We start from the raw sequence: 115343 nt of genomic DNA, 5'->3' as shown, positions 1-115343 counted from the left end.
CCGGGTACGTGATCAGGATCTCATCGGTCAGTTGTTCGGGCGTCACGTAGTCGACATTCGCGAACCGGTGCGAATCCGCGACCACCAGCACCTGTTCGTAGTCGAACACCGGGTCGAAGCGCAGCCCCGGCTTGTTCAGCGGATCGGGCGTCACGAGCACGTCGATGTCGTAACCGAACAGCGCGCCGATGCCGCCGAACTGGAAGCGCTGCTTCACGTCCACGTCGACGTCGGGCCAGCGCGACAGGTACGGCGACACGACCTTCAGCAGCCACTGATAGCACGGGTGGCACTCCATCCCGATGCGCAGCGTGCCGCGCTCGCCCTTCGCGTACTGCTTCATCCGCTCCTCGGCGAGCTCGAACTGCGGCAGCAGCCGGTTCGCCAGCTTCAGCAGATAGTGCCCGCCCTGCGTGAGCCGCAGGCCGCGGCCTTCGCGGTCCCAGATCGCCGTGCCGAGCTGCTGCTCGACTTTCCTGACGGTGTGGCTGAGCGCCGATTGCGTGAGGTGCAGCGCATTGGCCGCCGCGGTCAGCGAGCCCTGGCGCTCGACTTCACGTATGACGACGAGATGGAATCGTTCCAGCATGGATTGCGTGCATCGGGCAGATGCATGAAAAATGTTAATGGATGAATGAAATAATGCCATTTTATTTCATGGTTTGAAATCCCTATGATGGCTGCCGGATCTACACTTTCTTCTGGACGGCAGCTTCATGGTCACGACACACAACCTCGGTTTTCCGCGCATCGGCGCGAAGCGCGAACTCAAGTTCGGTCTCGAACGCTACTGGAAGGGTGAATCGTCGCGCGACGAACTGAAGGCGCTTGGCGCCGAGTTGCGCCGGCGTCATTGGCACGACCAGCGCGATCTCGATCTCGCGCCGATCGGCGACTTCGCGTTCTACGACCAGGTGCTCGACATGAGCTTCACGCTCGGCAACCTGCCGAAGCGCGTGCAGGATTTCCACGGCGATGCGCTCGACAATTATTTCCGCGTCGCACGCGGCCGTTCGGCGCAGTCGACGGAGGAGCACGCCGCGTGCTGCGGCGGGGTCGCGGCCGGTGAAATGACGAAGTGGTTCGATACGAACTACCACTACATCGTGCCGGAGTTCCATGCGGACACGAATTTCTCGCTCGATCCGTCGCGTCTGCTCCAGCAACTCGCCGAAGCGACCGCGCAGGGCGTGAATGCGAAACCGGTGATTCTCGGCCCCGTCACGTACCTGTGGCTCGGCAAGGCGAAGGACGATTCCGACCGCCTCGCGCTGCTGCCGAAGCTGCTGCCGGTGTACGGCGCGCTGCTCGACACGCTGACCGCGCAGGGTGTCGAATGGGTGCAGATCGACGAACCGATTCTCGTGACCGAGCTCGATGCCGAATGGCGCCAGGCATTCCGCATCGCGTACGAGGCGCTGGAAACGCGCCGCATCAAGCTGCTGCTCGCCACGTACTTCGGCCAGCTTCAGGACAATCTGACGCTCGCGGCGTCGCTGTCGATCGACGGCCTGCATATCGACGCGATCAATGCCCGCGACGAAGTCGACGCGCTGGTGCGCGAACTGCCGCCGGAGCGCGTGCTGTCGGTCGGCGCGATCAACGGCCGCAACATCTGGAAGACCGACCTGAACGCCGCGCTCGACTGGCTCGAGCCGCTCGCGAAGCAACTGGGCGACCGGCTGTGGCTCGCGCCGTCATGCTCGCTGTTGCACGTGCCGGTCGATCTCGCGAGCGAAGAGAAGCTCGACGCGGAAATCCGCTCGTGGCTCGCGTTCGCGCTGCAGAAGCTCGACGAGCTGAAGGTGCTTGCGACCGCACTGAACGAAGGCCGCGACAAGGTGGCCGACGCGCTCGCCGCGAATGCCGCCGCGATCGATTCGCGGCGCCGCTCGCCGCGCGTGAACAACCCGGCGGTGAAGGCCGCGCTCGCGCGCATCGACGCGCCGCTCGGCAACCGCGCGAGCCCGTATACGCAGCGTGCATCGAAGCAGTCGGCGCGCCTGAACCTGCCGGCGTTCCCGACGACGACGATCGGCTCGTTCCCGCAGACCGCCGACATCCGCCAGGCGCGCAGCCGGTTCAAGGCCGGCGCGCTGGACGAAGCCGGCTATCGCGCGGCGATGCAGGCCGAGATCGAACGCAGCGTGCGCGAACAGGAATCGCTCGAACTCGACGTGCTCGTGCATGGCGAAGCCGAGCGCAACGACATGGTCGAATACTTCGGCGAACAGCTCGACGGCTATGCGTTCAGTCAGTTCGGCTGGGTGCAGTCGTACGGTTCGCGCTGCGTGAAGCCGCCGATCCTGTTCGGCGACATCAGCCGCCCGAAGGCGATGACGGTCGAGTGGATCGCCTATGCGCAGTCGCTGACGGACAAGCCGATGAAGGGCATGCTGACCGGCCCCGTGACGATCCTGAACTGGTCGTTCGTGCGCGACGACCAGCCGCGCTCGGTGTCGTGCTACCAGCTTGCGCTGGCGATCCGCGATGAAGTGCTCGATCTCGAGAAGGCCGGCGTGCGCGTGATCCAGATCGACGAAGCCGCGCTGCGCGAAGGGCTGCCGCTGCGCCGCGCGCAATGGAGCGACTACCTGAAGTGGGCGGTCGAGTCGTTCCGCATCACCGCGAACGGCGTGCAGGACGATACGCAGATCCACACGCACATGTGCTATTCGGAGTTCAACGACATCATCGCGTCGATCGCCGACATGGACGCGGACGTGATCACGATCGAGACGTCGCGCTCCGACATGGAGTTGCTCGATGCGTTCGACACCTTCAAGTATCCGAATGAAATCGGGCCGGGCGTGTACGACATTCACTCGCCGAACATCCCGACGCAGGATCATATCGTCGGGCTGATGAGGAAGGCGGCCGAGCGGATTCCGGCGGAACGTCTGTGGGTGAACCCGGACTGCGGGCTGAAGACGCGTCAGTGGGAGGAAGTGATTCCGGCGCTGACGAACATGGTCGCCGCGGCGAAGACGCTGCGTAGCCAGGTGCGGTAACCACGCAGCGAACGCAGGGCGGTAGCGGTCGCCGATCGTCGATCATCGATCATCGATCGGGCGGCAAAGAAAACGACCCGCGAAAGCGGGTCGTTTTACGTCATGCATGCATGTGCGACAGGCGCTACGCGTCGAGCGCTACGCGGCGCGTGCGCCGCGCGGCAGCGCTTCGCGCGTCTTGCCGGGCGCGCCCGCATCGTCGATGCTGACGCGGCGCGAGATCAACCACACGCACAGCGACGACAGCACGGCGGCGCTCGTGTACTGGAGCGCGAGCGGCCACCATTGCGGGGCCGCGTTCTGCGCGATCAGCGTCGCGACGAGCGGCGTGAGGCCGCCGGCGAGCGCGCCGCACACCTGGTACGCGATCGAAATTGCCGTATAGCGGATCCGTGCGATGAAGATGCCGCTGACGAAGCCCGCGACGACCGAGTAGTAGCCCGATTCCGCGAGCGTCGCGAGGCCGACGCCGACCGTGATCGACACCGGCGTGCCCATATGCACGAGCGGCAGCATCACGAACGGGACGATCATTGCCCACGCGCCGGTGATCAGCAGTACGCGCGTGGTGCCGAAGCGCTGCGCGAGGAACGCGGCCGCGAGCTGCACGACGAACTGCAGCACCGCGACGATCGTCATGCAATGCAGCACCATCGACCGGTCGAGCGACAGGAACTGGGTCGCGTAGCTGATCATGAAGATGTTGCTGAAATACACGCCGGCGATCCCGTACACGTTCGCGCCGATCGCGAGCAGCAGCAGCGGCCAGACCTTGAGCGCCTCGCGCAGCGGTTTTTGCGCGATGTTGCCGCTCTTCCTGACTTCCTCGAACTCGGGCGATTCCGACACGCTCGCACGGATCACGAAGCCGACGACCAGCAGCACGGAACTCGCGAGGAACGGCACGCGCCAGCCCCAGCTCATCATGTCGTCCTTCGACAGCGTGCTGATCGCGCCGAACGCGAGCATCGACAGGATCAGGCCGCTCGCGCTGCCCAGCTGCGCGAACGACGCGAAGAACGTGCGCTTGCCTTCGGGCGCATGCTCGCCGGCCAGCAGCACCGCGCCGCCCCATTCGCCGCCCACTGCGATGCCTTGCAGCACGCGCATCAGCACAAGCAGGATCGGTGCGATCACGCCGGCTTGCGCATGCGTGGGAAGCAGGCCGATCGCGACCGTCGACACGGCCATCAGCATCAGCGTCGCGAGCAGCGACCGCTTGCGGCCGAAGCGGTCGCCGAGATAGCCGAACATCACGCCGCCGAGCGGCCGCGCGAAGAAGCCGACCGCGAACGAGCCGAACGATGCAAGCAGGCTGATGAAACGGTTTTCGCCGGGAAAGAACAGCGGCCCGAACACGATGGCGGCGGCGGTCGCATAACTATAGAAGTCGTACCACTCGATCGTGGTGCCGACGAACGACGCGAGCGCCGCCCGCTTCGGTTGCTTGACGGAAGTCCCCATCTTTCTGTGTGCTCCTCTGGAATCCTCTGATTTGGAATAGGTCGTGTAGCGGGATCGGTCGTCAGTCGCGATACGCGACGCCCGGCAGCACGCACAGCAGCTCGTACGCGAGGTTCGCGCCGAGCAGCGCGGTGGTGCCGAACGGGTCGTACGGCGGCGCGACTTCGACGAGATCGCAGCCGACGATGTTCAGCCCCTTCGCGCCGCGGATGATCTCGAGCGCCTGCGGCACCGTGAGGCCCGCGATTTCCGGCGTGCCGGTGCCCGGCGCGTAGGCCGGATCGATGCCGTCGATGTCGAACGTGATGTAGACGGGCGTGTCGCCGATGCGCGCGCGCACTTCTTCCATCAGCGGCGCGAGCGACTTGTTCCAGCATTCCTCGGCCTGGACCACGCGGAAGCCCTGCTCGCGGCACCAGTCGAAATCCTCGGCCGCGTAGCCGGTGCCGCGCAGGCCGATCTGCGTGACCTTGTCGCCGTGCAGCAGTCCTTCCTCGACCGCGCGGCGGAACGGCGTGCCGTGCGCGATCTTTTCGCCCATCATCGTGTCGTTCACGTCGGCATGTGCATCGACGTGGATCAATGCAACCTTGCCGTGCTTGCGGTGGATCGCGCGCAGGATCGGCAGTGCGATCGTATGGTCGCCGCCGAGCGTGATCGGCTTGCAGTCGTGCTCGAGAATCGCGTCGTACGCGGCTTCGATGCGGGCGATCGAATCGTGCAGGTTGTACGGGTTGATCGCGACGTCGCCGATGTCGGCGATCTGCAGCGAATCGAACGGTGCTGCGCGCGTGGCCATGTTGTACGGGCGCAGCAGCACGGATTCGGTGCGGATCTGGCGCGGGCCGAAGCGCGCGCCGGTGCGGTTCGACGTGCCGAGATCGAACGGCACGCCGACGAAACAGGCGTCGAGGCCTTCGGCGCTCGACACGTGCGGCAGGCGCATCATCGTCGCGATGCCGCCGGAGCGCGGCATTTCATTGCCGCCGAGCGGCTGGAAATGGATGGGGTCGTTCATGGGGTCGTCTCTTCCGGTGTGGGGCTGCCGTATCATGCGACGCGGCCTGGCGCACAGTTTTACGCGCTCGGCCGGGAAAGAAGAATGCGAAGATATCGACGTAAACATCGATCTTCATCGATGTATGGAAGGGGATGAACGTGCTGGGGAATCTGTCGACCCTCGATCTGCGGTTGATCCGCGTGTTTCTCGCGGTCACGGACGCGGGCGGCGTGTCGGCCGCGCAGGCGATGCTGAACGTCGGCCAGTCGACGATCAGCGCGCAGCTGTCGTCGCTCGAGACGCGGCTCGGCTACCGGCTCTGCGAGCGCGGCCGCAGCGGCTTCCGGCTCACGCCGAAGGGCGAGCGGTTCCACGCGATGAGCCGCAGGCTGCTCGCGGCGCTCGACGAGTTCGGGATGGCCGCGCGGCACATGGACCGCCAACTGGTCGGCACGCTGAACATCGGCCTGATCGGTCATACGCCGGTCAGCCAGAATGCGCGGATCGCCGAGGCGATCGCCGCGTTCCGCACGCGCGACGAGGCCGTGCGCTTCTCGATTTCGGTGCGCGCGCCGGGCGATCTCGAGGAAAAGCTGCTGAGCAACGAGATCCAGATCGCGGTCGGCTATTTCTGGCATCGCGTGCCGACGCTGCACTACACGCCGCTGTTCATCGAGCGGCAGGTCGCGTACTGCGGCCGCGGCCATCCGCTGTTCGAACGCGCCGGCACGCTGACGCCGGCCGACGTCGCCGGCTTCGAGTGGGCCTGGCGCTCGTATCCGCTGCCGGAGGCGCAGATGTCGACGACGCCCGATCGCGTGACCGCGACCGCCGACAACATGGAGGCCGTCGCGCTGCTGATCCTGTCCGGTCATCACCTCGGCTACCTGCCGCAGCACTTCGCGGCGCCGTATGTCGCGCAGGGGCTGCTCGCGCCGCTCAATCCCGAGCAGCTGCACTATGAAGTCACGTTCCACATGGTCGTGGCGCGCGACGGGCGCGGCGATCCGGTCGTCGAAGCGTTTCTCGAGGATCTCGAACGCGCGCATCAGTCGCTCGACGCGGTGTGACGCCGGCGCGGCCGACAATGTGAACAAGCGTTGCGCGCGCGGCTTGTCGGCCCGGCGTGCGTCACGGCACCGGCAACCCCGCGTCGTGCTTCACCTCGCGCAACGACAGCGCCGATTCGATCGACGTCACGCCCGGCAGCATCCGCAGCGAATCGCGCAGGAACGTGCCGTAGTCGTCGAGGTCGCGCGCGACCACCTGCAGCAGGTAATCGGCCGTGCCTGCTACGTTGTGGCACGCGAGGATCCGCTCGATGCCGAGCACTTCCCGTTCGAACCGGTCGGCGACCTTGCGGTCGTGCGTCGCGAACCGCACGAGCACGAACGCAACCACGCCGAAGCCCAGCGCCTGGCGTGACAGCTGCGCGCGATAGCGCTCGATGTAGCCGTCGTTTTCCAGACGTTTCAGGCGCCGCGCGCACGGCGTCTCGGACAGGCCGACGGATTCGGCGAGCCGCGCGATCGGCAGGCGGCCGTCGCGTTGCACCGCGGCGAGTATCGCGCGGTCGGTTTTGTCGAGCTCGGTCATGTTGGTGGAATCCTTTTTACAGTTTCGTGATTGTGGCGGATTCCCCTATGAATCGCCATTCCTGAGCCAAAGTTGGCCAATAATCCCTCCGCCTTCAGCGGCAACATATCGTCATTGAAGGACGGGGGCAGACCATGATTTCCACGCATTTGCTGTTGATTTATCTCGCCGCGCTGGCGGCCATTTACGCGGTGCCCGGGCCCGACATGGCGCTCGTGCTGCAGACCAGCATCGGCCGCGGCGTGCGGCCGGGGATGGCCGCGGCGGCCGGCCTGTCGCTCGCGCGCACCGCGCACGTGACGCTGTCGGCGTGCGGTGTCGCGGCGCTGATCCGCAGCGCGCCCTGGTTGTACGAGGTGATCCGCTACGGCGGCGCGTTCTATCTCGCGTACGTCGCGATCCAGGTGTTCCGCTCGCCGGTGTTCGCGCTCGGCGACGGCGACGCGGCGGCGGGCGAGTTGCGGCAATCGTTCGTGAAGGGGCTGCTGACCAACCTGCTGAACCCGAAGGCGCTGCTGTTCTGCTCGGTGCTGCTGCCGCAGTTCGTGCGGCCCGAGGCCGGGCCGGTCGTCTGGCAGATGTTCGCGCTCGGCGCGCTGCTGGTGGCGGCCGGCGTGTGCTTCGACCTCGCGTGCGTGTTCGGCGCGTCGCGCATCGCGGCGTGGATGCGCGCGCATCCGCTCGCGCAGACGGTGCAGCGCTGGACCTTTTCCGCTGCGTTGATCGGTTTTGCGCTGCGGTTGTCGATGGACTGAGACCGAGCGCCGCCGCATGGTCGCCGGCGGGTAGGCAGGCCGCGCGGGCGCGCCATGCGCGAATCGACACAGGCCGCGCGCGATGCCGGCCTTCGCGCGCACGCTTGCCGCAGAAGGGCGTGCGCGCAAATCGTCTGACTGTTCTAAACTTCCTCTACCTTCGCGCCGTCGCAAACGCGCCGTCGCAAACGCGCCGTCGCAGACGCGCCGTCGCGAATCGACTGACCGAACGGAACCGTCTTCCGCGGGCTATGTCCGATTTCCTGGCTGTTCCGTGCAACGCGGTACCAAGGAGGGTCTGAACATGGCAAGGCATCTTCAAGCCGACCGTGAACCCCGTATCGTCGCCGAGTCCAAGTGTCTCGGCCAGTGCGATCCGGCAGAACGCATCCACGTCACGATCATGTTGCGGCGGCAGGAAGAAGGGCAACTCGATGCATTGGTCCACCAGCTCGCCAGCGGCGACGCCGGTGCAAAACCGCTGTCGCGCGACGCATTCGCGCAGCGTTTCTCCGCCAATCCCGACGACATCCGCAAGACCGAGGACTTCGCGCACCGTCATCAACTGGCGGTCGATCGTGTCGACCCGGTCGAAAGCGTCGTCGTGGTGTCCGGCACGATCGCGCAGTTCGAAGCCGCGTTCAGCGTGAAGCTCGAGCGTTTCGAGCATCGGTCGATCGGCCAGTATCGCGGCCGTTCGGGCCCGATCACGCTGCCCGACGAGCTCGGCGATGCGGTGACGGCCGTGCTGGGCCTCGACAGCCGGCCGCAGGCGCGGCCGCACTTTCGCTTCCGTCCGCCGTTCAAGCCGGCGCGCGGCGCGGCGGCCGTCACGTTCACGCCGATCCAGCTTGCGTCGCTGTACGACTTTCCGGCCGGCGACGGCGCCGGGCAATGCATCGCGATCGTCGAACTCGGCGGCGGCTATCGCGCGGCCGACATCCAGCAGTATTTCCGCGGGCTCGGGATCACGACGCCGCCGACGCTCGTCGACGTGAACGTCGGCACCGGCCGCAACGCACCGACCGGCGAGCCGAACGGCCCGGACGGCGAAGTCGCGCTCGACATCGAGATCGCCGGCGCGATCGCACCGGCCGCGAAGATCGCCGTCTACTTCGCGCCGAACAGCGACGCGGGCTTCATCCAGGCCGTCAACGCGGCCGTCACCGACAAGACCAACCGGCCTTCCGTGATCTCGATCAGCTGGGGCGGCCCGGAAGCGATCTGGCAGGCGCAGTCCGCCCATGCGTTCAACCGCGTGCTGCAGGCGGCCGCCGCGCAGGGCATCACCGTCTGCGCGGCGTCGGGCGACAGCGGCTCGGGCGACGGGCTGCAGGATGGCGCCGATCACGTCGATTTCCCCGCGTCGAGCCCGTACGTGCTCGGCTGCGGCGGCACGCAGCTCGACGCGCTGCCCGGGCAGGGCATCCGCAGCGAGGTCACGTGGAACGACGAGGCGGCCGGCGGCGGGGCGGGCGGCGGCGGCGTCAGTTCGCTGTTCGACCTGCCGGCATGGCAGCAGGGGCTGAAGGTCGCGCGCGCCGACGGCACCACCTCGCCGCTCGCGAAGCGCGGCGTGCCGGACGTGGCCGGCGACGCGTCGCCGCAGACGGGTTACGAAGTGTCGGTCGCCGGCACGCCTTCGGTGATGGGCGGCACGAGCGCGGTCGCACCGCTGTGGGCCGCGCTGATCGCGCGGATCAATGCGACGGCCGGCGCGCCGGCCGGCTGGATCAATCCGGTGCTGTACAAGCATCCGGGCGCGCTGCGCGACATCACGAAAGGATCGAACGGCACGTATGCGGCCGCGTCCGGCTGGGACGCGTGCACGGGCCTCGGCAGCCCGAACGGTGCGCAACTCGCCACGATCCTCGCGCGCAAGCCGTCGAGCTGACGCGCCGGCGCACGCCTTTCCGTTCGACGCGGGTGGTCTGCCCGCGTCTTTTTTCACCTCCAGGAGCAGCACGATGGGCATCGATTCCGCATCTTCCGGCGGCGTGTATCCGCTGCATCACGGCGACCACAATTCGCATGGCGTGCCGCCGACCATCAACCCGGTCGCGCTGAGCCACGGCCGCGACCAGCCGTTCTTCGATCCGGTCGCGTACGGCAACGGCCCCGACGACTCGGTGACGGACACGACCGAGGCGGCCGCGATCACGCACCACACGATCCTGATCGATGGCAAGCGGATCGCGTACACGGCGACGGTCGGCCACCTGGTGACGGTCGATCCGAGCAGTTCGCAGCCGGCCGCGAAGATTTTCTACGTCGCGTTCACGGCCGACGGCGCGAAAGAGGAAACGCGGCCCGTGACGTTCTTCTATAACGGCGGGCCCGGTTCGTCGTCGGTGTTCGTGCTGCTCGGCTCGTTCGCGCCCAAGCGTATCAAGACGTCGATGCCGGGGTTCACGCCGCCCGCGCCGTACCAGATCGAGGACAACCCGGACAGCATGATCGACCACAGCGACCTGGTGTTCATCAATCCGGTCGGCACCGGCTATTCGGCGGCCGTCGCGCCGAACAAGAACCGCGACTTCTGGGGCGTCGACCAGGATGCGAATTCGCTGAAGCAGTTCATCAAGCGCTACCTGACGAAGAACAACCGCTGGAATTCGCCGAAATACCTGTTCGGCGAATCGTACGGCACCGCGCGCAGCTGCGTGCTCGCGTACAAGCTGCACGAGGACGGCGTCGACCTGAACGGCGTCACGCTGCAGTCGTCGATCCTCGACTACCGGCAGGCCGGCAACCCGGTCGGCGCGCTGCCGACCGCCGCGGCCGATGCGTGGTATCACAAGAAGCTCGGCATCAAGCCGGCGCCGAGCGATCTCGGCGCGTTCGTCGAGGAAGTCGCGCAGTTCGCGCGCACCGACTACCTGAGCGCGCTGCGCGCGATGCCGCATGCGAACCCGGCCACCGTGCAGAAGCTGTCGGCATACACGGGCATCGATACGGCGACGCTGCAATCGTGGGGGCTCGACATCGCCGGTTACGACACGCGCGGCAATTCGCTGTTCCTGACGACGCTGCTGCATGCGCAGGGGCTCGCGCTCGGTTCGTACGACGGCCGCGTGACCGGGATCTCGTCGGGCATCGCCGGCAAGATCGACCCGAATTCGGGCGGCAACGATCCGACGATGACGGCCGTGACGGGCGTCTATACGGCGATGTGGAACAGCTACCTGAACGAGCAGTTGAAGTTCACGTCGAACTCGGCGTTCACGGACCTGAACGACCAGGCCTTCAAGAACTGGGATTTCAGCCACATCGACCCGACCGGCGCGCAGCAGGGCATCGATGCGCAGGGGAACGTGATCCTCTACACGGCCGGCGACCTCGCCGCGGTGATGGCGCTGAACGTCGACCTGAAGGTGCTGTCGGCGAACGGACTCTACGATTTCGTCACGCCGTTCTACCAGACCGTGATCGATCTGCAGCAGATGCCGCTGGAGGACCAGAAGGTGCGGCAGAACCTGTCCGCGCGATTCTATCCGTCGGGGCATATGGTGTATCTCGACGGCGGCTCGCGCACCGCGCTCAAGCGCGACCTCGCGACGATGTACGACGCGACGGTCAGCGATACGGGCGCGCGGCTGCGGATTCGTGCGCTGCAGGCGAAAAAGACGGGCGGGAACGCATAGCGTTGCCCGGCGCCGATGTGCCGCGCGCAGCCGTGACGGTGCGCGCGGCGGTATGTCGGTAGCCGGGCGGCCGGCTTAGGCGGTCGGCCAGTCGAACATCGTGTACGGCAGCGCGCGCTTGTGGCGCGACCCGTCGTAGAAGCGCAGCACCGTTTCGTAGACGCGGTCGGCGACCGGCTTGCCTTCGAGGAAATCGTCGATCTCGTCGTAGGTCACGCCATACGCGTGCTCGTCGGGGCGCAGCGGGCGCAGTTCCTCGAGGTCGGCCGTCGGCACCTTCATCACGATCAGCTCGTCGCCGCCGAGCGCGCGTGCGACCCCGCGCACACGACGCTTGCTCAGGCCCGCGAGCGGCAGGATGTCCGCGCCGCCGTCGCCGAACTTCGTGAAGAAACCCATCAGCGATTCGGCCGCGTGGTCGGTGCCGATCACGATGCCGCGCCGCGCGCCGGCCACCGCGTACTGCGCGATCATGCGCTCGCGCGCCTTGATGTTGCCGTGCACGAAATCCTGTTGCGCGGGGTTTTCGAACGCGTGGCCGGACGCGACCAGCGAACGGAGCATCGCATCGGCGGCCGGCTTCACGTCGACCGTCAATACCTCGTCCGCGCGCACGAACGCGAGCGCGCGCTGCGCATCGCCTTCGTCGTTCTGCACGCCGTTCGGCAAGCGCATCGCGATGAAGCGCGCGTCGTAGCCACCGGCGCGCAGCTTTTCGACCGCGAGCTGCGCCAGCCGGCCGGCCGTCGACGAATCGACGCCGCCGCTGATGCCGAGCACGTAGGTCCGCAGGCCGGTCGAACGAAGGTATTGCGCGAGGAAATCGACGCGGCGGTCGATTTCGGCCTCGGCGTCGAAGTGCGGGGCGACGTTCAGTTCGGCAATGATCGCGCGTTGGCGGCTGGCGTAATCGGCGGATGTCATGAGGAAAGTTCCGGGACGAAATGCAAGGCGCTCATCATAAGCGCAATCGCGGCGCGCCGCCGCGCCGGACAGGCGTTTCCGGCGGTTTCGCGTTGCATCGGCGAGACGCGCCGCATCGCCGTGGTGCGCGGTGCGCCGGGCGGGTGCAGGAGATGCTGCGCGAAGGGCGGCCGTGCGCGCGGCTTCAGCGAGGAGGGATGGAGGCCCGATGATGGCGTGGCCGCTCGATCCCGCGTGCGTCTTCGCCCGTCAGCGCCGCGCGAGCACGACGCCCACCAGCGCGAGCGCGAAGCCGGCGAGCTGGATCGTCGCGAGCGTTTCGCCGAACAGCGCGTAGCCCTGCAGCGCGGCCAGCGGCGGCGCGAGAAACAGCAGCGACGTCGCGCGCGCCGCATTGCCGTGCCGCAGCATCCACATCAGCATCGTGACCGCGCCGCCGGACAGGAACACGACGCCCCACACGAGCGACACCCACAGCGCCGGCGCGTCGATCCAGCGGGTTTCATGGAGCAGCACGACGAAGACGGCCGCGACGAGCGCCGCGCCGAAGTTCTGCACGGCGACCGCCGTGCGCAGGTCGCTCTGCGCGAGCTTGCCTTTCTGGTACAGCGAGCCGGCGGTGATCGACCCGACCGCCAGCACCGACACGGTGACGACGAGCCACGTAGGCGCGGCGCCCGGCGGCGGCGCGACGCCGCCGGTGACTTTCGGCGCGAGCACGAGCGCGACGCCGGCCAGCCCGAGCGCCATCCCGAGCCAGCCGCGCGCGGGCAGACGTTCGTTGAACAGCGGAACCGCGAGCACGGCGGTGGCAAGCGGCTGCAGCGCGCCGAGCAGCGCCATCACGCCCGCATTCAACCCTTGCGCGACGGCCCAGTAGCTCGCGCCGAGATAGACGCCTTGCAACAGCGCGCCGGCGATCAGGTGGCGCGGCCATTCGCGGCGGGCCGGCCACGGCGCGCGCGCGGCGAGCGCGACCACGCCGAACAGCGCGGCCGTGCCCGCGAAGCGCGCGAGCAGGAACAGGTTCGGATCGGCGTAGGGCTTGATTGCCCGTGCAACGATGAAGCCGGTGGACCACAGCGCGACGAAAACGGCGGCGACGATCGAGTTGAGCATGCGTGACGGGCCGCGACGCGGCCGGACAGATCCGGAAAGTCGGCCAGTATCGGGCGAAGCGACGCTGGCGTCTTGTCGAATCCTGCACTCATGCCGCGCGGCGCGTGAGCGGGGCGGCGGTCATCGCGCGCCGGTGCGCGGCGCGGCGGGGATGATCGTCCGCGGCACCGCACGGCACGGCGCTGCGCGGATGGGCGCGCAGCAGCGACGCTCAGTCGATCGAGAACGTATCGAGCGGCTGGTTGGCGCGTGCGTCGGTCGCGAAGCGCGCGGCGAGCTGTTCGTAGAGCCGACGCGCTTCGTCGAGCGTCAGGTCGATCCAGTACGGATCGCCTGCCGCGTCGTTGAGGCGTTCCGGCGGAAACTGGATTTCGATCACACTGCCTTTGCGATACATGGCGCGAGCCCCTTTATTGGTCGGTCTTGGTCGGTCGTTCGGCGAAGCGCAAAGTGTAGCAACCGGCGCCGCGCGGATTCGCGCGCGCCGGGCAATACAGAATTTCGCTTTCGGGCAACGCGCGCGGCCGCCGCCCGGCCGTGTTACCGGGCCGTGTTTCCCGGCCCGGTCAAATGGTCGTCAAACGTCCGTAATACAATGGCCGGCTTACCCATTACCAGTCGCCTCGGGCGCACACGCGATGCTGGCGGAACAACGTCATCAATACATCCTGTCGGCGCTCGGACGCTCGGGCGCGCTGACGGTCGCGGAACTCGTGCGTTCGCTCGACGTGTCGCGCGAAACGGTGCGGCGCGACCTGAACGCGCTGGCCGCGCGCGGCCTGCTCGTGATGACACATGGCGGCGCGCTGGCCGCTGATCGCCGCGAGCCGAGCCTGTCCGAGCGCGAAGCCGCGAACGCCGACGCGAAGCGCACGATCGGGCGGCGCGCGGCCGAATTCGTGCCCGACGATGCATCGGTGCTGATCGATTCGGGCAGCACGCCGCATGCGGTCGCGCTGGCGCTCGCCGACCGGCACCGGCTGTCGATCTACACGAACGACTGGCGTACCGCGTTCGTGCTCGCGCGGCGCAACGGCAACCGCGTGACGTTGCTCGGCGGCGAGCTGTCCGACGACGAGGACGCCACGTTCGGGCTCGACACGATCCACCAGCTCGCGCAATACCACGTCGATTTCGCGTTCGTCGGCGCCGGCGGCATCACGCCCGACGGCGAGTGCACCGACTACTCGCGGCTCGCCGCCGAAGTGCGCAGCCGGATGATCGCGGCGGCGGGCACGGCGATCATCGTCGCCGACCATTCGAAATTCGGCCGCGTGACGCCGGTGCGGATCAACGGCACGTCCGCCGCCCGCTATCTGGTGACCGAACGCGCACCCGACAAGGCCGTGCGCCGCGCGCTGACGGCGCGCGGGATCGAGCTGCTCGTGTGCGACTGACGCGCGTCCGACATACAAGGTTCATCGAACGGTCATCGCGCGGGAAGAACCGCCATCAAGACTGACGCATTCATCTCGACCGGCCGCCGGGCCAGGGAGCAACGAATGACCGTCAGCGTGCGCAGCTATCTTTCCCCCACCCTGGTCCTGCTGGCTTTCGACTGGCCCGATGCGGCGTCGCGGTCCGATTTCCTCGGCTTCGCGATCCGGCGCACGCCGGGTTTCTGGTCGGCCGACGGCAAGACGCGTGCGCCGGACAGCTGGCTGCCCAACCGCCTGACGTTCGACGGCCCGGCCGCCGACACGCAGGGCGATGCGCCGACCGATCAGGCGCCGATCCAGAAATTCATGTGGTGGGACGCGCGCATCGATCCGCAGGACCGCGGTGCGTCGTTCCGCTACGACGTCTATCCGGTCGTCGGCACGCCGGCGAACCTGCAGGTGCTCGACGCGCAAGCCGGCGTGTGCGACGTCGTGCTGCCCGCGCACGTCGAGGACGGCATCGGCACGTGGTTCAACCGTGCGGTGGTCAGCTCGCAGGCGTTCGCGAAGCAGGTCGCGGCGCTCGGCCTCGCGCCGAACGAGGCGCCGAGCGCCGCGCAGGCGCTGAAGTTGCGCACGTGGCTCGCGAACGACATGGAGCAGGTGTTCGCGCAGATGCTCGATCCGGCATCGCGCGCGGTGTCGGCCGTCTATCACCTGACCGACACGCTGTGGGCGCTGCCCGCGTTCGACGCGTTCGGCCGCCAGCACGGCGAAGCGTCGCTCGCGATCGTCTACGACGCGCACACGACGGCGCGCAAGGGCAAGCCGCCGCTGCCGTCGCCGAACCAGCCGGCCGTCGATGCGCTGCAGGGCCTCGCGACGCTCGCGCCGCGCGACAAGACGCACATCATGCACGACAAGTTCATCGTGACCGATGCGCCGTCGAACCCGGCGCCCGCGCGCGTGCTGACCGGCTCCGCGAACTTCACGACCGAGGGGCTGACCGAGCAGGCCAACGTGCTGCATGCGTTCGACTCGCCTGCGCTCGCCGCGCTGTACAACGAGCGCGCGCATGCGCTGGCCGGGAATCCGTCGATTGCGGAGACCGCGCGGCTGTCGCCGGGCTGGTCGGCGCCGATGACGATCGGCAGCGCGCAGGTGCGCGTCGCGTACTCGCCGGAGCCCGCGGGGCAGCGTACCGAGATCGATACGATCGTCGCCGCGATCGCGGCCGCGAAGCATTCGGTGTCGTTCTGCCTGTTCATGCCGACCGACGCGGCGCTGCGCGACGCGTGTTTCGCGGCTGGCGACCGCGGGCTGATGATGTTCGGCCTCGTGAACAAGATCAGCATCGGCAGCGCGACGAAGGCCGATACCGCGCAGCACGACGGCCAGACACTCGATGCGGCGACGCTCGCGAACCTCGAGCTGTACCACCGCAGCCGCGACAACCACGACGTGATCGACGCGTCGTATTTCTCGCCGGCCACGGTGCCGCAGGGTTTCGAGCCGGAGTTGCGGCTTTTCCCGGGCGAACCGGCGCCGGCTTTCCCGCCCGTCGTGATCCATCACAAGTTCATCGTGATCGATGCGGAAGGCGCGAATCCGGTCGTCTATACGGGTTCGGCGAACATGAGCCGCAATTCCGAGCAGTACAACGACGAGAACCTGCTCGAGATCCGCGACAAGCGGATCGCGGCGATCTATCTCGCGGAATTCCTGCGGCTGTACGAGCACTACCGCGCCCGCGCGCTGGCGATCCATGCGAAGCAGCAGCACGGCACGGGTACGCATGCGCGGCTCGCGCTCGCGCCCGATTCGAGCTGGGCGAAGAAGTATTACGTGGCGGGGAGCCCGGAACAGAAGGCGCGGATCGCGCTGGCGTCGACCGCGCCGACGGACTGATGCGCTGAAGTGCTGAATGAAGTTCGCGGGGCGCGGATGTCGCGTGCCCCGGCCGGCGACTACCGCCGCTTACGCGGCGACGTAGCGGAGCACCGCGTCGGCGATCGTGTCGCGGTGTCGCGCGCGCAGGCGCGGTGCCGACGGGTCGCGGCCGAATGCAGCGCCGAACGTGTAGCGGTTCGCCACGCGGTGGAAGCAGAATGAGCTGATCAGCAGGTGCAGATCGAATGCGTCGATGTCCTTGCGGAACACGCCGCTGGCCGCGCCGCGCTCGACCAGTTCCTCGAGCGTCTTGATGATGCTGACGTTGCGGTTCTTGAACGACTTCAGCTGTTCGACATACTTCGCGCCGTGGATGTTCTCGATCGACACGAGGCGGACGAAATCGCGATGCTTGTCGTGATAGTCGAACGTGAATTCGACGAGACGGCGCATGCCTTCGCGCGGCTCCATGTCGCCGACGTGCAGTTCCTGCTCGAGCGCGCGGATGTCGCCGTATACTTTCTCCAGCACGGCCTCGTACAGGCCTTCCTTGCTTTCGAAGTAGTAATAGAGCATCCGCTTCGTCGTGTTCGTGCGCTCGGCGATCGCGTCGACGCGCGCACCGGCGAGGCCCATCGCGGAGAATTCCTGCGTGGCGACGTCGAGGATGTTGCGCTTGGTTTGCTCGGGATCGTATTTGCGCCGCGCGTCGGACGCAAGCGCGCGGGGGTCGGACGTGGCGGCCTTGCTTCCTGCTTTCATGTGACTTTGTTCTGGTTCGCGGCGGCTTGGAAAAGGCATTCTAGCATGTGGGAAATGCCCGCCCGGCCGACCTTCCGCTCTAATCGGCAAGGCTGCGGCGGGCGCTCAGCGGCGGCAGGACGCGAGCGCGTCGCGGGCCTGGTACGCCGTATACGTGAGCTGCGCGGCGGCGAGGCCGGCCAGCCCGAACGTGCGCGTGAGCCCGAACGCGGCGAAGCCGTCCGGCACCGGACGCTCTCCCGCCAGCGCGGCGGCGAGCACCTCGCCGGCGACGGTGGTCGGCGCCATCCCGTGACCGCCGAATGCGATCGCGTGCCACACGCCGTCCGTGTCGCGGCCGATCTGCGGCATCTTGTGCCGCGCATAGCTCATCAGCCCACCCCACGCGTAGTCGACCTTCACGCCGTCCAGTTGCGGATACACGCGCAGCAGGTCGCGCCGCAGCAGGCGCGCGATCGCGTCGGGGCCGCGATCGAGCACGGAGATCCGGCCGCCCCACAGAATCCGCGTGTCCTTCAGCGGACGGTAGTAGTCGAACGCGAAACGCGTGTCGTAGATCGCGTACGGCGCGTCGATCGCGTCGGGCAGGCGCGTGCCGAGCGGTTCGGTCGCGATCACGTAGGTCGCGATCGGCAGCACCGCGCGCTCGATGCGCGGCGACACGCCGCGCGCGTAGCCGCCGCCGGCGAATACGACGTCCTTCGCACGCACCGCGCCCTGCGCCGTGCGCACGACGTAGCCGGCGCCGTCGCGCGCGATGCCGAGCGCGGCCGAGCGTTCGTACACGCGTGCGCCGCCGCGCGACGCGGCCGCCGCGACGCCGAGCACGTACTTCAGCGGATGAAAGTGGAATGCGTTCGGCTCGAACAGGCCGCCGTAATAGCGCTGCGTCTTCAGCCGCGCACGCAGCGCGTCGGTCGCGACCGGTTCCCAGTCGACGTTGAATTCCTGCTTCATCAGCGTGCGCACGCCGTCGAGCCGCGACGGATCGTCGAACCAGTTCGCGAGCATCACGCCTTCGTCGACGATGTCGCAGTCGATCCCGTAGCGGGCGATGCGCGCGCGGATCAGGTCGACCGCGTCGACGGTGAGCCGGTACAGCCGGCGCCCTTCGTCGCGGCCGAGCGTGCGCAGCAGGTCGGCGTTGTCGAGGCTGTAGCCGCCGAACACGAAGCCGCCGTTGCGGCCCGACGCGCCGAAGCCGACCCGTTCGCCGTCGAGCACGACGACGTCGTGCACGCCGCGCTCGACGAGGCCGAGCGCCGTGCACAGCCCGGCGAGGCCGCCGCCGACGATGCAGACCTGCGTATCGATCGTGTCGGTCAGTTGCGGGTAGGGCTGGCGGCTAACGGTGGCTTCGTAGAAGTTCTGCATGCGTGTTCGGTGACTCGTGACGGCGGAAAGGCGGACGGCGCGCGTCGATCTTGCCTGAACGCGCGCGCCGCGTCGAATGGGGATTTCAGCGCAGCGGCCGCCGCGAAGGGGCGGCTGCCGGCGCGTGACCGGGCGTCAGGCGCCCGGCGTCGGGTTGGCCGGACGGGCGACATAGGCCGGATAGCCGGCGTCGGCCTTTTCGGTCGCTTCATGCGTCGCGTTGCGTTCGATCCACGGCGCGATGTCCATGTCCTCGTAGCGCACCAGCCGGCATTTGCGCACGAGCGCGTAGCCGAGCCAGATCGCGAGGAAGAACGGCAGGCCGACGTAGGTCGCGGCGACGCCGGTCCAGTCGATCTTGTCGGCGAGGAACGCCTGATAGTCCTGGCCGAGCGCGACGGCCGCGCACAGCGCGAACGCAAACAGCGGGCCGAATGGGAACCACTTCGACCGGTACGGCAACTGGTCGAGCCGGTAGCCTTGTTTCAGGAAGCCTTTGCGGAACCGGTAGTGGCTGACCGCGATGCCGAGCCACGTGATGAAGCCGGCCATGCCCGACGTGTTCAGCAGCCACAGGTAGACGGTCTTGTCGCCGTACAGCGACGTGAGGAAGCACAGTGCGCCGATCGCGGTGGTCGCATACAGCGCGTTGCGCGGCACGCCGCCCGGCGACAGCTTCGCGAACAGCTTCGGCGCGCGGCCTTCGACCGCGAGGTTGTAGAGCATGCGCGTCGACGCGTACATGCCCGAGTTGCCGGCCGACAGCACGGCCGTCAGGATCACCGCGTTCATCACGCCTGCGGCGAAGGCCAGCCCAGCGTGGCGGAACACGAGCGTGAACGGGCTCACGCCGATATCGGTCACGTCGCTCTTCAGCAGGCTCGGATCGGTGTACGGAACCAGCACGCCGATCACGAAGATCGCGAACACGTAGAACAGCAGGATGCGCCAGAAGATCTGGCTCACCGCGCGCGGAATCGTCGTGCGCGGATTCTCCGATTCGCCGGCCGCGACGCCGATCATCTCGGTGCCCTGGAACGAGAAGCCCGCGATCATCGCGACGCCGAGCATCGTCGCCCAGCCGCCGACGAACGGCGCGTCGCCGATCGTGAGGTTGCCCCAGCCGGCGCTCGGGCCGCCCTGCATGATCCCGAAGATCATCAGCAGGCCGACGCCGACGAATGCGAGCACCGTCAGCACCTTGATCAGCGCGAACCAGTATTCGGCCTCGCCGAAGCCGCGCACCGACAGCGCGTTGAGCGCGAAGATCAGCGTGAGGAACAGCGCGCTCCACCAGACGCCCGGCACGTGCGGGAACCAGTAGTGCATCACGAGCTGCGCGGCGACGAGCTCCACCGCCAGCGTCACGGCCCAGCTGTACCAGTAGTTCCACCCGAGCGCGAAGCCGAAGCCATCGTCGACGAACTTCGCGCCGTAGGTCGCGAACGAGCCCGATACCGGCATGAACGCGGCCATTTCGCCGAGGCTCGTCATCAGGAAATAGACCATCAGGCCGATCATCATGTACGCGAGCATTGCACCGCCGGGCCCGGCCTGCGAGATCGACGCGCCGGACGCGACGAACAGGCCCGTGCCGATCGAGCCGCCGATCGCGATCATTCGCAGATGGCGCGCCTGCAGCGCACGGTGGAGGGACGGCTTCGCGGGCGGCGAGCCGGACGGGCGGGACGAATCGGGGCGGGCGTCTGAATGCATGGCGGGCGCTGGGCGCTGTCTCCGGGATTGTTTTTCGGTGACGAAGCGCGACGCGTTGCCGGCCGTGGGCCGGGCAGCGGTGATGCGGTGCGAAGCGGGCCCGCTGACCCGGGCCGTGGTGCGTGTCGCGTTCGTCGGTCGTCCGGCGGCGGTCGTGGCGGCCGGCGGCGCGCCGGGTGCGTTGCACCTCGACGTCGCACCGATTGTGTGGGGTCCGATGCACGGGCGGCAAACGATATTTCCGCACAGGGTGATGCGGGATCGTCATCAACTTGCGTCGGGCCGGGACGCGTCCGCGTGCCCGTCTGCGGGCTTTGGAACCGTCTGATATCAGCGTAGGCAAAGGCGCGGCTGCGCGGCTGACTTCTTGCGTTTTGGGAATGAAGTCGTGAGTTAATATCAATAGCGGCCCGACTTGTGGCCATCGACAATGTGTTTCATGGATCGTGCCTCGCGAGGCTGGGGCGCGCCGTCCGGCCGGGCTTGCCGGCGGCGGCGCCGCGCGATGCGCCGGATGGCGCACCGGGCCCGCCGCGCGGCGCATCCGCTTGCACGAGGCGCTCGAACGCGCTCCAATCGAATCACGCGGGCGGCGCTGCCGCCGCACCGATCAATCTGTCCCTGAAGAGGAAGTGATGCAATTCAACGACATTCTTGCCGCGCTCGACATCGATCTCGCCCAGTGGAAAGGCAATGCGCTGACCGCGCGCTCGCCGCTCGACGGCGCGACGCTCGCGACGCTGGCCGTCGACACGCCCGCCGACGCCGAGCGCAAGATCGACGCCGCGCACGACGCGTTCCTCAAGTGGCGCACGGTGCCGGCGCCGGTGCGCGGCGAACTCGTGCGCGTGTTCGGCAACGTGCTGCGCGAGCACAAGGCCGAGCTGGGCCGCCTCGTCACGCTCGAAGCAGGCAAGATCACGTCGGAAGGGCTCGGCGAAGTGCAGGAAATGATCGACATCTGCGATTTCGCGGTCGGTCTGTCGCGCCAGCTTTACGGCCTCACGATCGCGTCCGAGCGCCCGGGCCACCGGATGATGGAAACGTGGCACCCGATCGGCGTGTGCGGCGTGATTTCGGCGTTCAATTTCCCGGTCGCGGTGTGGGCCTGGAATGCGGCGCTCGCGTTCGTGTGCGGCGATTCGGTCGTGTGGAAGCCGTCCGAGAAGACGCCGCTTACCGCGATCGCATGTCACGTGCTGCTCCAGAAGGCGCTCCGTGAGTTCGAGAAGACGCATCCGGGCGTCGCGCCGGCGGAGCTGAGCCAGCTGGTGCTCGGCATGCGCGATGTCGGCGAGGTGCTGACGGCGTCGAAGAAGGTGCCGGTCGTCAGCGCGACGGGCAGCGTGCGGATGGGCCAGGAAGTCGCGAAGGTGCTGAGCCAGCGCCTGGCGCGCGGCATCCTCGAACTCGGCGGCAACAACGGGATGATCGTCGCGCCGAGCGCGGATCTCGACCTCGTCGTGCGCGCGGTCACGTTCGCGGCGGTCGGCACGGCCGGCCAGCGCTGCACGACGCTGCGCCGCCTGATCGTGCATCGCAGCCTCGTCGAGCAACTGCTGCCGCGCATCGAGAAGGCCTACGCGTCGGTGAAGGTCGGCAACCCGCTCGAGGAAGGTACGCTGGTCGGCCCGCTCGTCGATCGTGCGTCGTTCGACGCGATGCAGAAAGCGCTGGCCGATGCACGCGAGCAGGGCGGCGAAGTGAAGGGCGGCGAGCGCGTCGACGTCGGTCACGCGGATGCGTACTACGTGCGTCCGGCGATCGTGCGGATGCCGAAGCAATCCGCGGTGGTCGAGCGCGAGACGTTCGCACCGATTCTGTACGTGATGGTCTATGACGACTTCGAAGATGCGATCGACGTGCACAACGCGGTGCCGCAAGGCCTGTCGTCGGCGATCTTCACGAACGACATGCGCGAGGCCGAGCAGTTCATGTCGGCGGCCGGTAGCGATTGCGGGATCGTCAACGTGAACATCGGCACGAGCGGCGCGGAAATCGGCGGCGCGTTCGGCGGCGAGAAGGAAACGGGCGGCGGGCGTGAGTCGGGTTCGGACGCGTGGAAGGCGTATATGCGCCGGGCGACGAATACGATCAATTACAGCCGGCAACTGCCGCTGGCGCAGGGGGTGAAGTTCGACGTGTGAGGGCGGGCGCCCGGCCAGGGCGCATCGACGGTCGAATGAACAGGGCCGGTTGTCGCGAAAGCGGTAACCGGCCCTTGTCGTTTATTGCGAGGCGTGCGGCACGCCGATCGATCGCGAGCGTACCCGCTCGATGGCTTGCTTACGATTCGTGCGGCGTCGGACCATCGTTCGTCGGCATGTTCTGCACGACCAGCATCTGCGGGCTCGACAGCGTGATCGCCGCCGCGCGCAACTGCTTGAGGATCTCGAACAGCAGGTCGCTCTTCGTCGAACTCGCGATCCGCGGGCTCGACACGTAACCCGTCACGCTCAGCGTGATCCCGTCCGGCGCGAGCTGGCTGAACGTCACCGACGGCGCCGGTTTGTCGAGAATCGCCGGATGCTCGCGATACGCATCGAGCAGCAGGTCGCGCACCTGCTCGGGATCGGTGTTCAGCGGGAACGTCAGCACCAGCGTCGCGACGCCCTGCGTGCTGTTGCCCATCGTCACGTTGCGCACGTTCTGCGAGATCAGCTGCGAATTCGGCACGATCACGGTCGAGCGGTCGCTGAGCTGAATCTCGGTCGCGCGCACGTTGATGCGGCGGATGTCGCCTTCGACGCCCGCGATGCTGACCATGTCGCCCACCTTCACCGGGCGCTCGGTCAGCAGGATCAGCCCCGACACGAAGTTCTTCACGATTTCCTGCAGGCCGAAACCGATACCCACCGACAACGCGCTGACGATCCACGCGAGATTGCTCCACCGGACGCCGAGCAGCCCGAGCGTCATCAGCACGAGCAGCACGTAACCGACGTTGGTGAACAGCGTGATCAGCGACACGCGCATGCCCGTATCCATGCCGAGCGCGGGCATGAACTCGCCGTCGAGCCAGCGGCGCAGCGAGCGCAGCAGGTAGAAGCCGATCGCGAAGCCGATCACGGCGTTGAAGATCCGGTCGGGCATGATGTTCAGGCTCTGCAGCCGCTGGCTGCCGATCATCGCGACCGCACTGTCGAGCAGGTCGCCCGGCGTCGTGCCGAAGCCGCCCGTCAGCAGCGCGATCGCCGCGATCAGCATCAGCAGGCTCGTGCCGAAGCCGGACAGGACCGTGCGCGCCTGGTCGAGGTGGCGATCTTCGAGCGCGAACAGATGCTTGATCTGCTGGCCCGTCGACAGGCTCGACGAGAACAGGCTTTCGCTCGCGTCGCGCGTCAGCTGGATCAGGATGTAGGTCGCACACAGCACGATCTCGAACCACACGAGCTCGTACGTGATGAAGCGCGCGACCGTGATGTAACCGATCAGGAGTGCGATCAACGACGCGACGATCGCGAGCGTGACGCCGGCATGGATTAGCCCGGCAAGCGTCGAGCGCTGCTCGGGCGCCTCGCCTGCCGCCGCGAGGGCGCTGCGCGCACGGTTCGCGCGCAACAGCGACGCGCCGACCGTCAGCGCGACGACGAGCGACACGATGCCGCGGCCGAACAGCGTGACCGACAGGCTGGTGTCGACGATCCGGTTGATCGATTCGAGCGTGCCCGACACCAGCAGCAGCCCGGCCAGGACGGCGGGGAACGGCTTCATCGCGAGCGCGACGGGATCGGCGAGCGCGGGCAGGCGCCACGACGGATGCTTCGTGCAGAGCAGTGCGCGGCCGAGCCCGGCGATCAATGCGCAGGTCGCGGCGAGTTTCGCGAACTGGTCCCACAGATCGGTCAGCGACGGCGTGAGTTCGTAGTGGCGCGCGACGGCGAGGTAGAGGATCTGAATCGCGATGGCCGTCGCCAGGAAGGTCGACAGCGCGGTCGACAGCGCCAGCGCACTGCGGCGCAAGCGGGTGGGCGGCAGGCGGTTCAGCGCGATCCACGCGAGCCCGCGCTCGATGAGCCGGCGGCCGCCGAGCCATGCGGCGAACGCGGCGATCAGCAGCAGCGTGGTGATCGCCCGTTGTCCGGGCACCCACGACGAGCGCAGCATGTCGAACAGTTCGCCGTTGAAATCGTCGAGCCGCTGACGGTCGTCCGGCGACAGGTGGAACAGCGGCAGCCAGAACTGCGCGCTGAAGATGCTGCCCGAACGGAACGCGAGCTGGTTCTTCAGCAGGCTGCGGTGCAGTTTCGCGAACTGCTCGGTCAGGTTCGTGAGGCTCGTCTTCTGGTCGGCGGCCTGCTTCAGCGCGGCATCGATCTGCGTCTTGCGTGCGTCCAGCGCGGCCCGCTGCTTCGCGACGGCGGGCGTTTCCGGCGCGGCGCCCTCGGCCGGCGGCGGGCCGAGCACGTCGAGTTGCGCCTGAACCTGCGCGCGTTGCGGTGTGAGATCGCTCTGCAGTTTCGCGACATCGGTGCTCAGCTCCTGCGCCGAGTCGTCGAGCCCGTCCAGCTCCTTGCTGTTGGACGCGGTCGACGTCTGCTGCTTGATGCGGTCCAGCTCGGCCTGCATCTGCTTGAGCTGCGCGACGGCGTCGGGCAGCGAGATGGCCGGCACGGTTGCGCCGACGCCGCTCGCGACGGGAGCGGAAGCGGCGGCCGGAAACGCCGACGCCGTCGCGATCGCCGCGAACTGCAGCAGCGCGATCAGCGCGATCCGGCGGGCGTACGTGGATAGTCGTTGCATGGACATGGAATACTTACGATTTGCCGACAATGCCGGTTGCCGAAAGGCAGCCGGAAGCCGGTAGTTGGCCCGGTAGCATGTTACCGGGGCGCGGAGATGAACGACTTTCGAATCTGCTTCCGCGGTGTCTGCGACGCGGGCATGGGCGACGGACCGGCGGAAGGCCTGTTTATCCCGTCGCATCGGGGCCGTGTCGATCGAGCCACGCCCCGGAAGGGCGCCATTTTCAGCGTCGGGCGGCCGTTGTCACCGCGACAGACGGTTACGAAATTTACATAAAGTCGGTGCGACCGCGAGCCGCGATAAATGGGGCGCGAAGAATTGGGCGGCTACGGGGAAACCGGACCTTTCATTTTCCCGTCGCCCAATCGTCGGTACAATGCCGCGAGCCGTTGGCCGATCATCCGGGACACGAGAAGGCGAGGCCGTCGCCGCACGTCGAAAGCCGAACAACCAGAAGAATCCTGAGAGCATGGCAGATCAAAAACTCCCTCCGGGCGCGGAGTATGAGCAGGCCACCCCGTGGTTGACCGATGTTCATCCGGACGACGTCGTCGCATCTGGCGAAGGCTTCAACGCGTGGCTGATCAGCGTGACGCATGGCTACGTGGACGTCGATCGACTGAAAACGGTCGCGAGCATGATTCCGGTGCTCAACAACCTGATGGCGCTGGCCGATGCGCTCACCGACATCGTCTCGATCATCCGCAAGCGCGGCGGCGAACTGCTCGACTATCTCGGACTCGCGATCAACCTGATCGGCGTGATTCCATTTCCACCGGTACTGGCGCCCATGCGCCTCACGGCGCGGCCGCTTCTGGCGCTGATTCGCAATGAAATCCTGATTCACAAGCGCGACATCGGCGCCGCGCTCATATCGATCGTCGTCACGCATGTCCAGGCGTCATGCGCGACCGAGATCGAGGATTTCCTGACGAAGCTGCAGGCCGTGCTCAACGATGTGATCGATCACTGCGCGGCGAAAGCACGGGAGATCCTGACAAGTCTCGCGGACGGCATCGATGCAGTGTTGGCGGGGCAACTGTTCGATCCTGCGGAGAACGAGCGGCGGGCCGCCGAGTATCGTCAGCAGATGAAGAAGAGCGGATGGTTCAGCAAGGATCTGGTAACGGGGGCGTGGGGGTATCTGGCCGAGTCCAGGACGGCGCTCGTCAAGCGCGGCGCCAACGCCGCGACCAGCACGGCGACCGGGCTTATTTCGGAGGAATACGTCGCACCGATTCGCCAGATTGCCGTGTCCTTGCGCACGCTTGCTCCGGTGGTGGTCGGCAAGATCAACGAGCTGAAGGGCAGCGACGAAGGCAAGCTGATGTGGCTGCTGCTGAAGCTCGTCAACGCGTTGCGGCACAAGCGCGACGCGATGCGGGCCGCATCCATCAAATCGCAGGGCACGACGGAAGCGACGGCCCAGCGGCCGCAGGTGCCCCTTGCCGCGACGAAGAAGGAGACGAGAGCGAAGGGCTCGGGTGTCGACCACTGCGAAGAGTGCGGGGTCGGTGCGTCGGGCGGTTCGATCAGCTACGCGTTCGGCGACGAGACGTTTTCCCATGCCGATTTCGAATTGCCGGGTGCGATGCCCGTCGTCTGGATACGCGTCTATCGGTCCCGGCTGGCCGGATACGATGCCGGCGAACTGGGCGCGCGCTGGCTCTCGCCGTACATGACGCGCATCGATGTTCGGGACGGCAAATGGATCTACAGCGATTCAACCGGCCGCAACATCGAATATCCGGCGCTCGCGGCAGGTGCGGTTCACGACGACCGCGTGGAAGGTGTGACGCTGAGCCGGCTCGACGACACGTGGACGACGGTCGCGTACGGTCACGATCTACTGCACGTATACGAGAAGCGCGGCGATTCGTTCCGCCTCGCGTTGCAGAAGGATCGCGCGGGCAATACGATCGCGCTCGATTACGATGACGCGAATCGTCTGGCGCGGCTCGTCAGTTCGGCCGGCCATACGCTCGCGTTTCGTCACGACAGCCGCGGGCGTGTCACGACGATCGAGCAGATCGTCGACGCGAACACGCGCACCACGCTTGCCCAATACCAGTACGACGAGAACGGCGATCTCGTGCGTGCGGCGGATCGTTACGGCAACGTGCGCCAGTATGCTTACGACCGTCATCTGATCACGCGCTATACCGATCGCACCGGCCGCGGCATGAACCTCGAGTGGGAAGGGGCGGAGCGCGACGACAACACGAATGCTCGGTGCGTGCGCGAATATGCCGACGACGGCAGCCACGACATTCGTCTCATGTGGCACCCGAACATCCGCCTGACCTATGTCACCGATGCACTGGGCAACGTCACGCGGTACTACTACAACATCCGCGGATACATGTACCGGATCGCGTATCCGGATGGCACCGAGGAGTGGATGCGGCGCGACCAGGACAACAACCTGGTCATGCATGTTCATCGCGACGGCGGCATCGAGGAGATGGACTACGACGCACGCGGGAACATGACGAAGCATTACCGCGTCGACGGGGCTGTGGTCGAGATGGGTTACGACGACCGCGATCAACTCGTTCGTCTCAAGGATCCCGAAGGATATGAGTGGGAGCGCTCGTACGATGACGCGGGTAATCTGGTCGCGCAGAAGGACCCGCTCGGGCACGAGACGAAGTATGCGTACAACGCCGCCGGGATGCCGGTCAAGATGGTCGATGCGAAGGGCGGTACGAAGGTACTTGTCTACGATGACGCGGCACAACTGTTTCAGTACACCGACTGCTCGGGCAAGGTGACGAAGTGGCGCTACGATGCCGACGGGCGACTGGCGCAGTCGATCGATGCGGCTGGCAATGCCACGGTTTACCGGTACGGCCCGAATGGGGCGGTCAGCGAGATCTCGTCTCCGGCAGGCACCTATCGATATACGCACGATGCCGAAGGCCGCCTGCTGTCTCATACCGATCCGCTTGAGCGCGTCACGCGTTTTTCATACGACGTCGCGGGGCGTGTGGCCGGCCGCGTCGATGCGCTCGGCTACACGCTCGCCTACCGTTACGATCGCCTCGGTCGCCTGACGGCGTTGACCGATGCGAATCGCGCGACCTATCAATTTCACTATGATCCGGCCGGGCGATTGCTGGAAGAGATCGGGTTCGACGGCAAGCGGACCACATACGGATACAGCGAGGGCACGCTGCAGCCGGTGAAGATCGACGAGGGCGGGCAGGTGACCGAACTCGAATTCGATCAGGCCGGCCGCATCGTATGCTGGACCTCGGGTGCGAGCAAGGAGCGATTCGCGTACGACGCCAGCGGGCGACTCATCGAGGCGCTTAACAGCCACAGCCGGACGCGCATTTGTTCTATTACCACTGCGACCAGATTGGGACGCCGTTGCTGATGACGGACGAGGTGGGGGAGGTGGTGTGGGAGGCGTCGTATCGGGCCTGGGGCGAGGCGCGGGAAGTGATCGCGCGGGTGTCGAAGGCGGCGGGCGTGGAGCCGAGGAACCCGATTCGGTTCCAGGGGCAGCAGGAGGATGCGGAGACGGGGCTGAGGTATAACCGGTATCGGTACTATGATCCTGTTCTTGGGCGCTTTGTCAGCAGGGATCCGATTGGTCTGGTTGGCGGGTTAAATGCCTATCAATATGCACCCAATCCGGGGCAGTGGATTGATCCGCTCGGGCTGGCAAGAAAGTGCCAACTTGGCAGCTATGGAGGCTTGACTGGAAAGGCAAACGCTCGAGACGAGCTGGACGCACACGAGTTTGTTCGGAATGAGGCTTTGGAGCAGATGGGACTTACCCCTGAGGGGGTACGCAATAAAGCGAATCCGTCGATTGCACTTCCGCGTCCGATGCACACGGAAGTTCACAAGAATGAGAACGCGTTAGCGGCCCTCCATCTGGGGGTTGGTCGAGATGAGTTTCAATTCGGCGAGAACGGGCTGCCTACGAAGCGCCAGATGGATGTTTGGCAAGGGGCCTTGCGCCAGGCAGGTGTTCCTGCGGCACGTGCGCGCGAACTTCGAAGGCAAGCGGGACGCTTCCTGTCTCGGTGCCCATGTCCATGTAATTAGGAGGATCGTAGATGTTCAATGAATTGATCTTTGTTGACGGGGAGCCAACCCCATCCGTGGCCTATTTCGGAGGGAGCCCCTTTTTGCCCGGAGCGTTCAATTGGCCGGCTGATTCAAACGGTGCTCCGTTGCTTCATCTGGCTACCTTTCCTGCCGAGTTTCTCTGCAAATATGTGTCTGGGCTCCGTGTGAAGAGCGACTTGGTGGTGTCCATCTTTTCCCCATACTCGCTAACAGACGACGGATACATCGATAGCGCGATGAGCGAAGGTGGGGTCGCATTGGCCTATCGTCCTAGCAATATTTCGGTGGACCGGTACGGAAGCCCTATTCTGCCGCCCAAGCGGATTGACGTCGTGCAGAACCCCGCTGACGACAGCGAAGAAAATGGCATTGCAAAAATCGCAGGTATTCCCGCGTGGGTGCAGGATGAGGAAGAAAGAGACGGGATGATTTATGTCCTACAACTCAACAACTCACGTCTAAACAAAGCCGCGCCCACGCACAAGAGCATTCTGGTGGGTGGGGTCGGCTACTTGCTTCTGAAAAGTGATCTTGATCATGAGGGACCAGACGCGGGAGTGTTCATTATCCAGACGTCGTAGAGCGGGCTCGCATTACAGGGAGGTTTGATATTGTGGTGGTCGATTCGTCTGTAAGGATCTGATCCACATTGTGATCAGTCGGGACGGAAGGGGGGGCTGATGTGTCAGGAATTAGTTCCCCCCAGAGCGGCGGCCAAGACAACGTATATGTCGGTTGGAGAGCTTATCTTCCGACCGATGTCCGCTGGCCGATGTCTATCAGTGGCTAGCCGCTGGTTCAGCTGATGAATCTTCCAGGAATATGGTTTGGCCTAAATATCAAAAATGATGATTTCTGTATTTACCCATTATATAGAAGGTAAAGTTGATTATTATCGATAGCTTCGCGAAAGAGATGGCCGTCGAGGCAGTCGTTGCTGGGCATCTGGCGAGCGAATCTGATGCATTTATTGCCACGTCTTGATTGAATATTTAGAGAGATTTTTAGTGCGAGGCCGAGTAAGCGGCCTTTGTTTTTTAGGCGGCAGATCAACGTGAGTCGACTAGGTTCCTTGGCCTCGGTCGTCGAGGACCCGATCGCCTGGATTGACCCGCTTGGTTTGGCGTGCCGCCGGCCCCGGCGGCTATCGCGTGAATGACGCAGATCAACACGGCAACCTTAGCCGCAAAGCGAATCGCGCGCCAAGTAACACGAATACGGTTGCCGACGGGGGTGGTGCAGTCACATCATCCGATTCAGCAGGAATGGGCGAAGCAACAGATGTTTCCTAACGGGGACTATAGTTCACGAGCTGCGCCGGCGGTTTTGCTGTCGAGCACTTCGGGCTCCATCCATGCCCAAATCTCCGGTATGCAGCGGGCATTCCGAAATCAAAACGGCTTCAATACGGATGTACAGACTGAGTTTAACGAGGCCGCCCGGCAGATGGGGGCGGCCGGTGTTCCAGAAAGTGTCGTGAGACGAGCGATACGGAAAAATTTGACGTATTTAGACTGTTTGGGGGGGGCTTTCAATGCTAAATAAAGCGTATCTTAGTCAACATTTCGAACTGAGAATTCCAGCGACCACTAGTCAGATTCATGTTGCGGAGGCGAAGGTCGGGTTGTCTTTTCCTAAAGAGTGCGTTGACCTTCTCCAAATCACCAACGGGCTAAATTCGATGGGCTGCTTGGCTCTGCATGAGATAGAAATTTTGCCGGAGCGGAATGTCGATTATGAAGTCCAGAAGTGCCTCCCTGGATATTTCATGATCGGGGATGATGGTGGTGGTCAAGCAATTTTGATCAATTCCAGCGGAGAGGTATTTGAAGTAGGAATGGGGGTGATGAACCCGAAATTTCTGGAGAGATCGGCCGACTCACTGACCGATTTGTTGGTGAATCTCAAAGGCTTGACGCTTGGCGAAAGATGAACTCTAGGCCGCCTGCTTGAAGTCGTTGATCAGTCAAGATCCGATAAGGCTACTGAAGGCAGAACCATCGACCATGGGCGTGTCCGACCTGAGCGGGGAAGTATGACGAAAATCTGGACCACGGAGGCGGACTATCCGGAAAGTCGGATGGCACTCTACGACGAGGCAAAAAATGGGGTGGATCGCTTCGAGTTGCAGGAGGCAAAGCGCCTCGCAAGACTCGATCCCTTATTATTCGAGCTTCCCAAGAAAGGGCTGTCAAAGATTCGAGACTACGGCGTCATCTGGTCAGACATCTTGATTCCGCTCGTAAGTGAAGCGGTGCGTGTTGCGATTGAAGAACTGGCGAATGACGATGATGTTCAGTTCATCCCGGCTGTCGTTAGATCGAACGGAGAGGCGATTGATGGCCCGTACTTTCTTCTCAACCCGACTAGGAAAGTTGACGTGGTTGATCACGATGCTTCAGAGCCGATAATGGTGAAAGTCTCGGGATTTCCTGACGCTAAGGTCGGTTTCAAAAAGATGGTCTTGCGCCCCGATTTCCCAGCCAATGGCATTGGCCGGCAATACGACTCCCCGACATACATTGTCGTCGGCGATCAATTGGCCGATGCTGTTTTGCGTGCCACGAAGAAAGGAGTGAGATTCACTACTGGTATCCCACCGGTCAGTTGATGCCGAACTGACCGGCAGTGCCCGGACGGTTCCACCTGAGCCACAACCTGATGCAGCACGGAAAGGCGCCCCTCTCGTTCCAGGGGCAGCAGGAGGATGCGGAGACGGGGCTGAGGTATAACCGGTATCGGTACTATGATCCTGTTCTTGGGCGCTTTGTCAGCAGGGATCCGATTGGTCTGGTTGGCGGGTTAAATGCGTATCAATATGCGCCTAACCCCGTTCAGTGGACCGATCCCACAGGGCTTACACGATGCTGTTGCCCGTCGTTGCTTCCCGGCGAAGGAGACGTCGGAAAGTACAGGGATTTGAAGAGAGCCGGATCAACGGGTGACAATCTCACTCCGCATCACATTCCATCTGATGCGTATATGGAGGGAATTGCTGTGCCAGGTTATACGCGCGGCGACGGTGTGTCTATTAACATGGAAATGCCTCCGATCGGAGGACGTCATCGTCAAACTAGTTCTTATGGGACAACCCCTGATCTAACGATGGCGCCTAGGGATATGTTGGCGCAGGATATTCGAGATGCTAGACGAATTTACCAGCGACAAAATTGTTATACGTCTAAAGTTCGTGCTGGGCTGCAGAAAGTTATTGCTCAAAACAAGGCTCAGTATCCGTCGACATTTGGGAAGGGATTATGAAAAAAGATTGCTTGGAAGATCTGCTGCGTGTTCGTCAACTTGAATCCCCGGATGAAGTTGCCGTATTCGATGGGGTGCTTGAGACTCTTAGTTCTGACGTTTTATCGAAGGGGGACCTTGTGGATCTCCTTTCTGTATTTATTGACCGAACTAGAAATGAAGAAGTCATGTATGGTCTTCTTCATTTAATAGAGGGTGGTGATATAAATTTAGTTGTCGATGCTTTAATGCAGGTAGCCCCGGATATGAGAGCAACTGCGTCTGATTGGCTGGATACGTTCATCTATCGACTACTGAATGGTGATCATTCTCGGGGTGTATTGATTGATCATCTAAAGCAGAGCAAGCATACACCCGGCGGCGCAGAAATTGTTTATCGGCTTGCCGCGATGGAGCAGGATGCCTCCGAGAAAATCAGAGAGAGGGCATCATTCGTTCTGTCTAAATTAAATTAAATATATTGATGGCGTGTTGATTTGCTGGTTGGCGGGCAGTGTGGCAGTTACCTGCTAAAAAAATGCGCAAAATCAATGGATGGTCACTCTGCCTGGAATCGAGGTTGATTATGGGGATTCCCGGCTGCTGCTGAATTATGTGAAAGGCGTGCGGTTATTGCGTTTATCAACTCGGAAGAGTTCTTGTCTGAGTATCGGGGAGTTTCGAAATATTTGGCCCGGATGTAAGTGGTGTAGCCGTGAGGGCAAGGGCGAGATGAACCCGTGCTCGTTCCGACATTCATCGCGAAACCGCCCGTTGAACCGCTCCGAAGACATTCGGCCCACCCCGCCATCACCCGATTGATGTGCTCCCGCACGCGCCTCGCTAAAATGCGCGAAGCCGCTCGCCAGTTTCCTCTGCTGGCGCCAACGACAATCAAGAATCCGGAGACTCGCCACCATGGCATCCACCCAGCCCGACCCGCTCACGGCAGCAGGCGCCGCGCGCCCCGCCGCGATCGACCCCGGCTCCATCTCGGCCCGTCTCGACCGCCTGCCGCCGACGCGTAGCGTCTGGAAGCTCGTCGTGCTGCTGAGCCTCGGCTTCTTCTTCGAGCTCTACGACCTGCTCTACAGCGGCTATGTCGCGCCCGGCCTCGTGAAAAGCGGCATCCTGTCCGCGACGACGCACGGCCTGTTCGGCACCACGGGCGTCGCGAGCTTCATCGCCGCGCTGTTCTCGGGACTCTTCATCGGCACGATCGCGTGCGGCTTCCTCGCCGACCGCTTCGGCCGCCGCGCGATCTTCACGTGGTCGCTGCTGTGGTACACGGCCGCCAACGTCGTGATGGCGTTCCAGGACACGGCCACAGGTCTGAACTTCTGGCGCTTCGTCGTCGGTCTCGGCCTCGGCGTCGAGATGGTCACGATCGGCACGTACATCTCCGAACTCGTGCCGAAGCAGATACGCGGCCGTGCGTTCGCGTGCGAGCAGGCAGTGGGGTTCGTCGCGGTGCCGGTGGTCGCGTTCCTCGCTTATCTGCTCGTGCCGCACGCGCCGTTCGGCCTCGACGGCTGGCGCTGGGTCGTGCTGATCGGCGCGCATGGCGCACTGTTCGTGTGGTGGATTCGCCGCGAATTGCCGGAAAGCCCGCGCTGGCTCGCGCAGCAGGGCCGGGTCGACGAAGCCGACGGCATCATGCGCGCGCTCGAGGCGAAGGTCGAGGCCGAATACGGGCGGCCGCTGCCGCCGCCCGCGCCGGCCGAACCCGTGCCGCCGCGCGGCAGCTTTCGCGACATGTGGGTGCCGCCGTATCGCAGCCGCACGATCATGATGACGATCTTCAACGTGTTCCAGACGGTCGGCTTCTACGGCTTCGCGAACTGGGTGCCGACGCTGCTGATCAAGCAGGGCATCACGATCACGTCGAGCCTGATGTATTCGAGCGTGATCGCGCTCGCGGCGCCGATCGGCCCGCTGATCGGCCTCGTGATCGCCGACCGCTTCGAGCGCAAGTCGGTGATCGTCGCGATGGCGGCGGCGATCGTCGTCTGCGGGCTGCTGTTCAGCCAAACGACGGTGGGCGCGTTCCTGATCGTGCTCGGCATCGGCCTCACGCTCGCGAGCAACATCATGTCGTACAGCTTCCACGCATACCAGGCCGAGTTGTTCCCGACGTCGATTCGCGCGCGGGCCGTCGGCTTCGTCTATTCGTGGAGCCGCTTCTCGGCGATCTTCTCGTCGTTCGTGATCGCCGCCGTACTGCGCGGTTTCGGCACGTTCGGCGTGTTCGCGTTCATCGCGGGCGCGATGGTGATCGTGATGGCCGCGATCGGGGGGATGGGGCCGCGCACGAAGGGCATCGCACTCGAAACCATCTCGAAGTAGTCGGCATCTGCGCATGCGTGTCGCACGGTTGGTGCGGCATGCGTGCGGTGCGGTTGCGTTCCGGTGTTCGCCATCGTCGAAATGATTTGGGGTGCAAATCAACTGCGAGGCGATATCGGAACCGAATGAAACATGCAAGCGCGCCGAAAACATCCAACATGCCAGCCTGCCACGCAACGAAAGCTCAAGCGGCAGCGAGTTGAAACAAAGCGTGACGAAGCGCAATTACACGTAAAAGCGCGCTTCCGGTCGCTGCCGATTCGCGTATCGACGAGTAGAATGAAGGGCCTGACGACTCATTATCCGCCATCGGAGCGCCCGCGTTGCACAGCGACGGCTCCGCCGCGAAGAGGCGTCGGCGCCGGGCGCGCACGATGCGCCGGACGTGTCGATGGCTTGCGCGGAAGATGCGCCGCTCGCACCAGCAGCATGCGGCGGCCGGATCGGCCGATGGCTTCGAACGTATGATTCTTGCCCCTCTGGCGCGGCGCTTTGCGAAGCCGCGTTGCCTCAAACGTGCAGCCGCCGCATACGTGTCGCTCGCTGTCGCGATGTCGATTTCCGTTCTCGCCGAGCAGCCTGCCTTTGCCGCGTCCGACGCTGCGCCGTCTTCGTCCACTGCGTTGCCGGCTTCAGCGGCGTCCCGCACGCCGCCGGCTTCATCTGCGCATGCAGTGTCGGGCGCATCGGCTGCCGCGCCAACATCCGCCGCGTCACACGCGAATCACGCGGAATCCGCGAGCGCAACATCGGGGGCATCCGCGGCTTCCGCCGCGTCGGCCGCCGCGCCCGCATCGGCCGCATCCGGCACGCCCGCCAGCGAGGCCGAGCCGCCTCCACCCACTCCGCCGCGCCGGCATCCGCCGCTGTCGGTCGAGGAGGCGCAAAACGCGACGACCCGTGCGCTCGACATGCGCAAGCGCTTCACGCAGGAAGTCACGCGACGCCTGAACGTGCCCGCGAACGAACAGCGCGCGTACGGGGACCGCCTTCAGAAAGCGCTCGCCGATGCGGATCTCGGCGATCTCGCCGGCGAATACGTCGTAATGGTCGATCGCGCGCCGAACGTGCAGGCGCTGTTCATCTATTTCCGCGCGACGCCGGCCAATGCGTGGTTGATGATTGGCGCATCGCCGGTCGGCACCGGGCTGCCGGGCCAGTACGACCATTTCCTGACACCGCTCGGCGTGTTTCATCACTCGCCCGACACGATGGATTTCCGCGCGGAAGGCACGACGAACGAGAACGGTATTCGCGGCTACGGCCACCGCGACATGCGCATCTACGACTTCGGCTGGGTGGATGGCGAGCGCGGCTGGGGCAAGGGTGGCGTGTCGCCGATGCGCTTCCAGATGCATGCGACCGACCCCGATCGGCTCGAAGCGCTGCTCGGCATCCGGCATTCGAAAGGCTGCGTGCGGATTCCCGCTTCGCTGAACACGTTCCTCGACCAGCACGGCCTGCTCGACGACGACTATCAGGCACGCGTCGAGGCCGGCAAGTCGTTGTGGGTGCTGCGTCGCGATCGCGACGTCACGCCGATCGCGGGCCGCTACCTGGTCGTGATCGATAGCGCCCGCAAGACTCGCCCGGCCTGGTCACCGATGCCGGGGCGCGGCGCGTGGTCGAAGCTGCCGAAGGGCGGCGACACGGCGGACTGAGCGCCGGTTCACCGACAGCGGAATGCGCGAGGATGAGAATAAATCCGTTTTATTGACATATAAGGAAAGCAAACTTTTATTATCCGATCCGGGTTCGTATAGTCGAGTCCAGTTTCGCGGAACCCTGCCGCGCCTGGACCACCACCGACCACACGACCCGCATGAAAACTCTCTACAAGCTCGCTCCGCTCGCGATGCTCGGCGCCTTCGCGACCCATGCCGGTGCGCAAAGCAGCATCACGCTGTACGGTCTCATCTCGGCCGGTGTCGGGTTCGCGACGAACCAGGGCGGCAAGAACGCGTGGCAGGCGTTGTCCGGCACGAACCAGAACCCGCGCTGGGGGCTGAAGGGCAAGGAGGATCTCGGGCAGGGGCTGTCCGCCGTCTTCCAGCTCGAGAACGGCTTCAACGTGATGACGGGCACGGCCGCGCAGAACGGTCGCGAGTTCGGGCGCATGGCGTACGTGGGGCTCGCCGACCGCACCTACGGTTCGCTGACGTTCGGTCGCCAGTACGATGCGATCCACGACTACATCGGGCCCGTGATCATCGCGAGCAACGGCGTGAACATCGGCGACAACGACAACGGCTACAACGACATCCGCGTGCAGAACTCGGTGAAGTACGTGAGCCCCGTCTACTACGGGCTGAAGTTCACCGCGCTGTACGGCTTCAGCAATACGACCGGTTTCGCGAACAATAGCGCGTACAGCTTCGGGCTCGGGTATGAGCGCGGCCCGCTGCGCTGGAGCGTGGTCTATGCGCAGTACAACCATCCGTACAGCGCGACGAACCAGGACGGCGCGATCGCGAACGACTATGCGTCGCCGCTGCTGATCTTCAGCAAGAGCGCGATGTCGCCGGCCGCATACGCAAGCCGGCAGCGGATCGCGGGCACGGGCGGCTTCTACACGATCGGCCGTGCGCAGTTCGCGGCGATGTTCACCGACGTGCGCTACGATTACCTCGACAATTCGCACCTGCACCTGCAGAACCTGGGCGTGAACGTCGTCTACACGATGACACCGCAACTCTTTCTCGGCGCCGCGTATGCGTTCACGAACGGCAAGTACGACGTGATCGACAAGCGTCCGAAATGGCATCAGGTGAACCTGCAGGCCGATTACTTCCTGTCCAAACGCACCGACGTCGCGCTGACGGTGATCGCGCAGCAGGCGGCCGGCGACGCGGACCATGCGCAGATCTTCGCGTATGCGCGTTCGACCGGCACGCGCCAGATGATGGCGACGCTCGGCGTCCGGCACGTGTTCTGAGCGCCCGACCATGACCCATCCGATCGCCTCCCGCCGCACCTTCCTGAAACTGTCCGCCGCGCTGGCCGGCACCGCGTTGCTGCCCGAAACGGGCGCATTCGCGGCCGGCGGCGACGCCGCGCGCCGCACGGTGATCATCGACACCGATCCGGGGCAGGACGACGCCATCGCGATCCTGTTCGCGCTCGGCGCGCAGGACCGGCTCGACGTGCGCGCGCTGACGGCCGTGGCCGGCAACGTGCCGCTCGAGCTGACCGAACGCAATGCGCGGATCATCCGCGACTGGGCCGGCCGCACGAACGCGCTGCCGGTGTATGCGGGCTGCCCGCGGCCACTCGTGCGCGATCTCGTGACGGCCGCGAACGTGCACGGCAAGACCGGGCTCGAAGGCGTCGAACTGCATGCGCCGCGCGCGCCGCTCGCCGCCGGTCACGCGGTGTCGTACCTCGTCGATACGCTGAGCCACGCGGCGCCGAACAGCGTGACGCTGTGTGCGCTCGGCCCGTTGACGAACCTCGCGACCGCGCTGGTCGAAGCACCGCAGATTCGCGCCGCGTTGCGCGACATCGTGCTGATGGGCGGCGCGTTTTTCGAGCGCGGCAACATCACGCCGGCCGCCGAGTTCAACATCTACGTCGATCCGCACGCGGCCGACGTGGTGTTCGGCAGCGGTGTGCCGATCTTCGTGCTGCCGCGCGACGTCGCGGTGAAGGCGTCGATCACGCCGGCGCGCGTCGCGCCGTTCCGTGCGCTCGGCAACCGCTGCGGCGCGATCGTCGCCGACATCATGGAGGCCGAGCTCGCCTACAACAAGAAGCGGCGCGGCGTTGAAGACGCGCCGATGTACGACCCGACGGCCGTCGGCTATCTCGTCGATCCGACGCTGTTCGGCGGCCGCAAGGTGAACGTGGTGGTCGAGACGACCGGGCAGTGGACGCTCGGCGAGACGATCGTCGACTGGAACGGGCGCAGCGGCCGTGCAGCGAATGCGACATGGATCAACGAGGTCGACGCGGACCGCTTCTACGCGACGCTCGTCGAGCGCATCGCGAAATTGCCCTGAGTGCGGGCGGCCGTGCGCGGCGAACGGAATCAGATGCGCTGCTCGATCCACTCGCGGCACGCGCGCACGTGCGGGCCGCGATCGTCGGCGGCGAGCGAGATCAGCGAGATCGCGCGCGTGACGCGCGGCTTGTCGACGCGCAGCGCGACGAGTTCGGGATCGTGCAGATGCATCGTGTAGAGGCTCGGCAGCACGGCGGTCGCGAGGCCGTTGCGCGCGAGCGCGTAGAGCGGCTCCGTGTATTCCATCCGGTACGTGACGTTCAGGCGCAGCTTTCCGGCGCCGCCGGTGCGATGCAGCGATTCGCTGACGCTGCCGCGCACGAACACCGCGAGATCGCGATCGACGAGCTTCGCCCACGTGACGCTCTTCGCGCGGGCGAGCGGATCGTCGTGCCGCACGACGATCACGATCTCGTCCTCGAACAGCTGCCGGTAGCGCAGCGTGCCGTCGTCGCCGTCGGGTTCGCGCACGCCGATGCCGAGATCCGCGACGCCGTCGCGCACCGCTTCGACGAGCGCGCTGTTCGGCAAATCGGTGAGCGTGAAGCGCAACGTCGGGTGCGTGGCGCGCAGCGCGTTGAGCGCGGGCAGCAGGCGGCCCGCGACCGACGGGATGAACGCGATGCGCACGGTCTGGATGCGTTCGCCGATGAGCCGCGTCATGTCGTCGAAGGTGCCGCGCGCCTGATTGAGCAGGCGCTCGGCGAGCGGCAGCACGGCTTCGCCCGCGGCGGTCAGCGTGAGCCGGTGCGCGGTGCGTGCGAACAGGCGCCCGCCGAGCAGGAACTCGATCTGGCGGATCGACGCGGTGAGCGCGGGCTGCGTGAGCGACAGCGCCTGCGCGGCCTGCGTGAAGCTGCGTGCATGGGCAAGGACGACGAAGTGCTGGACCTGCCGCAGCGTGAGCGCGGGAAGCAGCGACGAGCGGTCGGACATCGGGCAATGACGGTCGGGATGCGGTACGCGGCAGTATAAGACCGCGCTGCACGACCAGACACAGGACAATATTCGGAATCACAGGAGAACCACCATGTCAGCGACTGACACGATGCCGGCGCGCGTGCCGGCCAACTGGCTCGAACGCCGCTTCGCGCTCGCCGCGCGCGGCACGAGCGTGCGCACCGAGACGATCGCGGGCGTCACGTCGTTTCTCGCGGCCGCGTACCTGCTCGTCGTGATCCCGTCGCTGCTCGCGACGGGCGGCATGGACCGCGGCGCGGCGACGACCGCGACGATCATCGTGTTCGTGCTGTTCACCACGCTGATGGGGTTCTACGCGAACCTGCCGTTCCTCGTCGGCCCCGGTATCGGCGGCTCGGTGATCATCGGCGTGACGCTCGCGACGACCGAGCACGTCGGCTGGCAGACGGGCCTGGGCATCGCATGCGTGTCGGGCGTGCTGTTCTTCCTGCTGACGATACTCGGCGCGCGCGGCGTCGTGGTGCGGCTGATTCCGGTGCAGATCAAACTCGGGCTCGGTGCGTCGATCGGGCTGTTCGTCACGATGCTCGGGCTGCGCAATGCGGGGATGGTCGTCGCGAACGCGAAGACCAACGCGTTCGCGCTCGGCGACTTCTCGCGGCCGGGCGCGTTGGTTGCGCTGATCGGCCTCGCGGTCGCGATCGTGCTGCAGGCGCGCAAGGTGCCCGGCGCGATCCTGATCGCGATCCTCGTCGCCGCCGCGGCCGGTGTGCCGCTCGGCGTCACGCACCTGCCCGCGTCGTTCATGTCGCTGCCGCACGGCATTGCGCCGATCGCGTTCAAGCTCGATATCGGCAGCGCGTTGAGCCTGGCCGCCGCGCCGTACCTGTTCGCATTCTTCGCGGCGGAATTCTTCTCGACGCTCGGCACCGCGCTTGCGGTCGGCGCGAAGGCGAACCTGCTCGACGAGCACGGCAACCTGCCGAACATCAACCGGCCGTTTCTCGTCGACTCGCTCGCCGCGACGCTCGGGCCGGTGTTCGGCATTCCCGCGCTGACCGCGCTGATCGAATCGGCCGCGGGCGTCGAGTCGGGCGGCCGCAGCGGGCTGTCGTCGGTGGCGGCGGCCGTGCTGTTCGCCGCGATGCTGCTGTTCGTGCCGGTCGCGCTCGCGATTCCGAAGGAGGCGACGGCGCCGGCGCTGATCCTGATCGGGCTGTCGATGTTCGCGACGATCCGCCATACGCATTTCGACGACTTCACCGATGCGCTGCCCGTGATGTCGATGGTGCTGCTCACGCTGATGTCGAACAGCTTCGGCACCGGCATCGCGGGCGGGCTGCTGTGCTACGTGCTCGTCAAGCTGCTGGCTGGGCGCTGGCGCGACGTGTCGTGGGGGCTCGTCGTGCTCGCGCTGCCGCTCGGTTATTACTTCTGGACCGTCGTGAAGCCGCACTGAGAGACGGCTTCGCGACGCAATGGCACTACCGAAAAAAGAGACTGACATGAAGGGAACACCAGGCAACGTCCCGGCCGCGCGCACGGGCATCGAGATCACGCCGGCCCATCGGGCCTTCTTCCGCGCGCTGCCGAAAGTCGAGCTGCATTGCCACCTGCTCGGCGCGGTGCGGCACGACACGTTCGTCGCGCTGGCCGAACGCAGCGGCGCACCGATTGAACGCGCGGAGATCGACGCGTTCTACGCACGCGGCGAGAAACCGGTCGGCGTGCTGCACGTGCTGCGCGCGCTCGATAAATATCTGCTGACGCAACCCGACGACCTGCGGCGTATTACCTATGAGTATCTGGAAGACGCAGCCGCCCACAACGTGCGGCACGCGGAATTCTTCTGGAATCCGACGGGAACGGTGCGCGTGTCGGGCATCGCGTATGCGGATGCGCAGGCCGCGATCGTGACGGGAATTCGCGATGCCGCGCGCGATTTCGGAATCGGCGCGCGCGTGATTCCGAGCATCGACCGCGAGCAGGACCCCGACGAAGCGGTTGCGATCGTCGAGTGGATGAGCGCGCATCGCGCGGACGAAGTCGCGGGACTCGGTATCGATTATCGCGAGAACGACCGGCCGCCCGAGTTGTTCTGGAAGGCGTACCGCAGCGCGCGTGCGGTCGGCTTCCGCACGACTGCGCATGCGGGCGAGTTCGGGATGCCGTGGCGCAACGTCGAGACGGCCGTCGATCTGCTGCAGGTGGACCGCATTGATCACGGCTATACGATCGTCGACAACCCCGAGCTGTGCGCCCGCTATGCGGAGCGCGGCATCGTGTTTACCGTCGTGCCGACGAATTCGTATTACCTGCGCACGCTGCCGCCGGCGCAATGGGCCGAACTGCATCCGATGCGCAAGATGCCGGGGCTCGGGTTGAAGATCCATCCGAACACTGACGATCCGACGTTGCACAAGGTGAACCCTTCGGAAGCGTGGGAGCTGATGTTCAGCCATTTCGGCTTCACCGTGGCCGAGTTGAAGCAGTTCATGCTGAACGGGATCGACGGCGCGTGGGTCGATGACGCGACGAAGGCGGCGTGGCGTGCAGCGTGGGTGCCTGAATACGACGCGCTGGCCGCCACGCTCGCGGCCGGCTGAACGCGGTCGAGTGCCTCGCCGGCCGGTACGTCGCCGGGCCGGCGATTCATTCGAATCGGGAAGATAGTCGCGGTCGAAATCGGATAGCGTATTGCGCGCCGTCATGGTCGAACGATGACGGTGATGGTGCGCGGCGCAGGCGGCCACCGCCGGCGTCATCGCGTGCTTCTATAATGGGCGCCGACACGATCACGGCAACAATAATAACGAGGGCGACCCTTCCGATGGGCAATCGAGCATGGCTTTATCTCCAGCCAGGTAATGGCGACGACGCGCGAACGATCGAGTTCGCGGAATCCAATAATCACTTTCCGCTGCTGTGGCGCGTGCTGTTGGCCGACGGCGGCGCGGGCGACGCGATTACCGATCAACGCGTGTTCGGCGATGCCGGCACGCCGAATCTCATGAGCGATGCACGCGCCGCGCTTGCGCGCCTCAGCCGGCTCGCGGCGTTCGTCACCGCGTATCCACTGCCGGGCGACGATCCGGCGCTCGCGCGCCAGTTCGATGCGGTCGTGCGTCATCTCGGCGAGTCGATCGATGCGCTCGGCGACGCGCACGGCGCGGCCCGGCTATCCGCGAACCTCGACGAACTGTCATGGCTCGACGACGGCGATCCGAACGACTACATCGACGAGGAACGCGATGCGTGCACGCGCCTGTGGTGGCAGGTCGCGAACTGCATGGACTTCCGCGACGTGCGCGGCGTGCGCGATGCACTCGAGATCGATACGCCCGCTGACTGGGGCGACTGGGCGTGGGGCTTCGGATTCGGCGGCGTGTCGCATCATTATTTCCGGCGGCAGAATCCGCCGCGCCGCGTGACGTTCGCCGAGATGTTCGACGCCGGTGAGCTGCACGGCAACTGGCTCGATCACGACACGTTCAGCTTTCGCGGAAGCAACGGCCTGTGGGGCGTGCGGCGTGAAACCGACGACGCGTGGGACGTGATCGTGCCGCCCGAGTGGACGAACCTGTGGGCCAGTGGCGCGCGTGACGACCGGTTGTTGTGGGCCGCGCGCGACGGCAAGGTCGGCCTGCTGCTTGCCGATGGGGACGTCGAGGGCGACGGTGTCAGGATCGTGCGCGAACCGGCGTTCGACGCGGTGTGGGATTTCAGCGGCGACGTCGCCTGCGTGCGCGTGGGCGAGCGGTTCGGGCTCGTGCGCACGGACGGGGCGTGGGTACTCGAACCGACGCTCGACGATTTCGGCGAGTTCACCGGCGGTGTCGCGTCGGCGAGCCTGAATGGCCGCTGGGGCTTCGTCGATACGCATGGCGCGTGGACGATTCCGCCGCGTTTCGACGACGCGCACGAATTCGTGAACGGCGCCGTCGCGGCGGCAGCCGAAGGCGAGCGATGGGGGCTGATCGGGCGCGACGGGCAATGGCGCGCACAGCCCGAGTGGGCGTCGCTCGAATGGTCGTCCGAGTGCGGCGCGTTCGTCGCGCGGCGTAACGGTCACGTCGGTCTCGTCGATGCGAAAGGCCGGGTGATCGTCGAACCGCATTACGCGGAAGTTGCACCGCTGACCGGCGGCGAACACGCGGAAATGTTCGATGAGCTCGGCACGATCCGCCATATCGTGCGGCGCGACGACGGCCGTTGCGCGATCGTCGACGGGCAGGGCCGCGTGCTCACGCCGTTCGACTTCGTCAACATGGGCGCGCTGTCGTGGCTGCCCGACGACGAAGCGGTGCCGGGCGAGCTGTTCACGCGTTACGCGATCGGCGGCCTGCCGGGCGAGCCGGTGCAACTGGCGATCTGCGATCTCGAGACGGGCGCGACGATCGCGCAGGGGCGCTACGACGACGTGGCCGGCCTGTTCTGGGGCGCCGATCATGGCTGGCTCGCCAGCGTGCAGGACGACGACGGCCACGACGTGCGCGCGACGGTATTGCGCGCGGACGGCACCGTGCTGCATCCGGCGCGTTACACGCGAATCGGCGACGATGCGCTGTTCGACGACGATCGTGACGACGATGCACGGCATGCGACGTTGATGCCGTGGTTCGTTCGCCGTGTCGAGATCGCGCAGCGCTGGCGCATGGATGAACCGGTCGCCGCATTGCGCGATGACGGCGTTCCCGTGTGGCTGTACGCGGATGGGCACGCGACGACGACGCTGCGGTAGCCCGGAGCGCCGCCGGCACGTTTAGCGAAAGAACCTCAACCAGTCGAACAGGCCCGAATGCGGCGGTGCGCGTCGCTTCGGCGCCGGCGCGCTGCGCGGCCGGAAGTCGGGCGAGAACTGCACGTGCGGATCGATCGCCCGCGCGCGCAGCGCCGCATCGTAGAACGACCCGACGATCGGCAGCGCGCTGTGCGCGCCCGCGCCCCAGTAGTCGCTGCGCAGCGTCACGCTGCCGTCGTCGAAGCCGACCCATGCGCCGGCCACCAGTTGCGGATGCATCAGGATGAACCAGCCGTCCGTGTTGTCCTGCGTCGTGCCGGTCTTGCCCGCGACGTCGATCCGGATCCCGTAGCGCGAGCGGATGTCCGCGCCGGTCCCGTAATCGACGACGCCGCGCATTGCGTCGACCAGCGTCTGCGCGGCAGGCGCGGGCAACGCGCGTTCCGGCGGCGCGCTGCCGAACGCGGCGAGCACCCGGCCGTTGCGATCCTCGATGCGCGTGATCATCTGCGGCGCGACGTACACGCCGCGGTTCGCGATCGTGCCGTACGCGGACACCATCTCTTTCAGCGTGACGGGGCTCGTGCCGAGCGCGAGCGACGGCACCGCATCGAGCGGGCTGTCGCGTACGCCCATCGCGCGGGCGAGCTGAGCGACCTTCGCGGCGCCTTCGTGCTGCATGACCTGCGCCGTGATGCGGTTGCGCGACAGCGCGAGCGCGTCGCGCAGCGTCATCGGCTCGCCGGTCGGCGGTTCCGCATCGGTCGGATGCCACACGGCGCGGCCGTCGATCGGGATCGCGACGGGGCGGTCGACGAAGGTATCGCCCGGCCGCATCCCGTCCGCGAACGCGGCGCCATAGACGAACGGCTTGAACGTCGAACCCGGCTGGCGCCGCGCCTGTACCACGTGATCGAATGGCTCGCTGCCGAAATCCGGGCTGCCGACCCACGCGCGGATCGCACCGTTGCGCGGATCGATCGCGACGAAGCCGGCCTGCACCTGCGTCTTGCGCTCGCACAGCGTGCGCATGAATTCGCGATTCGCGCCGAGCTGCTTCAGCGCGAGCACATCGGTGAGCCCCGTGTCGCGCGCCTGGCGATACTCGGGCGTCTGCCGCATGAAGCCGACGAACAGGTCGTTGCGCAGCCCGCAACCGGACGGCCCGCGCCATGCGCCGTCGGCGATCGCCTGCAGTCGTTCGGTCTGCCGCGTCAGCGCCTGCGTGGCCATGTCCTGCAGCCGTGCATCGAGCGTCGTGCGCACGACGAGGCCGTCCGCGTACAGATCGTAGTTGTTGCGGTCGGCCCATGCGATCAGCCACTTGCGCAGTTGCACCGCGAAATGCGGCGCGAGGCCCGGCTGCGCGGTCTGCGGTTCGAAGTCGACGTGCAGCGGCCGGCGCTGCAGTTTCGCGAGCTGCTGCGGCGACAGCATGCCCATCTGCGCCATCCGGCCGAGCACGATGTTGCGCCGCTGGACCGCGCGGTCCGGATTCAGCACCGGGTTGTAGTAGCTGTTGCCCTTCAGCATCCCGACGAGCGTCGCGCTTTCCGTAATGTCGAGCTGATCGGCCGATTTGCCGAAGTACGTGCGCGCGGCCATTTCGACGCCGTACGCGTTGTACAGGAACGGCACGGTGTTCAGGTAGGTTTCGAGGATCTCGTCCTTGCTGTACACCGCTTCGATCTTGAACGCGGTGATCAGCTCCTTCAGCTTGCGCGTGAGCGTCGGCGCGCGGCCGACTTCGTCGGGATACAGATTGCGCGCGAGCTGCTGCGTGATCGTCGAGCCGCCCTGGCGGTCGCCCGAGAACGTATGCAGTCCGGCCGCGAGCGTGCGGCGCCAGTCGATGCCGTGATGCGCGTAGAAGCGGTGATCCTCGGTCGCGATCAGCGCATCGACCATATGCGGCGAGATCTGCTTGAGCGGCACCCATTCACGGTTCACGGGCCGGAATTCGGCGATCAGCTGGCCGTCGGCCGACAGCACGCGCGCGGGGCGGTCGATGCGCGCCTTGCGGATGTCGCCGATGCTCGGCGTGAACGGAACGAACGCGAGCAGCACCAGCAGGCCGAGCACCGGGATCGCGGCGAGCGTCAGCGCGACGCCGCGCCGGGTCGGATGGCGCAGGCGATGCAGCGCGCCCGCGCCCAGCGCGCGGACGCGCGTGCGGCACGCGGCGGCGAGCGGCGCGACACGGGCGCGGCAACGAAGCCACGCATCTCGGAGAAACGGCACGAAGCGATTCAAGGCGGCAGGAGCGCGGAGGGAAGACGCGCGATCCTAGCAAACGGAACCCGGGCGCCGGTGCCCGAAACGGCCGTTTGCTTGCAGGATTTACAGACGATTACGTTTGTTGCCCCCCGCGAACCTTTTACCGCGCGCGGGGCCGCTATTCCGCCGACGAAACGACGTCCGCGAGCCGCTGCGCGGCCGCTTCCATCTGCGCACGGTCGAACCCGCCGAAGCCGAGCACGAGCCCGGCGCGCGCCGTGCCGGGCGCGAACATCGGCGACACCGCACGCACCGCGACACCGGCCCGGGCGGCGCGTGCGACCACGTCGAGATCGTCGATCCCTTGCGCGAGCCACAGGACGACGTGCATCCCCTGGTCGCCCGGCTGTACCCACGCGCGTTCGCGCGGCAGGCGCGCGCCGAGCGTGTCGATCAGCAGCGCGCGCTGTTCCGCATAGACGCCGCGCACGCGACGGATGTGGCGATCGAGATGACCTTCGGCGATGAACGCGGCGAGCACGTGCTGGTCGGCGGTGGGCGCATGGCGGTCCATCAGCACGCGCGCGCCGCAGAACGAGGGTACGAGATCGTCGGGGGCGATCACGTAGCCGAGTCGCAGCGACGGAAACAGGATCTTGCTGAAGGTGCCGAGATAGATCACGCGGTCGGGCGCGAGACCTTGCAGCGACGGGAACGGGTAGCCTTCGTAGCGCAATTCGCTATCGTAGTCGTCTTCGACGACCCAGGCGCGATGCGCGCGCGCCCATGCCAGCAGCGCATTGCGCCGCGCCATGCTCAACGGCATGCCGAGCGGGTACTGGTGCGACGGCGTGACGAATGCGGCGCGCGCATCGGGGGCGACGCGGATGCCGGCGTCGACGTCGAGGCCGTCCGCGTCGACCGGCACGCGCACCATCGCATCGCGCCGCCCGGTGCTGTCGAGCAGCGCGGTGATGCCGCGATAGGCCGGATTCTCGACCCACGCGCGGTCGTGTGCGCCGAGCAGCACCTGGCTCGCGAGATGCAGCCCTTGCTGCGTGCCGCTCGTGATCACGACCTGGCTCGCATCGCAGCGCACCGAGCGCGACCGGCGCACGTAATCGGCGATCGCTTCGCGCAGCGGCAGCGCGCCTTGCGGGTCGGCATAGCCGGACGGCGCGCCGGCGCCGCGGGCGCGCAGGCGATTGCCGAGCCGGCGCCAGATGTCGTCGGGCGCGGTGAGGCCGACCGGCACCGAGATCGCGAACGGCATGGCCGGCAGCGGACTGAATTCGCGGGCGATCCGCGCGAAGGTGGCGGCCGGCTCGGGCAGGCCGTTGCGCGCCGGGTGCTGGCGGCTGTCAGCGGGAGCGGGTTCGTCGACGGGCGGCGGTTCCGCGAGTGCGTTCGCGACCCGCGTGCCCGCGCCGCCGCGCGATTCGAGAAAGCCTTCGGCGATGAGTTGCGCATACGCGTCGACGACGGTACCGCGGGCGACCTGCAGCGATGCCGCCAGCAACCGCGTGGACGGCAGCGCGTCGCCGGGCCGGACGTCGCCGCGGCGCACCGCGTCGCGCAGCGCCTGCGCGAGCTGGCGGCTCAGGTCGCCGGCCGCGCGGTCGAGCGCGCCGAGCGACGGGATTTCGACGATCCGGGCCGTTCTTGCCATGATTCTGGTCTGCTAAAATTGTTTCAAACCGGCTCTACAGCATAAACCAGTTTCGGCTCACAATCGGCGCATGACGGGCCTGCGCCCGCGCCATTTCCCACCCCGCACCACCGTGGAGCCGACATGTACGTCCCCGCCGATTTCAACGAACCCAATCCCGACGTGCTGCGCGAACTGATCGTGCAGCACCCGTTCGGCAGCCTGATCACGCACGGCAGGAGCGGGCTCGACGCGAACCACCTTCCGTTCGAGCTGATGCCCGACGACGGCGGGCTCGGCGAACTGCATGCGCACGTCGCGCGCGCGAATCCGGTCTGGCAGGACGTCGCGGACGGCGACGAGGTGCTCGTGATCTTCCGCGCCGGCGACGCGTACATTTCGCCGAACGGGTATCCGAGCAAGCACGTCGCGCACCGGCAGGTGCCGACGTGGAACTACCGCGTCGTGCATGCGTACGGCCGCATCACGGTGCGCGACGACGAGAAGTTCGTGCGCGGCGTGGTCGCACGGCTGACGCGCACGCACGAGGCGTCGCAGCCGGTGCCGTGGAAGATGGGCGACGCGCCGAAGGACTATATCGACACGATGCTGCAATCGATCGTCGGGCTGCAGATCGAGATCACGCGGTTCGTCGGCAAGCGCAAGCTCGGGCAGAACAAGGCCGAGGCCGATATCCGCGGCGCCGGCGAAGCGCTGGTCGCGGACGGGAAGCGCGCGATCGGGGAAGCGATGCTGGCCGAAGCCGACGCGAAGCGCACTTGAGCGTATGAGAGCCACGGCGTGCGGGCGAGCATCGCGCCCGCACGCCGCACCGGTCACTGCGTGCGCGTCGAACCCTTCGCCTCTTCGCCCGCCTGCGCGAGGGCGCTCCGAATCGCCGCCTCCGTCTTGTCGTATCCGCCCTCGCCATACCGCGTATAGACGATCTTGCCGTTCGCATCGATCAGGTACAGCGCGGGCCAGTACTGGTTGCCGTACGCGCGCCACGTGTCGTAGTGGTTGTCCTGCGCGACCGGATAGCGGATGTCGAAGCGCTTGATCGCATCGGCGACGTTCTTCGCGTCGCGTTCGAACGGATATTCCGGCGTATGCACGCCGACCACGACGAGCCCCTGGTCGCGATATTTCCGATACCAGTCGTTCACGTACGGGATCGTATGAATGCAGTTGATGCACGAGTACGTCCAGAAATCGACGAGCACGACCTTGCCGCGCAACTGGTCGAGCGTCAGCGGCGGGCTGTTGTGCCAGCGGTCGATGCCGGTGAAAGCGGGCGCCGCCATGCCGGCCGGCGACGCCTGGATGCCTGCGTCGTCGCGGGTGCCGGCGAACGCGGCGAGCCCGGCCGTGGCGGCGAGGGCGAGGACGAGGGCGGCGGTCTTGAGTCGGGGCAGCATGGCGTTCTCCTGATCTTTGGGGCCGCGGCGCGAGGGCGGCGGCCCGACGTGTTTCGACAGGCCCCATTAGGCGGCGCCGACGTATCTGCGATGTGTCCGGCCCGTCGCGCGTGTGCAATGTTGTGTGTCGTCGCGGTTGCGCGATACATTGGGATACAAACGCGTGCCCGCCGTGCGGTATAAAAGCGGACATCGCCCGCCCGAACCCCGATACCGCCCCCGACTCATGGACAAGATCGACCACGTGCTGATCGTCGACGACGATCGCGCGATCCGCGAACTGATCGCGGACTACCTCGAGAAGAACGGCATGCGCGTGTCGCTCGCCGCGAACGGCCGAGAGATGCGCAACGTGCTGGACGACGGCGCGCCCGACCTGATCGTGCTCGACCTGATGCTGCCCGGCGAGGACGGCCTGACGCTGTGCCGCGACCTGCGCGCCGGCAAGTTCCGCACGGTGCCGGTGCTGATGCTGACCGCACGCGGCGAGGAAACCGACCGCATCATCGGCCTCGAGATGGGCGCCGACGACTACCTGGCCAAGCCGTTCGCGGTGCGCGAGCTGCTCGCGCGGATCCGCTCGGTGCTGCGCCGCGCGCGCATGCTGCCGCCCGGCATGCAGGTGACGGAAACGGCCGCGCTGCTCGCGTTCGGCGAATGGCAACTCGACACGACCGGGCGCCACCTGCTCGACGCCGAAGGGACGCTGGTCGCGCTGAGCGGCGCCGAATACCGGCTGCTGCGCGTGTTTCTCGACAACCCGCAACGCGTGCTGACGCGCGACCAGTTGCTGAATCTCACGCAAGGGCGGCAGTCCGACCCGTTCGACCGCTCGATCGACCTGCTCGTGAGCCGGTTGCGCCAGCGTCTGCGCGACGGCGCGCGCGAACCGCGCTACATCAAGACGCTGCGCAACGAGGGCTACGTGTTCTCGTCGACCGTCACCGCCGTCGACGGTACGCCATGAGCGCGCGCACGCCGTGGCATTGGCCGCGTTCGCTGTTCGCGCGGCTCGCGCTGATCCTGTGCGTGGGCCTCGCGCTCGCGCAGACGCTGTCGTTCTGGCTCACCGTGACCGAGCGCGACCAGGCGACCACGAACCTGATGATGGGCTACATCGAGCGCGAGGTCGCCAGCTCGGTCGCACTGCTCGACCATCTGCCGCCCGCCGAGCGCGCTGCGTGGCTGCCGCGCCTCGCGCGGCGCAGCTATGCGTTCATCCTCGGGCCCGGCCAAACCGGCACGCCGCCGGAAGCGCGGCTGTCGGCGCGCGTCGAGCGCTCGATCTCGGACGGCATCGGCGGCGACTATCCGCTGACCGCGAATTCGATCCCCGGCGACAGCGAACATCTGCAGGTGCATCTGCGGCTGACCGACGGCTCGCCGCTGACGATCGACATCCATCCGATGTCGACGGTGCCGCTGTCGGGCTGGCTGCCGGCCGTGCTCGTGGTGCAGCTCGCGGTGCTGGCCGCGTGCTGCTGGCTCGCGGTGCGGCTCGCGACGCGGCCGCTCAAGCAGCTCGCGCAGGCCGCCGACGCGCTCGGGCCGGACCTGAAGGGCGAGCGGCTGAACGAAGACGGGCCGTCGGAAGTCGCGCGCGCCGCGCGGGCGTTCAACGCGATGCAGGACCGCATCGCGCAGTACATGGCCGAACGCATGCAGATCCTCGCGTCGATCTCGCACGATCTGCAGACGCCGATCACGCGGATGCGGCTGCGCGTCGACGTGATGGACGACGACACGCAGGGCGCGAAGCTGCGCCAGGACCTGCTGGAGATGGAGCATCTGGTGAAGGAGGGCGTCGCGTATGCGCGCACGCTGCACGGCACCGAGGAAGCCGCGCGCCGCATCGATCTCGATGCGCTGCTCGACAGCATCGTGTACGACTACACGGATGCGGGGCAGGACGTCGCGCTGCACAGCCATGCGCCGCTCGCGCTCGTTACGCGGCCGAAGGCGCTGCGCCGCATCGTCGGCAACCTCGTCGACAACGCACTGAAGTTCGCGGGCACGGCCGAGATCGACGTGCGGGCGGCGCCGGACGGCGGCGCGGTGATCGCGGTGCTCGACCGCGGGCCCGGCATTCCGGACGATCAGCTCGACGCGGTGTTCGAGCCGTTCAGGCGCGTGGAGACGTCGCGCAATCGCGATACGGGCGGCACGGGGCTCGGCCTCGCGATCGCGCGGCAACTCGCGCTTGCGATGGGCGGCACGCTCACGCTGAACAACCGGACGGACGGCGGCGGGCTCGAAGCGCGGCTGACGCTGAGGAACGCGGGGTGATGCGCTGGTGTTGCAGGCGTCGAAGCCGCGCGAGGGGCGGATGACGAGCCGGGACGCGCGCGTCAGCAGCGGCCGGTGCGCAGCGCGACCGCCCAGTCGTCGCGTCCGCGCGACGCCGCGATCGCGGCGGCCGTGTGCCAGTCGTATTCGACCGCATGGAATTCGACGTTCCAGCCGGCCGCCGTGCGCGACACCGTCGCGTAGCGCGCATGCGGCGAGCCCGTCTCGATTCGGTGCGGATGCGGCAGGTCGTCCGCGTACGCCTGCAGCCCGACGCTGCCCGGATTGACGATCAGCCGGCCGTCGTCGAGCTTCGCGGTGCGCGGCACGTGCGTGTGGCCGCACAGGATCAGCGAGGCCGCCGTGTCGCCCGCGCGTTGCTCGACTTCGTCGGGCGTGGCCGCGCGGCAGCCGTCGGGCGTGACGGTTTCGAGGAAATAGACGAGATCGCTGGCCGGCGTGCCATGCACCATCAGCACGTCCTCGTCGAGCGTCAGGCGTTCGGGCAGCGCGGCGATCCACGTGCGGTGGTCGGCGCGCAGCGTGTCATGCGCCCAGCGATCCGACAGCCCCATCGCGTCGCGCTCGTGCGTCAGCAGTTGCCGTTCGTGATTGCCCTTGATGGTCGGCAGGTCGAGCGCGATCAGGCGATCGGCCGTCTCGACCGGATGGAGCGCGCCCGACAGGATGTCGCCGAGGTTGACGATCACGTCGGCGCCGCGGCGGCGGACGTCGTCGAGCACCGCGTCGAGCGCGGCGAGGTTGCCGTGGATGTCGGACAGCGCGGCGATTTTCATGGCGGCAAGGCGATGTGGGGAACGGCGATTGTCGCCAATTCGGCGCGGGGCGTCTAATTGCGTCGCGGCATCGGCGCGTGACGCGCGGCGCAGTGGCGCGTCAGTCGGTCGCGAGCCGCGCGTACATCGCGAAATCGCCGGGCGTGCCGCGCACCATCTTGTAGGCGCGCAGCAGCCCTTCGTAGCGGTAGCCGCACTTCTGCAGCACGCGCGCGGAGCCCGCGTTGCGGGTTAGCACGACGGCCTGCATGCGGTTGAAGCCGCCTTCGTCGAATGCCCACGCGGTGACGGCGTCGCACACCGCGCTCGCGATGCCGCGCCCCCAGTGCGACGGCGCGAGGTCGTACGCGATCTCCGCCGAACGGTTCACGGTGGACACCGTATGCAACCCGACCGTCCCGGCAAGTGCGCCCGATGCGGTGTCGACAATCGCGAGGCGCCGGATCGAATCGGGATCGGTCGATTCGATGTTGTCGAACAGCGGCAGCAGACCGTCGGGCGAGCGCAGGTTCCAGCTCGTGTGACGGAAAACGTCGGGGTTCGACAGGTACGCGTACCACGCGTCGAGGTCCGCGCGTTCGAGTTGCCGGAGCGACAGGCCGGGGAATCCGGCGCCCGGCGGCGCGGCGACTCTCATCGAACCGGGCGCCTACGCGGCATGGCGCCGGTACAGCGCGAGCGAACCGGCGAGCGCGAGCAGCATCGCGCCGCACGTGCGTTCGAGCCACAGCGCGCCCGAGCGCTTCAGCAGCCGCACCGCGCGTGCGCCGAGCAGCGCGTAGCCGAACATCACGACGCCGTCGAGCAGCGCGAACGTGAGGGCGAGCGCGACGTACTGCGGCGCGAGCGGCGCCAGCGGATCGAGGAACTGCGGCAGGAACGCGGAGAAGAACAGATAACCCTTCGGGTTCGTCACCGCGGTCAGGAAGCTTTTCGCGAAGATCGACGCGTTGCGTTCGGTTGCCGCACCGGGTTGCGCGGCCCCGACGTCGAGCGCCCCCTTCGACGTGAGCAGCCGGATGCCGACATAGGCGAGGTAGGCGGCGCCAAGCCACTTCACGACCGAGAACCAGAACGCCGACGCCAGCAGCAGCGCGCCGAGGCCGAGCGCGACCGCGACGACCAGCACGAAGTCGGACAGCATCGCGCCCGCGAAACCGTAGGCCGCGCGGCGCACGCCGTAGCGCGAGCCGTTGGTCAGCGCGAGCAGCACGGTCGGGCCGGGCGTCGCGATGCCGACGAACGCGACGGCGGCGAAGATCAGCAGGGTCGTTTCATGCATGAAGGAGCTCCCGATGGAAGGCGCGCAGCCGATTATCGTCTGCGTCGCGACGCGCTGTACAGGCGCGGCGACCGCGCTCCCGGCCGGTCGCCGACTATCTCAATTTTGACAAGAAACTGTTGCCATTATTCCGCTTTGGAAAGGAACCGGTTCCAACTACCATACCGGCCGCAGCGGGCATGCCCGCCCGTCGTCGCGCGCGGACGTCGCCGGTCTCGCACCGCCGGCGGATGTCGGCGCCCGCGCGTGATATTCGCAAACAGCCAGCCAGAACAACGGGTTCACCGCCCGGAGACAACCAACCATGAACAAGCAACTGATCGCAGCCCCGCTGCTGCTCTCGCTCGCCGGTGTCGCCGCCGCGCAAAGCTCCGTCACGCTGTACGGCATCGTCGACGCGGGCGTGACCTATCGCAGCAACGAACGGGTCGGCTCGGCCGGCGCGTACACCGGGCATTCGAGCGTTGGGCTCACGACCGGCAACCTGTCCGGCAGCCGCTGGGGCATCAAGGGTTCCGAGGATCTCGGCGGCGGGATGCGCGCGCTGTTCGTCCTCGAGAACGGCTTCGACATCACCAACGGCACGTCGGGCCAGGGCGGCCGCCAGTTCGGCCGGCAGGCGTTCGTCGGCGTCGGCAGCGACCGCTACGGCACGATCACGCTCGGCCGCCAATACACGTCGCTCGACGACTTCGTGAGCCCGGTCGGCCCGTCGTCGTTCATCGGCGGCTTCGGCGCGCACCCGGGCGACATCGACGATCTCGACCAGACCGCGCGCGTCGACAGTTCGATCAAGTACACGAGCGCGAACTACGCGGGCTTCACGTTCGGCGCACTGTACGGCTTCGGCGGCCAGCCGGGCAGCATGAAGCAGCGCAACACGTGGAGCGTCGGCGCCGCGTACGCGGCCGGGCCGCTGCGCGTGGGCGTTGGCTACGAGCGCTCGGACAACAGCAAGACGGGCGCGACCGATCCGACGGCGGGCAAGTGGCAGAGCACCGACGACGGCCTGTTCAATTCGTCGATCAACGAAGGCTATGCGAGCGCGCAGTCGCAGCAGGTGATCGCGACCGGCGCGACGTACGACTTTGGCCCGGCCGTCGTCGGGGTGAACTACAGCAACGTGCAGTACCGCAGCGGCGCGCAGTCGCTGTTCTCCGGGCATGCGACGTTCAACGTCGCGGGCGTGTTCACGCGCTGGAACGTGCAGCCGCAGACGCAACTGTTCGCCGGCTACAGCTATACGCGCGGCAGCGACGTCGACGGCATCGACAACCGCGCGCAGTATCACAACGTCACGCTCGGCGCCGTCTACGACCTGTCGAAGCGCACCAGCGTGTATCTGCTCGGCGCGTACCAGCATGCGTCCGGCACGACGCTCGACGCGCTCGGCCGACCGGTGGCCGCGACCGCATCGGTGTCCGACAAGGCGAACGGTCACTCGTCCGATTCGCGCTCGCAGGCGATCGTGAGCCTCGGGCTGCGCCAGAAGTTCTGACGCACGGTCGTTGCGCGTGCAACGGAGCCCGCGGCCGAGGCGAGCCCCGTTGCATGCATGCTCCTATACTGTTGCCTCCCTTTTCGAGGAGACGACATGACCCGAACGCTTTCCGCGCACTGCCTGTGCGGTGCCGTGACCGTCACGCTGCGCGGCGAGCCGGCCGCGCGGGCGAACTGTCATTGCGCGACCTGCCGCGATTTCTACGGCACGCCGATGCTGTCCGCGACCGCATGGCCGCCGGAGCAGGTGACGATCGACGGCGGCCACGCGACGTTTCCGCACCCGTCGAAGTCGATGGCGCGCACGTGGTGCGCAGCGTGCGGCGAGATCGTGTTCGGGACGAACCGGCTCGGCATGCGTGTCGTGCCGAACAGCCTGACTGCGCGGGCGTACGGCGGGCCATTGCCGGGCGACCTGCAGCCGACGATGCACCTGTTTTACCGGCAACGCGTGCTCGACGTCGTCGATGCGCTGCCGAAATACGTCGACGGCTGGGACGGCCCGACGCTCGATCCGGCGAACTGAACATCGCCGCCGCGTGCCGGTACGGCCGGCGCGCGGCCTTCCCCTCCGCATTCCTCTTTCCTTCCTGTTTTCCCTCCCGTGCCCGAAATCGCGAAAAGCCGATCGCGCCGCACAATAATTTTTCTCTTTCATTTTAATTTCGATTTGTAATAATCGAAAAGAATTCCGGGATGAAAAGGCAATACGGCATGTCAGAAAAAATGACGGATTTGTATTGGATGACCCGGAAGAAAATGCCGGGGAATGCGCCGGAACCGTGCGGCTGGCAGGCCGTCGCGGCGCGGTTTCGAAGATTTTTCGATCGTTGACGAAAAAGCGCCGGACGCCAAAAGGCGTGGAGTGAATAATTCGGGGGGACGGCGAATGCGCATTTGCCGGAATCACCAATATTTCATGCGCCGCGATTTACAGTGTCGACCATTGTTCGTCTGGGAGCATTATTCATGTCAATGAAACAAATCCGCGCGGCGTTGCTCGGAATGTGCATCGCACTGCTGGCGCCGGCAAGCCACGCGCAGGCGCAGTACTCGACCGACTGGCTCGCGAACACGTACGGCACGCTGGCCTCGCACGTCGGCAACGGCGCGCGCTCGATGTGGGTCGCGCCCGAAGGCGTGATCTACACGGCGTCGCGCTGGGACGAGAACGCGGGCGGCGTCGCGATCTACCAGAACGGCCAGCCGCTCGGCACGATCGGCATCCACGACGAATTCCACGGCGGCGCGATCACCGGCAATTCGACGTCGCTGTTCGTCGCGCTCGGCTACAACCGCACGTTCGGCAGCGGCTCGGTGGGTCGCTACAACCGCAGCACGAACCAGCGCGACCTGCGCATCCCGGTCAGCACGTGGACGGGCATCCAGTATGCGGACGTGATCACGGGCCTCGCGACGGGCGGCAACCTGCTGTACGTGAGCGACTTCTACGGCAACCGCGTGCGCGTCTATACGACCGACGGCGTGTGGCAGCGCGACATCGGCGTCACGGGCCCCGGCGCGCTGGCGCTCGATGCGGCCGGCAACCTGTGGGTCGCGCGCAAGAGCGCGGGCGTCGTCGCGCAGTTCAGCGCGACCGGTGCGGCGATGAACACGCTCCAGATGGCGGCCGGCGCGCGGCCGGCGTCGCTGTACTTCGATGCGCCGATGGGCCGGTTGATGGTGGGCGACGAAGGGCCCGACATGAACATCAAGGTGTACGGCGGGCTGCCCGGGATGCCGGTGCAGGTCGGTACGTTCGGCGTGCAGGGCGGCTATCTCGACACGACGACGGGCATCAAGGGGCAGGTCGGCGACAAGCGCTTCACGCGCGTCGCGGCGCTCGGCAAGGATGCGGCCGGCAACCTGTACGTGCTGAACAACGCGTGGGGCGGCGGCTGGGATCTCGGCCGCAACGGCAGCACCGATCTGCATTCGTACAGCCCGGTCGGCACGCTGCAATGGAAGCTGCAGGCGCTGAACTTCGAGGGCATCGCCGCGCCCGATCCCGCGACCGACGGCGCGTTGTTCTTCAGCGGCAACAATGTGTATACGGGCACCGCGGGCGGCACGTTCGTCGCGAACACGATCGACCCGTTCACCTATCCGAAGGACCCGCGCCTCGACATGAACGACTATCAGCGCGGCCAGCACTTCGGCCAGCTCGTGACGGTCGGTGGCAACCGGATTCTCGTCGCGTCGGGCCAGAACCCGGGCAACTTCAACTTCTATTACTTCAACACCGCGAGCGGCTATATCGCGATTCCGGCCGGCTCGCTGCCCGGCAAGCCGTTCAACACGACGCTTCAGGTGACGGCCGGCTTCGACATCGACGGCAACGGCGACGTGTGGGCCGGACTGAACGGCTCCAACGTGATCACGCGCTACCCGATGACGGGCTTCGACGCGACCGGCAAGCCGTCATGGGGCAAGCCGGTGACGACGGCCGTGCCGAGCAGCGTGGCGCCCGTGACGCGCATCCTCTACCAGGCCGACAGCGACACGATGATCCTCGCGCAGGGCCTCGCGGGCAACTGGGACTGGACCGCGATGAACGGGCACATCGAGGTCTATCGCGGCTGGAAGAACGGCAACACGAGCACCCCGAACCCGGTGATCAACCTGACGAGCGCGAACCCGAAATCGATCGCGGCGGCCGGCCACTACCTGTTCGTCGGCTATGTGCACACGGTGCCGAACATCGACGTATTCGACCTGAACACCGGCGCGCTCGTCACGACGCTGACGAACTCGAACGCGTCGGCGATGGACGTCGGCAACGACGTCGACTCGATGTACGGCGTGCAGGCGTACCTGCGCTCGACCGGCGAATACGTGATCACGAAGGACAACTACAACGGCTCGAGCATCGTCGTGTATCGCTGGCGTCCGTGAGCGCGTCAGGCCGTCAGAACGATACCGTCGTCGTCAGCGTGACGAGCCGCGGCTCGCCGACCGCGACGATCAGGTTGCTGTTGCTCGACGGATAGTAGGTCTTGTCGAGCAGGTTCTTCACGTTGAGCTGGAAGCGGGTCGGGAACTTGCCGATTGTCGTTTCGTACGCCGCGAACGCGTCGACGGTCACGTAGCCGGGCAGCGAGAAGCTGTTCGCGGTGTCGCCGGGCCGCGCGCCGACGAGCCGCGCGCCGCCGCCGAAGCGCCAGCGCCCGGGCAGGTTCGCGATGGCCGTGTCGTACACCGCGAACAAGCTGCCCGTGTGGCGCGCGACGTTGACGAGCGGCGTGTTGCTGTCGCGATCGTTCGCGTTCGTATACGCATAGCTGCCGATCACGCTCAGGTGGCGCGTGATCTGCCCGGCGACGTCCAGCTCGATCCCGCGCGAGCGCGCGGTGCCGATCGTCGACGTGATGTCGCCAACCGTGACCGCGACGTTGCGCTTGTCGATCTGGTAGACGGCGAGCGTGCCCGTGATCGCGGGCTTCAGGCTGAACTTCAGCCCGGCCTCGAGCACGCGGCCGTATTCCGGCGCGAGCGGCGCCGCGACGTTCGACGCGACGTTCGGCTTGAACGAGCGGCTCACGTTCGCGTAGGCGGTCAGCGCCGGCGTCAACGCATACGCGAGCCCGAACTGCGGCAGCCAGACGCTGCCGCGCGAGCGGTCGGCGAACACGAACGGCCGGCCCATCCCCGATTCCTGCTGCCAGTTTTCCCAGCGCAGCCCGCCGACCGCAGTGAGGCGATCGGTGATCTTCACCGAGTCCTGCACGATCGTCGAATACGCATGCACGACCGAGCGCGAATCGCTCTGCTTCGGATTCGGCACGCCGCCCGGCGCGAGCAGGTCGTACGCGGGATCGTAGAGATTGAAGCCCGTCGTCGCCTTGCCGCGGATTGTGTCGCCGCGGAAGCTGCGCTGCCGCTCGTATTCGCCGCCGACGTAGATCGCGTGTTGCATGCCCGCGAGCGTCACGTTGCCGAGCAGGCCGAGCGTCGCGATCTGGTCCGAATCGTTGCGCCCGAGGTTCGCATCGGACGAGCGCGTGAGCGCGCCGGTCCTGCTGTTGAACGCGGTGGCGCGGGTGATGTATTGGTCGTAACGGTCGCGGCCCCAGCCGTAGGTCGCGCGTACGCGCCATGCATCGGAGAAGCGGTGCTCGATGCGCGTACGCAGCGTTTCCTGGATGCCGCTGCTTTGCGACCACGCTTCCTCGTAGCGGCGATAGCGCAGCGCATCGTCGAGCTGGCCGTTGACGAGCACGGTGCCGCGGTCGAACGGCATCGTGTAGTCGACGTACTGGTAGCTGACGTCGATCGACGTGTTCGCGTCGTGCCACGACAGCGCGGGCGCGATCAGCGCATTGCGTTCGCGGCCGAAGCTGCGCCAGTAGCGGCTGGTGTCGTATTCGCCGGTCAGCCGGAATGCGAGCGTGCCGCCCGCGATCTGGCCGGGTTTGCCGAGCGGCCCCGTGAGATCGAACTGGGCGGTGCTGCCGCCGTGGTTCGTGCGCGACGCGGAGATCGAACCGCCGAACGTGTCTTCCGGCTTGCGCGTGACGAGATTGATCACGCCGCCCGGGTCCTGCATCCCGTACAGCAGCGAAGCGGGGCCCTTCAGCACTTCGACGCGATCGATCGTCGCGAGATAGCTGTGCAGCACCGGCGTGCGCACGCCGTCGACCAGCACCGAGCCGTCGTTGTTGGACCCGAAGCCGCGCTTGATGAACGCGTCGCGTGTGCCGCCGAGCGTGTTCGTCTGCGTGACGCCGCTGATGTTGCCGAGCACGTCGTCGAGCGAGCGCGCCTGCTGGTCCTGCATCACGCTGCTGCTGACCACCGCGACCGATTGCGGAATCTCCTTCAGTGGACGGTCGTCGCCGCCCGCGATGCTCGTCGTGCGCGGCTGATAGCCGATCGTCGGATCGACGGTGGCCGATGCATTGACGCTGATCGCCGGGAGTTCGTGTTCGGCGGCGGTCGCCGGAGCCGGTGCGGGGGCAACGGGTTCGGCGCCGGCCGCATGCGCGCCGGTCGCGGCGCACAGGGTGAGCAGGGCAGGCAGGCGCGTGTGCCACGGACGCGGGGTCCGGACACGGCAGGGCGTTCGACGGGATGGCATGAATCGAGGCGGGAAGAGGCGTGCTGAGGATGGTGGCGCGGGCCGCGGCGTTGCGTACAGGACGCGCATGATATATGTAATGAGAACCATTTGCAATTGTAATGGGGCGACCGGGCAACGCTTGGCCCTGGGTTGCCGGCCTGTCGGCCGTCTGCTACCGTAGCGGCCAAAATCAGACGCAGTGAAATTCAACGAGAGAGCCGGGGGCCGCACCATGTCATCTTCCTGTCACGTCGCGCTCGGCGCGACGCCACGCACCGCGCACGACCGCGCGGGCGACGAAGTGATCGCAGCCGTGTACCGCCATTCGAACGATTAAAGCGACGCAAGCGCATTCCGCCGGCGTTGCGCCGGGCTTCGATCATTTCAACCACCACGCTAGACGGGAGACCACCCTTGAAGAAGATTTCCGCGCCGTTCGCGGCGGCTGCCCTTGCGGCCTGCGCGCTGCTGACGGGCGTTCACCAGGCCGCGTGTGCGGCTTCGAACGCCGAACCTGCGATCGACGCGCACTACGGCGCGATGATCGAGGCTTATACGCAGGACATGGCCGCCGCGAAGGCGAAATACGACGGCAAGCGCGTCACGTTCGTCGGCGCCGTGATCCGGATGGGCAGCGACCCGGGCGGCACGTACTTCGGCGCGCTGACGGCCGACGGCGAGCAATTCGACACGCATTTCGACGTGGCCGACCAGGACGCGCTGAAGCCGAAATTCCCCGGCGGCGAGATCAAGCCGTTCGTTACGTCGGCGGCGTTCCGGTTCAGTTGCGTGAACGAAGGCTATGTCGATGCGCCGGTGCTGCCGGGGTTGAAGCTGTCGCATTGCCGGCTCGCCGATTGAGCTGACTGAGCGATGGGCGCGGGGCGGCGTGCGATGGTTGGGCGGGTTCGGATTGCAGCACCATCGATCGTCTTCGTTATCGTGGGGTCGGCCGCCGCGTGTCGGGCGGTCCGACTACCGATCTACAGATCGAGCACCAGCAGGTTGGTGCGCGATCGCGAGCAGCACGGCATGAACTGGTCGCCGGCCGCTTTTTCGTCGTCGGTCAGATACGCATCGCGATGATCGGGCTCGCCTTCGAGCACGCGGGTCAGGCAGGTGCCGCACACGCCTTGCTCGCACGACGTCAGCACGTCGACGCCGTTCGCCGCCAGCGCCGCGATCACCGTGCATTCGGCCGGCACGTCGATCACCTTGCCGCTGCTCGCGATCCTGACCTGGAATGCACGATCCGCGCCGGACGATGCGACCGCGCCGCCGAAGAACTCATAGTGCAGCCGTGCGTCGGGCCAGTCGCGCTCGCGCGCGGCGTTCAGCACCGCATCCATGAAGCCGCGCGGGCCGCATACGTACAGATGCGTGCCGTCGGGCGCGCCGGCCAGCACGGCAGCCAGATCGAAGCGTTGCGCAGGAGCGCCGTCGTCGACGTGGAAGCGGACGTGATCGCGAAACCCGGCCGCATTGATCCGCTCGACGAAGGCCATGCGATCGGCCGAACGCGCGCAGTAATGCATGTCGAACGGGATGCCGGCCGAGCACAGCCGTTCCGCCATGCTCAGGATCGGCGTGACGCCGATCCCGCCGGCGAGCAACAGATGGTGCGGCGCGTCGGGCGCGAGCGGGAATTGATTGCGCGGCAGGCCGATCCGCACGGTATCGCCTTGCCGGACTTCGTCGTGAATCGCGCGCGACCCGCCGCGGCCGTCGGCCTCGCGCAGCACCGCGATCTGATAGCGATCGCGTTGCGCCGGGTGGTTGCACAGCGAGTACTGGCGCACGAGCCCGCCCGGCAGATGCACGTCGATATGCGCGCCAGCGTCGAAGTGCGGCAACGGCGAGCCGTCGTCGCTGACGAATTCGAAGCCGCAGATGTCGCGCGCTTCCTGCCACTTGCGGGCTACGCGGACCGTCAATGTCGCGCCGCTCATGACGCTTCCCTGACCTGCGCGACTGGAATCGCGGGCCGCTGCGGGCTCGCCGCGTTTTCGGCGGCGAGCAGCCGGTCGATCACCTTGCGCGACAGCACGCCGCCGGCGTCGATGTTGAGCTTGAGCAGCGTGCGCTCGGGCCACTGCTCGAGATTGCGCTGCTGTCGCTCGAGCATCTCGAGATCTTCCGAGAAGATCTTGCCCTGGCCTTCGCGGATCTCGGCGGTCAGTGCGCGATCGTCGGGCCGGAAGTTGCGCGCCATCCCCCAGAAGTACCAGATCGACGTGTCGGTCTCCGGTGTGATGAAGTCGACCACGATCGACGACGCCTTCTTGTGCGCCGGCGCGTCGTAGCCGCCGTGGCCCGCATGCGCGACGCCCACTTCGATCATCACGTGGCTCGGCGGCGTGAAGCGGCAGATCTGCCAGCGGTCGACCGGCACGTCGTCGGCGAGCCCGTTGCCGCGCAGCGCCATCCGCCAGAACGGCGGCGGCATCACGTTCTCCATGAAGCGGCTCGTGACGACCTCGTCGCCATGGCTCACCGTCTTCGGCGGCGCTTCGTCGATTTCCTTCTGGCCGATGCTCGACGCATGCACGTAGGTCTCGTGCGTGAGGTCCATCAGGTTGTCGATCATCAGCCGGTAGTCGCAGCGGATGTGATACAGGCCGCCGCCGTGCGCCCAGGCCGGATCCTCGGCCCACGCCAGCGCGGGCAGTTTGGCGGGATCGGCTTCGGACGCGTCGCCCGGCCAGACCCACACGAAGCCGTACCGCTCGACCGCCGGGAAGCTGCGAATCGGCGGGAAACCGCCGACGCGCTGGCCCGGCATGCCGGCCGTCTTGCCGTTGCACCCCATTTCGAGCCCGTGATAGCCGCACACGAGCACGCCGTCGCGCACGAATCCCAGTGACAGCGGCGCGCCGCGATGCGGGCAGAAATCCTCGAGCGCGGCGACCCGGCCGTCCGCCGCGCGGTAGAGCACCATCGACTCGTTGCAGATCTTGCGGCCCAGCGGCTTGCCGTCGATTTCATCGGGCGTGCACGCCACGTACCAAGCGTTCTTGAGAAACATGTTCTTTGTCTCCTTCGGGGACGGTGCCGCCGGGGATGCGGCCCGATCTTCATTCCGTGTACTGAATGAGATTCAGTGTACGCATTGAGATTGGCGGAAACAAGGCGAGCGGTATACTGGTTTTCCCGGGAAATGGCGCGACGCAGCGCCATGCCGACGGCGCGCGCAACCGGCGTGTGCCGCCTATGTCATCGACTCATTCATGGAAAAAACGAATCCCGCCGACCTGCCGGCTTTCCCGATCGACCTGTACGACGAACCGGGGCACCTGATCCGGCGCGCGCACCAGATCGCGGTCGCGATGTTCTACGAGAAGCTGGGCCGGGACGTGACGCCCGTGCAGTACGCGGTGCTGCGGATGCTCTACGAGAATCCGGGGCTCGACCAGGTGACGCTCGCGCAGCGGGTGGCGCTCGACACGTCGACCACCGCGGATCTCGCGGTCCGGCTCGAAGCGAAAGGATTGATCGTCCGCGAAGTGCTGCCGCGGCGTCAGCGGCGTCTGTTGTTGACGCCGGCGGGCGTCGAGTTGCTCACCCACCTGATTCCGTCGGTGCAGGAACTGCGTGCCGGGCTGTTCGACGGGATGGGCGAAGATGATTCGCAGGAATTGATGCGGCTGTTGCGCAAGTTCGTGCATTTGAACAACGAGCAGAGTCGCGCGCCGCTGCGCGTCAGCGAGGATTCGTAGTGGCGCCGAGCCGTGAGCGACGGCGCAGAGGCTGCGGCGAGGCGGTCGCCGCGCTGCTCATCCGCGTCACGCGCGTGACGCTTCCCCTTCCAGCCGCCGCACCGCTTCCGCCACTTCATTCCTGAAGCGCACCAACGCCGCCTGCTCCGGCGCCGGCGGCTGCATCGCGGCCCACAGCATGTCGATCAACTGCGTGGCCGTCGTTTCCGTATCGAGCTTGCGGTGCCCGAGGATCGCATCCCACAGCACATGCTCCATCGGGCCGAACACCATCGAGCGCAGCAGGCTCAGCGGCAGATCGGCGCGAACCTGCCCGGCCGCCTGGCCGCGCGCGAGCACGTCCATCAGCGGCGCCGTGTAGCGGCGCTGCAGCGCGGTGAGTTCGTCGCTCAGCGCATGCTGCTTCGCGCGGCCTTCCGACAGCACCAGCGCGCACAGCCCCGTCCCGTTCACGAGCATCAGCCGCAGGTGCGTGCGCACGATGAACGCGAACTGCTGCTGCACCGATGCGTCCCGCGGCATCCCGTGTTCGAACGCGGCGATGATTTCGTCGTACCAGTCGGCGATCACTCGCGCGCACAGCTCGCGCTTGCCGCGGAAATAGCTGAACACCGTCGCCTCCGATACGCCCACGCGCTGCGCGATCTCGGCGGCCGTCGCATGCTCGTAACCCTTTTCGGCGAACACTTCACGGCCGGCGCGCAGAATGTCCTGCACGCGCTGCTGGGATTTGCGCCCGGCGGGTGCGCGCGGCGTGTCGGCGCGGTCGGCTTTGGCGGTGGCGGTCATGGTGTCGGCGGGAGCGGCTGTCATGCTCGCATCATATCTGAGTATCACTCAGAAAACTATTGACGCCGAACCCGGCGAGGCGCGAAACTGTGCAAAATTTCCGCTGCATTGGTCAATGAATACCCGTATTCATTCGATTTGAGCGAAACTCAGAAATCGGTGAGTGCGACACACTTTCTGGAAGACGGAGGAGACATGATCAACCTGCCCGGCGTGCAATTCATGCTCGGTGAAGACATCGAGATGCTGCGCGATGCCGTCGCGACGTTTGCGGCGAAGGAAATCACGCCGCGCGCGGCGGAGGTCGACCGCACCGACCAGTTCCCGATGGATCTGTGGAAGAAGTTCGGCGATCTCGGCGTGCTCGGCATGACCGTCTCCGAGGAATACGGCGGCGCGAACCTGGGCTACACCGCGCACATGGTCGCGATGGAGGAGATCTCGCGCGCATCGGCGTCGATCGGCCTGTCGTACGGCGCGCACTCGAACCTGTGCGTGAACCAGATCCACCGCAACGGCACCGAAGCGCAAAAGCGGAAATACCTGCCGAAGCTCGTGTCCGGCGAACACATCGGCGCGCTCGCGATGAGCGAGCCGAACGCCGGCTCCGACGTCGTCAGCATGAAGCTGCGCGCGGACAAGCGCGGCGATCGCTACGTGCTCAACGGCACGAAGATGTGGATCACCAACGGCCCCGACTGCGACACGCTCGTCGTCTACGCGAAGACGGACGTCGAAGCGAATTCGCGCGGCATCACCGCATTCATCGTCGAGAAGGGGATGAAGGGCTTCTCGGTCGCGCAGAAGCTCGACAAGCTCGGCATGCGCGGTTCGCACACGGGCGAGCTCGTGTTCCAGGACGTCGAGGTGCCGGAAGAGAACATCCTCGGCCAGTTGAACGGCGGCGTGAAGGTGCTGATGAGCGGCCTCGACTACGAGCGCGCGGTGCTGTCGGGCGGCCCGACGGGCATCATGGCCGCGTGTCTCGACGCGGTGGTGCCGTATATCCACGATCGCAAGCAGTTCGGCCAGTCGATCGGCGAATTCCAGCTGATCCAGGGCAAGGTCGCCGACATGTACACCACGTTCCAGGCGTGCCGCGCGTATCTGTACGCAGTCGGCCGCCATCTCGACTCGGCGGGCAGCGACCACATTCGCCAGGTGCGCAAGGACTGCGCGGGCGTGATCCTCTACACGGCCGAGAAGGCGACGTGGATGGCCGGCGAGGCGATCCAGATCCTCGGCGGCAACGGCTACATCAACGAATACCCGGTCGGCCGCCTGTGGCGCGATGCGAAGCTGTACGAGATCGGCGCCGGCACGAGCGAGATCCGCCGGATGCTGATCGGCCGCGAGCTGTTCGCGGAAACGATGTAACGCCCTACGTCACGCGAACGGAGCCCCGTCGATGCCGATCATCGAATCGAAACTGAACCCGCGTTCGGAAGACTTCCGCGCGAATGCCGCCGCGCTCGAGGCGGTCGTCGCCGACCTGCGCGCGAAGATCGAACAGCTCGCGCAAGGCGGCGGCCAGGCCGCGCGCGACAAGCACCTGTCGCGCGGCAAGCTGCTGCCGCGCGATCGCATCGCGCAACTGCTCGATCCGGGCGCGCCGTTCCTCGAGTTCTCGCAACTCGCCGCGAACGGCATGTACAACGACGACGCGCCGGGCGCGGGCGTCATCACCGGCATCGGCCGCATTGCCGGCCGCGAATGCGTGATCGTGTGCAACGACGCGACGGTCAAGGGCGGCACCTACTACCCGATCACCGTGAAGAAGCACGTGCGCGCGCAGGAAATCGCCGCGGAAAACCGGCTGCCGTGCGTGTACCTCGTCGATTCGGGTGGCGCGAACCTGCCGAACCAGGACGACGTGTTTCCCGATCGCGATCACTTCGGCCGCATCTTCTTCAACCAGGCGACGATGTCGGCGGCGGGGATCGCGCAGATCGCCGTCGTGATGGGTTCGTGCACGGCCGGCGGCGCGTATGTGCCGGCGATGAGCGACGAGTCGATCATCGTGAAGGACCAGGGCACGATTTTCCTCGGCGGGCCGCCGCTCGTGAAGGCCGCGACCGGCGAGGAAGTGAGCGCCGAGGATCTCGGCGGCGGCGACGTGCATACGCGCCTGTCGGGCGTGGCCGACCATCTCGCGCAGAACGACGCGCATGCGCTGTCGATCGCGCGCAACATCGTCGGCCACCTCGCGCCGAAGATCGCGCCGCCGGTCGCGCTGCGCGAGCCGAAGCCGCCGCGCTACGACGCGAAGAGCCTGTACGGCGTGATTCCGGTCGATACGCGCAAGCCGTTCGACGTGCGCGAGGTGATCGCGCGCATCGTCGACGATTCCGAATTCGACGAATTCAAGGCGCGCTTCGGCACGACGCTCGTCACCGGCTTCGCGCACATCTGGGGCCATCCGGTGGGGATCGTCGCGAACAACGGCATCCTGTTTTCCGAATCGGCCGTGAAGGGCGCGCATTTCATCGAGCTGTGCTGCCAGCGCAAGATCCCGCTCGTGTTCCTGCAGAACATCACGGGCTTCATGGTCGGCCGCAAGTACGAGAACGAAGGCATCGCACGGCATGGCGCGAAGATGGTGACGGCCGTGTCGAACGCGAAGGTGCCGAAGTTCACGGTGATCATCGGCGGCTCGTTCGGCGCCGGCAACTACGGAATGTGCGGCCGCGCGTTCGGCCCGCGTTTCCTGTGGATGTGGCCGAATGCCCGGATCTCGGTGATGGGCGGCGAACAGGCCGCGTCGGTGCTCGCGACCGTGCGCCGCGACGGCATCGAAGCGAAGGGCGGTTCGTGGTCGCCCGAGGAAGAAGATGCGTTCAAGCAGCCGATTCGCGACCAGTACGAGCGCCAGGGCCATCCGTATTACGCGAGCGCCCGGCTGTGGGACGACGGCGTGATCGACCCCGCGCAGACGCGCGACGTGCTCGGGCTCGGCCTCGCCGCGTCGATGAACGCGCCGATCGACGACACGCGCTTCGGCGTGTTCCGCATGTAACGCCCGGGAGGACCGACCGATGCGATACGAAACGATCAAGGTTAGCGAAGCCGGCCGCGTGGCGACCGTCACGCTCGCGCGTCCCGACGTGCGCAATGCGTTCAACGAGACGACGATCGCCGAGCTGACCACCGCGTTCGAATGGCTCGATGCGCACGAAGGCGTGCGCGCGATCGTGCTCGCCGCGGAAGGCGCCGCGTTCTGCGCGGGCGCGGACCTGAACTGGATGAAGAAGATGGCCGGTTACTCGGACGACGAGAACCGCGCCGATGCGCGCAAGCTCGCGCGGATGCTCGAAGCGATTCATCGCTGCGGCAAGCCGGTGATCGCGCGCGTGCATGGCGACGCGTATGCGGGCGGCGTGGGCCTCGTCGCGGCGGCCGACATCGCGATCGCCGCGGACGGCGCGAAGTTCTGCCTGTCGGAAGCGCGGCTCGGGCTGATTCCCGCGACGATCGCGCCGTACGTCATCCGTGCGATGGGCGAGCGCGCGGCGCGCCGCTACTTCACGACGGCCGAAGTGTTCGACAGCGCGCGCGCCGCATCGCTCGGCTTCATTCACGACGCGGTGCCGGCCGACGCGCTCGACGAAACGGTCGCGAAGCTGGCTGCGACGCTCGTCGCGAACGGCCCCGACGCCGTGAAGGCGTGCAAGCGGCTCGTCGCCGACGTGGCCGGGCGCGCGCTCGACGCGACGCTGATCGAGCAGACCGCCGACTGGATCGCGAAGACCCGCGCCGGTGCGGAAGCGCGCGAAGGGATCGCGTCCTTCCTCGAAAAGCGCACGCCGTCGTGGCGTGAATGATTGCGTGACCTCAACCTTCCGGACGACATCGAAGCCATGTTCGACAAGATTCTGATCGCCAACCGCGGCGAAATCGCGTGCCGCGTCGCTGCGACGTGCAAACGTCTCGGGATCGCGAGCGTCGCCGTCTATTCCGACGCGGATGCGAACGCGAAACACGTGGCCGCGTGCGACGAGGCCGTGCATATCGGCGGCTCGGCCGCGGCAGACAGCTACCTGCGCATCGAGCGCATCATCGACGCCGCGCGCGCGACCGGTGCGCAGGCGATTCACCCCGGCTACGGCTTTCTGTCGGAGAACGAAGATTTCGCGCACGCGTGCGAAGAGGCCGGCATCGTGTTCATCGGGCCGCCGGTCGACGCGATCGCGGCGATGGGCTCGAAGGCTGCCGCGAAGGCGCTGATGCACGCGGCCGCCGTGCCGCTCGTGCCCGGCTATCACGGCGACGACCAGGACGCGGCCAACCTGCATGGCGAAGCCGATCGGATCGGCTACCCGGTGCTGCTGAAGGCGAGCGCAGGCGGTGGCGGCAAGGGGATGCGCGTGGTCGAACGCTCCGACGATTTCCCGGCGGCGCTCGCGTCGTGCCAGCGCGAAGCCGCGAGCAGCTTCGGCAACGACCGCGTGCTGATCGAGAAATACCTGATGCGCCCGCGCCACGTCGAAGTGCAGGTGTTCGGCGACACGCACGGCAATACCGTCTACCTGTTCGATCGCGACTGCTCGGTGCAGCGTCGTCACCAGAAGGTGCTCGAGGAAGCGCCGGCACCGGGTTTGCATGCGGACGTGCGCCAGGCGATGGGCGAGGCGGCCGTCGCGGCCGCGCGCGCGGTGGGCTACGTCGGTGCGGGCACCGTCGAGTTCATCATGACGGGCGAAGCGTTCTACTTCATGGAGATGAACACGCGCCTGCAGGTCGAGCATCCGGTGACCGAGATGGTCACGGGGTTCGATCTCGTCGAATGGCAATTGCGCGTCGCGTCGGGCGAACCGCTACCGCTGAAGCAGGAGGAACTGCGCGTGCACGGTCATGCGCTCGAGGCGCGCCTGTACGCGGAGAACCCCGCGCGCGGCTTCCTGCCGTCGACGGGTACGCTGAAGCATCTGCGGCTGCCGGCAGGCGTCGAATTCGACATCGGGGCAGCGGTGCGCGTCGACAGCGGCGTGCGCGAAGGCGATGCGATCACACCGTTCTACGATCCGATGATCGCGAAGCTGATCGTGCACGGCGCGGATCGCGCGGAAGCGCTGGGCCTGATGCAGCGTGCGCTGCGCGCGTGCGAAGTGGTCGGCCTGCACACCAACGCCGCGTTCCTGCAGCGGATCGTTGCGTGCGAGCCGTTCGCGATCCCCGATCTCGACACGGGTCTGATCGAGCGCAACCACGAGGCGCTGTTCGCGCCGCAACAGCCGCCGCGTGCGACGCTCGCACTCGCATGTGCCGCGCTGCTCGCACGCGAGCGTGGCGCCGCCGCGCAGGAAGGTGCGTGGCCGTGGTGTTCGCTGCCGGACTGGCGGCTGAACGGCGGCTATCGCCGCACGCTCGAATGGCACGCGACCGAGCGCGAAGCGGACGTGACGGTCACGTACGAGCACGACGGCGCCGGCACGCGCATCGCGATCGGCGACGCGGCGGCGCAACCGTTCGCATGGACGCGCGGCGCCACGCCGCTCGATTTCGACGTGACGCTGGGCGGCGTGCGCAGCAGCGGCCGCGTGTATGCGGACGGCGACACGTTCCACGTGTTCACGCAGGGCGCGGCCGAGACGTTCGAATGGCGCAACCTGCTTGCGCATGCGGGCGACGCGGAGCAGGGCGGCGGCCGCCTGACCGCGCCGATGCCCGGCAAGGTGATCGCGGTGCTGGTCGAGCCGGGCCAGAAGGTCGAAGCCGGTACGCCGCTGATCGTGATGGAAGCGATGAAGATGGAGCATACGATCGGCGCGCCGAGCGCGGGTGTCGTCGCGGAAGTGCTGTACGGCGTCGGCGATCAGGTCGCGGACGGTGCGCAGTTGCTGATGATGGCGGAAGGCTGAGCGTTGCATACACGTGAGGGCCGTTGCCGGCTCTCACGCACGGGCCGTCGTGCCCCGCATTATCCGGGCGTCCCCGACGCGATCCGGCTGCGAATACCTGATGTGCCTTTCATCAGGACGACATCGCATTCTTGTGCAGTGATCGTCGCTCTCGTCGCGCATAGAAAAAAACAAATAATTTGCGTGTCGCATCTTCAAGATTTTTGAATAATCCCGGATTCTCGCCGGTGACCGGCGCGCTCGACCCGCGCTACTTTGCCCCGGCCGGTTTGCTTGCCCATTGCAACAGTTGTTCAAAGATCGAAACCGGGCTGTCCAACTTCTTCGCCAAAACGCGCTGCCTGCTTCCTCTTGTGAAGAAAGGCCGCACGCGATCGCGACTGCTTTCCGGAGTGCCCGGAAAGTCCGGCTCGATTGGAGAAACGGCTGCGCGTTTCCGCCCGTGCGCGACATGGTTGCGTTAGCGTAATCGCCGGGATGTGCGGGCCAGTGTCCTGCGCAATGTAGCCGAGAGAAAGACTGAGATGGCGAACAAATATAAATACGGAATTCATATCGACCTTACCCGCCAGAACTTTTCTGCCTGATTGTCATCGACGTGGCCTGTGATGAATTGGGTATCGATGATGCTGTCGGGATCGCAATGATTTTGTTAGGTCAGAGGTTCGTGCCGACCCGAGGGAAATTCGGCGGAGCGGTTAAGGGGACTTCGATCGCATCCAGGGTATCGAGAAAAGTGTTGCCCTATGAAATCAAGTACAAAATTCTGCCGACGGTAACGTCATTCAGGAGCCTCCTGCTGCTCAAGATCAAATTTACCCGGGAGCTCGGCGCCTTTGTCGGTCGGGCCGTGCCGGTGGTCGGCTGGATCATTACCGCTATCGATATATCAGTCATCATGTATCGCTCGACAGTCACGTACAATGGCTTGGTCAAGCAGGAGGATCGCTTTTAATGGACGGTCGTCTGATGGAGATGGTGCGGGATGAGGCCGATTCGCCACTATGGGGCGAACTCGAGATTACCGAGGACACGGATCTCTGCATCGATCTTGAAATTTCCGACAGGGCCATGTTGAGATTGATGCGGAGATTTTCGGAAACGTTTGGTGTCGATATTTCCGGTTTCGACATTGATTATTATTATCCTGCGCGGAAACTGGGAATGAGTCGATTCTTGATGGCGGTATTCAGGTCGCCATTTAGCGCCGACGCCAGGGACAAAATACTGGAGCGTCCGCTCACCATCAAAATGATGGAGGCGGCGATTGAAACCGGACGGTGGACGATGTAACGGTTCGAAAAAGGGCCAGCCGATGGCGCACCTGTCATTTCCGCATCAACGCGGTGATTTGCATGCGCGTCGGCCCCTGTCGCGCGACACCGTCGTGTCACAAGTCGAACATAGCATCTCGGCGTCGATATGACCGGCGCGGCTTCGCGTCCGCGTCACGTCATCATCCTCACGGAGAACCGTTATGCGAACGTCGGCCCTACGGCCTTTCGCGGTCGTCGGCCTGGTCATGCTGACCGCCGTCCTCGGCGCCTGCAACGACGACCTGACCGCACCCGCCGCGCCCGTCGCGCAGCAGAAGGCCGCGTGTGGCGGCGCCGTGGTCGCCACCGCGCAGATGCGCTGCCCGCCGGGTTTCACCGCGCCTGCTTCGTCGCCCGCTTCCTGATACCGGCCGTTTCCACCAGAAATCCCATCAAGAGCAACCAGCATGGCCATCCATTCGCGACGCGATTTTCTGAAGTTCTCGGCCGGCCTCGCCGGCGCGACCGCCGCCACCGCACTGCTGCCGGAATCGATCCGCAAGGCGCTGGCGATCGAGCCGAACACCGTGACAGGCACGATCCAGGATGTGCAGCACATCGTCGTGTTCATGCAGGAGAACCGCTCGTTCGACCACTACCTCGGACATCTAAGCGGCGTGCGCGGCTACAACGACCGCTTCCCGGTCACGCTGCCGAACGGCAAGCCGGTGTGGTTCCAGCCGCGCCAGGAAGACAAGTCGAGCGTGATCGCACCGTTTCGCTACGATACGACCAATCCGGGCGTCAACGCGCAATGTATCGGCGGCCTGCCGCATACGTGGGCGACGACGCACGGCGCGATCGACAACGGTCGCGCGGACCAGTGGGCCGTGCAGAAGTCGAACATGACGATGGGCTATCACGTTCGCGACGACATCCCGTTCCACTACGCGCTCGCGGATGCGTTCACGGTGTGCGACAACTACTTCTGCTCGATCCCGGGCAACACGCACCCGAACCGCATGTACCTGATGACGGGCATGGTCGATCCGCTCGGCACGGGCGGCGGCCCGCTGCTCGACAACACCGACTACATCGACAACCCGTTCGACAAGGTCCAGCTACCGCCCTTCAACTGGACGACCTACCCGGAGCGGCTCGAAAAAGCCGGTATCTCGTGGCAGATCTATCAGCAGGGCACCGGGTTCGACAATTTCACCGGCAACTACGGCACGAACATGCTGGCGTGCTTCGACAACTTCGTGAACGCGCCGGCCGGGTCGTCGTTGCAGACGCGCGGGATGAGCACGCGTCCGATCACGCAGCTGAAGGCCGACGTGCAGGCGAATGCGCTGCCGCAGGTGTCGTGGCTGCTGCCGCCGGCCGCGTATTCCGAGCATCCGAAGTTCACGCCGCTGTACGGCGCGTACTACCTGTCGACGATCCTCGATGCGCTGACGTCCAATCCGGACGTGTGGAGCAAGACCGTCCTGCTGATCATGTACGACGAGAACGACGGCTTCTTCGACCATGTCGTGCCGCCGTCGGCGCCGACGCTGCCGGGCTCGGGCATGAGCACCGTGGACGTATCGCTCGAGCGGCACAACGTCGTGACTGCGACGCAAGCCGGCACCTATACGGCCGACAACCTGCCGTACGGCCTCGGCCCGCGCGTGCCGATGTTCGTCGTGTCGCCGTGGTCGAAGGGCGGCTTCGTGTGCTCGCAGGTGTTCGATCACACGTCGGTGCTGCAATTCATCGAGAAGCGCTTCGGCGTGATGGAGACCAACATCTCGCCGTGGCGTCGCGCGATCTGCGGCGACCTGACGTCGGCGCTCGACTTCTCGAAGTCGGATGCGACGCTGCCGACCCTGCCGAGCACGCAGGCATATGTCGCGCAGGCAGACCTGCAATGCTCGCGCGCGTCGTCGCAGACCGCGCCGGCCAGCACCGCGCAGCAGGTCGTGACCGCGCAGGAACCCGGCACGCGGCCGGCGCGCGCGCTGCCGTACGAATTGCACGTGACCGGCCAGCTGCAGGCGCAAGGCTATGCGCTGACGTTCGCGAATACCGGCACGCAAGGCGCGCACTTCTGGGTCTATACGGGCGATCCCACCGCGATGCCGCGCCGCTATACGGTTGAAGCGGGCAAGCAGTTGACCGATACGTGGGCGCTCGATGCGAACGGCAACTACCTGGCGAGCGTGTGGGGGCCGAACGGCTATTTCCGGCGCTTCGCGGGTTCGGCCGCCGCGGATGGCGCTGCCAAGCCTGAAATCACGCCGTGCTACGACACCGCGAACGGCGATGTCTACGTGACGATCGCCAATGCCGGCACAGGCCCGCTCACGGTCACGGCAACCGATGTCGCATACGGCGGCGCGGCGCGCACGCTGACGGTCCCGGCCGGGCAGCGCGTCGAAGCGCACTGGGACCTGTCGTGCAGCAGCCACTGGTACGACCTGCAGTTCACCGTGGCGGGCAATGCCGGCTGGACGCGCCGCATCGCGGGTCACGTCGAAACCGGCAAGCCGAGCATCACCGATCCGGCGGCCGTGGCGCCGACGATCGCGGCGATCTGACGACGGCAACCTAAGCGACGACGGGCCGGCCGGTGGCATCCGCCCGGCGCGTCGCGTTGACCGATCGATGGCGGTGCGACGAAGTCGCACGCTGCCCGCTCGAATGCCGCGAGAAAACCGGCCGCCGGGCGGCACGAGTGTCGCATGACGGTCGGACGGATTGGCGCTGCCGGTGGCGGCGCTGACCATCCCTGACAGTGTGCGGCCGGCGCTCCGCTAGAATGCCGGATTGCCGCCGCTTGACGCGGGCGGCGCGTCGCGCGCTACACTGCGCCTAGCCATCCCCGTTCAATCTTCCATCCCGCCGACGATGACGTCTCCTGTCCTGACCGGCCTGCGCATCGGTATCACGATCGGATTGCGTGCCCCCGACGAAAGCCTGTGGATCAACGGCATCAAGCAGAACGCGCTGTTCCTCGCGAAACTGCTGATGGCGTCGCCGCACAGCTACCACGTGACGCTGGTCAACACGACCGACGTGCCGCTGACCGACGCGCTGCCGTGGGATCGCAGCGTGTACGACACGCGCGCGTTCGCCGACATGAAGGACGCGCTCGACGTGGTGATCGAGCTTGGCGGGCAGATCGACGGCGAGCAGACGGCCTACCTGAAAGCGCGCGGCGCGAAGCTCGTCAGCTATTGCTGCGGCGTCGAGTACATCAACGCGATGGAGTCGATGCTGTTCGGCCGCCGGCTGTGGGATTCGCTGTTCATCAACCGCGGCTACGACGAGGTGTGGGCGATTCCGCAGATCGCGCCGTCGTCGCTGCCGTTCCTGCAGTCGCTGCGCCGCTGTCCGGGACGCGTGGTGCCGTTCGTGTGGGATCCGATGTTCCTGACCGAACGCGCACAGTCGCTGCCCGAGCACGGCGAATACCGGCCGCGCAGCGAGCCCGGCAAGCGGCTCACGGTGATGGAGCCGAACCACAACGTCGTGAAGTTCTGCGTGTATCCGATGCTGATCATCGACGAGGCGTATCGCCGCGACCCCGACGCGATCTGCTTCACGCACGTGACGAACGCAGATCGCCTCGCGCACGACAGCCCCGAGTTCGTGATGCTGATGAACTACCTGGATATCGTGCGCGCGGGCAAGGCGAGCTTCGTCGGGCGTTTCGATACGCCGCTGTTCCTGGCCGACCTGACCGATATCGTCGTGTCGCATCAATGGTCGAACCCGCTGAACTATTTCTATTTCGACGTGTGCTGGCAGGGTTATCCGCTCGTGCACAACGCGAGTCTCGCGCCCGATCTCGGCTACTACTATCCGGACAACGACGTGCAGCAGGGCGCCGATGCGCTGCTGCGCGCGCTGCATACGCACGACGACGACTGGCAAGCGTATGCGCGACGCCAGCGCGAGATCCTTCGCCGTTACACGTCGGCGAATCCGGCGCTCGTCGCCGAGTACGACGCGCTGCTCGCGAACCTGATCGGCGCGCCGGCCGCCTGAGGCCGGTGTTCCGCGGCGCACGGTCGTTGCGCTCCGCTCGCCTCCCGCCGTCGGGTTTGTCCCGCCCTCATGTCTGACGAAATGATGCCGTTAAAAAAAGAAACCGACGAACCGGATGGGTTCGACGGTTTTCGAAGGCACGAAATTGACGGCTCCGAGGGAAGTCCGTCAAAAACAAGTTTATAGGTTAACAAGTTGGAAAGATTGTTAAATATGTTTCAATCTATAATCTTCATATAATTGAAATTGGTATTATGGATTAAGCGAGACTGATTCCTGTTGGAAATTTAACAATATCGTTGGGAACGCGGAAATTGCATGCCGCAGTGATCGAATGGCGCGCGGCGGCAGGTATCAAGAGTGAGGCGGCACGTGCGGAGAGCGGCATTTCTCCCCGACATATCGAGCGCGGGCGGTACTTCGTCGCATAGTATTTATCTGATCAATTGACGGTGCCCCGATTCGAGCGACGAGCGAATCCGGGAAAAGAAGATTCGGATAAAACGGTCTGGATGAAAAATATAAGCGATTCGGATTTGAGGTTCTTGTAATTCGCGTTGTGTAACCTGTCGCACTGTTGGTATCGCGCGCGCGTGGTGTATTTCAGGTAATCGAATATCGTAAAAATATCGAATTTGACGGTGCCGAAGCGACCAGTACGCTCCCCGGAAAAAATCGACATACAGGATGGGCCGGGTAGGCGGCGGAGCGCGTCGAGGTGGGCGCGTTCCGTCTGGGTGTTGAGGTCGAGCCGCGATCGGCGGCTCGCCATTTGCCGGAGCGCCGGATGAATGCGGTCGAAGCTCGCCAGGAGGCGAATCGGAAAGCGAATCGCGATGAAATCGATCTCGTGTTCGGCGCGCGCGACGATCATCCCGACCTTGCGTCGGTACGCAGTTTCGTCGAAAGCCGGCTCGGATTCGCGCACGAACCCGTCTGCCGCGCCGACCTGTCGGGCGGCGTGCTGTACGAGGAACGCCTGGCGCGGTTGCGGTGGGGCGAGCGCGATGCGCTGCCGCCGCTCGTCTTCTTGCCGCGCCTCGAAGCGCTCGGCCTGATGCGCTGGTTCGACCGGCTGGTGGTCGGCCGTACGATCGATGCGCTGCGCGCCGATCCGGGCGCCGTGTACGGTTGCAACGTCGCGGCGGCGAGTGCGGTGGTGGACGACGCGTGGCTGGCGATTTTCAGGCGGCTCGAGCGCGAGCCGTCGGTGGCGGCGCGGCTGGTCGTCGAGATCACGGAGACGGGGCCGCTGAACCCCGTCGCGGGCCGGTCGTTCGTGTACCGCTTCCGGCGGGCCGGGTGCCGGATCGCGATCGACGATTTCGGTGTCGGCTTCAGTGCATTGAACAATCTGGTGGTCGGCAATCCCGACATCGTGAAGCTCGACCGCTCGATCCTGTCGATGATCAAGCGCAACGCGATCGGGCGCTACCAGTTCCGGCGGCTGATCGCGTTTGCGCATGAAGGGGCGCGGCACGTCGTCGTCGAAGGCGTGGAAAGCGAGACCGACCGGCAGATCATCGTGGATGCCGGCGTCACGTGGGCGCAGGGCATTCGCTTTTCATGGCGATCGCCGGCCGCCGCGTGATAGCGGAAACGGGCAGGGCGGCGCGCGCGGTGCGCGTCGGGGGCGGGACGAATCGCAAAGGGGCGTGGGCATGACGGAGACGAAAGCCGGAGGCGGAACGGGCACGCAGGCGATCGATGCGCGCGAGCTGGTCGCGATCGCCGAGCTGGCCGACATGCTGCGGCAACTGGGCGCCGAATCGGCCGATGCGCCGATCGACGTCGCGCCGTATCTGGACGGTCTGACACGCGTCGCACGCCGTATTCGGCGAATGATGCCGCTCGACGCGGGCGGCCGCGAACTGGCGGCCCGGCACTACTACGCGGGCGTCATCGCCGGCGCGTGCGGCGACGAGTCGGCGATCGCGCGCGGCGTATCCGACAGCCTCGTCCGGCAATCGGCCGACGCAGGCCGGTCGGCCGCCCGTTGTTTCGCGGTGCTCGCGCGCATCGGGCGGCGGCATGGCCGCGCGTTCGCCGCGCAAAGCGGCGATCGGGTACTGGCGTAACGCAACCGGCGCGTGCGCAGGCAATCAGCCGAGCGGGCGGCCGGCGAACAGGTGCTGGATCTGCGTGGAATAGGCGCGAACGTTGTGCTCGGCGAGCGTGTCGACCCGGTGCAGGCAGCGGCGGGCGGCCGCCGCGTAGTCGTCGAGCCGTGCGTCGTGCGTTTGCGCGGCGGTCGCGATCGCGCGCGCCGCATCGAAGATCTCGAAGTCCGGATAGTAGTAGCCGACGTCGCGCAGGAACGGCGAGTTGTGCACGAGCGGGTAGTTGCCGTACAGCGCGTCGTACAGCAGGTAGTTCAGGCCGTTTTCCCAGTGGTGCGACACGACGATGTCGGTGTGATGCGCGGCCCACGCGACGAACGGCGCACGCACGTCGGCGGTGGCCTTGCCGTCGCGCACCATCTCGAGCCCGAGCGCGAGATGCTTGAAGGCGACGTTTTCCTTCTTGTCGAACGTGTTGGTCATGTACACGTGCTCGACGAGTTCCGGATGCTCGACGTAGCACGCGTTCGCGGCGAGCATCGGCACGATCGCGCTCTTCACGACGTTCAGGTTCGGCTCGAAGAATGCGATGCGCTTGGCCGGGCCGCGGTTGCGATAGCCGAAGCGCGCCTTCAGTTCAGGGTCCGCGTCGAGGCTGCGTTCGATGAAATACGGCGACCAGATATGCGGCAGCTCGATCACCGGCGCGCGGTACACGGCCTGGAAATACGCGGCGCACGTATGCATGTGCTGCGGATTGGTCCAGATCTCGTCGAACTGCACGCGGTGCGGGTTTGGCCGCCAGTCGTTCTTCTCGAAGTTGATCGTCTCGACCGCGATCACGTAGTCGTTGCCGAACCGATACGACACGCACTTGCCGCCGCGCTGGCGCACGACGTCCGTGTGAGACGGATCGACGAACGCGTTCATTTCGATCAGCAGGTCGGTCTGGTGAACGACGGCCGACAGCGGCCGCAGCGCGTCGCCGAATGCGTCCATCATCAGCGCCTGCGGATACGCGGCGATGCCGTCGTCGTGCGCGAGCCAGACCTCGCCGATCAACGGCGACTGCTTCAGCAGCATGTACAGGTACACGCAGTGCTGGTTCGCGCCGTTGTACCAGATCGACTGCGTCGCGTCGCGCTGCACGTTGATCGTTATCGCGACATTGAGTTTCATCGGCTCGGCTCCGTGGGACGAGGATCGGTCATGCGTCGCGATAGAGCGTGGCGATCGCGTCCGTATAGGCCGCGACGTTCTCGGGGTTGTAGATGCTGACCGAGTCGAGCACGTGCTTCGACTGCTCGCGGTATGCGTCGAGATTCGCGTCGTGCTCGGCGAACGCCTGCAATAGCGCGCGGCCGCCCGCCTGGCAGTCGAAGTCCGGATAGAAATACCCGGCCTTGCCGAGGAACGGCGAGTTGTGGATCAGCGGATAGTCGCCGTACAGCAGCTCGTAATACAGGTAATTCTGTGCGTTCTCCCACGTGTGCGACACCACCGCATCGCCGTATGCAGCCATGAACTCGTACACCGCATAGCGGCTTTCGAACGTCGTGATGCCGTGGTTCACGATGTCGAGGCTCTTCGCGAAGTGGATGAACGTCGCGTGATCCTTCAGGTGGATCGTGTTGCACACGCGCACGAATTCGAGGAATGCCGGATTCGCGCGATACGCTTCCTCGGTCACGAGCATCGGAATGATGCTCGTCTTCACCATGCAGATGTTCGGCTCGAACATCGTCACGCGCCAGCGCGGCTTGCCGGGCCGATAGCCGAACGACAAACCGGCGCCGAGCGTCGCGCGCGCCTTGTCGAACAACATCGGATGCCAGATGTGCGGGACGATCGTGACCGGCGCGCGCAAGCCCGTCTGGTAGTAGTGCAGGCACGAGCGCTCGAATTCGGGAATCGTCCACACCGCGTCGTACGGCGCGCCCGAGAACAGGAAGCCTGACGGCTTGTCGAACATCGCGCGCTCGATGTCGATCACGTAGTCGTTGCCGACCCGCATCGTGACGACCTTGCCGCCGCGCTCGCGGAACGCGCGCAGGTAATCCGCGCCGAATTGCGCGCTCATTTCGATCAGCACGTCGCAGCGCTCGAGCGCTTCGTCCATCGACAGCAGCGGCACGTTCCACTCGCCGAGCATCATCTGCGGATCGGCGACCTGTTCGCCGCCGTTGACCATCACGGCATCCGCGACGAGCGGCGACTGGCGCAGCAGCAGGATCAGCAGCAGGCAGTTCTGGAAAATGCCGTTTTCCCACAGCGACTGGCCGGCGCCGCGCACGAACAGCGACACGCCGACGACGAGACGCTTGCCCTCGCCGGGCGCTTGACGGGCATTGGAGTCCGACATGCGTATGCTCCGGTTCAGGCGACCAGACGCGAGACGAACGCGTCGAGGTTCGCGGGGTTGTCGATCGAGACCGAGTGCAGCAGCCGGTCGGCTTTCGCACGGTAGTCGTCGAGACGTTCGTCGTGATGCAGCCACGCTTCGAGCAGCGCGCGACCGCCGGCGGCCGAGTCGAAGTCCGGGTAGTAATAGCCGGCGTCGCCGATCAGCGTCGAGTTGTGGATCAGCGGATAGCCGCCGTACAGCACGTCGTAATACAGATAGTTCTGCCCGTTTTCCCAGTGGTGCGACACGACCGCATCCGCGTGGCGCGCCATGAAGCCCGGCAGGTCGATGCGCGGCTCGAACGTCGCCTTGTGCTGGCGCACGAGATCGAGGCTGTTCGCGAAGTGCACGAAGGTCGGATGTTCTTTCATGTGCATCGAGTTGACCACGAACATGTGTTGCACCGCATCAGGCCGCGCGCGGTAGAGCTCGTCGCAAGCGAGCATCGGGTAGTGGCAGGACTTCGCGACCGAGATGTTCGGCTCGAGCATCGCGAGCTTCCATGGCCGCTGGCCGGGCCGATAGCCGAACGTCGCGCCTTCGTCGGCGAGCGCGGCCACGCGGCGCTCGAGGAAGTACGGCGACCAGATGTGCGGCATCAGGTGGACGGGCGCGCGCAGGATCGTCCGCAGCATCGGCGCGGCGGTCTTGTCGTATTGCGGCAGCAGCCACACTTCGTCGAACGGCGCGCCGTTGAACACGTGCCCCGACGGTTTCCCGAAGATCGGCGTTTCGCCCAGCCCCGCATACACGTGCCCGCAGAAGAACGCAGCGGTCTTCTTGCCGAGCGCCTTCATGTGCCGGAGCCATTCGACGGGCAACTGCGCGCCCATTTCGATCGCGACGTCGAGTTCGTGCGTGACGTCGGCGGGTTTCACGAGCGGGATGTCGAGGCCGTCGAGTTCGAGGCCGGCCGGCAGCGCATTGGCGTCGCCGCCGTTCAGGAAATAGACGGGGCCGACGCGATCCGAGCGCTTGAGCATCATCGCGAGGAACGCGATGTTCTGGTGAATGCCGTTTTCCCAGATCGCCTGGCCATCGCGCGCGAACAGCGAGATGCCGACCGCCGGCCGGTGCTTGCGGGTGCCGCCCGCGGCGGCTTCATTGATGTCCGTCACCGGTTGTTTCCTCTGCGGCGTCGTGCGTCCGGCATCGCGTCGAGCGTCTGGCCGGCAGCGGCGCGCCGTGGATTGTCATGGTTGGATTCGCGCCGGTGCGCCGCGGTGCGCGAATCGGTCGACGAGATTCGCGAAGGCGGCGGCCGGATTCCGGCGTGTCGTCGGGCACGCCTGGCACGGCGCGCGTCGGGCGGGCTGCCCCGGCGACTGTTTGCGGCGATTGTGGCATGGAAACCGCCGGTTTTGGCAGCGCGTGACGAACTTTGACATAGCCGACGGCCAACGGGAGCGGGCGCAGGCGTTGCGGCGCCCGGTGGTCCGGCGGAATTCCGGCGCGGCGCGTGCGGCCTGCCGGATCGCGCGGCCGCATGCGCGGCCGCGGGCGGCTCAGTGCTGCAGCCGGATTTCGACGCGACGGTTGCTGGCGCGGCCTTCCGGCGTCGCGTTCGAGGCGACCGGATCGGCCTTGCCGCGGCCCGAGACCGTCATCGAATCGGTCTTCAGTCCATGCGCCTTCAGATAGGCAGCGACCGATTCGGCGCGGTGCTTCGACAGCGCGAGGTTGTAGTCGTCGCTGCCCACCGAGTCGGTGAAGCCAGTGACCGTCACCAGCGAGTACGTGCGGTCGGCGCGCTCGCTCAGCAGCCGGTCCAGCGATTCGCGCGCGGTCGGCGCGAGCGTCGCGCGATCGGTCGCGAACAGCGCGTCGCCCGACAGGTTCACGCGTTCGATGACGGCGGCGGCGGCTGGTGCGGGTGTGGCGGCCGAGGCCGCCTCGACCGGCGCGGCGCCGCACTGGAACACCAGCGTGGCCGGATCGGCGTTGTCGCGCAGCGCGCGGGCCGAGTCGACGGCGCGCACGGGCTCGTCGCCGCAGATCTTGCGAGCAGCCTTCATGCAGGTCTGCGGGCCCGACAGCAGGCCGTGGCAGTCCACCTGGAAGGTGCGCACGCCGTCGCGCGGCTGCAGTTCGGAGGCGCTGAAGGTCGGGCCGGATGCGGTCGAGCACGCGGCGAGGACCGTTGCGGAAAGCGCGAGCGCAAAAGCGAGTTTGTTCACGGTGACGTCCTTAAAGCTTGGGTTGACCGAGGCCCGCCGCGCGGCGCGCAGCGGGGCTCGTCCTGCCGTCGGCGCCGCGGGCGTCCGGCTGGCGAGCCGGACGCCCGGGCGGCGCGACGCGTTACTTCCACTGATACAGCATGCCGGCGCCGATCACCTTCTGACCGCCGCTGAAACCGCCGTTGACCGACGCCTTCAGGTTCTCCGTGATACGCGCCTGCATGCTGACCGCCATCGCCTTCTGGCCGAGGAAGGTCGACGTGCCCACGCCCATCCCGAAGTTGGCGTCGCGATCGAGCTGCGGGATCGACGCCATCGCGCCGACGGCCGCGATACCCTGCTTCGCCATCTGGTCGGTCTGCTGCAGTTGCGAACCCAGCGAGTTGATCTGCGCCTGCTGGCCCGACAGTGCCGTCGACAGCGTCGTCTGCACTTGCGTCAACTGGTTCACGTTCACCGCGTCGGTGCCCTGCGTACCGGGCGCGACGTTCGTGATCTGGCGCTGCTGCTGGTCGTTGCCGACCGACACCACGTTCGAGCGACCGCCGTCGTTCGACGCCGCGCCGATCGCCACGGAGTTCGAACCGGCCGTGACGACCGGAAGGTCGTTGCCCTTGCCGTTCAGGTCGGCGGCGACGCCGTTGTTGTTCGCCGTACGCGCCGTGTTGTTGTTGATCGTCGTCGACAGCTGGCTCACTTGATCGCCGAGGTTCGTCACGCCGGTCGACAGCGAGGCCACCGTGCTGTTGGTCGAACTCAGGCCGGTGGACAGCGAACCGATGCCGGTCGACGTGGACGTGGACAGCGACGTCAGGTTGCTGTTCGTGGAACTGAGCCCCGTCGACAGCGAGTTGATCGCGGTCGACGTGGACGTGGACAGCGACGCTACGTTGCTGTTCGTCGTGCTCAGGCCGGTCGACAGCGAATTGATGCCGGTGGACAGCGACGCGACGTTCGACGCGGTGGACGTCGACAGCGTGTTGAGCGCGTTGTTCGTCGCGTTCAGCTGGCTGCCGTTGATCGCGTCCGTGCTCGTGGCCGAGATCCGGCCCGCGGCGACGTTCGTGATCTGGCGTTCCTGACCCGGTGCGCCGACGCTCACCACGCCGACCGGCGAGCCGCCCGCGAACGGGTAGGTGACGCCGCCGATCGTGGCGCTCGAGGTGCCGACCGCCGCGGCCGTGACCGAGTTCGCGCCGAGTGCGATCGAGTTCGCGACGTTCGCTTGCGCGTTCGTGCCGAAGGCGAGGGCGTCGGCGGCCGTGGCCTTGGCGGCCGAGCCGTAGGCCTGGGCGCCGGTGGCGCTGGCCGTGGCCTGGCTGCCCAGCGCGATCGTGTTGTCCGCGGTGGCCTGGTTCGCGCTGCCGAGGGCGAGCGCGCTGGCGCCGGTTGCCGTGTTCTGGTTGCCGAGGGACACCGCGCCGTCGCCGGTTGCCGTGTTGTTGGCGCCCATCGCCACCGCGCCGGTGCCCGTCGCCACGTTCGGATCGCCGATCGCGACCGCGCCGTCGCCGGACGCCGTGTTGCCGGAGCCGATCGATACCGCCTTGCCGCCCGTTGCCGATGCGCTCTGGCCGATCGCGACCGCACCCGCCGTCTGCGCGTTCGAACCGTCGCCGACCGCGACGCTGCTGGCGCCCGCCGCGCTGGCGTTCACGCCGGCGGCGAGGGCGTTGGTGCCGGTGGCGCCCGTGTTGTCGTAGTTGGCTTGCTGCACGCCGTTGTCGTTGACGCTGTAGTAGTGCGTCTTCGCGGCGTTGATCGCGGTCGAGGTGGACGTGGACAGCGACGCCACCGAGCTGTTCGTGCTGCTCAAGCCGGTGGACAGCGAGCCGATGCCGGTCGAGGTCGACGTGGACAGCGACAGGATCGTGCTGTCCGTGCTGCTCAGGCCGGTGGACAGCGAGCTGATGCCGGTCGAAGTCGAGGTCGACAGGGACGTGATCGAGCTGGTCGCCGAGGAGAGGCCGGTCGAGGTCGAAGTCGACAGGGAGCTGATCGAGCTATTCGCCGACGACAGGCCGGTCGACGTGGAGGTCGACAGCGACGTCACCGAGCTGTTGGTCGAGCTCAGGCCGGTGGACAGCGAGTTGATGCCGGTCGAGGTCGAGGTCGACAGCGAGGTGATCGAGCTGTTGGCCGACGACAGGCCGGTCGAAGTCGACGTCGACAGCGACGTGATCGAGCTGTTGGCCGACGACAGGCCAGTCGAGGTCGAAGTCGAGAGCGACGTGATAGAGCTGTTAGCTGACGAGAGGCCGGTCGAAGTCGAAGTGGAGAGCGACGTGATCGAGCTATTCGCCGACGAGAGACCTGTCGAGGTCGAGGTCGAGAGCGACGTGATGGAGCTGTTCGCGGACGACAGACCTGTCGAAGTCGAAGTGGACAGCGACGTGATCGAGCTATTCGCCGACGACAAGCCGGTGGACGTGGAAGTCGACAGCGACGTCACCGAGCTATCGGTCGAGCTGAGGCCCGTCGACAGCGAATTGATGCCGGTCGAGGTCGATGTGGACAGCGACGTGATGGAGCTGTTGGCCGACGACAGGCCGGTCGAGGTCGAAGTCGACAGCGACGTGATGGAGCTATTCGCCGACGACAGGCCGGTCGACGTGGAGGTCGACAACGACGTCACCGAGCTATCGGTCGAGCTGAGGCCCGTCGACAGCGAATTGATACCCGTCGAGGTCGAGGTCGAGAGCGACGTGATGGAGCTATTCGCCGACGACAAGCCGGTGGACGTGGAAGTCGACAGCGACGTCACCGAGCTATCGGTCGAGCTAAGGCCCGTCGAAAGCGAGTTGATGCCGGTCGAGGTCGACGTGGACAGAGAGGTGATCGAGCTGTTAGCCGACGACAGGCCGGTCGACGTGGAGGTCGACAGCGACGTCACCGAGCTATTGGTCGAGCTGAGGCCGGTCGACAACGAGTTGATGCCGGTCGAAGTCGAAGTGGACAGCGACGTGATCGAGCTATTCGCCGACGACAAGCCGGTGGACGTGGAAGTCGACAGCGACGTTACCGAGCTGTTGGTCGAGCTGAGGCCGGTCGACAACGAGTTGATGCCGGTCGAGGTCGACGTGGACAAAGAGGTGATCGAGCTGTTAGCCGACGACAAGCCGGTGGACGTGGAAGTCGACAGCGACGTCACCGAGCTGTTGGTCGAGCTGAGGCCGGTCGACAGCGAATTGATACCCGTCGAGGTCGAAGTCGACAGTGAGGTGATCGAGCTGTTGGCGGACGACAGACCCGTCGAAGTCGAAGTCGAGAGCGATGTGATGGAGCTGTTAGCCGACGAGAGGCCGGTCGAAGTCGAAGTCGAGAGCGACGTAATCGAGCTATTCGCCGACGAGAGGCCCGTCGAGGTCGAAGTCGAGAGCGACGTGATCGAGCTATTGGCCGACGACAGGCCGGTCGAGGTCGAAGTCGAGAGCGACGTGATCGAGCTATTGGCCGACGACAGGCCGGTCGAGGTCGACGTGGACAGCGAGGTGATCGAGCTATTAGCCGACGACAGGCCGGTCGAAGTCGAAGTGGACAGCGAGGTGATCGAGCTATTGGCCGACGACAGACCCGTCGAAGTCGACGTCGACAGCGACGAAATGGCGCTGGTCGCGGTACCGACTTGTTGGGCGACGGAATAAAGCTGGCTGCCGTTGATCGCGTCCGTACTGGTCTCGGTTACTTGGCCGGCGGCGACGTTGGTGATCTGCCGTTCTTTGTTGAAGTCGCCGACGCTGACGGTGCCGACCGGCGTGGCGCCAGCGAATCCGCCGAACGTTACGCCGTTGACGGTCGCGCTGCTCGTCGGGCTGGCCGGGGCAGTCACCGAGTTCGCGCCGAGCGCGACGGAGTTGTTCGTGCCCGCGACAGCACCGGTGCCGATGGCGACGGCGTCGGTGCCCGTCGCGGTGCTGTCGGCGCCGGTCGAGTTCGCGTGGAAGTACTTGATGCCCTGGCTGTTGATGTTGTTGATCGCCGAGCCCACGCTGTTGGCCGTCGACGTCGTGCCGTTCGCGTTGTACGTGGTGTACGCCGGAGCCGAGACCGTGCCCGTCGTCGGGTCGTACGTCGAACCACCGCCAAGTGCGGACGCGGTGCTGTTACCCAGGTTGTCTGTCTTCGTCGAGACCGAGCTGAGGCCAGTGGAGAGCGAGTTGATGCCGGTCGAGGTTGAGGTCGACAGCGAAGTGATCGAGCTGTTAGCCGACGAGAGCCCCGTCGACGTGGACGACGAAAGCGACGCGACCGAGCTGTTAGCCGAGCTGAGGCCCGTGGACAGCGAGTTGATACCAGTCGAAGTCGACGTCGACAGCGAAGTGATCGAGCTATTCGCCGACGAGAGCCCCGTCGACGTGGAGGACGACAGCGACGTGACCGAACTGTTTGCCGAGCTGAGGCCGGTGGAGAGCGAGTTGATGCCAGTCGAGGTCGACGTCGACAGCGAAGTGATAGAGCTATTCGCCGACGAGAGCCCCGTCGACGTGGACGACGAAAGCGACGTGACTGAACTGTTTGCCGAGCTGAGGCCGGTGGACAGCGAGTTGATGCCAGTCGAGGTCGACGTCGACAGCGAAGCGATCGAACTATTCGCCGACGAGAGCCCCGTCGACGTGGACGACGAAAGCGACGTGACTGAACTGTTTGCCGAGCTGAGGCCGGTGGACAGCGAGTTGATACCAGTCGAAGTCGACGTCGACAGCGAAGCGATGGAGCTATTTGCCGACGAGAGCCCCGTCGACGTGGAGGACGACAGCGACGTGACCGAGCTGTTAGCCGAGCTGAGGCCAGTGGACAGCGAGTTGATGCCAGTCGAGGTCGACGTCGACAGCGAAGTGATAGAGCTATTCGCCGACGAGAGCCCCGTCGACGTGGACGACGAAAGCGACGTGACTGAACTGTTTGCCGAGCTGAGGCCGGTGGACAGCGAGTTGATACCAGTCGAAGTCGACGTCGACAGCGAAGCGATGGAGCTATTTGCCGACGACAGACCCGTCGACGTGGACGACGAAAGCGACGTAACCGAACTGTTTGCCGAGCTGAGGCCGGTGGAGAGCGAGTTGATGCCAGTCGAAGTCGACGTCGACAGCGAAGTGATCGAGCTGTTAGCCGACGAGAGCCCTGTCGACGTGGAAGACGACAGCGACGTGACCGAACTGTTTGCCGAGCTGAGGCCGGTGGACAGCGAGTTGATGCCGGTCGAGGTCGACGTCGACAGCGAAGTGATCGAGCTGTTAGCCGACGACAGGCCCGTCGACGTGGAAGTCGACAAGCTGACGATGCTCGACGTCGTGGTGCTGGCCACCGCGTAAAGCTGGCTGCCGTTGATTGCGTCCGTGCTGCTTGCACTGATCAAGCCGGCCGCCACATTTTGGATGCGGCGCTCGGAACCGGCGGCGCCCACACTCACAACACCAGCGGCCGAATTCGCGCCGGCATAGGTCCCGAATGTCTGACTTCCGATCGTCGTGCTGCTGACGGCACCGGTGCCGCCCGTCGCTGTACCGGCGGCGGCGGTCGTGGTCGCACCTGAGCCGAGCGCAACCGAGCCCGTCACGTTCGCATTGGCGCCAGCCCCGAATGCCAGTGCATTCGTCGCGCCGGATACTGCGGTATCGCCGATCGCGATGCCGCCGGCCGCCGTGGTCGTACTGCTATTGCCCAGTGCAACCGAGCCCTGGCCGATCGCACTGTTGCTGTTGCCGATTGCCACGGCACCGTTCGCGGCTGTCGTTCCCGCCGCATTGCCTGCGGCGATGTTGTTTGCACCCAGCGTCACGGCGCCCGTGCCGTTCGCAATGTTCGGATCGCCGATCGCCACCGCGCCGTTACCGCTCGCGGTCTGTTGACTGCCGATCGCAACGGCGCCGACCCCGGACTTGACAGTCGAACGGTAACCAATCGCCGTTGAACCCAAACCGGCCGTCGACGAAACGCTCGAGGTGTCGCCGATTGCAACCGACGAATTCGCCCCCGCTGTTGAAGTACTTCCCAGTGCCACAGCGGCGGAACCCGCGGCGGTCGACTGATTGCCGGCAGCCAGCGTAGCGAAATTCGACGCGACAGTTCCGATACCCAGCGCCGTTGCGTTCGTGCCGCTTGCATTGGCGCCGAGGCCAAATGCCGATGCTTGTCCGGCCGACGCGCTGGCTGACGCGCCAACGGCGGTTGCATTACCGGCCGTTGCGGCCGCCTTGTTGCCGAGCGCGACCCCGTTCCCCCCCGTCGCAATGGCCGTCACACCGATGGCGGTGTCTTGCGCACCACTGGCAGTGGCTTGATTGCCGATAGCCGTTGCATCCGTGTTCGACGCAACCGCACCGAAGCCGCCCGCGTAACTTGTGGCTCCGGTGGCGCTTGCGTTGAAGCCGGTTGCCATGCTGTTGGCCCCGGATGCCTTGGCGCTGCCACCCAGTGCAATTGCATTGGCGCCTGTCGAAGATGCTGCAGCCCCGACTGCGACGTTATTCGTTATCGAGGTGTTCCCCGCGACACCCGCAACCGCGCCGTCGCCTTGGGCGATGCCGTACGCACCGTTGACGGTTGCGCCGCGGCCGACTGCAATGCCCGACGTGGCGGCCGATGCGACGGACGACTGCCCGCCGATCGCGATGCCGTCCGACGCGGCGGACTGCGAGCCCTTCGTTGCGTTGCTGCCGATGGCGACTGCGCCCGCGCCCGATGCGATGGTCGAGTTTGCCTGCGACAGCGGCGTCGTTCCGTTGCCGCCCGCGCCGCCGATCGCGACGGAGTTCAGTGCGTTCGCCGTCGAGCCGAAGCCGAGTGCGGTCGCGCCAGCGCCGCTGGCGGTGGTTTCGAGGCCGGCCGCGACGCCCCAGAGGCCGGCCGACGATTGCATGCCGGTGGCGACGGCGCCGTTGCCGGTCGCCTGCGCGAACGAGCCGTACACCGTGACACCGGTCCAACCGTTGCCGTTGGCGTTACACCCGGCGACGACCGAATACGTTCCGGAGCCGTCGCCGGCCTGGTTTTGCGTACCGCCCGGGTTGACGCGGCCGACCGCACTGTTGCTTCCGGTGAAGCAGGTTTGCTGGGTGCTGAGCGTATTGGCTTCGGCCAATCCGGGCAGGCTGATCGCCAGAGCCGCGACTGCTGCCACCACGACGGCCGACTTGTTCGGCTTGCCCCGTGCCGAATCGATTTCCGATGCTGCAACCCAGGCGCCGAGCGCTTCGTTCCAGATCGAGCGGTATGTGCGGTTCATGTCCTGCTACCTCCAAATGTGCACGCCACACACCGGTCTCTTTTGTTAGAGGATTGCTCCGTGCGCTCGCGCGAATCTCAAAATTGATGGGCGGATTTTATTGGAGGTGGATTTTGTAGATTGACAAAAAGTGATAAATGAAGTGTTTTTAAAGTTAAAGAATGGTTAATGCATCACGTTTTGACGTGCTGCGGAGAAACGAATGTCAAAGATATGAGGATGGGTCGGGCAGGGTTCGTTTTACTGTTGGCTTGGCGAAAATTATCCATATAAATCAATGGCTTATGATGGTTGTGTGCGATAGGAAACACGATCGATCCACCTAAAAGTAAGACGAAACGGAGCGCAAACGTTTGCGCGCCATCGAATACTTTCATGTTTGTAATGTTTGAGGGTGGGGTCGTGGATAATGTTATTGATATTTTATTAACTTATTAATATTTTGGTTTGTGTTGAATTTGTGTTTGTATTTACTGGTTATCTGGTAATTGAATTTGTCTGATGTCGGGTGCATTGGTTTGTGCTGATCTGCGCATTTCGCGCGGCGCCGGAGCCCGAGGGACGGGCGTTGCGGGCTGCCCGGGCCGTGGAAGTTGTAAAAAAGTGCTACAGACACGCAGACGAAACAATTCGCGTCAATTTATCGGTTTTGTCCTATTGACGATCGCGTTGGCGTCGGTGTTAAGGCGGAATCGGCGCGCGTGCCGGAAGTCGAGCGGGCGTGCACGCGGCGGGTGTTCCGCGCGGCGTCGACAGGCCGTCGAAGATCGAGCGTTGGCGGGAGCGGCGGTGTCTGAAATGTCAGATCCGGCGTGCGGCAATGTGTCTGCCGTGCCGCTGGCGCTCGATGTGTCGAGGAAAAAGAGGGGAGGAAGCGAATGTATCGGGCGCGCCACACTCGAACCACGGGCGGGGGCCGATCCGGGCGCTTGCCGCATGATCCGCGGCAAGCGCCCGACTTCACTTCTTCAGAAACCGCAGCGCGAGCCGCGCCATCCGCGGCACGAACATCGGACGCAGCAGACGCTTGTCGTAACCGGCCATCCGCCGGTCGTTCTCCACGAGACACAGCTCGATCAGTTCGCGCGGGTTCAGCGCATCGCCGATATCGGCGGTGCCGGTCGCCGGAAAATTCGCGTCACGCGCGGCGCCGTCGGCATCGATGCCGCGCGCGATATTCATGCGGTCACGAATCAGTTGCACCCACACGGCCGCGACGCGTGCGAAGAACCACGGCCGGCGCCACCACGGCATCGTGCGCCAGTACCATGCGTACCAGTTCACGAAGAACAGGATATGGCGGCCTTCTTCCTGGATCACGGGCTCGAAGGTCTCGACGAGCTCGGGCGGGAAATAGCCGGAGCGCTGCGCGGAGCGGAACAGGCCGAATGCGAAAAAGCTGTCGATGCATTCGCTGAAGCCCGTCATCATCCACGACCATTCGGGATCGGCGGGCGCCGGATAGGCCGGCTCGGGCGCGAGCCGGATACCGTACGCCTCGACGAGCTTCGACAGTACGACCTTGTGGCGGGCTTCCTCGCCGCCGTCCATCTCGAGCGCGCGGCGCAACAGCGGATCGTCGACCGTCGCGGCGTAGGTCGCGACGCGAATCGACGCGCGGCCTTCCGTTTGCACCGCGATGTCCCAGATCGGCAGCGACGTGAGCCGCCTGAGTTCGGCCGGCTGGAGCGCCGGCCAGTCGATTACCGCCGGCTTGTACGGATTGTGTGTGTCGAGCAGCATCCGACAGAACATCTGCTTGTGCGCATCGGAACCGATCCGGACCGGACCCTGCCTCTCGAAGGTCCAGTTGCGCATCGCGTGATCTGCGGCTGCATGCTCTTCCTGCAGCGTGTCGGTCATGGCTATTGTTATGCGATTACGGATCGAAAGATTCTGGCACAGCTTCCGTCATCGCGTATTTTCGGGCGGCCATGTGCACGCGGCCCGCGCGGGTCACGCGTTCGTGTCGACCCAGAGGCGGCCCCAGCGCGATGCGTACGCGAGGGCGTGCTCTTCCTCGAAGAAGAAATCGATGGCGTCGAACGACACGGAGCGCGGCGACGGCCCGCCGCTCGCGCGTTCGATCGTCAGGTTGGCGGCGAACAGCCCGTTCGGCAACCGGGCGGCAGCGGGAGCGACTTCATAGCCCTTGTAGCGGATCGTACGGTTCATGGCGTGCGCATAAAAAGTTCGGACTTTCAGCGTACGAAAACCTGCCGGCCGCGTGAACCAATCTTTCGGCCAATGCAAATCATGCGGTGGGCTGAATCGTTATCGGGGCGGTGCGCGGGAACGATGTGTTCGAGCGGCGAGACGGACGCGCCCGGCACATCGCCGTGCGTCGGAAGACGCGCCGCGCACCTGCGTCGAACCGTGTCGACCGAAGGGGCGCGGCGGAATGCGGAGCTTACTGGTTGGCGACCTTCAGCACGGGCGCGAGCGCATCGACCGAGGCCGCATGCGAGGCCGCACGATGCGACGCGAACGCGAGCGCGAATTCGGCGGCTTGCGCGCCGACCGTCTCGAGTTGCGCGACGACCTTCGGATCCGAGCAGCTATCGGCGCTTTCGAAGCGCGTTTCCAGCGTGTTGACGGTTGCGCCGAACGGTGTCGGCCAGCCGCGCAGTGCGTGGACGATCGAGCGCAGCGACGTCAGCACGGTGCCGGCCGCCTGCCAGCCGTACGCGGTGACGATCAGGCCGACCGCGCGGCCGTCGAGATACGGGCGGCTGTCCGCGCGCAGTTCCTCGAGCGTGTCGAGCGCGTTCTTCACGAGGCCGGACACGCCGCCGTGATAGCCGGGCGTCGCGATGATGATCGCGTCGGCCTCGCGCACGGCGTCGATCAGCTCGCGTTGCGCGTCGGTCAGCGTTTTGTGTTCGGGTGCGTAGTGCGGCAGCGTATGCAGGAACGGGCCGTCGAACAGGCGCGTGCGCGCGCCGGCGGCTTGCGCGCCGCGCAGCGCGAACGACAGTGCGCGTTCGGTGGACGATGCGGCCCGGGTGGTCCCGCCGATGCCGACGACGAACGGGCGGCGGTGTTGATCGAATGCAGTCAAGGGGCGCTCCTGGGAGTGGCTTGCCCGGCTAAGCACAGGCTTAAAACCAGATGGTAACGACCCCGCCGCCACTCTGAAAACGACTTTTCGTTCTATCGATATGCCGCGCGGCGGGGCAATCGTGTGCGCGGCCGCGCAGATCGATAGCAGAAATGCTTGGTTGGGACGGTGCGCCGCGGTCGATAAGATGGGCTCGTCTCCTCCATGATGTCTCTACTGACATGGGTTGGCCCCGCCGCGCGGATGCTGGCGGGGCTTTTTTTCGTCCTCGGCCGGAAAACGGGGCGCGATGTGCGGCGATGGGCCTGTTTCGTCCGTTACTCGAACACCGGCCGGAAGAAGCTGCGCTCGTAGCTGACGATGCACCGTGTTTCCTCCGCGTAGCGGAATGCGGCCTGGCAGGCCGGATCGTCCTTCGAGCGTTCGCGGTAGCGCGCGTAGTCGGCGAGGCTCGGGAACGAGAACATCGCGAGCGCGATGTTGTTCGCGCCTTCGGACGGCAGGAAGTAGCCATGATGCGTGCCGCCGAACTGCTCGACGAGCGGAATCCACATCTTCCCGTAGGTTTCGAATTCGACGAGTTTGTACGGATCGACGACGTAGCGAAGGAAGCAGGTGATCATGGGCGCTCGCGATGCGGTGACGGAGCAGCGAGTCTGGAGCGTGGGGCGGTACGTGTCAACGCGCGTGCGCGCCGGGCGTCGATTTCAACGCTTGGTGCGTTGCTTGCGCGAGCAACGATCGGCGCTTCGATGCGTTCGCGCATGACGTCCGCACAGCTTCGAAACGCACCGTACTCGCCGTGTCCACCAGCCGCGTTACCCCGGATTTTTACGACATTTTTTCTTGCGACGGCGACCGGCGCGCTCCTAGACTTCGGGCATCTTCACCACGGAGCATGGCCATGTCGATACCCTGGAACGCGATCGCCGAACGCACCCCTGCCGCGCCGCCTTCCGCGTGCGCCGATCGGGTGATCGTCCGGCGTTTCGATCCGGCAATCGACAGCTATGCGCAACTCACGCCGATGCTGCATCGTGCGTTCGCGCGGCTCGGTGCGATGGGGCTCAACTGCACGTGCGTCGATCAGGACGAAGACGTCACGCGCCGTCGCGCGGAAGCGGGCGAGTGTTATGTCGCCGTATGCGGCGGGCGTGTCGTCGGCACGGCCACGCTGTATGCGACCGATCCGTCGTCGGCCTGCTCGCTGTATCGGCGCGAAGGCGTCGCGAGCGTGCGCCAGGTGGCGGTGGACCCGACTTGCCAGAGTCGCGGGATCGGCGCGTTGCTGCTGTCGTTCGCCGAGCAGTGGGCCGCGTTGCGCGGCTATGCGTTGCTCGCGCTGGATACGCCGCATCCGGCTTCGCACCTGCTGGCGTTCTACGGCGCGCAGGGCTTCGAGGTGGTCGACGTGATGCGCTTTGCCGGCAAGCGCTACGACAGCGCGATCCTGTGCAAGCGGCCCGTTGCACGTGCCGCGCGGCGCGTGTCGCCGGCGTCGCGGCTGGCGGCGCGTGTGGCGGCCGTGCGGTGGATCATGCATGCGTGGGCGCCGCGCGTCGTCGCGACGGGCCGGCGCGAGTCGGGCCTGCGTCGCGGCGGAGGTTTCGCGGCGCGCCGCGCGGCCGGGGCGGCCAGTTGCCGGTCGTCGCCGTGGCGACCGCGTCAGCACGGCCGCTTCGTGGCCAGAGAGCGGCGGGCGGGTTCCGATTCGCGCCGCTGACGCGTCGCATCGCCTTCACGTAAAGACGGGCGCGGGCACTCGATGAATCGGTGCGACCGCGCATGGCGATGGCCCAAGGAACCGGCCGGCGCGTCAAGCGGCTCGCAAATGCGTGTGGACGTCACTCGTCGCGGCTGCGCGTGTCGCCGCCGCCTTTCGCGACGCGCCACGCGATCGCGCCGAGCACGCCGACCGCAACGATCAGCGCGCCCCACAGCACGTAGCGACGCCCGGCGTCCGCATCGGCGGCTGCCGCCGGCGCGACCGCCGACACGGGTAGCGCCGCGCCGACGCGGGCCGGCCGTATTTCGGGCGCCATACCGACCAGCAGCGCGTCGCGGCTCACGGCCGACGACATGAGCGATGCATCGCCCACGCCGAGCGTAAATGGCGGCGTGCCGCGTGCGACGAAGATCAGCGCGGCCGGATGCCAGCCGATCGCGACCGCTGGCCGGCCGCCGCCGAGCCCGCCGTTGCGCATGTCGACGACGATCCGCCACGCGCGATCCGTATTCGCCGCGAACTCGAACGGTGGATTGCGCTGCTCGCCGCCCTTGCCCTGCAGCCGGAACAGCACCGCGGCCGCGACGTCGCGCCACGGCGCCTGCGCATCGGCGCGGCTTTGCAGCGTCGCGCGCGCGACGGTGTTCGGCTGCGGCAGGTCGATGCGCACGCGGTCGACCGGATACGCGCCGTCGGTGTCGAACAGATACTCGCCCGGCGCAGCGCCGGCGCGTATCCGCACGGCGTCGCGCCACTGGCGCGGCACGGACGCCGTGTCGGCGCCGCGTGCGTCGCGCGGATGCGTGTCGGCGTCGATCGAAGCGATCGCCGGCGCGCCGTCGAGCCAGTCCAGCCGCAGGTAGCGCGGCGTCGCACCGTCGAGTGCGATGCGCTCCTGCACCAGCAGGTCGTTGCCGCGGCCGACTTTCAGCAACTGCGTGCTGCCGAGCGGCCGCCAGTTGCGCAGGTCGTCGCTGGCTTCGACGGACACGCGCCCCTGGTAGCTGTCGTCGTTCACGTGCACGAGCAGCGCATCGATGCTGCCGTCGGTATGCGACAGGTCGACGAGGTCTGCGCCGTGCCGAGTGCGCGAAGGGGTGGCGACGGCCGCGCGCAGCGCGCCGTCCGGGCCGACCGTCACGCCGAGCGGCGCGTTGCCGTTCTCGGCGCGCGCGGGCGGCAGCGGGAACCAGTGCACCGGCGTGCGCGACGGCGGCACGGCGGGCGCGGCCGGCGCGTCGAGCGAATACGGCACCGGCTCGCCCGCGCCGTTGAAGATCCGCACGTCGCCGAGATCGTCGCGCCGGCTCGCCGCATACACAGGCTGCGGCACGGTGAGCTGGTAATACGCGGCGCTGCCGTCGAGGTCGAGCGCGAAGCGCTGCGTGACGCGCCCGGCGTTCGATGCGCCGTCGGCCGCCGCGAACGACGCGAGCAGGCTCAGCCCGAGCAGGGCGGCGAGTCGTTTCATGGCTGGCCGTCCTGTTGCGCGGCGGCCTTCGGCGGCAGCGGCGAGAAATAGCCGATCAACAGCAGCAGCACGCCGATGCCGATGAACGACACGATGCGCTCGATGCCGGTGACGTGCGACAGGTCGAACAGGAACAGCTTGACGACCGTCAGCGCGAGCAGCGCGGCGCCGACGAACCACAGCGGGCGCAGCCCGCGGCGCGTGGCCCAGATCGTGATCGCGAGCGCGCAGACCGTCCAGTACACGGACACCGATGCCTGCACGAGCGTCGATTCGGCCATCGCGCCGAATGCGTACGGCACGCCGGCCCAGTGATGCAGCGTGCGCAGCAGGATCGCGTTCAGCCACAGGAAGCCGGTCGCGCCGGCCGCACTGAGCAGCTCGACGCGATACGCGCCGAACGACCAGCCGAGCTTGCGCGCGCGCACGAACCACGACGCGGCGAGCGCATAGACGACCGCGAGCACGAGATCGAGCGGGTTGAACAGCGGCACGCGCGCCCAGCTTCCGCCGTCCTGCGTGAAGTTCGCGTAGAAGGTCCACGCCCACATCACGACGATCAGCGGCAGCGACGCGAGCGCGCAGAGGCGGGCGATGCCGTCGCGGCGCGTGAGCCACATCCCGGCGAATGCGAACAGGCTCCAGCCGACCATGAACACCTGCTGGATGCCGAACGACGACAGCACGGTGTCGACGTCGTAGCCGAAGTGGAAGCGGTGATGCAGCGTGCGCAGCATCAGCGCGTTGAACCACAGGAACACGGTCGCGATCGCGAGATAGTCGACGACGCGCGGATGCCACGCGATGCCGAGCGTCTTGAGGCGACGTAGCCACGCGGCGAAGGCGACGAACACGAGACCTTGCGCGATGTCGAGCGGATTGAGCAGCGGCAGCCAGAAGAGCGGCGCTGCGTCGCCGTCGCTGACCGTGCTGGCGAGGCTCCACAGCCACAGCAGCGCGGCGAGCGGCGCCGCACCCCACACCTGGTATGCGCGCGGGAACGCCGCGACCGGCCAGCGCAGCCGGGAGCCGGGGCCCGACACGAGCAGGAGCAGTGTGCCGAAGCCATACGCCCATGCGCTCCAGCTCCATGCGCCTTCCGGGACGAACGCGCGCAGGCGCCAGAAACCTTCGAGCGACAGCAGCCCGCACACGGTCCAGAACGTCAGCGTATGCAGCGGCGCGAGGATGCGCGTTGCAACGGACGGCGTCGCGCCGTTCGCGGCAGCGGCGCCGGTCGTGCCGCGCGACTGGCGCCACAGCAGCCCAAGCCCCGCGCCGACGGCCACCGGCCACGCGAACGCGCCCATGCCCGACAGTGGCGCTTCGTGCGCATCGAACGCGCGCAGCGCGAGCAGCGCCAGCACCGGCGTGAGCGCGAGTGCGGGCCATTCGGCGAGCGGCCACGCGAGCCGGCGGCGTGCGACGTGCGCGAGCCACGCGGTACCGGCCGCGAACAGCGCGGTCGTATCGACGACGAAGCGATCGGCATGCAGATCGACGTGACGGCTCGCATGGACGAGGATCTCGTGCAGCCCGCCGCTGACCCACCACAGCAGCCCCCACGCGGCAGCCGCGACGCCGATCTCGGGCATCCACGCGTGCCATGCGCGCGCTTCGCCGCGCCCGTGCAGCCACCAGCCGGTGAACAGGCCGGCGAGCGCGATCAGCAGCATCGCGATGGTCGGGCCGTTGAGCACGGGCAGCGCGGTCGCGTCGGCCGGACTCAGCAGGCTCGTGAAGAACGCGCCGGCCGCGGCGACCTGCATCAGCAGCCCGAAGCCGAACGCGAGCAGGCGTTTCTGGCGCACGCCGAGCCATACGACGGCCGCGCCTTCGATGGCCCACGCGGCGCTGGTCGTCGGCCCCGAGAACGCGAGCGGCACCGCGAGCGTCGCGAAGATGACCGCGAGCGCGAGCATCGATTCGAACAGCAGTCCCAGGCGGTCGCGGCGCCGCGCGAGCCATGCGGCGATCGCGACGTAGAACGCCGACAGCGCGACCGCACTCCACGCGAGCGCGAACGGCATGCCTTTCACGAGCGCCGCCTGCAGCGCGGTCGCGACGATCGGCGTGCCGAACACGAGCGTGCCGTCCACGTAGTGTCGCAGCGCGAGTTCGCGTTTCACCGCATACAGCAGCGCGATGCCGACGTACATCAGGAAGAACAGGATCAGGAACGGCTCGGTGCTCGCGAACAGCGCGGGGCGATAGGCGGTCACGCCCCACGCGGAGCCGATCGTGAACGTGAACACGAAGCCGAGCAGGTTCAGCGGGCGCCAGGCCTTGAACCACGCGATCGCGAAGATGCCCGCGTTCAGCAGTGCGTAATAGCTGAACAGCGCGACGTGGTTGCCCTGGCCGGTCGACAGCAGGATCGGCGCGAGAAAGCCGCCCGCACTGCCCATGAACGCGAGCGGCAGCGCGTTCTGCCGCACCGCGAGGAACGCGCTCAGCGCGCAGACCGCGACCATCAGCGGGAACGCGGCGCCGATGGGCAGTAGTGCGTAAAGCTTGGTCGCGGCGAAGATGGTCAGGTACAGGATGCCGACGCCGCCGCCTTGCAGCACGAGGCCGTATGCGGCGCGGCGCGGCCGCACGCGCCAGCCGATCGCGAGCAGCGCGGCCGCGGCGAGCGCCGTGCCCGCGAGGCGGAATTCGATCGGCAGCATCGCGTTGTCGGCCGCGTACTTGAGCAGGAACGCGACGCCGAAGAACAGCACGATGATCCCGACACGCACGACCGTGTTGCCGCCGAGCAGCCAGTCGCGCGCGGCGCCGAACGCGCGTTCGGCGAGGCCGGGTTCGCGCGGCGCGGGCGGTTGCGGTGGGGCAGGGCGGATCGGGGTGGCTTGTGCGGTGGCTGCGGCGTGAGCGTTAGCGTGAGCGGACGCAGCCGAGGTGCGTGCTGCGGTGGCCGGTGCGGGCGGTGTCGCGGGCGTCGTCGTCGAAATGGATGCCGGTGTGTCGGCGCGCACGGCGACAGGTTGTTGCGCGGGCGGTGTCGGGAAGTGTCCCGGCAGCGGCGCGGACGCAGCGTCGGCCGAAGCCGTTTGCGCGATGCCGCCGGAGGTCGCCCCACCGGCCTTCGCGCCCGCCAGTTGAGCGCGCAGCGCGTCGAGTTCGCGTGTGAGTGTGTCGACGGTTGCTTCGAGGCGCGCGACACGCTCGGCGAGCGGTAACGGAGTAGGCGACGTCGTCGCGGCGATCGCGAATGCGTCGGGTGCGGCGCGCGGCTTCTGCAGCTTGCGTTGCCGCAGCGCGTGTCCAAGCCAGAACCCGCCGGCGGCCCCCAGCAGCGAGCCGCTCGCGGCAGAGAAATCCCCGATCAACGCGGCGATGCCGCCCACGATGAAGCCGATTACGGCGAATGCCCAGTTCAACGCCTTGCTCCCTCTCACTATCGTTATCGTCCTTCGATCGCGGATCACACCGGATCGAGGCAGTTTCAGCACGGCCGGCAGGCGAACCGGCATGCGCGCGCCGTGCGGCCGGGCCCTCGTGCGCAAGGCCCGCGGCAACGTCGCGATCGGCGTGTTTGCGGGAATGTATCACAGCGCGCATGCTCCTATTTCCGGGGTTGGCGCGGTATCGCGGCGTGCGCCGTCCGGTGTCGCCATCCGGCTTTTTGCACGGTCATGCTTTTTACTGACGCATGCGGTGGTCGCTTTCGTCTGAATAGATCGACGCCGGAACGGACGTCAACTTGTCGCAAAGCGACGCGTGCCCGATACGGTCTGGCGCAAAACCTCATGCGCCATTCGCCGCGCTGCTGCGCACAAGTCCGGCGGGGGATGCCCGTCATTGCTGGCCGTGCGCGTATTGCGCCGCCGCAATCGGCGGCGCGGCCCGCCGGGCGGGGCTGGCGGGTGTGTCGTATTTGCGCAAGCGTTTGTCGTAATTCGTCGGCAGGCCGGGGTTTTTTCTGGCAACTATGTAGGCACGCTATGACAAGCGCGAGTCCCCGCTACACGAGGAGAAGGTTTCGATGGATGCCCCCAAGGTTGTGGTCGAAGGTCTGTGCAAGGTATTTGGAAGTAACCCGCAGCAGGCGCTCGACATGCTCGCCGCCGGCGCGACGAAGGACGATGTGCTCAAGCGCACCGGCCAGGTCGTCGGCGTGCACAACGTCTCCTTCGATGTGCAGGAAGGCGAAATTTTCGTGCTGATGGGCCTGTCCGGCTCCGGCAAGTCCACGCTGATCCGCCTCGTGAACCGGCTGGTCGATCCGAGCGCCGGCAAGGTGCTGATCGACGGGCTCGACGTCGCGTCGGCGCGCCGCTCGGCGCTGACCGCGCTGCGCCGCAAGGACATGAGCATGGTGTTCCAGTCGTTCGCGCTGATGCCGCATCGCACCGTCGTGTCGAATGCCGCGTTCGGGCTCGAAGTGGGCGGCATGGGCAAGAAGGAGCGCGAGCGCCGGGCGATGGAAGTGCTCGAGCAAGTGGGTCTCGCGCCGTTCTCGCACAAGCTGCCGTCCGAGCTGTCGGGCGGCATGCAGCAGCGCGTCGGCCTCGCCCGCGCGCTGGCCGTGAACCCGTCGCTGATGATCATGGACGAGGCGTTCTCCGCGCTCGATCCGCTCAAGCGCCGCGAAATGCAGGACGTGCTGCTGCAACTGCAGAAGGAGCAGCGCCGCACGATCATGTTCGTGTCGCACGATCTCGAGGAAGCGCTGCGCATCGGCAACCGCATCGCGATCATGGAAGGCGGCCGCCTCGTGCAGGTCGGCACGCCGCAGGACATCATCGCGAACCCGGCCGACGATTACGTGCGCGCGTTCTTCGACGGCATCGACACGAGCCGCTATCTGACGGCGGGCGACCTGATGCAGACGGGCGCCGTGCCGACCATGTCGAAGTGCGATGCCGCGAACGTCGCCGCTTCGCTGAACGGCAGCGCCGACTACGCGTTCGTACTCGATGCCGCACGCAAGATTCGCGGCTTCGTCACGCGCGAGGCGCTCGGTCAGGACACGCCGTCCGTGCGGCCGATCGAAAGCATCCGGCGCGATGCGTCGCTCGAACATGTCGTCGCGCGCGTGGTCGCGAGCCCGAATGCACTGCCTGTCGTCGACGACGACGGCTGCTACTGCGGCTCGGTCGATCGTGCGCTCATCCTGAAGGCCATCACGCGTTCGCGAGGTTCCCATGTCTGAAATGATTCCGCTCGGTACCTGGGTCGACCAGTCCGTTCACTACCTGCTCGACCACGACGCGAAGACGTTCGACGCGATCGGTCAAGCGATCGAGGGGCTCGCGGCATTCGTCGAGCATGGCCTGCAGGCGATCCCGATGTGGCTGATGATGGCGATCTTCATCGGCGTCGGGCTGTGGCGGGTGGGCTGGCGCTTCGCGCTGTTCACCACCGCATCGCTGCTGCTGATCTTCGCGACCGGCTTCTGGGACCAGACGGTCATCACGCTCGGCCTCACGCTGTCGTCGACGATCATCAGCCTCGTGCTCGGCATCCCGCTCGGCATCTGGGCCGCGAAGAGCAAGTGGGTCGCCGCGATCGTTCGCCCGATCCTCGACCTGATGCAGACGATGCCGGCCTTCGTCTACCTGATTCCGGCCGCGATGCTGTTCGGTCTCGGCCGCGTGCCGGGGATCCTGTCGACGGTGATCTTTGCGATGCCGCCCGCGGTGCGTCTCACGAGCCTCGGCATCCGCCACGTGAACCGCGAGATCGTCGAAGCCGGCCAGGCGTTCGGCTGCACGCCGTGGCAACTGCTGTACAAGGTGCAGTTCCCGAACGCGCTGCCGTCGATCATGCAGGGCGTGAACCAGACGATCATGATGGCGCTGTCGATGGTGATCATCGCGTCGATGGTCGGCGCCGGCGGCCTCGGCAACGACGTGCTCGCGAGTATCCAGCGTCTCGACATCGGCCTCGGCTTCGAAAGCGGCCTGTCGGTCGTGCTGCTCGCGATCATTCTCGACCGCATCACCGAGAGCTTCGGCCGCGCGCCGGGCACCGTGAAGGCGCCGCTGTTCTCGGGCCTCAAGCAGCTCTTTCGCGTGAAGGCTTCGCCCGCGCAGGCCTGATCTCCGGCGGCCGGACCACGCTCCTGCCGCTCACCCTGAATGGATAACGGCTCCCGCGGCTTCGGCCGCGGGGCTGGCCCTCTACAACCTCCTCGCCAGGAGACCGATGTGACGTCCGCCGTCGCCGTCGCGCCCGCCGCCTGCGTTTCACCGGTTTCGTCCCTCGCCCATTTCGGCTTCCTCACGCTGCCGAATTTCTCGATGATCGCGTTCTCGAGCGCGGTCGAAGTGCTTCGGATGGCGAACTACGTCGGGCGGGCGGATCACTACAAGTGGTCGATCTACTCGCTCGACGGCGCGCCCGCGCATGCCAGCAACGGCATCGCGGTGCGGCCCACGCAGGCGCTCGACTACGACAACCTGCCCGACGTGATGATCGTGTGCGGCGGCATCCGCATCCGCGACGTGGTCGACGCGGGCGCGCGCGATACGCTCGCGGCGCTCGCCGAACGCGGGCTGCCGCTCGGCGGCATCTGCACGGGCGCGTACGCGCTGATGTCGAGCGGCCTGCTCGACGGCTATCGCTGCACCGTGCACTGGGAGAACCTGTCCGCGCTGCATTCCGAATTTCCGCAGGTGGGCTTCGCCGACGAGCTGTTCGTCGTCGATCGCGACCGGCTGACCTGCACGGGCGGCACCGCGCCGCTCGACCTGATGCTGAACCTCGTCGGCATGCGGTTCGGCCAGCAGCTCGCCGCGCAGGTCTCCGAGCAGTTCATCCTGGAGCGCATCCGCAGTTCGACCGATACGCAGCCGATTCCGGTCGACGCGCGCGTCGGCTTCTCGCGCGCGGAGCTGATCGAGGTCGTGCGGCTGATGGAGGCGAACATCGAGGAGCCGCTGTCGCTCGAGGAACTCGCGCGGCTCGTGCGGCTGTCGCAGCGGCATCTGCAGCGCATGTTCAAGGTGTACCTGAACGTATCGCCGACCCACTATTACCTGACGCTGCGCCTGAAACGCGCACGCGACCTGCTGCGCACGACCGACGCATCGATCGCGCGCGTGACGACGGTCTGCGGCTTTCATTCGCCGTGTCATTTCAGCAAGGCATACCGCGCGCAGTTCGGCCATGCGCCGAGCTACGAGCGCCGGCTGCCGGGGCGCTGAACGGGGCAATCATTCGGTCCGCGACGTCGCCGGGATCGCGGCGCGCGGCTTCAATAAACGATCCCGGATTCAAGCAAACGACATCACTTTGAGGAGAAGCAAGATGAAGCGCCTATTGATCGCAGCGGTGTGCGGGATCGGGATGACCGCACCGATGTCGGCCGTCTATGCGGCCGATCCGCCCGTGTGCAAGAACGTGCGCTTCGCCGATGTCGGCTGGTCCGACATCGCGGCGACCACGGGCCTCGCATCGACGATGCTGCAGGGGCTCGGCTACAACCCGACGAAGACGATCGCGTCGGTGCCGATCACGTTCGCGGGGATCAAGAGCAAGCAGATCGACGTGTTCCTCGGCTACTGGTCGCCGACGATGGACCCGATCATCCAGCCGTTCACGAAGGCCGGCACGATCAAGGTGCTCGCGACGCCGAACCTGACCGGCGCGAAATACACGCTCGCGGTGCCCGACTACGTGTACCAGGGCGGCCTGAAGTCGTTCGCGGACATCCAGAAATACGCGGACAAGCTCAACGGCAAGATCTACGGGATCGAGCCCGGCAACGATGGCAACGCGCTGATCAAGAAGATGATCGACGGCAACCAGTTCGGCCTCGGCAAGTTCAAGCTGGTCGAGTCGAGCGAGGCCGGGATGCTGGTCGAGGTGAATCGCGCGATCCGCGACAAGCAGTGGATTGTGTTCCTCGGCTGGGAGCCGCATCCGATGAACGTGCAGATGAAGATCGACTACCTGACCGGCGGCGACGACGTGTTCGGCCCGAACTACGGCGAAGCGAAGGTGCTGACGGCGACGCCGCCCGACTACGCGCAGCGCTGCCCGAACGTCGCGAAGTTCGTGTCGAACCTGCAGTTCACGACGGCGATCGAGAACCACGTGATGGTGCCGATCATGAACAAGCAGGACCCGAACAAGGCTGCCGCCGCGTGGCTGAAGGCGAACCCGGACGCACTCGACAAGTGGCTGGCCGGCGTGACGACGATCGACGGCAAGCCGGGCCTGCCGGCGGTGAAGGCGTATCTCGGCGCGCATTGAGCATGACGCGTCGGGCTTTGCGGCTGCGGCCCGAAGCCTGACGTGAATGTTGAGCCGGCGTAAGCGGGGTGACCTGCTTGCGCCGGTTTTTTGCTACGTGCTTCGTGCTCGCGCCGACGGCGGGCGATGCGCTAGACTGCTCGATCCCCGATCGAGGAGACGGCCATGGCCCGCAACCCGCTGGATGCATCCGGACGGCAACACGCAGCCGGCACGTGGCCGAATCACGCGACCGCTTCGGTCGACGCAGGCTGCAACCGGACCGTCCGGTGCTTCGACCATTCATTCGCATGAAGCGCATCGAGCAAGTCGTGCTCGCCGCCGATCTCGCGGGCACGGGGGTGTTCGCGATCGAGGGCGCCAATGCGGCGATCGGCGCCGGCCTCGACCTGTTCGGGGTGATGGTGCTGTCGCTCGTCGTCGCGCTCGGTGGCGGCGTGATTCGCGACCTGCTGATCGGCGCGCGGCCGCCGAGCGCCGTGAGCGACTGGCGTTATCCGGCGCTCGCGTTCGCCGCCGGGCTGTTCGCCTTCGTGTTTCATGCGCGGGTCGCGTCGTTTTCGCCGTCGCTGCTCACGACGCTCGATGCGGCCGGCCTCGCGCTGTTCGCGGTCGCGGGCGCGGTGAAGGCGCTCGAATTCCGCGTCCACCCGTTCATTGCAACGCTGATGGGCGCCGTGACCGGCTGCGGCGGCGGCGTCGTGCGCGATCTGCTGCTCGCGCGGATACCGGTCGTACTGGTCACCGACATCTATGCGAGCGCGGCGCTGCTCGGCGCGGTCGTCGTCGTGCTGTGCCGGCGACTCGGTTGCCCGTCGGTCGTCGCGGCCGTGCTCGGCGGCATCGCCTGTTTTGCGCTGCGGATGGCGGCGGTGCGGTTCGGCTGGCAGTTGCCGAAAATTGCCGGCGGGGCGTAGGCCTCCGGCTCACGACCCCTTCGTCGCCGCCGGCACGTCGAACACGCCTTTTTCTCGTGTTCAGGGCTATTCGTGTGCTGGATCGTGCTCTGTTCGAACGATCCAGAATTTGAGTAATAGAAGTACATAAAAGTTAGTTATACGAATTTCGAACTCGTATGATTGAAAGCTGCTTCCGGATCGTGCATTTTGGTGGGAGTCAATTGCATCAATTTCACGAAGGAGAATTCGGATGCAGCACAAGCAGAGAATACTTGCGTATTCATCGACTGTCGTCGGCTCATCTGCCCAGCGCGGCGGGCGGGGCAACGAGACCGTCAACTGCCAGACGGTCGTAGTGCCTGCAATCGCATGCGTTGAACGGGAGGATGGCGCATGATCCGCTACTTCCTCGCCGAAGGTGACCGAGGCGGCAGTGCGACGATCACGGAAGGCCTGCCGACCGTCACTTGTTCCAACCCGCCGCCGCGCGTGCATATCGCTACGCTCGGCATGAAAACCTACTGTACTGCTTGCGGGAAGAACGGATTTATCGCGCCGAAAGGGCCGCGATGGCCCGGAACCGGGCCGAACGGCAAACCCTGGGCGTTGAGCGGTGACGTCAACGTTTGTGGATGCAATCCGCCGCCCGTCTTTTATGCCGAGCGTGGCATGAAGATGATATTCACGACCGAGCAAGCAGCTGCATTGACTGAACCGATCCGAAATCACCCTGAATCAGCGTTCGCGGCCAACGACGAGCAATATGTCTTGTGTGATGAGCGAAGCGGTAGGCCGCTTGTACATGTTCAGTACCGCATATACACAACTTCGGGGCGGGTCTTCAGCGGTGTCACGGATTTCGAAGGAAACACCCAGCGTGTAGCCACACGTGGCGCCGAAAAACTGAGGCTCGAGATCATGGAGAATGATGACAATGCCCTGTAACGAATACGTTTGCGTTCACGATTCTGCCGTGACGAACACCGTGCAGGGTTCGAAGCTTAAGGTATTCCTGACACTCAACGGTCCGCCAATCTGCCCGGCCATGACCGACGCGGAATTCAGAAAGCTGATGATGCAACTACGCGATGAGGGCGCCGACCTGGTGAAGGAGCGGCTTGAGAGATTGGCCGAGTGGTCGCCAGAAGAGCGTAGGCGTGTCTGGACGTGGTTCGGCGCGAGCGACCACGAGATTCGCCACCGTCTTGTCACGGGGTTGACGGCCACCCTTGCAGTTATGCGGTCGCTAGGTCCGGCGAACTTTCTGAGAGCTCACCCCGATCTGGATCGATCGCTTGGATGCTTGCCGACCAACAAAAATGTTGGCACTGTTGCGCACGTATGTGGTCCAGACACTGCAACGCGCACAATCAGCATCCACGAAGAATTTTGCACGATTCGTGACAGAAGCCGGGCAGCGACTTCCAAGTTGTCGACAATCATCCACGAGTGTACTCACTTCACAGATACGTTCGGAGCCGGCGATCCAAAGTATGGAATCACACGCTTTCTGCCCGAGTGGGGTCAAAATAACCCAGATATGGCTATTAAAAATGCAGACAGCATTTCGGCATATGTTATCTGGCTTGATTAGCGGTGCAGTCTTATTGTTTGTGACTGGACCTTCGTATGCTTGCGACAGTGTCGAGAGCTTGCCAGGACAAAATTTCGATCTTATGTTCGCGCAGAATTCTGCAGCGGTGAGTGTGGAGCAAGCGAAGAGACTGGAAGCCTGGGTATCGAAAATGCTGTCGCAGTTTCCTGTTCGAGAAGGTGTAGCCGTGAGTGGTGTAGCCGAGTCCGCAGAAATCGAACCCGATGAACTGTCTGTCAGAAGAGCCGAGTCCGCTCAACGGTTGTTGATGCATTTCGGGCTGAAACAGGAGCGCTACGCTGTTCACAGTTATGTCTATCAACGCATGAGTATTCAGGACAATGAGAACGCAAAACGTGCGGAGATAACATTGCTCCCCGGCTGTTCCGACCACTGTTGTATCAATAGGTAATGCATTTCGTGGCGCGACGGCGCATATCCAGGTCTTTTCCTTGCAATATGAGCCGCGTCGCTCATTTCCCCTTCGTCGCCACCGGCACGTCGAACACGCGATCGAACGCCCACTGGAACACGAACGCGTAGCAGAAGAAGAACGCGAACAGCGCGATATCGACGAAGAACGCATCGAACCACGAGATGTCGAGCCACCACGACACGACCGGCACGAGGATGAAGATCAGCCCGCCCTCGAATCCGGTCGCATGCAGGATCCGCCGCCCGAGCGTACGCGCCGGCTGCCGGCGCGATGCTTCCCAGCGCTCGAACAGCGCATTGAAGAGCATGTTCCACAGCATCGCGATCGCCGACATCGTCGCCGACAGCGCGCCCGAGTAGACGAGGTCCTGCTTGAAGATCGCCGCGATCGCGGGCGAGATGCAGGAAATGGCGATCGCTTCGTAGAGCACCGCCTGCGTGATCCTGCGCGATAGGCCTTGCACGGGGTTCCTCCGGTTCGACGGCAACCGCCGCGGCGACGTGCCGCGACGTTCCGGAAGGCTAGCCGCGTTGCGCAGCCGCTTCAATTCACCTAATCTCACCCGGATTGAATCGAATTCAACCCGGCCGCATCCGGCCCGCGAGGCCCCGTGTTCTCGAAAATTCCCCTGACCGCATTGCGTGTGTTCGAATCGTCGGCGCGGCTCGGCACGTTCAAGGCCGCCGCGGAAGAACTGTCCGTGACGCCGGCCGCCGTGTCGCACCAGATCAAGTCGCTCGAAAGCCGCGTCGGCGTGCTGCTGTTCGAGCGCGGCGCGGGCGGCGTGCGGCTGACGGAGGAAGGCGAGCAACTGTTTCGTGCGAGTCACGATGCGTTGCTGGCACTGAGCCGCGGGCTCGACGCGCTGCGTCCGGACGCGGCCGATGCGCGCCCGCTCGTGCTGACCACCACGCCCGCGTTTGCGGCGATGTGGCTGATTCCGCGGCTCGGTGCGTTTCGCCGCGTCGATCCGCACCTGCACATCAAGGTCGAAACGGGGAACACGCTCGTCGATCTCGAACGCGATGCACGCGTCGATCTCGCGATTCGCGCGACGTCGCGCAGGTTTCCCGCACTGCACGAGATTGCGTTGATCGACGAGTATTTCGGCGCGTATGCGGCCGCCGGGTTCGACGCGCATCGCGCCGACGCGCCGCTCGACCTGATCGAAACCGTGTGGGATACGCCGCTACCGGTGTCGGTCGACTGGGCGTCGTGGTGTCGTGCGGCGGGCCGCGAAGCATGGCTCGAACGCGCGGTGTTTCGCCATTACGACGACGAGCATTACGCGTTGCAGGCCGTGCTGCACGGGCAGGGTATCGCGCTGCTCAGCTCGGTGCTGGCCGCCGAGCATGTCGAGCGCGGCGCGTTGATGCCGATCGAGCCCACGGTGCGGCTCGACGGTGCGCGCTTCGTCGCACTGTGCCGGCCGGGGCGCGAGCGCGAGCCGCAGGTCAGGCGGTTTCTCGACTGGCTCGAAACGGAAATCGCAACGACGCGCGAGGCGGTGGCTCGGATGGCGCCGGATGATGCTCGCGCCGCTACCCGAACCTGACGCAATACACCGGCGGCAAATGCGCCGATACCTGTTGCCAGTGCTCGCCGCCATCATCGGACGTCCATAGCCCGCCGGTCGTCGACGCCATCGCGAGGCGCGTGCCGGAATCGTCCACCGCGAGCCCGTGCCGGTACACGAGGTTGTACGCGGGCGCGGCCGGCAACCCGTTAGACAGGCTCTCGAAACTGCGCCCGCCGTCGCGCGTGCGCGTGACGACAAGACGGCCGATCACCGGAATCCGGCATGCGTGCCGGCACGGGCCACGCGGTATCCGACTCGTGCGGGTGTACGGCCACCGCGAAGCCGAAGCTCGAAGGCTGCGCCTCGATCCGCCGCCAGCGTTCGCCGCCGTCGGTCGAGCGGAAGATCGCGCAGTGATGCTGCGTCCACAGCACGTCCGGATTGGCCGCGCACTGCACGACGCGGTGCGGATCCTGCATGTTCGGTTCGCCGCGTCGCTCCGGCGGCATGTAGTCGGGTTCCATGCCTTCCGCGGTCACGCGCCATGCTGCGACGATCGGGCCGGATGCTTTTGAGAAATTGTTGAGAATGATTCGGGGCAACGCGTGCCGTTTCTACAATGCGTGTCACTGGATCGATGCACGAGGTTCCGGGACCAAGCAACTGATTGCGAATACTCGCGCGGACTCCGGTGAGTCTTTATCTATAACCCATACAAGGAATTGGAAATATGAAAAAGGGCGTGTTTTCTGCGCTGATCGCCGCGCTGTCGCTGCTCGCGCTGGCACCCATCGCGCAAGCTGAAACGATCTGTTTCCCGAATGGTGAATGCATCGAAGGCGAATGGGGGCCGCCTGTTGGCGATATCGGCTTGCATCCCTAAGGAAGCTTGATTAGCGATGCCATGCATCGCAGGCATTTTGACGGCGGCGATGTTCGCATTGCATCGATCAGGATGGCCCTGCCGCGGCATCGACGTGCCCGCCCCGCTGAAGTGCTTCGGCAGGGCGGGCGCGCTGCTGTGCATGAAGCCCATGCGCATCGTCCCGCTCCACGACCACATGGTGATCAGCACGGGTTGGTTCCTGCGACGGTTGCCTGCCGCACGGCTCGTTATCCGAACCGGACGCAGTAAATAGGCGGCAGATGGGCGGAAACCAGATTCCAGTTTTCTCCTCCGTCGTCGGATGTCCATAACCCGCCGGTCGTCGATCCTATCGCGAGGCGCGTGCCCGACTCATCGATCGCGAGCCCGTGCCGATACACGAGGTCATACGCCGGTGCGGTCGGTAACCCGTTCGTCAACTGCTCGAAACTGCGGCCGCCGTCGCGCGTGCGCGTGACGACGAGCCGGCCATTCACCGGAATCCGGCACGCGTCCTTCACGGCCGGCACGAACCACGCGGTATCCGGTTCGTGCGGATGCACGGCCACCGCGAAACCGAAGCTCGACGGCTGCGCTTCGATCCGCCGCCAGTGTTCGCCGCCGTCGGTCGAGCGGAAGATCGCGCAGTGATGCTGCGTCCACAGCACATCCGGATTGGCCGCGCACTGCACGACGCGGTGCGGGTCCTGCATGTTCGGCTCGCCGCGCCGCTCGGGCGGCATGTAGTCGGCTTCCATGCCTTCGGCGGTCACGCGCCACGTCGCGCCGCCGTCCGCGGTTTGCCAGACGCCGCCGCACGAGATGCCGACGATGACGTGCCGGCTGTCGCGCGGATCGACCATCACCGAATGGATGCCCGGCGCGTCGTACCCGCCGCCGCCCCATTCGGCGCGTTCGGGGCGATCCCACAGCGGGCGGTTGAGTGCCCACGAATCGCAATGGTCGTCGGAGCGGAACAGGCCGCCGGGAATCGTGCCGGCCCACAGCACGCCGGGTTCGTCCGTGCCACCGGTTTCGAGCGACCAGATTTGCTGAAGCGTCCACGTTGGCTGCGGCGACCCGGCAGCGGCGGCTTCATCGTCGGAATCGCCGCTGCCTGCGTGCGGATCGGCACGGGTAGGCGACGCGTCGGCGGGCTGCGGCGGATAAACCGGGGCTGCACATTCCTCCCAATCGCGGGCGCCTGCGCGCAGCCGATGCACCTTCACGCCGAAATGGCCGAGATTGAGCGCCGCATACAGCGTGCCGTCGCGCGGGTCGGCAAGCGCCATGCTGACGGGCTCGCCGATGAAATGCGGTTCGCCGGGCGTCCAGCCGTCATGACCGTCCGGTTGCAAGACGAACAGGCCCTTGCGGGTGGCGACGAGCAGTCGATCGTTCATGTCGGATGTCTCCGGATGGTCAGCCTTGGTGCGACGGCGCTTGGTATCGGGGAATGCGCCCGTGCATCCGTCCCTTTATCCGCCGGTCAGCGCCTGCACGACATACACGCGGCTGGCGGCACCGAGCGCATCGGACAGGTATTGCCGGTCGCGGATCGGCTGGCCGTCGATGAATACCGACAGGTGCTTTCGCAGCGCGCCCTGGTCGTCGACGATGTAGCCGCGCAGCCGCGGCTGCTCGCTGAAAATGGTGTCGAATGCTTCGCCGACCGTATGCGCGTCGATGTCGCGCTCGGGCGTGTCGACGTGCCGCTGGATCGACGCGGCGAAGAAGAGGTGCGCCATGGCGGTAGCTGGCAGGAGCCGCACGAAGGGACGGCTTGTAGTTTAGGCGATCCGGCGGACGCCGAAAGGCGGAATGGCGCTGCCATGCGTGGCGGCTAAACCGGAATCGACCGCCCCCTGATCCGGATCCCGAGCCGCACGACGCCGATCACCGCATTCGACAGCCACATGAGCCAGCGCGGCATCCCGCGCCGGCGGATATCGAGCAGCAGCACGATCCGCACCGCGTCGCTGTCGTTCCACACCTCATGCGTGAACGTGTCGTCCCACAGCAGGAAGCGGCCTTCGTCGAGCCGGTATTCGCGCCCGTCGACCTTCAGCACGGCGGCCGGCGTGCCGTCCGCGCGGGTCGGCATCGACAGCACGAGATACCCGCGCAGGATGCCGCGAAACGGCCCGCGATGCGGCGGGATGTGCTTGCCGGGCGCGAGGAACGACAGCGACGCGGACAGCACGTCCGGCGACGCCGCGACGAGCGACGCGACGGTCGGGCAGCGCGACAGGTTGCGTGCAAACGGTTGGCCGTACGCCTGCATGATGAACATGCGCCAGTCGCGCGCGTCGTTGGCCGAGATGTCGTACTGCTCGCGCATGATTTCGTGAAAGCGCGGGATGCGCGGCATGTCGCGTGCGACGTCGAGCGCCTCCGCACGGATCGAGGGCCACGCGCGCACGAAGCGCTCGGCATCCGGAAACGCGGCCGCGTCGAGCACCGCGCCGCTGTCGATATGGCGGTCGTACAGCCTGCGCAGCAGGGCGGCTGCATGGTCGTAAGCGGCGGACATGGTCGATCGAGGGGCGGTCCGGATGAAGTGGTGGTCAGTCTGCCCGAAGCACGACGGGCACTGCGTTACGTCAGGTTACGCCGGCTGACGAATGAATGACAGTTTCATGAATGTTGGGTCGGCGCGAATGGAAAGCCGGGAATAAACCGCGCCTCTCCGTCGTCATACGGGTGTAGCACATCGTTTCGTTGACTGATGAAGGAGTGAACATGAACACGCACTGGCTGGTGGCCGCCACGGTAGCGGCGATTTCTCTCGCAGGTGTCGCGACGCAAGCGTCGGCACAGGCGCTCACGCGCGAACAGGTCCGGCAGGAACTCGTCGACGCGGAAAACAACGGGCTGCGCTTCGTGACCGATACGTCGTATCCGGACGTGAGCCCGCTGTTCCGGCACCAGGCCGATCGGATGCCGCAGCGGCAGGCGAGCACGGCGGTCGGCGGCGATCCGGCCATGTCGTCCGAAGCGGGCAAGCCGGCGACGATGTCGCCGCGTCGAAGCGCCGCCGCATGCGTCGGCCCCGCGAGTTTCTGCACGATCTATTTCGGAAGCTGATCCACCCGCCTGCATCCGCAGGTCACGCCTGTCCCGTGGTTGATCGATACGTCACATTGAAGGAGTCCATGATGAAAACATATATCGCACTACTGATGATGATCGGAGCGATCGTCGGTCAGTCGGCATTCGCGCAATCGGCCGCGCCGCTGACGCGTGCGCAGGTTCGCGACGAACTGATCCGCGTCGAAGCGGCCGGGTACGACCCGGCGAAGGGCGAGGACGGCGCGTATCCGGCCGATATCCAGGCCGCGGAAGCGAAGCTCGCGGAACAGGACCGCGCGCGGCTGGCGGTGTCGGCCACGCGGGAGGCCGGACCCGGCATGCCGGCGCAGGTCGCCAACTAGGTGCCGGCATGTACCCGTGTTGCGCGAGACCGTCGGCGTCGCGGCGGAACGCGGCACGTGCGCAGCGTGTCGTGCGGAGACGAATCGTGGAGAGGGGTGTGCGGTGTCGACGCGGCGCCGATGCGCCTTTCATGCAGGCGGGCGGGGATGCAACGCGCGTCGTTGCGCGTCGGGGAATCGGTCAGGCCGCGTCGATGCGGCCCGACCCGGCGTCAATCAGCGCCGTTCGTCCGCGATATGACTGCGGATCACGTCCGCGAACGACGTGTCGCCCTTCAGCCCGAGCGCTTCCGCGCGCGACGTATCCCAACGGCCCGGCCAGCTCCCGACGATCTTCTCGACGCGTTCGTCGGGCACATGGCGGATCAGCTTCACGACCTCGTCGCCCGCGACGTCGCGCAGCGCCGCGATCATCTCGTCGACCGACACCGACAGCCCCGGCAGGTTGATCACGCGCTTGGTGCCGAGCGTCGCGCCGTCGATCTCGCACCCGGCGACCAGCGCTTCGATCGCGCCGCGCGGCGACAGCAGCCACAGCCGCGTCGAGCCGGGCACCGGGCACACGCTTTCCTCGCCATTCAGCGGCTCGCGGATGATGCCGCTCGCGAACGACGACGCGGCCGCGTTCGGGCGGCCGGGCCGCACGCTGATGGTCGGCAGCCGCAGCACGCGGCCGTCGACGAAGCCGCGTCGTGCGTAGTCGCACAGCAGCAGTTCTGCGATCGCCTTCTCGGCGCCGTACGACGATTGCGGATTCAGCGCGGTGTCGTCCTGCACGACGTCGGGCAGCGCGCCGCCGTACACCGCGACGGAGCTCGTGAACACGACGCGCGGCTGGTGGCCGCGCGCGCGGCACACTTCGAGCAACGTGCGTGATGCATCGAGATTGATCCGCATGCCGAGATCGAAATCGGCTTCGGCCTGCCCGCTGACGATCGCCGCGAGGTGGAAGATTGCGCCCGTCCGCGTGTCGATCGCGCTTTCGAGCACCGCGCGATCGGCGATGTTGCCGACGATCGACGTCACGCGCGCATCGCCGAAATCGCTGCCCTGGACGACGTCGAGCAGCACCAGTTCGTCGATCTTCTCGATGCGACCGTCGGGGCCGGTGAGGTCGCCGCGCTCGAGCAGCTTGCGTGCGAGACGCTGGCCGAGAAAGCCGGCGCCGCCGGTGATCAGTACTTTCATGTTCTTGACCCTCTGGGAAATACGGGAATTACAGGTATGTCTCGAGCCAACCGAGACCTTCCGACGTGCCGGCCTTCGGCCGATACTCGCAACCGATCCAGCCGTCGTAGCCGAGCGCGTCGATCAGCGCGAACAGATACGGGTAGTTGAGTTCGCCGACGTCCGGCTCGTGGCGTTCGGGCACGCCCGCGATCTGGATATGGCCGATGCCCGCGAAATCGCGCTTGAGCTTCATCGCGAGATCGCCTTCGACGATCTGGCAGTGGTAGCAGTCGAACTGCACCTTCAGGTTCGGCGCGCCGACTTCCGCGCGGATCGCCTGCGCGTCGTCCTGGCGGCTCAGGAAATAGCCGGGCATGTCGCGCGGGTTGATCGGCTCGATCAGGATCGTGACGCCGTGCGCGGCGGCGGCCTGCGCCGCATGACGCAGGTTCGTCAGATACGTATCGCGATGGCGTGCGCGGTCGGCGCCCGGCGGCACCATGCCGGCCATCACGTGCAGCT

General features: G+C 66.1%; 94 protein-coding genes and 2 pseudogenes (2 of these 96 only partly in view). 54 read left to right on the top strand and 42 right to left on the bottom strand.

From position 1 onward, the window contains the following. Nucleotides 1-589 carry the 5' portion of a LysR family transcriptional regulator gene (locus tag GJG85_RS23510; protein WP_050016323.1) on the bottom strand. 320 nt of this gene lie to the left of the window's left edge, so 589 of the gene's 909 nt are visible here — the first part of the coding sequence; it begins with the start codon at nucleotides 587-589; the stop codon falls past the left edge of the window. A gap of 127 nt (nucleotides 590-716) precedes the next feature. Here GJG85_RS23510 and metE point away from each other — a divergent pair, with 127 nt between their 5' ends. Next, a complete protein-coding gene (gene metE / locus GJG85_RS23505) occupies nucleotides 717-3011 on the top strand; it encodes a 5-methyltetrahydropteroyltriglutamate--homocysteine S-methyltransferase (RefSeq protein ID WP_050016321.1) in 2295 nt (764 codons plus the stop codon). Between the two features lie 138 nt (nucleotides 3012-3149). Here the strand turns inward: metE and GJG85_RS23500 are convergent, their stop codons facing one another. Then, nucleotides 3150-4475 carry an MFS transporter gene (locus GJG85_RS23500; RefSeq protein WP_050016318.1) on the bottom strand — a complete coding sequence of 442 codons (1326 nt, stop codon included), beginning with the start codon at nucleotides 4473-4475 and terminating at the stop codon, nucleotides 3150-3152. 61 nt (nucleotides 4476-4536) lie between these two features. Continuing rightward, nucleotides 4537-5493, bottom strand: a complete 957-nt coding sequence (gene speB, locus GJG85_RS23495; RefSeq protein WP_050016317.1) for an agmatinase — start codon at nucleotides 5491-5493, stop codon at nucleotides 4537-4539. Nucleotides 5494-5627: 134 nt separating this feature from the next. Between speB and GJG85_RS23490 the strand changes: the two genes are divergently transcribed. Continuing rightward, nucleotides 5628-6545, top strand: a complete 918-nt coding sequence (locus GJG85_RS23490; RefSeq protein WP_179233179.1) for a LysR family transcriptional regulator — start codon at nucleotides 5628-5630, stop codon at nucleotides 6543-6545. 61 nt (nucleotides 6546-6606) lie between these two features. Here the strand turns inward: GJG85_RS23490 and GJG85_RS23485 are convergent, their stop codons facing one another. Further along, nucleotides 6607-7071, bottom strand: a complete 465-nt coding sequence (locus tag GJG85_RS23485) for an Lrp/AsnC family transcriptional regulator (protein WP_050016315.1) — start codon at nucleotides 7069-7071, stop codon at nucleotides 6607-6609. A 134-nt stretch (nucleotides 7072-7205) separates the two neighbouring features. On the opposite strand from GJG85_RS23485, the gene GJG85_RS23480 reads away from it, so the two are divergent. The 3 genes from GJG85_RS23480 to GJG85_RS23470 all read left to right on the top strand — a co-directional run bounded on the left by GJG85_RS23480 (nucleotide 7206) and on the right by GJG85_RS23470 (nucleotide 11470). Beyond that, a complete protein-coding gene (locus GJG85_RS23480; protein WP_050016313.1) occupies nucleotides 7206-7826 on the top strand; it encodes a LysE family translocator in 621 nt (206 codons plus the stop codon). 304 nt (nucleotides 7827-8130) lie between these two features. Continuing rightward, on the top strand, nucleotides 8131-9720 hold the full coding sequence (locus GJG85_RS23475) for a S53 family peptidase (protein WP_204383897.1): 1590 nt from the start codon (nucleotides 8131-8133) through the stop codon (nucleotides 9718-9720). Nucleotides 9721-9793: 73 nt separating this feature from the next. Next, nucleotides 9794-11470 (top strand): peptidase S1, encoded by a 1677-nt coding sequence (locus GJG85_RS23470; protein WP_089489687.1) that lies wholly within the window; start codon nucleotides 9794-9796, stop codon nucleotides 11468-11470. 75 nt (nucleotides 11471-11545) lie between these two features. Here GJG85_RS23470 and nadE read toward each other — a convergent pair whose 3' ends face one another. From nadE to GJG85_RS23455, 3 genes are all read right to left on the bottom strand, one after another. Then, entirely contained in the window at nucleotides 11546-12394 is an 849-nt protein-coding gene (gene nadE / locus GJG85_RS23465; protein WP_204383895.1) for an ammonia-dependent NAD(+) synthetase, read from the bottom strand. Between the two features lie 249 nt (nucleotides 12395-12643). Continuing rightward, a complete protein-coding gene (locus GJG85_RS23460; protein WP_204383885.1) occupies nucleotides 12644-13513 on the bottom strand; it encodes a DMT family transporter in 870 nt (289 codons plus the stop codon). 211 nt (nucleotides 13514-13724) lie between these two features. After that, the gene (locus tag GJG85_RS23455; protein WP_006480515.1) at nucleotides 13725-13910 is read right to left on the bottom strand and encodes a hypothetical protein; all 186 of its coding nucleotides are present in this window, start codon (nucleotides 13908-13910) and stop codon (nucleotides 13725-13727) included. Nucleotides 13911-14151: 241 nt separating this feature from the next. On the opposite strand from GJG85_RS23455, the gene GJG85_RS23450 reads away from it, so the two are divergent. Continuing rightward, nucleotides 14152-14910 carry a DeoR/GlpR family DNA-binding transcription regulator gene (locus tag GJG85_RS23450; RefSeq protein ID WP_050016302.1) on the top strand — a complete coding sequence of 253 codons (759 nt, stop codon included), beginning with the start codon at nucleotides 14152-14154 and terminating at the stop codon, nucleotides 14908-14910. 105 nt (nucleotides 14911-15015) lie between these two features. Next, nucleotides 15016-16800 (top strand): phospholipase D-like domain-containing protein, encoded by a 1785-nt coding sequence (locus tag GJG85_RS23445; RefSeq protein ID WP_089489685.1) that lies wholly within the window; start codon nucleotides 15016-15018, stop codon nucleotides 16798-16800. 69 nt (nucleotides 16801-16869) lie between these two features. Here the strand turns inward: GJG85_RS23445 and GJG85_RS23440 are convergent, their stop codons facing one another. From GJG85_RS23440 to GJG85_RS23430, 3 genes are all read right to left on the bottom strand, one after another. Further along, a complete protein-coding gene (locus GJG85_RS23440; protein ID WP_012339399.1) occupies nucleotides 16870-17544 on the bottom strand; it encodes a TetR family transcriptional regulator in 675 nt (224 codons plus the stop codon). 105 nt (nucleotides 17545-17649) lie between these two features. Further along, entirely contained in the window at nucleotides 17650-18918 is a 1269-nt protein-coding gene (locus GJG85_RS23435; protein WP_050016295.1) for an FAD-binding oxidoreductase, read from the bottom strand. 135 nt (nucleotides 18919-19053) lie between these two features. Continuing rightward, nucleotides 19054-20538 (bottom strand): amino acid permease, encoded by a 1485-nt coding sequence (locus tag GJG85_RS23430; protein WP_343300065.1) that lies wholly within the window; start codon nucleotides 20536-20538, stop codon nucleotides 19054-19056. A 731-nt stretch (nucleotides 20539-21269) separates the two neighbouring features. Here GJG85_RS23430 and GJG85_RS23425 point away from each other — a divergent pair. Further along, nucleotides 21270-22781 carry an aldehyde dehydrogenase family protein gene (locus tag GJG85_RS23425; RefSeq protein WP_050016288.1) on the top strand — a complete coding sequence of 504 codons (1512 nt, stop codon included), beginning with the start codon at nucleotides 21270-21272 and terminating at the stop codon, nucleotides 22779-22781. Between the two features lie 139 nt (nucleotides 22782-22920). Here GJG85_RS23425 and GJG85_RS23420 read toward each other — a convergent pair whose 3' ends face one another. Then, nucleotides 22921-25383, bottom strand: coding sequence for a DUF3772 domain-containing protein (locus tag GJG85_RS23420; RefSeq protein ID WP_050016282.1), 2463 nt, complete (start codon nucleotides 25381-25383; stop codon nucleotides 22921-22923). 184 nt (nucleotides 25384-25567) lie between these two features. Between GJG85_RS23420 and GJG85_RS23415 the strand changes: the two genes are divergently transcribed. The 12 genes from GJG85_RS23415 (at nucleotide 25568) to GJG85_RS23365 (ending at nucleotide 39050) form a co-directional block, all read left to right on the top strand. Beyond that, nucleotides 25568-28762 (top strand): DUF6531 domain-containing protein, encoded by a 3195-nt coding sequence (locus tag GJG85_RS23415; RefSeq protein ID WP_239468942.1) that lies wholly within the window; start codon nucleotides 25568-25570, stop codon nucleotides 28760-28762. After that, nucleotides 28720-29442: an RHS repeat-associated core domain-containing protein gene (locus tag GJG85_RS35060; RefSeq protein WP_239468941.1), complete on the top strand. Its 723-nt coding sequence runs from the start codon at nucleotides 28720-28722 to the stop codon at nucleotides 29440-29442. Before GJG85_RS23415 ends, GJG85_RS35060 begins: the two co-directional genes overlap by 43 nt. Before the next feature lie 11 nt (nucleotides 29443-29453). Beyond that, a complete protein-coding gene (locus tag GJG85_RS23410) occupies nucleotides 29454-30047 on the top strand; it encodes a DUF1963 domain-containing protein (protein WP_176016380.1) in 594 nt (197 codons plus the stop codon). A gap of 574 nt (nucleotides 30048-30621) precedes the next feature. After that, nucleotides 30622-31011, top strand: a complete 390-nt coding sequence (locus tag GJG85_RS23405) for a hypothetical protein (protein WP_204383881.1) — start codon at nucleotides 30622-30624, stop codon at nucleotides 31009-31011. Further along, nucleotides 31001-31399: an SMI1/KNR4 family protein gene (locus tag GJG85_RS23400; protein ID WP_204383879.1), complete on the top strand. Its 399-nt coding sequence runs from the start codon at nucleotides 31001-31003 to the stop codon at nucleotides 31397-31399. Before GJG85_RS23405 ends, GJG85_RS23400 begins: the two co-directional genes overlap by 11 nt. A gap of 147 nt (nucleotides 31400-31546) precedes the next feature. Beyond that, nucleotides 31547-32077 carry a DUF1629 domain-containing protein gene (locus tag GJG85_RS23395; protein WP_235356268.1) on the top strand — a complete coding sequence of 177 codons (531 nt, stop codon included), beginning with the start codon at nucleotides 31547-31549 and terminating at the stop codon, nucleotides 32075-32077. A 50-nt stretch (nucleotides 32078-32127) separates the two neighbouring features. Then, nucleotides 32128-32727, top strand: coding sequence for an RHS repeat-associated core domain-containing protein (locus GJG85_RS23390; RefSeq protein WP_204383877.1), 600 nt, complete (start codon nucleotides 32128-32130; stop codon nucleotides 32725-32727). Nucleotides 32728-32738: 11 nt separating this feature from the next. Beyond that, nucleotides 32739-33182, top strand: a complete 444-nt coding sequence (locus GJG85_RS23385; protein ID WP_160300525.1) for an Imm30 family immunity protein — start codon at nucleotides 32739-32741, stop codon at nucleotides 33180-33182. A gap of 442 nt (nucleotides 33183-33624) precedes the next feature. Further along, complete coding sequence (locus GJG85_RS23380; protein ID WP_050016278.1) at nucleotides 33625-35052, top strand: MFS transporter; 1428 nt, start codon at nucleotides 33625-33627, stop codon at nucleotides 35050-35052. Nucleotides 35053-35426: 374 nt separating this feature from the next. After that, nucleotides 35427-36713 (top strand): L,D-transpeptidase, encoded by a 1287-nt coding sequence (locus tag GJG85_RS23375; protein WP_089489794.1) that lies wholly within the window; start codon nucleotides 35427-35429, stop codon nucleotides 36711-36713. Between the two features lie 161 nt (nucleotides 36714-36874). Beyond that, on the top strand, nucleotides 36875-37987 hold the full coding sequence (locus GJG85_RS23370; protein ID WP_050016275.1) for a porin: 1113 nt from the start codon (nucleotides 36875-36877) through the stop codon (nucleotides 37985-37987). Nucleotides 37988-37997: 10 nt separating this feature from the next. Then, nucleotides 37998-39050 carry a nucleoside hydrolase gene (locus GJG85_RS23365; RefSeq protein WP_204383875.1) on the top strand — a complete coding sequence of 351 codons (1053 nt, stop codon included), beginning with the start codon at nucleotides 37998-38000 and terminating at the stop codon, nucleotides 39048-39050. Between the two features lie 29 nt (nucleotides 39051-39079). Here the strand turns inward: GJG85_RS23365 and GJG85_RS23360 are convergent, their stop codons facing one another. Then, entirely contained in the window at nucleotides 39080-39988 is a 909-nt protein-coding gene (locus tag GJG85_RS23360) for a LysR family transcriptional regulator (protein ID WP_124556293.1), read from the bottom strand. A gap of 94 nt (nucleotides 39989-40082) precedes the next feature. Here GJG85_RS23360 and GJG85_RS23355 point away from each other — a divergent pair, with 94 nt between their 5' ends. From GJG85_RS23355 to GJG85_RS23345, 3 genes are all read left to right on the top strand, one after another. Continuing rightward, on the top strand, nucleotides 40083-41432 hold the full coding sequence (locus GJG85_RS23355; protein WP_089489677.1) for an NCS2 family permease: 1350 nt from the start codon (nucleotides 40083-40085) through the stop codon (nucleotides 41430-41432). Between the two features lie 46 nt (nucleotides 41433-41478). Then, nucleotides 41479-42579: an adenosine deaminase gene (add, locus tag GJG85_RS23350; protein WP_050016262.1), complete on the top strand. Its 1101-nt coding sequence runs from the start codon at nucleotides 41479-41481 to the stop codon at nucleotides 42577-42579. A gap of 173 nt (nucleotides 42580-42752) precedes the next feature. Then, on the top strand, nucleotides 42753-44714 hold the full coding sequence (locus GJG85_RS23345) for a WG repeat-containing protein (RefSeq protein WP_239468940.1): 1962 nt from the start codon (nucleotides 42753-42755) through the stop codon (nucleotides 44712-44714). Between the two features lie 21 nt (nucleotides 44715-44735). Here the strand turns inward: GJG85_RS23345 and GJG85_RS23340 are convergent, their stop codons facing one another. Both GJG85_RS23340 and GJG85_RS23335 read right to left on the bottom strand, forming a co-directional pair. Continuing rightward, complete coding sequence (locus tag GJG85_RS23340; RefSeq protein ID WP_050016254.1) at nucleotides 44736-46967, bottom strand: transglycosylase domain-containing protein; 2232 nt, start codon at nucleotides 46965-46967, stop codon at nucleotides 44736-44738. 142 nt (nucleotides 46968-47109) lie between these two features. After that, nucleotides 47110-48600, bottom strand: coding sequence for a PLP-dependent aminotransferase family protein (locus GJG85_RS23335; protein WP_050016252.1), 1491 nt, complete (start codon nucleotides 48598-48600; stop codon nucleotides 47110-47112). Nucleotides 48601-48723: 123 nt separating this feature from the next. Between GJG85_RS23335 and GJG85_RS23330 the strand changes: the two genes are divergently transcribed. Then, the gene (locus tag GJG85_RS23330) at nucleotides 48724-49362 is read left to right on the top strand and encodes an FMN-binding negative transcriptional regulator (protein WP_050016249.1); all 639 of its coding nucleotides are present in this window, start codon (nucleotides 48724-48726) and stop codon (nucleotides 49360-49362) included. Nucleotides 49363-49415: 53 nt separating this feature from the next. On the opposite strand, the gene GJG85_RS23325 is transcribed toward GJG85_RS23330, so the two are convergent. Beyond that, nucleotides 49416-49997: a thioredoxin family protein gene (locus tag GJG85_RS23325; RefSeq protein WP_050016247.1), complete on the bottom strand. Its 582-nt coding sequence runs from the start codon at nucleotides 49995-49997 to the stop codon at nucleotides 49416-49418. Nucleotides 49998-50223: 226 nt separating this feature from the next. Between GJG85_RS23325 and GJG85_RS23320 the strand changes: the two genes are divergently transcribed. Both GJG85_RS23320 and GJG85_RS23315 read left to right on the top strand, forming a co-directional pair. Next, nucleotides 50224-50964 carry a response regulator gene (locus GJG85_RS23320; protein WP_050016245.1) on the top strand — a complete coding sequence of 247 codons (741 nt, stop codon included), beginning with the start codon at nucleotides 50224-50226 and terminating at the stop codon, nucleotides 50962-50964. Next, entirely contained in the window at nucleotides 50961-52283 is a 1323-nt protein-coding gene (locus GJG85_RS23315) for an ATP-binding protein (protein ID WP_050016244.1), read from the top strand. Before GJG85_RS23320 ends, GJG85_RS23315 begins: the two co-directional genes overlap by 4 nt. 62 nt (nucleotides 52284-52345) lie before the next feature. Here the strand turns inward: GJG85_RS23315 and GJG85_RS23310 are convergent, their stop codons facing one another. From GJG85_RS23310 to GJG85_RS23300, 3 genes are all read right to left on the bottom strand, one after another. After that, nucleotides 52346-53080, bottom strand: a complete 735-nt coding sequence (locus GJG85_RS23310; RefSeq protein WP_050016242.1) for a metallophosphoesterase family protein — start codon at nucleotides 53078-53080, stop codon at nucleotides 52346-52348. 100 nt (nucleotides 53081-53180) lie between these two features. Continuing rightward, nucleotides 53181-53717 (bottom strand): GNAT family protein, encoded by a 537-nt coding sequence (locus tag GJG85_RS23305; RefSeq protein ID WP_050016240.1) that lies wholly within the window; start codon nucleotides 53715-53717, stop codon nucleotides 53181-53183. Nucleotides 53718-53729: 12 nt separating this feature from the next. Further along, the gene (locus GJG85_RS23300) at nucleotides 53730-54362 is read right to left on the bottom strand and encodes a LysE family translocator (protein WP_050016238.1); all 633 of its coding nucleotides are present in this window, start codon (nucleotides 54360-54362) and stop codon (nucleotides 53730-53732) included. 304 nt (nucleotides 54363-54666) lie between these two features. On the opposite strand from GJG85_RS23300, the gene GJG85_RS23295 reads away from it, so the two are divergent. From GJG85_RS23295 to GJG85_RS23285, 3 genes are all read left to right on the top strand, one after another. After that, on the top strand, nucleotides 54667-55860 hold the full coding sequence (locus tag GJG85_RS23295; protein ID WP_050016236.1) for a porin: 1194 nt from the start codon (nucleotides 54667-54669) through the stop codon (nucleotides 55858-55860). A 96-nt stretch (nucleotides 55861-55956) separates the two neighbouring features. Continuing rightward, nucleotides 55957-56388: a GFA family protein gene (locus GJG85_RS23290; RefSeq protein WP_176016376.1), complete on the top strand. Its 432-nt coding sequence runs from the start codon at nucleotides 55957-55959 to the stop codon at nucleotides 56386-56388. A gap of 443 nt (nucleotides 56389-56831) precedes the next feature. Beyond that, nucleotides 56832-58757 carry an SMP-30/gluconolaconase/LRE-like region family protein gene (locus GJG85_RS23285; RefSeq protein ID WP_050016234.1) on the top strand — a complete coding sequence of 642 codons (1926 nt, stop codon included), beginning with the start codon at nucleotides 56832-56834 and terminating at the stop codon, nucleotides 58755-58757. Between the two features lie 13 nt (nucleotides 58758-58770). On the opposite strand, the gene GJG85_RS23280 is transcribed toward GJG85_RS23285, so the two are convergent. Next, the gene (locus GJG85_RS23280; protein ID WP_050016233.1) at nucleotides 58771-60939 is read right to left on the bottom strand and encodes a TonB-dependent siderophore receptor; all 2169 of its coding nucleotides are present in this window, start codon (nucleotides 60937-60939) and stop codon (nucleotides 58771-58773) included. A gap of 396 nt (nucleotides 60940-61335) precedes the next feature. Here GJG85_RS23280 and GJG85_RS23275 point away from each other — a divergent pair, with 396 nt between their 5' ends. Further along, entirely contained in the window at nucleotides 61336-61782 is a 447-nt protein-coding gene (locus tag GJG85_RS23275; RefSeq protein WP_050016231.1) for a hypothetical protein, read from the top strand. A gap of 122 nt (nucleotides 61783-61904) precedes the next feature. Here GJG85_RS23275 and GJG85_RS23270 read toward each other — a convergent pair whose 3' ends face one another. Continuing rightward, nucleotides 61905-62870, bottom strand: a complete 966-nt coding sequence (locus GJG85_RS23270; RefSeq protein WP_050016229.1) for a PDR/VanB family oxidoreductase — start codon at nucleotides 62868-62870, stop codon at nucleotides 61905-61907. Beyond that, the gene (locus tag GJG85_RS23265; protein ID WP_050016227.1) at nucleotides 62867-63946 is read right to left on the bottom strand and encodes an aromatic ring-hydroxylating dioxygenase subunit alpha; all 1080 of its coding nucleotides are present in this window, start codon (nucleotides 63944-63946) and stop codon (nucleotides 62867-62869) included. Before GJG85_RS23265 ends, GJG85_RS23270 begins: the two co-directional genes overlap by 4 nt. 202 nt (nucleotides 63947-64148) lie before the next feature. Between GJG85_RS23265 and GJG85_RS23260 the strand changes: the two genes are divergently transcribed. After that, the gene (locus GJG85_RS23260) at nucleotides 64149-64637 is read left to right on the top strand and encodes a MarR family winged helix-turn-helix transcriptional regulator (protein WP_050016226.1); all 489 of its coding nucleotides are present in this window, start codon (nucleotides 64149-64151) and stop codon (nucleotides 64635-64637) included. Between the two features lie 66 nt (nucleotides 64638-64703). On the opposite strand, the gene GJG85_RS23255 is transcribed toward GJG85_RS23260, so the two are convergent. Further along, nucleotides 64704-65450, bottom strand: a complete 747-nt coding sequence (locus GJG85_RS23255) for a TetR/AcrR family transcriptional regulator (RefSeq protein WP_050016225.1) — start codon at nucleotides 65448-65450, stop codon at nucleotides 64704-64706. Nucleotides 65451-65621: 171 nt separating this feature from the next. On the opposite strand from GJG85_RS23255, the gene GJG85_RS23250 reads away from it, so the two are divergent. From GJG85_RS23250 to GJG85_RS23210, 9 genes are all read left to right on the top strand, one after another. Then, nucleotides 65622-66803: an isovaleryl-CoA dehydrogenase gene (locus GJG85_RS23250; RefSeq protein WP_050016222.1), complete on the top strand. Its 1182-nt coding sequence runs from the start codon at nucleotides 65622-65624 to the stop codon at nucleotides 66801-66803. A 31-nt stretch (nucleotides 66804-66834) separates the two neighbouring features. Further along, nucleotides 66835-68442 (top strand): carboxyl transferase domain-containing protein, encoded by a 1608-nt coding sequence (locus GJG85_RS23245; RefSeq protein WP_050016221.1) that lies wholly within the window; start codon nucleotides 66835-66837, stop codon nucleotides 68440-68442. Between the two features lie 19 nt (nucleotides 68443-68461). Further along, entirely contained in the window at nucleotides 68462-69247 is a 786-nt protein-coding gene (locus tag GJG85_RS23240) for an enoyl-CoA hydratase/isomerase family protein (protein WP_124595029.1), read from the top strand. A gap of 36 nt (nucleotides 69248-69283) precedes the next feature. Further along, a complete protein-coding gene (locus GJG85_RS23235) occupies nucleotides 69284-71284 on the top strand; it encodes an acetyl/propionyl/methylcrotonyl-CoA carboxylase subunit alpha (protein WP_204383873.1) in 2001 nt (666 codons plus the stop codon). A gap of 598 nt (nucleotides 71285-71882) precedes the next feature. After that, nucleotides 71883-72239, top strand: a complete 357-nt coding sequence (locus GJG85_RS23230; protein WP_235356266.1) for an STM2901 family protein — start codon at nucleotides 71883-71885, stop codon at nucleotides 72237-72239. After that, complete coding sequence (locus GJG85_RS23225) at nucleotides 72239-72577, top strand: DUF1493 family protein (RefSeq protein WP_050016211.1); 339 nt, start codon at nucleotides 72239-72241, stop codon at nucleotides 72575-72577. Before GJG85_RS23230 ends, GJG85_RS23225 begins: the two co-directional genes overlap by 1 nt. A 229-nt stretch (nucleotides 72578-72806) precedes the next feature. Continuing rightward, nucleotides 72807-72965 carry a hypothetical protein gene (locus tag GJG85_RS23220; RefSeq protein ID WP_235356265.1) on the top strand — a complete coding sequence of 53 codons (159 nt, stop codon included), beginning with the start codon at nucleotides 72807-72809 and terminating at the stop codon, nucleotides 72963-72965. 42 nt (nucleotides 72966-73007) lie between these two features. Next, on the top strand, nucleotides 73008-75122 hold the full coding sequence (locus GJG85_RS23215) for a phospholipase C, phosphocholine-specific (RefSeq protein WP_050016208.1): 2115 nt from the start codon (nucleotides 73008-73010) through the stop codon (nucleotides 75120-75122). A 310-nt stretch (nucleotides 75123-75432) separates the two neighbouring features. Further along, nucleotides 75433-76575: a DUF2827 domain-containing protein gene (locus tag GJG85_RS23210; protein ID WP_050016206.1), complete on the top strand. Its 1143-nt coding sequence runs from the start codon at nucleotides 75433-75435 to the stop codon at nucleotides 76573-76575. Nucleotides 76576-77017: 442 nt separating this feature from the next. On the opposite strand, the gene GJG85_RS23205 is transcribed toward GJG85_RS23210, so the two are convergent. Continuing rightward, on the bottom strand, nucleotides 77018-77449 hold the full coding sequence (locus GJG85_RS23205) for a hypothetical protein (protein WP_162484456.1): 432 nt from the start codon (nucleotides 77447-77449) through the stop codon (nucleotides 77018-77020). Here GJG85_RS23205 and GJG85_RS23200 point away from each other — a divergent pair. Beyond that, on the top strand, nucleotides 77363-78166 hold the full coding sequence (locus GJG85_RS23200) for an EAL domain-containing protein (protein WP_050016204.1): 804 nt from the start codon (nucleotides 77363-77365) through the stop codon (nucleotides 78164-78166). The two genes, GJG85_RS23205 and GJG85_RS23200, sit on opposite strands and share 87 nt — an antisense overlap. Before the next feature lie 70 nt (nucleotides 78167-78236). Then, nucleotides 78237-78653 (top strand): hypothetical protein, encoded by a 417-nt coding sequence (locus GJG85_RS23195; RefSeq protein WP_050016199.1) that lies wholly within the window; start codon nucleotides 78237-78239, stop codon nucleotides 78651-78653. Between the two features lie 24 nt (nucleotides 78654-78677). On the opposite strand, the gene GJG85_RS23190 is transcribed toward GJG85_RS23195, so the two are convergent. The 9 genes from GJG85_RS23190 to GJG85_RS23150 all read right to left on the bottom strand — a co-directional run bounded on the left by GJG85_RS23190 (nucleotide 78678) and on the right by GJG85_RS23150 (nucleotide 94125). Next, the gene (locus GJG85_RS23190) at nucleotides 78678-79814 is read right to left on the bottom strand and encodes a DUF2827 family protein (protein WP_050016197.1); all 1137 of its coding nucleotides are present in this window, start codon (nucleotides 79812-79814) and stop codon (nucleotides 78678-78680) included. 28 nt (nucleotides 79815-79842) lie between these two features. Continuing rightward, the gene (locus tag GJG85_RS23185; RefSeq protein WP_124556315.1) at nucleotides 79843-80997 is read right to left on the bottom strand and encodes a DUF2827 domain-containing protein; all 1155 of its coding nucleotides are present in this window, start codon (nucleotides 80995-80997) and stop codon (nucleotides 79843-79845) included. A gap of 14 nt (nucleotides 80998-81011) precedes the next feature. After that, entirely contained in the window at nucleotides 81012-82157 is a 1146-nt protein-coding gene (locus tag GJG85_RS23180) for a DUF2827 domain-containing protein (RefSeq protein ID WP_089489672.1), read from the bottom strand. Nucleotides 82158-82544: 387 nt separating this feature from the next. Further along, nucleotides 82545-83216: an OmpA family protein gene (locus GJG85_RS23175; protein WP_050012208.1), complete on the bottom strand. Its 672-nt coding sequence runs from the start codon at nucleotides 83214-83216 to the stop codon at nucleotides 82545-82547. Nucleotides 83217-83337: 121 nt separating this feature from the next. Further along, the gene (locus tag GJG85_RS23170; protein WP_204383871.1) at nucleotides 83338-90441 is read right to left on the bottom strand and encodes an ESPR-type extended signal peptide-containing protein; all 7104 of its coding nucleotides are present in this window, start codon (nucleotides 90439-90441) and stop codon (nucleotides 83338-83340) included. A 960-nt stretch (nucleotides 90442-91401) separates the two neighbouring features. Beyond that, nucleotides 91402-92304 (bottom strand): hypothetical protein, encoded by a 903-nt coding sequence (locus GJG85_RS23165; RefSeq protein WP_050012211.1) that lies wholly within the window; start codon nucleotides 92302-92304, stop codon nucleotides 91402-91404. A gap of 93 nt (nucleotides 92305-92397) precedes the next feature. Further along, nucleotides 92398-92616, bottom strand: coding sequence for a hypothetical protein (locus tag GJG85_RS23160; RefSeq protein WP_006480563.1), 219 nt, complete (start codon nucleotides 92614-92616; stop codon nucleotides 92398-92400). A 235-nt stretch (nucleotides 92617-92851) separates the two neighbouring features. Beyond that, nucleotides 92852-93502: an NAD(P)H-dependent oxidoreductase gene (locus GJG85_RS23155; protein WP_050012212.1), complete on the bottom strand. Its 651-nt coding sequence runs from the start codon at nucleotides 93500-93502 to the stop codon at nucleotides 92852-92854. A 317-nt stretch (nucleotides 93503-93819) separates the two neighbouring features. Further along, a complete protein-coding gene (locus tag GJG85_RS23150; protein ID WP_050012213.1) occupies nucleotides 93820-94125 on the bottom strand; it encodes an NIPSNAP family protein in 306 nt (101 codons plus the stop codon). Between the two features lie 281 nt (nucleotides 94126-94406). Between GJG85_RS23150 and GJG85_RS23145 the strand changes: the two genes are divergently transcribed. Further along, complete coding sequence (locus GJG85_RS23145) at nucleotides 94407-95225, top strand: GNAT family N-acetyltransferase (protein ID WP_050012214.1); 819 nt, start codon at nucleotides 94407-94409, stop codon at nucleotides 95223-95225. 121 nt (nucleotides 95226-95346) lie between these two features. Here GJG85_RS23145 and GJG85_RS23140 read toward each other — a convergent pair whose 3' ends face one another. Then, the gene (locus GJG85_RS23140) at nucleotides 95347-96699 is read right to left on the bottom strand and encodes a DUF3999 domain-containing protein (protein ID WP_089489670.1); all 1353 of its coding nucleotides are present in this window, start codon (nucleotides 96697-96699) and stop codon (nucleotides 95347-95349) included. Continuing rightward, a complete protein-coding gene (locus tag GJG85_RS23135; protein ID WP_050012216.1) occupies nucleotides 96696-100082 on the bottom strand; it encodes a DUF2339 domain-containing protein in 3387 nt (1128 codons plus the stop codon). Before GJG85_RS23135 ends, GJG85_RS23140 begins: the two co-directional genes overlap by 4 nt. Here GJG85_RS23135 and GJG85_RS35055 point away from each other — a divergent pair. The 8 genes and pseudogenes from GJG85_RS35055 (at nucleotide 100051) to GJG85_RS23095 (ending at nucleotide 107397) form a co-directional block, all read left to right on the top strand. After that, nucleotides 100051-100377: a hypothetical protein gene (locus tag GJG85_RS35055; RefSeq protein WP_124654743.1), complete on the top strand. Its 327-nt coding sequence runs from the start codon at nucleotides 100051-100053 to the stop codon at nucleotides 100375-100377. The genes GJG85_RS23135 and GJG85_RS35055 overlap by 32 nt on opposite strands. A 188-nt stretch (nucleotides 100378-100565) precedes the next feature. Beyond that, a pseudogene (locus GJG85_RS23125) lies at nucleotides 100566-101857 on the top strand (glycine betaine/L-proline ABC transporter ATP-binding protein); the annotation flags it as partial. After that, nucleotides 101850-102746, top strand: coding sequence for a choline ABC transporter permease subunit (gene choW / locus GJG85_RS23120; RefSeq protein WP_021163994.1), 897 nt, complete (start codon nucleotides 101850-101852; stop codon nucleotides 102744-102746). The pseudogene GJG85_RS23125 and the gene choW, both read left to right, overlap by 8 nt. Nucleotides 102747-102854: 108 nt before the next feature. Next, nucleotides 102855-103853: a GlxA family transcriptional regulator gene (locus GJG85_RS23115; protein WP_050012219.1), complete on the top strand. Its 999-nt coding sequence runs from the start codon at nucleotides 102855-102857 to the stop codon at nucleotides 103851-103853. A 103-nt stretch (nucleotides 103854-103956) separates the two neighbouring features. Then, nucleotides 103957-104904, top strand: a complete 948-nt coding sequence (locus tag GJG85_RS23110; protein WP_050012220.1) for a choline ABC transporter substrate-binding protein — start codon at nucleotides 103957-103959, stop codon at nucleotides 104902-104904. Nucleotides 104905-105194: 290 nt separating this feature from the next. After that, nucleotides 105195-105821: a trimeric intracellular cation channel family protein gene (locus GJG85_RS23105; protein ID WP_050012221.1), complete on the top strand. Its 627-nt coding sequence runs from the start codon at nucleotides 105195-105197 to the stop codon at nucleotides 105819-105821. 375 nt (nucleotides 105822-106196) lie between these two features. Further along, the gene (locus GJG85_RS23100; RefSeq protein WP_080334163.1) at nucleotides 106197-106748 is read left to right on the top strand and encodes a PAAR domain-containing protein; all 552 of its coding nucleotides are present in this window, start codon (nucleotides 106197-106199) and stop codon (nucleotides 106746-106748) included. 28 nt (nucleotides 106749-106776) lie between these two features. Next, nucleotides 106777-107397: a M35 family metallo-endopeptidase gene (locus GJG85_RS23095; protein ID WP_235356158.1), complete on the top strand. Its 621-nt coding sequence runs from the start codon at nucleotides 106777-106779 to the stop codon at nucleotides 107395-107397. Between the two features lie 473 nt (nucleotides 107398-107870). Here GJG85_RS23095 and GJG85_RS23090 read toward each other — a convergent pair whose 3' ends face one another. Next, complete coding sequence (locus GJG85_RS23090; RefSeq protein WP_089489791.1) at nucleotides 107871-108296, bottom strand: PACE efflux transporter; 426 nt, start codon at nucleotides 108294-108296, stop codon at nucleotides 107871-107873. A 147-nt stretch (nucleotides 108297-108443) separates the two neighbouring features. Here GJG85_RS23090 and GJG85_RS23085 point away from each other — a divergent pair, with 147 nt between their 5' ends. After that, nucleotides 108444-109388, top strand: coding sequence for a LysR substrate-binding domain-containing protein (locus GJG85_RS23085; protein ID WP_124631782.1), 945 nt, complete (start codon nucleotides 108444-108446; stop codon nucleotides 109386-109388). On the opposite strand, the pseudogene GJG85_RS23080 reads toward GJG85_RS23085, so the two are convergent. From GJG85_RS23080 to GJG85_RS23060, 5 genes and pseudogenes are all read right to left on the bottom strand, one after another. Beyond that, nucleotides 109375-109897 (bottom strand): annotated as a pseudogene (locus tag GJG85_RS23080) (exo-alpha-sialidase); the annotation flags it as partial. The gene GJG85_RS23085 and the pseudogene GJG85_RS23080 sit on opposite strands and share 14 nt — an antisense overlap. A 158-nt stretch (nucleotides 109898-110055) precedes the next feature. Further along, nucleotides 110056-110427, bottom strand: coding sequence for a hypothetical protein (locus GJG85_RS23075; RefSeq protein ID WP_124631783.1), 372 nt, complete (start codon nucleotides 110425-110427; stop codon nucleotides 110056-110058). Between the two features lie 38 nt (nucleotides 110428-110465). Beyond that, nucleotides 110466-111620, bottom strand: a complete 1155-nt coding sequence (locus GJG85_RS23070; protein ID WP_050012224.1) for a hypothetical protein — start codon at nucleotides 111618-111620, stop codon at nucleotides 110466-110468. Nucleotides 111621-111695: 75 nt separating this feature from the next. Further along, complete coding sequence (locus tag GJG85_RS23065) at nucleotides 111696-111965, bottom strand: MoaD/ThiS family protein (RefSeq protein ID WP_050012225.1); 270 nt, start codon at nucleotides 111963-111965, stop codon at nucleotides 111696-111698. Nucleotides 111966-112060: 95 nt separating this feature from the next. Beyond that, entirely contained in the window at nucleotides 112061-112750 is a 690-nt protein-coding gene (locus tag GJG85_RS23060) for an aspartyl/asparaginyl beta-hydroxylase domain-containing protein (protein WP_050012226.1), read from the bottom strand. Between the two features lie 209 nt (nucleotides 112751-112959). On the opposite strand from GJG85_RS23060, the gene GJG85_RS23055 reads away from it, so the two are divergent. Then, a complete protein-coding gene (locus GJG85_RS23055; RefSeq protein WP_050012227.1) occupies nucleotides 112960-113304 on the top strand; it encodes a DUF4148 domain-containing protein in 345 nt (114 codons plus the stop codon). 71 nt (nucleotides 113305-113375) lie between these two features. Then, entirely contained in the window at nucleotides 113376-113651 is a 276-nt protein-coding gene (locus tag GJG85_RS23050; protein WP_050012228.1) for a DUF4148 domain-containing protein, read from the top strand. 216 nt (nucleotides 113652-113867) lie between these two features. Here GJG85_RS23050 and denD read toward each other — a convergent pair whose 3' ends face one another. Then, complete coding sequence (gene denD, locus GJG85_RS23045) at nucleotides 113868-114839, bottom strand: D-erythronate dehydrogenase (protein ID WP_050012229.1); 972 nt, start codon at nucleotides 114837-114839, stop codon at nucleotides 113868-113870. A gap of 28 nt (nucleotides 114840-114867) precedes the next feature. Beyond that, nucleotides 114868-115343, bottom strand: the 3' portion of a protein-coding gene (otnI, locus tag GJG85_RS23040; protein ID WP_050012230.1) for a 2-oxo-tetronate isomerase. It continues 301 nt past the right edge of the window; 476 of the gene's 777 nt are visible here — the last part of the coding sequence; its start codon lies beyond the right edge, outside the window; it ends in the stop codon at nucleotides 114868-114870.

Source organism: Burkholderia sp. MS389 (assembly GCF_016899425.1).
GTDB classification, from domain to species: domain Bacteria; phylum Pseudomonadota; class Gammaproteobacteria; order Burkholderiales; family Burkholderiaceae; genus Burkholderia; species Burkholderia sola.
Note: the sequence above shows the minus strand (reverse complement) of the source record. Positions and strands in the feature narration are given on the sequence as shown.

What these genes read in the sequence shown, in the direction of transcription:
- metE (WP_050016321.1), top strand. Translation starts at nt 717, where the DNA reads ATGGTCACGACACACAACCTCGGTTTTCCGCGCATCGGCGCGAAGCGC.
- GJG85_RS23500 (WP_050016318.1), bottom strand. Translation starts at nt 4,475, where the DNA reads ATGGGGACTTCCGTCAAGCAACCGAAGCGGGCGGCGCTCGCGTCGTTC.
- speB (WP_050016317.1), bottom strand. Translation starts at nt 5,493, where the DNA reads ATGAACGACCCCATCCATTTCCAGCCGCTCGGCGGCAATGAAATGCCG.
- GJG85_RS23490 (WP_179233179.1), top strand. Translation starts at nt 5,628, where the DNA reads ATGAACGTGCTGGGGAATCTGTCGACCCTCGATCTGCGGTTGATCCGC.
- GJG85_RS23485 (WP_050016315.1), bottom strand. Translation starts at nt 7,071, where the DNA reads ATGACCGAGCTCGACAAAACCGACCGCGCGATACTCGCCGCGGTGCAA.
- GJG85_RS23480 (WP_050016313.1), top strand. Translation starts at nt 7,206, where the DNA reads ATGATTTCCACGCATTTGCTGTTGATTTATCTCGCCGCGCTGGCGGCC.
- GJG85_RS23475 (WP_204383897.1), top strand. Translation starts at nt 8,131, where the DNA reads ATGGCAAGGCATCTTCAAGCCGACCGTGAACCCCGTATCGTCGCCGAG.
- GJG85_RS23470 (WP_089489687.1), top strand. Translation starts at nt 9,794, where the DNA reads ATGGGCATCGATTCCGCATCTTCCGGCGGCGTGTATCCGCTGCATCAC.
- nadE (WP_204383895.1), bottom strand. Translation starts at nt 12,394, where the DNA reads ATGACATCCGCCGATTACGCCAGCCGCCAACGCGCGATCATTGCCGAA.
- GJG85_RS23460 (WP_204383885.1), bottom strand. Translation starts at nt 13,513, where the DNA reads ATGCTCAACTCGATCGTCGCCGCCGTTTTCGTCGCGCTGTGGTCCACC.
- GJG85_RS23455 (WP_006480515.1), bottom strand. Translation starts at nt 13,910, where the DNA reads ATGTATCGCAAAGGCAGTGTGATCGAAATCCAGTTTCCGCCGGAACGC.
- GJG85_RS23450 (WP_050016302.1), top strand. Translation starts at nt 14,152, where the DNA reads ATGCTGGCGGAACAACGTCATCAATACATCCTGTCGGCGCTCGGACGC.
- GJG85_RS23445 (WP_089489685.1), top strand. Translation starts at nt 15,016, where the DNA reads ATGACCGTCAGCGTGCGCAGCTATCTTTCCCCCACCCTGGTCCTGCTG.
- GJG85_RS23440 (WP_012339399.1), bottom strand. Translation starts at nt 17,544, where the DNA reads ATGAAAGCAGGAAGCAAGGCCGCCACGTCCGACCCCCGCGCGCTTGCG.
- GJG85_RS23435 (WP_050016295.1), bottom strand. Translation starts at nt 18,918, where the DNA reads ATGCAGAACTTCTACGAAGCCACCGTTAGCCGCCAGCCCTACCCGCAA.
- GJG85_RS23430 (WP_343300065.1), bottom strand. Translation starts at nt 20,538, where the DNA reads ATGATCGCGATCGGCGGCTCGATCGGCACGGGCCTGTTCGTCGCGTCC.
- GJG85_RS23425 (WP_050016288.1), top strand. Translation starts at nt 21,270, where the DNA reads ATGCAATTCAACGACATTCTTGCCGCGCTCGACATCGATCTCGCCCAG.
- GJG85_RS23420 (WP_050016282.1), bottom strand. Translation starts at nt 25,383, where the DNA reads ATGTCCATGCAACGACTATCCACGTACGCCCGCCGGATCGCGCTGATC.
- GJG85_RS23410 (WP_176016380.1), top strand. Translation starts at nt 29,454, where the DNA reads ATGTTCAATGAATTGATCTTTGTTGACGGGGAGCCAACCCCATCCGTG.
- GJG85_RS23405 (WP_204383881.1), top strand. Translation starts at nt 30,622, where the DNA reads ATGACGCAGATCAACACGGCAACCTTAGCCGCAAAGCGAATCGCGCGC.
- GJG85_RS23400 (WP_204383879.1), top strand. Translation starts at nt 31,001, where the DNA reads ATGCTAAATAAAGCGTATCTTAGTCAACATTTCGAACTGAGAATTCCA.
- GJG85_RS23395 (WP_235356268.1), top strand. Translation starts at nt 31,547, where the DNA reads ATGGCACTCTACGACGAGGCAAAAAATGGGGTGGATCGCTTCGAGTTG.
- GJG85_RS23390 (WP_204383877.1), top strand. Translation starts at nt 32,128, where the DNA reads ATGCAGCACGGAAAGGCGCCCCTCTCGTTCCAGGGGCAGCAGGAGGAT.
- GJG85_RS23380 (WP_050016278.1), top strand. Translation starts at nt 33,625, where the DNA reads ATGGCATCCACCCAGCCCGACCCGCTCACGGCAGCAGGCGCCGCGCGC.
- GJG85_RS23375 (WP_089489794.1), top strand. Translation starts at nt 35,427, where the DNA reads ATGCGCCGGACGTGTCGATGGCTTGCGCGGAAGATGCGCCGCTCGCAC.
- GJG85_RS23370 (WP_050016275.1), top strand. Translation starts at nt 36,875, where the DNA reads ATGAAAACTCTCTACAAGCTCGCTCCGCTCGCGATGCTCGGCGCCTTC.
- GJG85_RS23365 (WP_204383875.1), top strand. Translation starts at nt 37,998, where the DNA reads ATGACCCATCCGATCGCCTCCCGCCGCACCTTCCTGAAACTGTCCGCC.
- GJG85_RS23360 (WP_124556293.1), bottom strand. Translation starts at nt 39,988, where the DNA reads ATGTCCGACCGCTCGTCGCTGCTTCCCGCGCTCACGCTGCGGCAGGTC.
- GJG85_RS23355 (WP_089489677.1), top strand. Translation starts at nt 40,083, where the DNA reads ATGTCAGCGACTGACACGATGCCGGCGCGCGTGCCGGCCAACTGGCTC.
- add (WP_050016262.1), top strand. Translation starts at nt 41,479, where the DNA reads ATGAAGGGAACACCAGGCAACGTCCCGGCCGCGCGCACGGGCATCGAG.
- GJG85_RS23345 (WP_239468940.1), top strand. Translation starts at nt 42,753, where the DNA reads ATGGGCGCCGACACGATCACGGCAACAATAATAACGAGGGCGACCCTT.
- GJG85_RS23335 (WP_050016252.1), bottom strand. Translation starts at nt 48,600, where the DNA reads ATGGCAAGAACGGCCCGGATCGTCGAAATCCCGTCGCTCGGCGCGCTC.
- GJG85_RS23330 (WP_050016249.1), top strand. Translation starts at nt 48,724, where the DNA reads ATGTACGTCCCCGCCGATTTCAACGAACCCAATCCCGACGTGCTGCGC.
- GJG85_RS23325 (WP_050016247.1), bottom strand. Translation starts at nt 49,997, where the DNA reads ATGCTGCCCCGACTCAAGACCGCCGCCCTCGTCCTCGCCCTCGCCGCC.
- GJG85_RS23320 (WP_050016245.1), top strand. Translation starts at nt 50,224, where the DNA reads ATGGACAAGATCGACCACGTGCTGATCGTCGACGACGATCGCGCGATC.
- GJG85_RS23315 (WP_050016244.1), top strand. Translation starts at nt 50,961, where the DNA reads ATGAGCGCGCGCACGCCGTGGCATTGGCCGCGTTCGCTGTTCGCGCGG.
- GJG85_RS23310 (WP_050016242.1), bottom strand. Translation starts at nt 53,080, where the DNA reads ATGAAAATCGCCGCGCTGTCCGACATCCACGGCAACCTCGCCGCGCTC.
- GJG85_RS23305 (WP_050016240.1), bottom strand. Translation starts at nt 53,717, where the DNA reads ATGAGAGTCGCCGCGCCGCCGGGCGCCGGATTCCCCGGCCTGTCGCTC.
- GJG85_RS23300 (WP_050016238.1), bottom strand. Translation starts at nt 54,362, where the DNA reads ATGCATGAAACGACCCTGCTGATCTTCGCCGCCGTCGCGTTCGTCGGC.
- GJG85_RS23295 (WP_050016236.1), top strand. Translation starts at nt 54,667, where the DNA reads ATGAACAAGCAACTGATCGCAGCCCCGCTGCTGCTCTCGCTCGCCGGT.
- GJG85_RS23290 (WP_176016376.1), top strand. Translation starts at nt 55,957, where the DNA reads ATGACCCGAACGCTTTCCGCGCACTGCCTGTGCGGTGCCGTGACCGTC.
- GJG85_RS23285 (WP_050016234.1), top strand. Translation starts at nt 56,832, where the DNA reads ATGTCAATGAAACAAATCCGCGCGGCGTTGCTCGGAATGTGCATCGCA.
- GJG85_RS23280 (WP_050016233.1), bottom strand. Translation starts at nt 60,939, where the DNA reads ATGCCATCCCGTCGAACGCCCTGCCGTGTCCGGACCCCGCGTCCGTGG.
- GJG85_RS23270 (WP_050016229.1), bottom strand. Translation starts at nt 62,870, where the DNA reads ATGAGCGGCGCGACATTGACGGTCCGCGTAGCCCGCAAGTGGCAGGAA.
- GJG85_RS23265 (WP_050016227.1), bottom strand. Translation starts at nt 63,946, where the DNA reads ATGTTTCTCAAGAACGCTTGGTACGTGGCGTGCACGCCCGATGAAATC.
- GJG85_RS23260 (WP_050016226.1), top strand. Translation starts at nt 64,149, where the DNA reads ATGGAAAAAACGAATCCCGCCGACCTGCCGGCTTTCCCGATCGACCTG.
- GJG85_RS23255 (WP_050016225.1), bottom strand. Translation starts at nt 65,450, where the DNA reads ATGACAGCCGCTCCCGCCGACACCATGACCGCCACCGCCAAAGCCGAC.
- GJG85_RS23250 (WP_050016222.1), top strand. Translation starts at nt 65,622, where the DNA reads ATGATCAACCTGCCCGGCGTGCAATTCATGCTCGGTGAAGACATCGAG.
- GJG85_RS23245 (WP_050016221.1), top strand. Translation starts at nt 66,835, where the DNA reads ATGCCGATCATCGAATCGAAACTGAACCCGCGTTCGGAAGACTTCCGC.
- GJG85_RS23240 (WP_124595029.1), top strand. Translation starts at nt 68,462, where the DNA reads ATGCGATACGAAACGATCAAGGTTAGCGAAGCCGGCCGCGTGGCGACC.
- GJG85_RS23235 (WP_204383873.1), top strand. Translation starts at nt 69,284, where the DNA reads ATGTTCGACAAGATTCTGATCGCCAACCGCGGCGAAATCGCGTGCCGC.
- GJG85_RS23225 (WP_050016211.1), top strand. Translation starts at nt 72,239, where the DNA reads ATGGACGGTCGTCTGATGGAGATGGTGCGGGATGAGGCCGATTCGCCA.
- GJG85_RS23220 (WP_235356265.1), top strand. Translation starts at nt 72,807, where the DNA reads ATGCTGACCGCCGTCCTCGGCGCCTGCAACGACGACCTGACCGCACCC.
- GJG85_RS23215 (WP_050016208.1), top strand. Translation starts at nt 73,008, where the DNA reads ATGGCCATCCATTCGCGACGCGATTTTCTGAAGTTCTCGGCCGGCCTC.
- GJG85_RS23210 (WP_050016206.1), top strand. Translation starts at nt 75,433, where the DNA reads ATGACGTCTCCTGTCCTGACCGGCCTGCGCATCGGTATCACGATCGGA.
- GJG85_RS23200 (WP_050016204.1), top strand. Translation starts at nt 77,363, where the DNA reads ATGAATGCGGTCGAAGCTCGCCAGGAGGCGAATCGGAAAGCGAATCGC.
- GJG85_RS23205 (WP_162484456.1), bottom strand. Translation starts at nt 77,449, where the DNA reads ATGATCGTCGCGCGCGCCGAACACGAGATCGATTTCATCGCGATTCGC.
- GJG85_RS23195 (WP_050016199.1), top strand. Translation starts at nt 78,237, where the DNA reads ATGACGGAGACGAAAGCCGGAGGCGGAACGGGCACGCAGGCGATCGAT.
- GJG85_RS23190 (WP_050016197.1), bottom strand. Translation starts at nt 79,814, where the DNA reads ATGAAACTCAATGTCGCGATAACGATCAACGTGCAGCGCGACGCGACG.
- GJG85_RS23185 (WP_124556315.1), bottom strand. Translation starts at nt 80,997, where the DNA reads ATGTCGGACTCCAATGCCCGTCAAGCGCCCGGCGAGGGCAAGCGTCTC.
- GJG85_RS23170 (WP_204383871.1), bottom strand. Translation starts at nt 90,441, where the DNA reads ATGAACCGCACATACCGCTCGATCTGGAACGAAGCGCTCGGCGCCTGG.
- GJG85_RS23165 (WP_050012211.1), bottom strand. Translation starts at nt 92,304, where the DNA reads ATGACCGACACGCTGCAGGAAGAGCATGCAGCCGCAGATCACGCGATG.
- GJG85_RS23160 (WP_006480563.1), bottom strand. Translation starts at nt 92,616, where the DNA reads ATGAACCGTACGATCCGCTACAAGGGCTATGAAGTCGCTCCCGCTGCC.
- GJG85_RS23150 (WP_050012213.1), bottom strand. Translation starts at nt 94,125, where the DNA reads ATGATCACCTGCTTCCTTCGCTACGTCGTCGATCCGTACAAACTCGTC.
- GJG85_RS23145 (WP_050012214.1), top strand. Translation starts at nt 94,407, where the DNA reads ATGTCGATACCCTGGAACGCGATCGCCGAACGCACCCCTGCCGCGCCG.
- GJG85_RS23140 (WP_089489670.1), bottom strand. Translation starts at nt 96,699, where the DNA reads ATGAAACGACTCGCCGCCCTGCTCGGGCTGAGCCTGCTCGCGTCGTTC.
- GJG85_RS35055 (WP_124654743.1), top strand. Translation starts at nt 100,051, where the DNA reads ATGAAGCCGATTACGGCGAATGCCCAGTTCAACGCCTTGCTCCCTCTC.
- choW (WP_021163994.1), top strand. Translation starts at nt 101,850, where the DNA reads ATGTCTGAAATGATTCCGCTCGGTACCTGGGTCGACCAGTCCGTTCAC.
- GJG85_RS23110 (WP_050012220.1), top strand. Translation starts at nt 103,957, where the DNA reads ATGAAGCGCCTATTGATCGCAGCGGTGTGCGGGATCGGGATGACCGCA.
- GJG85_RS23105 (WP_050012221.1), top strand. Translation starts at nt 105,195, where the DNA reads ATGAAGCGCATCGAGCAAGTCGTGCTCGCCGCCGATCTCGCGGGCACG.
- GJG85_RS23100 (WP_080334163.1), top strand. Translation starts at nt 106,197, where the DNA reads ATGATCCGCTACTTCCTCGCCGAAGGTGACCGAGGCGGCAGTGCGACG.
- GJG85_RS23070 (WP_050012224.1), bottom strand. Translation starts at nt 111,620, where the DNA reads ATGAACGATCGACTGCTCGTCGCCACCCGCAAGGGCCTGTTCGTCTTG.
- GJG85_RS23065 (WP_050012225.1), bottom strand. Translation starts at nt 111,965, where the DNA reads ATGGCGCACCTCTTCTTCGCCGCGTCGATCCAGCGGCACGTCGACACG.
- GJG85_RS23060 (WP_050012226.1), bottom strand. Translation starts at nt 112,750, where the DNA reads ATGTCCGCCGCTTACGACCATGCAGCCGCCCTGCTGCGCAGGCTGTAC.
- GJG85_RS23055 (WP_050012227.1), top strand. Translation starts at nt 112,960, where the DNA reads ATGAACACGCACTGGCTGGTGGCCGCCACGGTAGCGGCGATTTCTCTC.
- GJG85_RS23050 (WP_050012228.1), top strand. Translation starts at nt 113,376, where the DNA reads ATGAAAACATATATCGCACTACTGATGATGATCGGAGCGATCGTCGGT.
- denD (WP_050012229.1), bottom strand. Translation starts at nt 114,839, where the DNA reads ATGAAAGTACTGATCACCGGCGGCGCCGGCTTTCTCGGCCAGCGTCTC.